Origin of the sequence: Clostridium fessum, from assembly GCF_003024715.1 — a bacterium.
Taxonomy (GTDB): domain Bacteria; phylum Bacillota; class Clostridia; order Lachnospirales; family Lachnospiraceae; genus Otoolea; species Otoolea fessa.
Genome location: NZ_PYLO01000007.1, coordinates 1 through 115,343 on the forward strand (window position 1 = coordinate 1; position 115,343 = coordinate 115,343).

The window sequence follows — 115,343 nt, forward strand, 5'->3', positions numbered from 1 at the left end:
CTATCAAGTTCATGGCAGAGTAGCCAAGCCGGGACGGGATAAACGCTGAAGGCATCTAAGCGTGAAGCCCCCCTCAAGATGAGATATCCCATACGCAAGTAGTAAGACCCCTTGAAGACGACGAGGTAGATAGGGCAGAGGTGGAAGCGTAGTAATACGTGAAGCTGACTGTTACTAATCGGTCGAGGGCTTAACCAAAAGGATATGGTTAAGAATTGGATAGGTAAGAGGAAGTTATTTCCTGAAGGATGAAAGATAGAGAGTAGAAGAAATTCAGTGTGCAGTTTTGAAGGTATATACCTTTTATTCCTCGATAGCTCAGTCGGTAGAGCACGCGGCTGTTAACCGCGCTGTCGTAGGTTCGAGTCCTACTCGGGGAGTTTTAATTTAATATCTGGCCCCATGGTCAAGCGGTTAAGACATCGCCCTTTCACGGCGGTAACACGAGTTCGAATCTCGTTGGGGTCATTTATGGCGACATAGCCAAGTGGTAAGGCGTGGGTCTGCAACACCCTGATCACCAGTTCAAATCTGGTTGTCGCCTCTGAGGAATCATCGAAAGATGGTTCCTTTTTTTATGCCTGAAAAGCCGTATTTTACAAGGATTTTCGGGATTTCAACTGTGTGATTCGCTGTAAAGTAAGATGCGCTATCCGATTTTCACATCTTCTGCTATAATAGAATCATTCACGAAACGGCATTTTAAATAGCCGCAACAAAATTATTTTATAATATGGAGGAAGCGAAAATGGCAGAAAAATTACAGGAATACAGCCTGACCTGGGAAGTAACGGATGAGATGACGGCAAAGCGAATCGGAAGCGCAGGTTCCCAAATTTTGTCTACTCCGAATATGGTGGCCCTGATGGAGGCGGCAGCGCTGGAACTGGCGAAATCGTATCTGGAGGAAGGACAGACGACGGTCGGAGCGGAGATTCACTGCCGCCATCTGGCGCCGACGCCGGTGGGAATGAAGGTAACAGCGACTGCAAAACTCCGCAGCATTGAGCGCCGGAAAATGTGGTTTGATATTGAAGTAAACGATGAGAAGGGCAAATGCGGCGAAGGGTCCCATCTGCGGATCATGGTAAATTCAAAGGCGATGAGCGACAAGGCTGCGAGCAAGGCGGAATAAGGAGTATCAGGTTTAAGTATCATGCGTGGATTTTGCCGTTCTGGAATAAGGGGGAGCGGCAAAATCAGCTTGTGGTATGCCATGCGTGTGAATAGAGATAAAGAAAAGTGACTGGTCACGTGTGTGTGCAGTAACATAGAAAGAGAGGCAGCGGTGCGGACAGAAACGATAGGGTGGATCATTGGCATTTTGATTGCGGCAGCGCTTGTCTGGTGGATTTACCGCAAAATAAAGAGGAAAATACGGCAGCTGGCGAGTACGCCGGAGGTACAGGTGTTTCGGTATGTGGCAAAGCATTTATCGGAAGGTGATTTGACGCAGCCAGACGCATCCAAACCGCGTTCGCTGGCGGGAATGGACCGGCTGTGCCTGCCGCAGATTGCAAAAGATTTCCCGGAGTTTAACTGGAGCGAGTGGAAGACTCAGATCGAGACAGAATTGAGAAAAAAACTGGAAAAAGAGTATCAGAAGGTACATATCCACCGGACGGTCATCAGCCGCTATCAGAAGGAAAAAGGACTCTGCCGGATTCTGTGTGAGTCGGCGGTCGAGTATGAGGAAATGACTGAATATGAGAAAACGCCTGAGATGCAGTCAGAACTGCATTCGAATCTGATTCAGACAGTTTATGAGACGGAACTGGTGTATGTCTATGAGGATGCGAAAACAGCAGGGGCAGCGGTTTCGCTTATCTGTCCAAACTGCGGTGCACCGATTCAGAAGCTGGGGTTGAAAAAGTGTGAATATTGTGGTTCCGTGCTGGAAGTCCAGAATAAGAAGGCGTGGAGACTGCTGGAGATGCGGGAAAAGTAAGCGGGTGATCTCACGGTAGAATCCGGTGATGGGGAGAGAATGCTCCCAGATAAATTGCAGAAGAGTTTTATATGGGGGCAGGAGCTTCCTGATGGCTGCCGCGAAAGCGGACAACCATGCAGGTAGTTTCCTGCCATTTGTCTGTGCCCGGAACGGAGGGAGCTTTCAGCGAAATGCCGACACCAACCGTTCCAAGCCAGACCGCTGTTTCCGTCAGAGGCTTGTTGAACTGGCGGATGGAAGTTTTAAGATCCAGATGGGAATGCAGCATTTATTCTGTTTCAACTGGATGTAAATTCATAACCAGCTTTTCCGGATGCCGCCTAATCCACCGCAATGCAATCAGGCAGATGGCAACGGAGATGAGAGATCCGATCGGCGCTGCGAGTCCCATCGGATACAGTGTTTCTGGGAAATAGCGGCAGGCAAGCCATGCCAGCGGGATGCGCGCTACCACGATCGAGATGCAGTTGTGCAGGAACGACAGCCCGGACAGTCCGCAGGCGCAGAAGAAACCGCTGCAGCAGAAATGGATACCGGCGATCATGCAGTCCAGCACATAGCTCTTCATATACTGGGTTCCGAGCCGGACAACCTCTGCCTCATCAGTAAAGAGGGAGACGGCGGCACCGGCAGCAAACTGCATGGCGATTGCGATGATCAGCCCGAAAGAAAATGTGATGCAGATCGCGTAGCGCAGCGTCTGACGGGCACGCTCAGGTTTTCCGGCACCCAGATTTTGAGCGGAGAGGGCGGAAACCGTGGAGAGAAGCGAGGATGGAACCAGAAACAGGATTCCGATCAGCTTTTCAACGATTCCGACCGCCGCCGCATCATTTAATCCGCGCTGGTTGGCAAACATGGTAATAACCAGAAAAGAAACCTGTATAAAGCCGTCCTGAACTGCAACTGGGATTCCGACCTGCAGGATGGAGGCTATGGTAGTCTTATGTGGATGGAGGTCACGGAGACGAAAACCCGGAAACATCCGTTTTTTAATGATTACGACCAGGGCGATCAGGACACTGCACATCTGTGACAGGGTCGTGCCGAGCGCCGCGCCGGACGGACCGAGCGAAAACACGCCCATTAAAAGGTAATCAAGCGCAATATTGATAATACAGGCGATTGCAACGAAATACATCGGACTTTTGGAGTCTCCCATGCCGCGGAAAATAGAGCTGATGATATTGTAGGCGGTGATGAACGGGATGCCGGCAAAGCAGATCATCAGATATGCCGCGGTGCCGTTTACCGCTTCCTCCGGGACAGACAGCAGCCTGATAATGCCGTGAACCGTCGTCAGCAGAAGTCCGGTCAGAAGAATGGACAGACCTGCAAATAAGGAAATCGTGTTACCGATGCCGCGCGCCGCAAGCTTCCGGTCACCCGCGCCGACCGCGCGTCCGATGAGAACTGTTGCGCCCATCGCCAGACCAACGATCATAACCGTCAGCATATGCATGACCTGACTGCCGACCGAGACCGCCGTCGTCCCATCCACGCCTCCAAACTGCCCGATAATAAACAGATCCGCCATGCCGTAGAGTGTCTGCAAAAAATAAGATAACAAATATGGCAGGGAGAAATAGATAACTGTTTTCAGCACACTGCCGGAGGTGAGATTCTTTTCCATGAATAAATCCTCGTCTTTCTGGTAAAAATAGATGACTCTGCCGTCGGCTGTCAGAAAGAAAACGCCGCAGAAATCATCTTCTGAGTATAGTTTATCAGAAATAACTATAATGTCTACAATAATTATGGAGTCAAGGAAAGAAAATCCTTGTTTTTAAGTAGGAAATTTGTGGTATAATATGAGCACTTAGCGAGGTGTTTTCGAGCTTAGTGCGAGTCATACCTAAATACTTAATGAAGCAGAGCCAAAGGCGATAGCTGAATTTAGTATTTATGGTATAATATGAGAAGGCAAATAAAACCCACTTTGATTTTACACAGGAGGTTTCATGAGTTTAGAGTTTAAAAAAATTGAAGTTAACAGTATCCAGGAGATGCTTCCGTTTTACGCGATGCGCCACAATATGACGTGCGACAGCGTATTTCTGGAGAGCTATGTCTGGAAAGATTATTATAATGTCCGTTATGCAATCTGGGAAAATAAGGCGCTTTTATGGCTGATGGAGAATGAAGGACGTTGTTTTTCCGCGATGCCGCTGTGCCGGGAGGAAGACCTGCCGGGGGCGTTTGCGGCGATTGAGGAGTATTTTAATGAAGAACTGGGATATCCGCTGGTTATCAATCTGGCGGATGAGTATGCAGTGAAATATTTAAATCTGCCGGAGGACAAATATCTGGTGGAAGAGCAGGTCGATTCGAGGGATTATCTCTACAACGGAGATGCGATGCGTTCCCTGGCGGGAAAGAAACTGCATAAGAAGAAAAACCGCGTCAACGCATTTAAGCGCGAATATGAGGGGCGCTATGAGTACCGCCGTCTGTGCTGTTCGGACAGCCACGATGTCTGGGTTTTTCTGGACCGCTGGAGACAGCAGAAGGGCGAGGAGGTCGAGGAACATCTCGATTATGAGGTAAAGGGCATTCACGATATTCTGAAAAACTGTTCAGAATTCAGTATCCACATGGGCGGCGTGTATATCGACGGTCAGATGGAGGCATTTACGATCGGAAGCTACAATCCGGTGGAACATATGGCGGTTATCCATATTGAGAAGGCAAACCCGGAGATCAACGGTCTGTACCAGTTTATCAACCAACAGTTCCTGATAGAGGAATTTCCTGAGGCTGAGTGGGTCAACCGCGAGGACGATATGGGCTTAGAGGGACTCCGGAAGGCGAAAATGACGTATTATCCGGCGGATTATGCACGCAAATATCTGGTAGAACAGCTGTTAAACGGCAGCAAGGGCTATCACTGGGCGGAGCAGATCGCCAATACGACGGCGGGAAGTGTGCTGACGTATCTGGATGCGGAGGATAAGGACGAGACGAAGCATCTCTGGCATATGTGTTTCCCGGAAGATTCGGAGAGTTTTATCGAGTATTATTATAAGGAAAAGACGAAGGATAACGAGATTCTGGTGAAAAAGGATAATGGACTTCTGATTTCGATGGTGCAGTACAATCCGTATGCGGTGAAGCTGCGTGGACGTCTCTGGAAGCTCGATTATCTGGTCGGGGTGGCGACCGAGGAGAGCCGCCGCCGCGAAGGACATTTCCGGGACGTATTTGTGAAAATGCTTCACGACGAGGAGGCAGCCGGAAAGCCGATCACGTATCTGGTTCCGGTCAACCCGGCTGTGTATGCGCCGATGGGATTTACCTTCATCGGAAATGTGGCATCCTATGAGCTGACCGAGGAGGCGAAAAAGACGCTGACGCGCACGGTGTGTCAGGATACGCCGGAGGACTGCGGGCGGGCTGCTGTCTATATGGAACAGTGGCTGGGCGCACGGTATGAGATGTATACGCGCCGGGATGCGGCGTATGTGAGCCGTCTCATCAAGGAGCTGGCTTCTGAAAATGGCACGTTGGAATTCCTGGAACAGGACGGCAGGCTGGTTGGCCTGGATGCCTACTGGGGCTGGGAAGTCCGTGAACACCGGCTTTTGTATGCGGAGGACGCATACACGGTCAAGACGGGCGAGAAGCCGTGGAATATGGCGCGCCTGACGAATATCGGGGCGCTGCTGGCGGCATTTGGCTTAAAACAGGCAGAGCAGCAGGGAGAAGAAAAACGTATGCTCACACTGGGCATCCGTATGAATGATTCGATTCTGGAAATGAACAACGGTGAGTTTGTCTGGACGATTGGGGAGACAGGTTCCAGCCTGAAGGCGCGGAAACCGGAGCCGGATACCTGCGGCTGCACGGAAAATGTTTCCATATGGCTGGAGACGAAGCCGGAAGAGCTGGTGAGCTGGCTGTTTGGCTGCCGGAAAGCGGAAGAAATCTGGGGTGGACAGCTTGAAAATAAGGGGCTGGCAGAGATTCTGGCACAGGTGGATACGGTGAACGGCGTGTATCTGGATGAGATTGTGTAGAGTGCGTGCTGTAATTGTATAGGATAGAGAATATGCTGATTTTATGTAAACTAATAGCAACCGCTTTTATGTTTTCAGAAAAAGGAGAGGAGAGTGCGTCAGATGGGAGAGACAGACACATTAAAAAAATGGATTAATGAGTCAAATTATATTGTATTTTTTGGCGGGGCGGGTGTTTCGACCGAGAGCAATATCCCGGATTTTAGAAGCACGGACGGGCTGTACCATCAGGAGTATGACTATCCGCCGGAAACGATTTTAAGCCACAGCTTTTATATAAGAAAGCCAGAGGAATTTTACCGGTTTTACCGCAATAAGATGCTGTTCCCGAATGCAAAGCCGAACCGGGCGCATTTGGCGCTGGCGAAGCTGGAGCAGGAAGGAAAGCTGAAAGCGGTCATTACCCAGAATATCGACGGGCTGCACCAGGCAGCAGGCAGCAAAGAGGTGCTGGAGCTGCATGGATCGGTGCTCCGCAACCATTGTACGCGCTGTGGCAGGTTTTACGGATTGGATGATATTTTGAAAATGAAGGGCGTGCCGAAATGTGGCTGCGGCGGCGTGATCAAGCCGGATGTCGTGCTGTATGAGGAAGGACTGGACAATGAGGTAATTGAGCGGTCAATTGCCCATATCCGCAAGGCAGATATGCTGATCATCGGCGGCACCTCGCTGGTGGTGTACCCGGCAGCGGGGCTGATTGATTATTATCATGGAAATAAACTGGTTCTGATCAATAAATCAGCGACCTCGCGCGATGGTCAGGCGGATCTGGTTATCAGCGACAGCATCGGGAAGGTGCTGGGGGACGCGGTCGGAGTATAAGGTAGTAACAGGGGAGAGAGGAAATGGTATACGAGGTTGGAGATATTGTAAAACTCAAAAAGCCGCACCCGTGCGGCAGCCATGAGTGGGAGATCCTGCGGGTCGGCGCGGATTTCCGTTTGAAATGTGCCGGCTGCGGGCATCAGGTGATGATGGCACGACCATTGGTAGAAAAGAGTACCAGAGGACTGAAAAAAGCGGGAGAGAAGTCCGAATAAGAGCGGCGGGTGGGCGTACAGATGCAGGCAGCTTCATGATCTGGCAGTCAGTAAAAGAATGCAGTAAGAAGGGGCAGAAAGCCCGGAAAAAACGAGAAAATTTACATAGAAAATCTCGAAAAAGTGCTTGCCAAGCCGTTCCTTTTTTGGTATCATAGATATTCGGTAATATATAACACAAAAATCCTTACTCCCTGCTGGAGTCAGGGGGTCAGTGACCACAAGGAGGTAAGAAAGAGCATGAACAAATATGAATTAGCAGTTGTTCTTAGCGCAAAACTCGAGGACGAAGAGAGAGCCGCAGCGATGGAGAAAGTAACAGGTTACATCACACGTTTCGGCGGTACAGTAACTGACATTGATGAATGGGGCAAGAAGAGACTTGCTTACGAGATTCAGAAAATGAAAGAAGGATTCTACTACTTCGTACATTTCGAGTCTGATTCCGTATGCCCGAATGAGGTGGAGAACCACATCCGCATCATGGAGCCGGTTATCAGATACTTATGCGTAAGACAGGATGCGTAAGAGTAGATAAAGAAAGAGTGATCGTATGAATAAAGTAATTCTGATGGGCAGATTAACGAGAGATCCGGAAGTGAGATACTCTCAGGGCGAGAGAGCTATGGCAATCGCCAGATACACGCTGGCAGTAGACCGCAGAGGCCGCAGAGGCGGAAACGGAGACGACAGCGCACAGACAGCGGATTTCATTCCGTGTGTTGCATTTGACAGAGCAGGCGAATTCGCTGAGAAGTATTTTCATCAGGGAACCAAGCTCGTAGTAACCGGAAGAATTCAGACTGGCAGCTATACCAATCGTGACGGCCAGAAAGTATATACGACAGAAGTGATTGTAGAGGATCAGGAATTTGCAGAGAGCAAGAATGCGGCATCTGGCAACAGCGACGGCGGTTACCGTCCGGCAGAGCGCCCGGCTCCGTCCAGCGCAATCGGCGATGGATTCATGAATATTCCTGATGGAGTAGAAGACGAAGGCCTTCCGTTCAACTAGGTTCGGGAATCGGTCCCCCGGCGGACGGAGTGCGCGAGAGCGCCATCAGGCTGATGTGTGTGAAGGAGGAAAGACCAATGGCATTCAATAAAGGCGATAAAACAGACGCTTCCAAGATCAGAAGAGGCGGTATGCGTAGAAGAAAAAAAGTTTGTGTATTCTGCGGCGAGAAGAACGGCGAAATCGATTACAAAGATACAAATAAATTAAAGAGATACGTATCCGAGAGAGGAAAAATCCTTCCGAGACGTATCACTGGCAACTGTGCTAAACATCAGAGAGCTCTGACTGTAGCTATCAAGAGAGCAAGACATCTGTCCCTGATGCCGTATGTTTGCGAGTAATCCTTGTAAAATAAGGGTTTTTTAAGGGTAAAAGAAGATTTTTACTCAAATTTCACTCAATTATTGAGGATAAAAATGATTGGGATTCCATGTGAGAGATCATGTGGGATCCCTTTTTGTATAATAGGAAATTCCATGGAATTCCCTATTACACAAAAAGACAGATTTCAAAAATAAGTGCTTTACAAAGACGCTTTAGTATGCTAATATGGTAGCATATTAAAAAGCGAGACGGAAACCGGCAAAGGGAGAACGGCTTCCACTGTCTGAAAATGAGGAGGACACTAATTATGAAAAAGAGATTTGTGAGCGCAGCGCTGGCTGCAGTAATGGCACTTTCCATGACCGCATGTGGCAGCAGCAACAGCGCAGCAGAGACAACCGCAGCAGACACAGAGGCGGCTGAGAGCCAGGCAGAGGAAACCACCGCAGAAGAGGCGAAGACAACCGACGGCGGCACTCTGATTGTTGGTTTTGATCAGGATTTCCCGCCGATGGGATTTGTAGGCGATGACGGCGAGTACACCGGATTTGACCTGGAACTGGCACAGGAAGTTGCAAAACGTCTGGGTCTGGAATATAAGGCACAGCCGATTGCCTGGGATTCTAAAGATATGGAGCTTGAGTCCGGCAATATCGACTGCATCTGGAATGGATTTACGATGACGGGTCGTGAGGATGATTACACCTGGACTGAGCCGTACATGGCAAACCAGCAGGTATTTGTCGTAGCCAATGATTCGGATATCAGCAGCCAGGCGGATCTGGCAGGCAAGATCGTAGAGGTTCAGGCAGATTCTTCCGCAGAGGCAGCTTTAAAAGAGGCACCGGAACTGACCGCTACTTTCAAGGAGCTTCTGACAACCGCTGATTACAACACCGCATTCATGGATCTGGAGCAGGGCGCCGTTGATGCCATTGCGATGGACGTAATCGTAGCAGGCTATCAGATTCAGCAGAGAAACGCTGATTTCAAGATTCTGGACGATTCCCTTTCTGAGGAAGAATACGGCGTAGGCTTCAAGAAGGGCAACACCGAGTTAAGAGATAAAGTTCAGAGCACTCTGGAAGAGATGGCAGAGGATGGAACCTTACAGGAAGTTTCTGAGAAATGGTTTAGCAAAGACGTAACTACCATCGGCAAATAGTAATTAATCGTTGATTGTAAAAACGAAACATTATTAAATAATAGGAATAGGGACGGCTGTGAATGATTTCATGGCAGTCCCCATTCGCGGTTTATGTGTTTAACTGTGAAGTCACAGCACATTCCGTTACCGGGCACGTATGCGTGAACAGTAACGAATCTACATTTTAGAAAGCAGGTATGGGATAATTATGGGTAAGATGACACTCCAGCAGATGATTACACAGCTTGCGGGTGGTATGGCAGTCAGCACACAGATTTTTGTGATCACACTGCTATTTTCACTTCCGTTAGGACTCGTGATCGCGTTCGGGCGTATGTCGAAGAACAAGCTGATCCAGACGATTGTAAAAGTATATATTTCGATTATGCGAGGCACACCGCTGATGCTGCAGCTGATGGTGGTGTATTTTGGACCGTATTATCTGTTCCGCATCAAAGTCGGCAGCAGTTACCGTCTGTGGGCTACCTTCATCGGTTTTGTCATTAACTATGCGGCATATTTTGCCGAGATTTACCGCAGCGGCATCCAGTCGATGCCGGTCGGACAGTATGAGGCAGCGGAGATTCTGGGTTATGGAAAGGCACAGACCTTCTTCAAGATCATCCTGCCGCAGGTAATCAAGCGGATTCTTCCGTCGGTGACGAATGAGGTCATCACGCTGGTAAAAGATACGTCTCTGGCGTTTACGTTGAGCGTGGCGGAGATGTTCTCAATCGCCAAGGCGCTGGCGGCATCCCAGACGAATATGATGCCGTTTGTAGCAGCAGCCGTCTTTTACTACATTTTCAATCTGGTTGTGGCAGTTGCAATGGAATGGATTGAGAAAAAGCTGGATTATTACCGATAGAAGCGGGAGGAATGTGGAAAATGAACTTGTTAGAATTAAATCATGTGGAAAAATCATTCGGCGATCTGTCGGTTTTAAAGGATATTTCACTGAGTGTGAGCGAGGGCGAGATCGTGTCCATCATCGGACCGTCCGGTTCGGGTAAATCGACGCTTCTGCGCTGCGCGACGATGCTGGAGACGATGGATCACGGCGAGATCGTATATTTAGGAAAGAGAGCAGCCTGGACGGGCGCGGATGGCAAGGTCAGCTATGCGGATAAGAAGGACATGAAGGAGATCCGCAGCCAGTACGGTCTGGTATTCCAGAATTTTAACCTGTTTCCGCACTATTCTGTGCTGAAAAATATCACAGACGCGCCGATCCATGTGCAGAAGCGCGACAAGGAGACGGTTTATAAAGAGGCGCGCGAGCTTCTGAAAAAAATGGGTCTGGAGGATAAGGAGGACTATTATCCGTACCAGCTCTCCGGCGGTCAGTGCCAGCGTGTGGCGATCGCCCGTGCATTGGCACTGAATCCGAAGATTCTGTTTTTCGACGAGCCGACCTCCGCACTGGATCCGGAGCTGACGGGAGAAGTATTGAAGGTTATTAAGTCGTTAGCGGATCTGCACATCGCGATGGTGATTGTTACCCATGAGATGGCGTTTGCGAAAGATATCTCCCACCGCGTGATCTTCATGGCAGACGGACTCATCGTCGAGGAGGGCGCGCCGGAGAAGGTGTTTGCTTCGGATAATGAGAGAACGAAGAGCTTTTTGGGACGGTATGGGAAGATTCTGTAAGAAATAATTAGGAAAATGGAAGATGGGCGTTGCTGGTTTTGGAGTGGAAAATCGGCGACGCCCGTTTTTTATGGGGAAGCATTTTATGGGGAAGCATATAAGTGTTATTTGCAATTTTACAGTAAATGTGATACGCTTTTATCAAGTATTCCGATTTGCGAGGCAGTAGATACCTTTCAAAAAGGAATGGAACAGAAATAATCGAGTGTTCCGGCGATGCTGGAAGTGGTGAAAAGCGATGCTGACGTTTGAGACGGGTCTTGAAGGAAAGGGGAGCGGTTCATGGAGATTCGTATACCCTTTTTGAGATGGATGGAGTCCGCGTCTGCGCGGGCTCTTTTTGATCCATTTGCTCTATAGAAAGGCGGGGCTGGAAAAAGTGGTGCCTGTGGATGGAAGATTTTGCAGGACAGGATCGCAGCATGGTTTTTAGCAGAGATATTTGAAATGGTATCTGTTGTAGAGAAAAATTTGGACAGATAAACAGGAAGATATGAGGGAAAAACATGGAGACAGAATCAAGAGTTGCCGTGATCGGTATTGTGGTCGATCAGACGGGAGATACGGAAGAGTTGAATAAGGTGCTGCACCAGTACGGGCAGTATATCGTAGGGCGGATGGGGATTCCTTACCACAAACGGAACGTGAATATTATCAGCGTCGTGATTGACGCGCCGGGTGATGTGATCAGTGCGCTGTCCGGGAAGCTGGGGATGCTGCGGGGGATTTCTTCGAAGGCGCTGTATTCGAAGGCACCGGAAGCACAGGAATGAAAACGAGGTGGCGGAATGGCAGATTTTACACGCGCGGGACTTCGACCGTCTGACTGGTGGCGGGAGGCGGTCCGTCCAGGCGCTGAACAGATAGAAACGATTACAGAATTAAAGAGATTGATTGACCGTCTGGAAGCGGGGGAGTCCCTGACGGAGGATGAGTGGGTCAGTCTGATCGAGGGACGTTCACCGGAGCTGGCGGACTACCTCTTTGAAAAAGCGCGCTGCATCCGGGAAAGAGAGTACGGAAAAGCGGTGTATGTGCGGGGACTCATTGAGTGCAGCAATTATTGCAAAAACGACTGTCTTTATTGCGGCATCCGGAGGAGCAACCGAAATGCAAGCCGGTACCGCCTGAGTCGGGAGGAGATTCTTTCCTGCTGTGAGAATGGTTATCAGCTGGGATTCCGCACCTTTGTTTTGCAGGGCGGTGAGGATCCGGCGATGACGGATGACTGGGTGATGGAGATGGTGCAGGCGATCCGGGCAGGATTTCCAGATTGTGCGATTACTTTGTCGCTCGGAGAAAAGAAGTATGATACGTTGAAACGCTGGAAAGAGGCAGGGGCGGACCGGTATCTGCTGCGCCATGAGACGGCGGACGCGTGCCATTACGCGAGCCTGCATCCGGCAGAGATGTCATTTGAACACCGGATGCAGTGCCTGCGTGATTTAAAGGCGCTTGGTTATCAGACCGGATGCGGTTTTATGGTCGGTTCGCCGCACCAGACGACGCACTGTCTGGCGAGAGATATGCGTTTTATCGAAGAACTGGATCCGGAAATGGTGGGAATCGGTCCGTTTATTCCGCAGCACGACACTCCGTTTGGCGGGGAGGCAGCAGGAACGTTGGAAGAGACACTGTTTCTTTTAGGGCTGCTTCGCCTGCTGAAGCCGAAAGTGCTGCTTCCGGCGACGACGGCGCTCGGAACGATTCACCCGATGGGGCGCGAACTGGGAATTCTGGCAGGCGGAAACGTCGTGATGCCGAACCTGTCTCCGGTCGGGGTGCGCGCCAAATATATGCTTTATGACAATAAAATCTGCACGGGAGACGAGGCGGCGGAGTGCGTCAGCTGCATGAAGCGGCGCATGGAAAGCATCGGGTACGAGGTAGTCGTCGACCGGGGAGATTATAAGGGGTAAAAGCCTGCAATTTGGTTTGTTGGCATCGAAAGATGCTTACAGATAAATAAACTGACGGGGAAGGACGCGATTGGCGGCTGGTTATGCGGGCATTTTTGAAATTGAAAATGCCGGAGGAAAACATGATAGCTATCATCCTGACCTGTAAGAGAAGGAGAAGAGACTATGAGTTACAATTACAACCCATCATCCAAAAAGGCAGAGGAATTTATCAACCATGAGGAAATTTTAGAGACTCTTTCCTATGCCGAGAAGAACAAAAACAACGTGGAACTGATCGATCGGATTCTGGCGAAGGCGCGGCTTCGAAAAGGGCTGAGCCACCGTGAGGCGGCAGTGCTTCTTGACTGTGAGATTCCGGAAAAGGTGGAGGAGATCTTTGAACTGGCACGTCAGATCAAGCAGGATTTCTACGGAAACCGGATCGTCATGTTTGCGCCGTTGTATCTGTCGAATTACTGCGTGAATGGCTGCGTGTACTGTCCATACCACATGAAAAACAAGCACATTGCCAGAAAGAAGCTGACGCAGGAGGAAATCCGGCAGGAGGTAATTGCGCTTCAGGATATGGGACATAAACGTCTGGCGCTGGAGACGGGCGAGGATCCGGTTAACAGCCCGATCGAATATGTGCTGGACAGTATCAGGACAATTTACAGCATCAAGCATAAAAACGGGGCGATCCGCCGGGTCAATGTCAATATTGCGGCGACGACGGTGGAGAATTACCGGAAACTGAAAGAGGCGGGAATCGGAACATATATCCTGTTCCAGGAGACGTACCACAAGGAGAGCTATGAGCGCCTGCATCCGACGGGACCAAAGCACAATTACTGTTATCACACGGAGGCGATGGACCGCGCGATGGAGGGCGGCATCGATGATGTGGGAATCGGCGTTTTATTTGGTCTGGAGTTGTACCGGTATGAATTTGCAGGACTTTTGATGCACGCGGAACATCTGGAGGCAGTTTTTGGTGTTGGTCCGCACACCATCAGCGTGCCGCGCATCCGCCGGGCGGACGATATCGACCCATCGACCTTTGACAACGGTATCAGCGACGATATTTTTGAGAAGATCGTAGCCTGCATCCGGGTGGCAGTTCCGTACACGGGCATGATTATCTCAACGAGAGAGAGCAAAGCCTGTCGGGAGCGGGTGCTGCGGCTGGGCGTATCGCAGATCAGCGGCGGTTCCCGCACCAGTGTCGGCGGATATGCAGAGGAAGAGCCGGAGGAGGAAAATTCGGCGCAGTTCGATGTGAGCGACAACCGGACACTCGACCAGGTGGTCCGCTGGCTGATGGAATTAGGCTATATCCCAAGCTTCTGTACGGCGTGCTACCGGGAAGGACGGACGGGCGACCGCTTTATGAGCCTGTGCAAGAGCGGGCAGATTCAGAACTGTTGTCATCCGAATGCGTTGATGACGCTCAAGGAGTATCTGGAAGATTATGCGGCGCCGGGGACGAAAGAGATTGGAGAGAAGCTGATTCAGGCGGAGATCGGTTCGATTCCGAAAGAAAAAGTGCAGGAGATCGTGAGGAAAAATCTGGTTGAAATTGAAAAGGGGCAGCGGGATTTCAGGTTTTAGTTAAATCAGGAGGATCAAAATGGGAATGAATGAGACGCCGTCCGGCGAGCGGGTACATATCGCGTTTTTTGGACGGAGAAATGCGGGAAAATCGAGTCTGGTCAATGCGGTGACCGGGCAGGAGCTGGCGATCGTGTCGGACATCCGGGGGACGACGACCGATCCGGTCTATAAATCGATGGAGCTTCTGCCGCTTGGTCCGGTGGTTATCATCGACACGCCTGGAATCGACGATGAGGGCGAGCTGGGCTTAAAGAGAGTTGGCAAGACTCGTCAAGTCTTAAATAAGGCGGATCTGGCAGTCCTGGTGGTGGATGCGGTGGAAGGAATCAGCAGCTGGGAAGAAGAGATGATCCGGCTGTTTGAGAAGAAGGAAATCCCGTATCTGGTGGCTTACAATAAGATGGATTTGCTGACGGGAAAATCGGAACAGGAATCTGCTGTGAAACATACCGCCTATGTGAGTGCCCGGACGAGAGAAGGAATCCAGCAGTTAAAAGAGCAAATGGCACGCCTTACGTCGCAGGAAACGGATGAAAAGCGGCTGGCGGCTGATTTAGTAAAGCCGCTTGATACGGTAATTCTGGTTGTTCCGATTGACAAGGCGGCGCCGAAGGGGCGGTTGATTCTGCCGCAGCAGCAGGTCATCCGGGATCTGCTGGACATCGGTGCGATGCCGTTTGTCTGCCGGGAAAGTGAACTTTCGGAGACGTTTGCAAAATTGAAAGAAGATCCGGCATTGGTAATCACGGACAGCCAGGTATTTCCGCTGGTAGACCGGCTGACGCCGCCGCAGGTGCGTCTGACTTCCTTTTCCATTTTGTTTGCGCGGTATAAGGGGGATCTGAAACAGGCGGCAGAGGGCGCAAAAGCGCTGGAAATGATACAGGACGGAGATCCGATCCTTATTTCCGAGGGCTGTACGCATCATCGCCAGTGCGGTGACATCGGCACGGAGAAGCTGCCGGACTGGATCCGTCAGTACACGGGAAAAGCGCCGGAGTTTCATTTTGCGTCGGGGACGGAATTTCCGGAGGATGTGTCCGGCTATAAGCTGATCGTTCATTGCGGCGGCTGTATGCTGAATGCGCGGGAGATGAAGAGCCGTCTTCGCAGCGCTGCCGATCAGGAGATCCCGATGACCAATTATGGGATTTTGATTGCCTATATGAAGGGAATTTTGAAACGGAGCATGGGGGCACTGGAGCCGGTCAGGTAGGAAATTTGGGCGGAGAAATGAACGGAAAGAGCGTAAATAATTAGAAACTTAGAAATAAAGGCGGATAAAGCTGCTGGACGATGGAAATGCCTGTCGGACAGCAGCTTTGTTTCATAGGAAATTCCCTATTACACAAAAAGGCACTAACGTGCCAATGATGCGCACTCGTGCGAAGATGTAGGTTGTCGCAAGCGACCGCGCGAGACGCCCGGATGTGCCAAGGCACATTTTTTTTGCTGCCATGAGTCTGGAAAATAGCTGGAGGATATCTGGAAAAATGCAGGTTTTTTGGATTTAGCAGACACCAGAATGTAAACTATATTAATCTGGCATGTTGACATTTAAAAATCAACGGTTTATAATAGCGAAAGTTAGCTAAATGAGAAAAATGGGATATTTTTGAGTTTGACCGAAGGATAACTAAAGAAAAAGTGTTTTGATTTTGATAAGGAGTAGAAGATATGAGTTTACAACTGGCAGAAGATATTATAAAAGGACGCCGTCTGAAACGGGGCGAGGATTTAAGCTTTTTATTGAGTGAGGATCTGGATGAGCTCTGTGCGGGAGCTGATAAAATCCGGAAGGAGCTCTGCGGCAACCATGTGGATCTGTGTTCTATCATTAATGGACGAAGCGGACGCTGCGGCGAGGACTGCAAGTTTTGCGCGCAGTCAGCCTGTCATCATGCGAAGGTGGAAGAATATCCATTTCTGGAGCCAGAGGAGATTCTGGAGGACTGCAAGCGTCATGAGGCGAAGAAGGTACATCGGTACTCCATCGTGACGGCGGGACGTGCGCTGACGGGAGCGGAGATGGAGAAGGCGCTTCGGGCATACCGCGCTATGAAGAAGGAATGTAAGGTAGAGCTCTGCGCCTCCCACGGACTTCTGTCACAGGAAGATTTCAACCGTCTGAAAGAGGCGGGCGTGGGACGGTATCATGCTAATATTGAGACTTCCCGGAGAAATTTCCCGAATATCTGTACCACACATACATTTGAGGACAAGCTGGAGGTCATCCGGCGTGCGCAGGCGGCAGGACTTTCCGTTTGTTCCGGCGGTATCATCGGCATGGGAGAAACCTGGGAAGACCGGATCGACATGGCAATCACGCTGAGCGAGCTTGGAATCAAGTCAATTCCGCTCAATATCCTGCGTCCGATTCCGGGCACGCCGCTGGAACATCAGGCAGCGCTTTCGGAGGATGAGATCCTGCGGACGATTGCCATTTTCCGCTATATCAATCCGACCGCGATGGTCCGTCTGGCAGCAGGACGAAATTCTATGAAACATTCCGGTGAGCAAGCATTCCGCTCCGGCGCGAATGCAGCCATCACCGGAGATATGCTGACAACCTCCGGAAACCGCATCAGCGAGGACCAGGAGATGCTGGCAGCGATGGGTTTCACATTATAAAAAAGGAGCATTCATATCATGAGTAAAATACTTTCCGCAGAAGCGGAGCACAGACCTTACTTTACAACCAAACGGATGGCGCTGATTGGCGTGATGACGGCGGTAACCTGTATTCTGGGACCGCTCTCGATTCCGCTTCCATTCAGCCCGGTTCCGATTTCCTTTACAAACCTTGCTATTTATCTGGCGGCATATGTGCTGGGAATGAAAGCTTGCACGATCAGTTACCTGATTTATATGCTGCTTGGCATGGTGGGCATTCCGGTATTTTCCGGCTTTACGGCAGGAGTCGGTAAACTGGCAGGACCGACCGGCGGCTATCTCGTCGGATTTATCCTGATGGCGCTGATTGTTGGATTTTTCGTAGATCATTTTCCGGGCAAAGTAGCCCTGCATATCGTTGGCATGGTACTGGGACTGGCAATTTGCTATATTTTCGGAACGGTATGGCTGGCAGGTCAGCTTAACATGACCTTTGTAGCCGGACTGGGTGTGGGTGTTATCCCGTATCTGCCGGGCGATGCAGTCAAAATCATTTTCACAGCTTTGATCGGACCGAAGCTGCGCCGGGAAATTTACCGGTTAGGAGACTAAAAAGAGTTTGGCTGTAAAAACGACAGTTTAGATAAAATGATAATTTAAAATGAAGACCAGATGGGTGAAAGTGGAATACATAAAACGCTTTCACCCATCTTTTTTGTGAATGAAACGAAGAAGTTAGTTGGAATTTTATAGAAAGTAAGAAGAAAAGAGAAAAATAAAAGCAAGAGAAAACAGAAATAATTACATATATGAAATAAGATGCAGAAAAATAAGAAGGATATGCGACTAAACTTGAACAATTTTGAGGCATATGTTATACTAAAGACAGAAAAAGAGGGAGTCCCCGGAGGAACAGGGAGGAGGCAGTTGTATGGAGAAAAAGATTATCACTATCAGTCGTGAATATGGAAGCGGAGGTCGTCAGATTGGTCTGACAGCGGCTAAAAAACTGGGAATGGAATTTTATGATAAGGAATTGATCGATGCTGCTGCGAAGGAGATCGGTTTTCCAGCGGAAATTATTGCGGATCGTGAGCAGCGCCTGACAAATAGCCTGCTTTACAATTTCGCGATGGGAACTTTGTATGGACTTTCCTATCCGAAGGAGCCGAAGCTCAGTGAACTGCCATTGACAGAGCAGATCTATGTGGCGCAGAAGAAGGCGATCGAGGAGGCGGCAAAGCGCGGAAGCTGCGTATTCATCGGCAGATGTGCCGATTATATTCTGAAAAGCCGTCCGGATGTACTGCGTGTCTTTGTTTATGCGGATCGTGATATCCGGCTTCGCCGCGCGATTGATGAGTACGGGGATCTGGAAGAGCATATTGATGAATTTATGCACCAGACCGACAAACGCCGCCGGATCTACTATGAAAACTATACGAATCAGCGCTGGGGCGACAGAGAAAACTATGATCTGATGCTGAACAGTGGAGATTTGGGAATTGAGAAGTGCGTGGAGTTGATTTGCCAGGCGGTGAAGTAAAAGAAGAGTGGCATTTATAGTTTCATGCAGTCGATATGAGGATATCTAAGATAACAGATGCAAAGAAGATGATTGAAATTTTTTGTAGTTATGTTATCTATATATAAAGGATCTCACCGATAGACGGTTGGACCCTTAAATGATAAGTTAAAAATAACCGCTCAAGTTTGCAGGACCGGGGCGGTTATTTTTGTGTCTTATTACTAGCTCGACCAACTTTATAGCCGAGACTAAAGCATATAAAGCATTTCGTAAAAGATATACGAGCGCAGGTTACTGTACACGTATGCGTGAATAGTAACTAGCACGTTATTGTTCGCGGGTAGGCACTTTTGGAACCGAAAGTGCCGTAAGAAAACGTGGTGGCAGCAGGAATTTGCCGTATTTAAATGCGAAGCCACGGCAAATTCCGTTACTGGGCACGTATGCGTGCACAGTAACTAGCACGGCGGCTCTGGCTTGTCAATGGGGGATTGTCTGGACGAATCCCCCTCACTATGCTATAATAAGGGGCATCAAGTCATTTTGGTTGCTTTATCGTTACTGCTCATGGCAGGTATTTTGAAAACCGGCACATGGACAGCAACATTGTATGCACGGGAGAATGAGATGAAAGAAAATATGAAAATACGAGGTCAGCTGCGGACGTATCTGCAGTGGCCGATTATACTGTCGGTATTCCTGTTGGCGGCGAACCTGGCAGTTGGGATCGTGAGCCCGGCTGCCGGTCTTGTGATGTCCGGATTTACGGTTATATATGTGCTGGTGGCACTCTGGCTGTTCATGTACCGGAGAAAACGTCTGATGGGCGGACTGGTGGAGTTTTCGGCGGAGTATGCGTGGGTGCAGAAACAGCTCCTCTATGAGATGGCGGTGCCGTATGCCATCGCGGACACAGAGGGACATTTCCTCTGGTTGAACCACTCCTTTTCGGAGATCGTCGGGGAAGATAAAAACTGCCGTAAGAATATCGCAGCGGTCTTTCCGGAACTGACGCGGGAATTTTTGGATGAGATGGACGAAAAAACGAGCGTTCATTCTTCATTTGACGGCAGATTTTACCGGATCGATATCCAGCAGGTGGCGCTGAGCGAGACGGAAGGTATGAAGCTTGGCGCGGTGGACGAGGACAGCGGCGAGATGCTTTTAGTGCTGTATCTCTGCGATGAGACGGAGATTCTGCGCTGCAAGCAGCAGATCAACAACCAGCGTCTGGTGGCGGGACTTATCTATCTCGACAACTACGACGAGGCGCTGGAGAGTGTCGAGGAGGTACGCCGTTCCCTGCTGGTTGCCCTGATTGACCGGAAAATTACGAAGTATTTCATGGCGATGGAAGGTATCGTCAAGAAGCTGGAAAATGACAAGTATCTGTTTGTGATCAAGCAGCAGTACACGAAAGAGATTCAGGAGAGCCGCTTTTCGATCCTGGAGGATGTCAAGACGGTTAATATCGGAAATGATATGGCTGTCACGCTGAGTATCGGTATGGGTATGAACGGCGACAGCTACATCCGCAACTATGAGTATGCGAGAACGGCGATTGATATGGCGCTGGGACGCGGCGGCGATCAGGCGGTCGTCAAGGATGGCACGAAGATCCGCTACTACGGCGGCAAATCGCAGCAGCTGGAAAAAACGACCCGTGTCAAGGCACGTGTCAAAGCGCATGCGATGCGCGAGCTGATGGATACGAAGGATAAGATGCTGATCATGGGACACAAGATCGGCGATACGGATTCCTTTGGCGCGGCGATTGGTATCTGGCGGATTGCGACCTCTTTTAATAAAAAGGCGCGGATCGTCATCAATGGGGTCAATTCTTCCGTGAAACCGATGATGGCGCGGTTTGAAAACAGCTCTGATTACCCGGAGGATCTGTTCTTAACCGGCGAGGAAGCGGCAGAGTGGGCGGATTCCAACACGATGTTAGTTGTGGTTGATGTCAACCGCCCGAGTATCACGGAGGCACCGGAATTGCTCAAGCAGATCAAAACGATCGTGGTGCTTGACCATCACCGCCAGAGCAGCGAGATCATTGATAATGCAGTGTTATCTTATGTCGAGCCGTATGCATCTTCGGCGTGTGAGATGGTAGCCGAGGTATTGCAGTACATCGGCGACGACGGCATCAAGATCAAGCCGGCGGAGGCGGATGCGATGTACGCCGGTATCGTGATTGACACAAACAATTTCATGAACCAGGCAGGTGTCCGCACCTTCGAGGCGGCGGCGTTCCTGCGTAGAAACGGCGCGGATGTCGTGCGTGTGAGAAAGCTGTTCCGCGACCGTCTGGAGGACTATCGGGCGAGAGCTGAGGCGATCCAGAAAGCAGAGATTTATCACGGCGCATTTGCGATTTCTGTGTGTCCGTCCGAAGGACTTGAAAGTCCTACCGTGGTTGGCGCACAGGCGGCAAATGAGCTGCTGGATATTGTAGGCATCAAGGCGTCATTTATCCTGACGCAGATGGGCGACACGATCTATTTCAGCGCGCGTTCGATCGATGAGATCAACGTGCAGATTATCATGGAGCGCTTGGGCGGCGGCGGACACCGCACGATTGCGGGCGCACAGCTTAAGGGTGCGACGATCGATGAAGCCAGAGAGAAATTAAAAGATCTCATTACGGATATGATGGAGAAAGGAGAAATATAACGATGGAAGTTGTATTATTAGAGGATGTAAAGGCACTTGGCAAAAAAGGTCAGATTGTAAAGGTAAGCGACGGCTATGGACGCAACTTTATTCTGACAAAGAAACTGGGAATCGAGGCAACACCGAAGAACTTAAATGATCTGAAGCTGCAGAAGGCAAATGAGGCGAAGATCGCGGCAGAGCACCTGGCAGCAGCGAAGGATCTGGCAAAACATCTGGAGGATAAGTCCATCACCCTGTCCATCAAGGCAGGCGAGGGCGGAAAAGCATTCGGCTCTGTTTCTTCCAAGGAGATTGCAAAGGCGATCAAAGATCAGTTAAATCTGGATATTGACAAGAAGAAACTGGTTCTGCCGGAGCCGATTAAGACCTTTGGCACACACGAAGTTCCGATCAAGCTTCACAAAGAAGTAACCGGAAAACTGGCAGTAAAGGTTGTAGAAGCTTAATATGGAGGACTGAATCATGGATGAAGCCCTGATAAAGCGGGTTCTCCCGCACAGTGTAGAGGCGGAACAGTCAGTCATCGGATCCATGCTTATGGATCGGGAAGCAATTATCGCGGCGTCTGAGATTATCACAGGCGCCGATTTTTACCAGCACCAGTACGGCGTCATGTTTGAGTCGATGGTCGAGCTTTTCAATGAAGGAAAGCCGGTCGATCTGGTGACGCTTCAAAATCGGCTGCGCGAAAAAGATGTTCCGCCGGAGGTCAGCAGCCTGGACTTTGTCCGGGATATCATGACATCTGTGCCGACCTCGGTCAATGTCAAATCGTATGCCAATATCGTGCGGGAAAAGGCAGTCCTGCGCCGTTTGATAAAAGTGAATGAGGAGATTGAAAACCTCTGTTACGGCGGAAGGGACAAGCTGGAGGATATTCTGGCGCACACGGAGAAATCGGTGTTTGACCTGCTTCAGAGCCGCGGAGGCGGAGAGTTTGTGCCGATCCGCCAGGTGGCGTTGAATGTTCTGGAAAAGATTGAGGCGGCGTCGAAGAGCAACAGCACCGTCACGGGTATTCCGACCGGATTTATCGATCTGGATTACCGGACGTCGGGATTCCAGCCGTCCGATTTTATTTTGATTGCGGCGCGTCCTTCGATGGGTAAGACGGCGTTTGTTCTGAATGTCGTCGAGCATGTGGCGGTCAAAAAAGGGCTTCCGTGCATGGTATTCAGCCTGGAAATGTCGAAGGAACAGCTGGTCAACCGTATGCTGTCGATGGAGTCGAATGTCGATTCCCAGAAGCTGCGTACCGGTACGCTGACGGATTCCGACTGGGATGCCGTCGTGGAAGGCATCGGTACGATCGGAAGTTCCAAGCTGATCATCGATGATACGCCGGGTATCTCGATCTCGGAGCTGCGCTCGAAATGCCGCAAGGTGAAGCTGGAGTACGGTTTAAGCCTTGTCATTATCGACTATTTACAGCTGATGAGCGGCAGCGGAAAGAGCGGAGAGAACCGCCAGCAGGAGATTTCGGAGATTTCCCGTTCACTAAAGGCGCTGGCGCGAGAGCTGAATGCGCCGGTTATCTCCCTGTCGCAGCTTTCCCGTGCCTGCGAGACACGTCCGGACCATCGTCCGATGCTTTCGGATCTGCGTGAGTCTGGTGCGATTGAGCAGGATGCCGATGTGGTTATGTTTTTGTACCGTGATGATTATTACAACAAGGATACGGATACGCCGAATATCGCGGAGGTAATCATTGCTAAACAGCGTAATGGTCCGATAGGAACGGTGCAGCTGATGTGGAGACCGGAGCTGACGAAGTTTGCGAATTTGGCGAAATAACGATAGAATCGTGTAAGGGACGGGACCGGATAAATATATGATTGATAAAAGATTATTATGTAAAAAGGAATATGAGAAATGTTTGAATTGATAAAAGAATCGGATCTGGACACCGTCCGCCATTTTTACCGTGCCTTAGCTGGAACCGAGTTTTGTGCCTGGACGGACATCTATCCAGGGGAGCCGGAGCTTCAGTCGGATTTTTCCAGGGATTCGCTTTTTTGTATCCGGGATGATGTGTCGGGGGAGATCGCGGGGCTGGTTTCGATCGATGATGATCCGGAGGTGGAATCGATTCCGTGCTGGTCGGAAGAGCTGCAGCCGTCGGCAGAAATTTCCAGACTGGGTGTGGCGGAGAAGTACCAGAACCGAGGCATCGCACGCGAGCTTCTGGCAGGCGCGATGGAGGAACTTAGAAGACGCGGCTGCAAGAGTGCCCATATGCTGGTGGCGAAGGATAATGTGAAAGCGCTGCGGTCATACGCGAAGCTGGCCTTTGAGAAGGTCGGTGAGTATGTGCTGCAGGGGCATGATTACTGGTGCTTTGAGAAGAAGCTGTAGAATGGAGAGGGGAAATTTAATCCCCTCTTTTTATTTATGTCATTCATTCGCCTTCTACCGTCAGCGAGCTGGCATTTAGCTACGATATGGTAATCGTTCCGATCGATGGTGAAGGAGTTCCGGAACTTGTTTTTTATGTAAATGCTATTCATATTTAGTTTGAACCCCGCATATAGTAGTAGTAAGGTACCGGGGAGGACAAGCAGAATGAATAAGAACAAGCATTACCTGATTTCGGATGCTTCCAGACAGGTGCAGGTGGAGGCTCACGTGCTCCGGTACTGGGAGGACGAGCTGGGGCTTCCGATTCCGAGAAATGAACTGGGGCATCGGTACTATACGGAGTTTCATATCCAGCTGTTCCGTCAGATCAAGCAGTTGAAGGAACAGGGGTACCAGTTGAAAGCCATACGGGGAATCCTCGGAAAAGTGGAAGAAAATCAGAAAACAGAACCGGAAGCGCTTTTGGAAGCGCAGGCACAGGCGGTTTTCCGGGAAACGGGAACAGGAGAGCGTAACATGAGCAGGCAGGAAAATATGGAAATGAAAAAAAATACAGAGGTAGAAAACAAGGAAACAGAACTGCCGCAGGCAGAGGTTTCCCAGCCTCTGGCGGGGGAGAAGATGCGCCAGTTTCAAGAGATCATGAACCAAGTCATCGGGCGTGCGATCGAGGAAAACAGCGAAAAACTGAGCCAGGACGTCAGCTATCTGGTGCATGATAAATTGATGAAGGAGCTGGAATACCTGATGCGGGTCTCTGATGAGCGGGAGGAAGAGCGCTTCAAGCGCCTCGACGAGGTCATCCGCGCGTATCAGCGGGAAAACCAGGGGCGAGCGGAAGCAGCGGCGGCTGCGCCAGGGCGGTTTCCATTTTTCCGGTCCCGTGTAAAGAAAAAGAAATTTGGACGGAATGGGAACAAGATGTGATAAGTTCTGCAAAAGGGCATAAAAAAAACCTGTCGGAAACGACAGGCTTTTTTATGTAGATATTTCGTTTTTGTTTGTGTTTAATTAGCCCTGCTCGATAGCGCCGGTCGGACATACGCCTGCACATGTACCGCAGTCGATGCAGCTGTTAGCGTCGATATCGTATTTGCCATCTCCCTGAGAGATTGCTCCAACTGGACATTCGCCAGCACAGGAACCACAACTTACACAAGAATCAGTAATTACAAATGCCATGATAAAATCCTCCTTTTATATTTATGCGTTTGGCTATATTTTATACTAAAAATGCGAAATATTCAAGGAGAAATTGATGGTTTTCATGTTCTAAAATAAAAGCAATGGAAAAAACCGATTTTTCTGGAAGTCAGTATTCCTACAGGGTCGAGAGCGTTGAGAGCGCGTGCTCCCGGACGATCGTCTCATAATGCTCCTCATAGTATGCCTCAAATGCATTCGGGGCAGCGGCAGTCTTTAATGGTTCGCTGTACTCGGACAGGAGATTGCACAGGCGGTTGAATGCGTCGGTGCTGTCGGCTGTCTGGCGGACAACAAGGTAGTAACGACCATCGGACGGGTGTTTATAAAGCGTGTTCGGTGTTTCGCAGACTGGAGCTGCGATGCGCGCTGCCCGGCAGACCTCGTCGAGGGAGCCGAAAGTAAAAATACGCGCTGCCGGCAGTTTGGAACCTGGCTCTGCATTTTCAGTGGAAGGCGCGTCCGAACCGGTCAGCGGGCTTGCGGCAGTATTTTTGCCATTGTCAGTAAATAGGCTTAAAAGCCCGTCCGCGCCCTCTAAAAGCTCGTTGGCAAGCGCTGTCAGAGGCTCGTCCTCGTTTCCCGGGGAAAAGCGTGAAAAGCGGGTGTCCAGCTCTTCCGGGTCCTCGATCTTGGTAATGATCAGCATGATGCTCTCACTGGAGAGCGGAATTGCTTCCACCATCAGAGGAATATCGTCCGCCTCGAAGCCGACTTCATTCGATGCCTTCTGGATCATTTCATGGAACAGTTTTTTCGCCTTTTCCGTGCCATAGGCGAGTTCGCCCAGATTTAAGTTGCGGGCGCTCAGATCGCTGCTTGTCAGGGTGCAGCGGATCTGGTTTTCGTTGATGCGTTCTATTTTCATGGATTTTCACTTCCTTGTCTTTTGGGTGGTTAAGATACCGAATGCTTCGTGCTTCGCACTTCCGCAATTTTGCAAGACATTCGTAAGCCGCTCATTTTTCTGCGGAAAAAGGCTGCTTACTCATGTTTTGGACTTTGGAACCTTGGTATTCATCATACTATATAATATAATCACTTGGCAATTTGAATATGAAAAAAAAGCATAAAATCTTTCTAAAAACGGTTGCGGGAACCGAGGGGATCGTATACAATGAATCTTGAGAGGTGGTATAGACCGAAAGGAGGCGCGGTACGGAAGCAGCCGTTCTATTTGGAAAATACCAGCTGGAACGTGTGATCGGACGCGGTCGGAGCGGAACTGTTTTTTTAGCCAGGCATCTGGGGCTTGATGAAGAGAGAGCGATTAAGCGTGTCAGGCGGACAGAGAGCGGTTTCATTCAGGAAGCAGCGCTTTTGAAGCGGCTGCGCCATCCGGGAATCCCGATCATCTACGATCTGGAAATTGACGAAAATTATTATTATCTCATCGAGGAATATCTGTGCGGTGAGTCGTTGTATGCCCGAATTGAGAGAACGGGCAGTCTGCAAACGGGAGAGCTTATCCGTCTGGGAATTGAGCTTTGCCGGATCATGAATTATCTGCATTCATTCAAACCAAATCCAATCTTATATTTAGATCTCCACCCCGGGAATCTTCTAATCTGCCGGGAACAATTAAAATTGATTGATTTTGATCAGGCGGCACTGGCGTCTTTGAGCCAGGAACGATCTGTTTGCTATGGAACAAAAGGCTTTGCAGCCCCCGAACAGTACGAGGGAGGGACTCTGGATGAGAGGACCGACATCTATGCCATTGGCGCCCTCCTGTACTATATGGGGACAGGGCATGCCCCAGAGGGGGAGATAAAAGCAGGACAGGGAAGCTGTCGGGGAGATCTGTACATTCTTATGGGGCGATGTCTCAGAATAGAGAAAAAAGAGCGCTGCCAGAGTGTCCGGGAAGTGTTAAAGGCATTGGAAAAACTGGAGGCGCGCATATTTGCAGAACGTCATATACCACTTCTCAGGATTGCCGCAGCAGGCAGCCGGAGCGGAATCGGGGTTACACATACCGCACTTGGCGCGGTCCGATATCTGCGGCAGAAAGGAGTTTCCTGCCTTTACAGGGAGCAGAATGACACGGGGGCAGTCCGCAGGCTGGCATCCTGGTATGGGCTGGCGCCGGATGAACATGGAATTTATTACATGGACGGTCTGGCGTTGAAACCCAGATACAGCGATGTGGTGCAGCTGGAACAGCCAGTGTTTGAAGTGATTTTAGATGACTGCGGAACCGAGCTCCAGACGGTTCTGGAGGGGGAGTATGATTTGATTCTTTTCGTCTGTGGATTGCAGCCGTGGGAGAAAGAAGATTCTCTGCGGGCGATCCGGTTTCTGGGAGCAGAAGAGGGACTCCAGATTTTATTAAATCACAGAAAATGCGGGCGGGATTATCTTCCGGAGGAGGTCCGGCATCTTAGGTATCTGCGGCTTCCGTTTTTAACCCCGCCGTTCGATGCAGGCGGAAGGCGGGGGCAGGAAAATGAGGCAGCGGAGGAGACAGAATTTTTTGAAAGGATTTTCTGGGAGGCAGCTCTCAAAAAAGGACGGGGGACCAGGCAGGCAGCAAAAGAAGGGGGACTCTGGCGGAACATCCGGCGAAGGTGGGAGCGCTTTATGGGTGGATTCCCGTGGCAGTGGAAATAGGAGGAAATACAGATTAAAATCGGAAAACGGGGCGAAAGCTCAAAAGTGGGGCGAAAATTCAGGCAAAAACCAGTGCCAGACACAAAGCAGGTCGGGACAGAACGCTTGGAATGTATCGGGATAGCCGGGAGCGGACCATCGGTTGGGGTGACACACTTTTCGCTTATGACGGCAGCATATCTGTCCGGGGTTCTGTGCCGGCGAACGGCGGTTCTGGAACAAAATGAGAGCGGCTCATTTGCACAGCTTGAAAAGATATTCCGGACGGGAAAAAGAAGGGAAAAACCGGTTATAGACGGGGCAGGACAGCCGTTTGAAATTAGGGGAATTTTTTTCTATCAAAAGGCTGAACGTGCAGAATGGTACGATTGTTCGGAAAGGGGGATGGAGGCGATGGTGATCGACTTCGGAGCCTTGACACAGAAGAATCAGGATGCCTTTTTTCGATGCAGCCGCTGTTTTCTGGTCGGTTCGGTCAGCGGATGGCAGCTGGCAGATTTTGCGGCATTGGCAGCAGAAAAGCAAAAATGGAAAAAATGGTGTGAGTATTTCGTCTCATTTGGAGAAGAGGAAGCTGTAAAAATGGCAGAGCAATATCTGGATATCCGGATCCGGCGAATCCCACTGCAGAAGAACGCATTGATGGTTACGGGAGAGTCCATGACTTTTTTTGGAAAATTCCTACGATAAGCGAGGCAGACCTGGGGTTATAAATTACCGATTATCTCCGAAAGGTCAGAAAAGGCAGAATGGTCTGTTTTCGCGGAATGGAGAAGGTGTGGAATGGTAGTAAGAAAAAGTAAAAAAGAAGAGGCAGAGAGGAGGCGTAGGGAACAGCAGAGAATATTTGTCGAGGGATTACAGCGATATAAGAGTAAAGGAATCCAGATTTTAATTGATGGGAGGGAGTGCAGGCCAGAAGAATACAGGAAGCTGTGTGAGTTCCGGGAGGACGGCTCGTTTTATATGGCTGATTACGTCGGAGCGGAGACAGGAGTGCTGACAGAGATACATTTTGACCGGGTTTACAACCGGTGATAAGAGAGGTGCCGTTTTGTCCGTATCTGGACAGTCCGCCGGATTTTTCTTTCGGAGAAAATGGTGAGAACTGTTTAGATGGTGCTATTACAGTTACTGGGCACGTATGCGTAAACAGTAACCTATTACAGGGAAAATGAAAGAGGAGTTAAGAAAAAAGTCAACATTCCATGGAGCTGGTGTGATATAATAAGGGCACTTAGCGAGGTATTTTCGAGTTTAGTGCTTATGGTATTACCTTAACATACACCGGAGGAAAACATGGAAAGAGGAAGATCAAGGAAAGCACGTTCGGGCTGTCTGGGACGGATTTTCGGGTTTGTGCTGTTTTTAATCGTGGCAGCCGTTGGTGTGATTGCAGCGGTCAAATATATGCCAAGCCGGGAGAGGGCGGATCTGGATGCTCTGTACGCGGCGGGCGGCAGCGACCGGGTGGCGCTGTATCTGAACTATGAACGTCAGGAGGAGAGCGGGGTCTACGTGGACGGGCAGACGTATCTGCCGGCTACGTGGGTAGATGCGAACTTAAATGAACGTTTTTACTGGGATGCCAATGAGGAAATACTGGTGTACGCCCTGCCGGAGGAGATCGTGAAAAGCGACGAGACGACAGTGGATGAGGACGGAAAAAAGATCCTTTACCGGGATGGCGATGCAGTTTATCTTTCACTGGCTCTGATTCAGAAATACACCGATGTGCGTCTGCAGGCGTATGATGGTGAGGCACAGAAGCGGGTTTTCGTGGAAAATAACTGGGATCCGGTCACGGTGGCAGATGCGGCGTGGAGCGCCAAGATCCGCTTAAGAGGCGGCTTGAAAAGCCCGATTGTGACTGAGATAAAGCGCGGCGGGACAGTGACGGTGCTGGAACAGTATGACAACTGGGCGAGAGTCATGACACCGGACGGTCATATCGGATATATGCACAAGTGGAAGATGAAAAATCTGCATGAGGAGACGTTAAAGAGTGATTTTACTGCTCCGGTCTACCAGAATATTTCACTGGATCAGAAGATTGTGATGGTCTGGCATCAGGTAACGATCGCGGCGGCAAACCAGGCGATGGATTCTCTGATTGCAAAGACGAAAGGTGTCAATGTCATCGCGCCGACGTGGTTTACGCTTAGCAGCAACAGCGGCGCGTATGAATCTCTGGCAGATAAGTCCTATGTGGATCGGGCGCATGAAAAAGGTCTGCAGGTCTGGGCGGTACTCGACAATTTCAGCCGCGAATGCAGCAAGAACGTGCAGGCGGAGGTGCTTCTTTCCAGGACGTCTGTGCGCGAAAAACTGATTGAAAATATGATGACAGAGGCGGACCGTTATGGATTTGACGGTATCAATCTGGATTTTGAGAGTTTGAAGACGGCGGCGGGTGTCCATTACATTGAGTTTATCCGCGAGCTGTCGGTTTCCTGCCGTAAGAAAGGGCTGGTGCTGTCGGTCGATAACTATGTTCCGGCGGTATATAACCGTTTCTACAACCAGAAAGAGCAGGGCAACGTCGCAGATTATGTGATTATCATGGGTTATGATGAGCACTATGCAGGCGGCGAAGCCGGTTCTGTTTCTTCGATCGGATATGTCGAAAACGGCATCAAAGATATGCTTTCCCTGGTTCCGAAGGAAAAGGTAATCAACGCAGTCCCGTTCTACACAAGGCTCTGGACGGGAAGCGGCGACAATGCGTCCTCCCGTGCGATGGGAATCTCCGAGGCGACAAAATGGGTGTCGGAGAGCGGCATGGATCTGACCTGGGATGATTCGGCTGGTCAGTATTACGGCAGGCTGGACAGCCAGAACGGCGAACAGCAGCTCTGGATGGAGGAGACAAGGTCTCTGGGACTCAAGATGGATTTAATCAAGAAATACGACCTGGCAGGCGTAGCCGGATGGCGGCTGGGGCTGGAAACCAGCGACGTCTGGGATGTGATTGGCTGGGAGTAGAGACAATTTAATTAAGATTCAATGATTCAAAGTAGGGTGGAAGTCTCATGCGGGAGCGTGGGGCTTCTGCTTTTTTATGTAATAGGAAATTCCTTGGGATCCCCTATTACACAAAAAGGCACTAACGTGCCAATGATGCGCACTCGCGCGAAGATGTAGTTTGTCGCAAGCGACCGCGCTCGGCGCGAGAATGTGCCAAGGCACATTCTTCTTTATAAAAAAGAGCGTCTTGGACAAAAAACCTCCGGGCGGAAAGATTGATTCATCCGCCTGGAGGTTATTAAAACATCAAAAATATTGTTTTGTCTGGGAGAAATGTGATTATTCTGCCTCTTTTGCCTGATCGATCAGGTTGGTGTAGAAAGCAAGAAAACTGTCATCACCTTCAGCGATCATAGCTTCCGGATGGAACTGTAAGCCCATCACGTAGTCTTTATCTTCTCTGACGATTGCTTCGATGATTCCATCTGGAGCAGTAGCAACGACTTTCAGGTTGTCACCTAACTGATCGACTGCCTGATGATGCCAGGAGTTTACAGTGTAGGTGCCTTCTCCGCCAAATGCGGCAGCAACGATGTTATCTTTGTCTACGGTAATCTCATGTTTTGCGAATACCTTACGGTCCGGATCGCGATGTTCGATATCGGACGGATTCTGAGTCGGAAGATCCTGATATAAGGTACCGCCGCTTAATACGTTTAAGAACTGCATGCCACGGCAGGTGCAGAGCATCGGGATATCCTCATCGAGAGCTGCCTTGATTAAAAGAGAATCAGAAGTATCTCTGACTTCGTTTACAGTCTCTAATTTTTCGTTTGGCTCTTCGCCGTAGTAGCTCGGATCAATATCTTCGCCGCCGGTCATAACCAGAGCATCGATTTCTGCCAGAGCATTTTTCGCGTCATCCTCGGTTTTGATCTGAGGAAGATAAATTGCTTCGCCGCCAGCTTTGGTAACGGCATCTATATATAACTGTGCATCTTCGTCGATTTCGTCTGCATTCCATGAAACGCCGACTTTGACTTTCTCTTCTTCGTCATTCGCCGCTTCTTCGGCAGTCTCTGCTTCGCCTTCTGTCTCGGTGACTTCGGCTTCAGCCGCTGTTGTATCGGCTGCCGGTTCAGACTTTGTTCCACAAGCTGTTAAAGAAAAAGCCAGGGATAAAGAAAGAAGCACTGCACTGGTCATCATTTTAATTTTTCTCATTCGAATTTCCTCCCTAATACAAATTGTCCTCCCAAACATGGCTGGATTCTAACATAAAACAGTCAGAAAAATACAAAAAGATACATAAAATTACATAATAAAATAAAATAATTTTTAATGATACATAAAAGATATAATATAATTTTGTAGATATACGAAAAATGAGCGAAAATAAGGAGGCGTAAATGGAAGCGAAGAATTGAGTAGGGAGGAGTACGGGGAAAAGCCCTGATAACAGAAAGTTATACCTTCATTCCCTTTCTTAATTGGATTTTCCCCGCAGGCAGGCGTTACAATAAGGACGGAAAAAACAGACGGGCAGCCGGGTCAAGGCTGCGGGGCTGATAGAGATGGCGGAGTGCAGGAAAGACTCCGAGAGAATATGACAAACCAAATGGAGGAAATCAAAACATGGGGAAATCACTTACCAGAAAGATTATTGAGTCACATTTCGTATCGGGCGATATGACGCCGGGCAAAGAAATTTTTATCAAGGTGGATCAGACATTGACACACGATATCAATGCCGTTATGACTTATCTGGCATTCGAGGCGATCGGGCTGGACCGTGTCCGCACGGAGTGCAGCGTCAGCTACCTCGATCACAATTTATTATATGTAGATAATAAGACGCCGGACGACCACATTTATTTGCAGTCCGCAGCAAAGAAATTCGGCGTGTATGTGTCCAGACCGGGCAACGGCATCTGCCATACCGTTCATGTATCCCGTTTTGGTGTGCCAGGCAAGGTATCGATGGGCGGAGACAGTCACACACCGCATGGCGGCGCGATCGGTATGCTGTGTATCGGTGTCGGCGGCATGGATGTAGCAACGGCGATGACGGGTGTTCCGATGCGTCTGACGATGCCGAGAGTCGTCCGTGTCAACCTGACCGGTAAATTAAGACCGGGCTGCAACTCGAAGGAAGTTATCCTGGAAATGCTTCGCCGCGTGACCATCAAGGGCGGTCTGGGAAATGTATATGAGTACGTGGGACCGGCAGTTGCCGAGATGGAGATTCCGGCACGTGCGACTATCGCAAACATGGGTGCGGAAATGGGCGCGACCACTTCCATTTTCCCGGCAGATGCACAGGTAAAGAGATTTCTGGCTGCACAGGGACGTCCGGAAGCATACACAGAGCTTCTTCCGGATGAGGACGCCGAGTACGACGAGACGATCGATATCAATTTAAGCGAGTTAGAGCCGTTGATCGCATGTCCGCACCAGCCGGACAATGTTATGCCGCTGCATCAGGCGGAAAAGAAGAGAGTACAGCAGGTATTTATCGGAAGCTGTACCAATGCAAGCTATGCCGATATTGCAAAAGCAGCACTTGTATTTAAGGGACATCATGTGAATGAGGATGTAAGCTGTACCTGTGCGGTTTCTTCCAAGCAGGTGTACCGTCAGCTGATGCGCGATGGATATGTGGAGATGCTTCTGGATGCAGGTGTCCGTCTTCTGGAGATTGCCTGTGGTCCGTGCTGCGCAATCGGTCAGACTCCGGCGACCGACGGTGTGGCAGTCCGCACCTCCAACCGTAATTTCAAGGGACGTGCCGGGAATCCGACTGCCAAGATCTATCTGGTAAGCCCGGAGAGTGCTGCAGCGACAGCGATTATGGGGACCTTCGCAACGGCAGAAGATATTATGGGTGAAAATGTGAAGATCCTGGATTCAATTCACGAGCCGGATCAGTACGATATTGATGATTCGATGATTCTTCCGCCGCTGTCTCCGGAGGAAGCTGCGAAGGTGGAGATTGTCCGCGGACCGAACATCAAGTTTCTTCCGGTTCCGGAGCCGCCGCAGGAGACACTGGATGCTCCTATCAGCTTAAAAGCCCGTGATAATGTATCCACCGATGATATTACACCGGCAAGTGCTGAGTTCAGCAGTATGCGTTCCAATATTCCGCTGATGTCCCAGTATTGCTATCATCGATATGATCCGGAATTTGCAGCTCGCGCAAAAGAAATGGGACAGAGCGTTATCATCGGCGGTGAAAACTATGGACAGGGTTCCTCCCGTGAGCATGCGGCTATTAATCCCATGTATCTGGGTGTAAAAGCGGTCATTGCCAAGAGTATTGCCCGTATCCATAAGGGAAACCTGGTAAATCATGGCGTAATTCCAATGTTGTTTGAGGATGGAGCTGATTATGACCTCCTGGAGCAGACAGATGAGCTTCATATCGATAACCTGCGGGAGCAGATTGCAGCACGCCGTGTACAGATTACCGATAAGACAAAAGGATTCTCCTTCTGGGCTAAATTAGAATTGACGGATAAAGAAATCGAAGTTGTCTTAAATGGCGGACAGCTGAGGACACTGAAAAAACAGCTGGAAGCAGAGAAAGAAGCGTAGTCATTTATTAATTATGCCTCCATTATATTTTTATATACAATAACTACTTATTCACCAACTTATTTATTTTGGGAAAAGGCGCCTGTGCGGATGTGCAGGCGCTTTTTCGTGCGACTTGACGGAAGAAAGACATTTGTAGTAATCTTGTGGTAGAATAAGAGTGAAGATTGTGAAAGAAATTGAGAAAAAGACATTGTTTGGAGCGCTTTTTGCGGTGATAGTCAAGGCGTTAAGTGTCCTTACGGAGAATATCGAGGTATTCGGTATAAGAATATATCTTCGCCTTTCCAGATTTGTCTGTTTGCTTCAAGATTCCATCATTGACCAAAATGGAGACTACCTTTGACACAGTATTATAGGACATGTCAAGAGCTGTAGAGGTTTTCTGAATATCAATAATAGGATTTGATTCCAAATAGGCAAACACTTTAAGAACGCTGGTACGCTGTCTCTTTGTGAGAGCATCAAATAATTTTGTGCTTTTATCGTGTAATGCAGTAAGATAATCAATTGTATGAATCGCATCTTCTGCGGAATCTGCAAAAGCCTGAAGGAAAAAAGAAATCCATTGCTCATAATCACCAGTACGTCGCACCTGAGTCATACGGTCATAGTACTCAATACGGTTCATCTTGAGGTAATAAGAAATATAGAGTGCGGGAGTAGACAGAATGCCTTTTTCCATTAGGAAGAGCGTAATGAGAAGTCGTCCAACACGTCCATTACCATCAAGGAAAGGGTGAGTGGTTTCAAATTGATAGTGGATTAATGCGGCTTGAATCAAAGGGTCAAGAGTATCATCACTATTGATATATTTTTCAAGGTCGGACATGGCTGTTAGCATATCTTCAGGATTTGGCGGAATATATCGAGCGTTTTTGAGAGTACTTCCCTGACCGCCAATCCAGTTTTGTGAATACCGGAATTCGCCAGGATTCTTTTCCTGTCCTCGCGCGCTTTCCAGAAGAACTGCATGAGTTTCTTTAATTAGACGATTGCACAGAGGTAGTGTTTTCAGCCGCTCAAGCGCAAACTCAGTCGCACGGATATAGTTAACAACATCGGAAACATCTCGATTGGTGTTGTCTTCAATCAGAGGATTCAAGATATCCTCAAGGGTGCACTGTGTACCTTCAATCTGTGAGGAAAGAAGGGCTTCTTTACGGACATACATGGAAACAAAAAGTCCCATGTTTGGTATACGGGAGGAAAGCCCTTCAAGTGTTGCTATTTTCTTGTTTGCATCAATAAGTTTCGTGAGAAGCTCACCAGATACCTCAATAGGAGGATTTGGTGGAAGCGGAGCTGGCCGAAAGGATTCATACGCCATTTCGCCTGACAGATTACTCACGAGTGTTCCTGCTCGGTTTGTCATAATTGTTTTTTTCCTCCGAAAAATGGAAATTGAAATTTTTGAGGCTATTTTAGCATAGAAATTTCAAGAAATCAACTTATTGTGAAAATAAAGAACGGAAGAAATTTCAGAAAAACGGCTTTTTGTGAAATTACTCAAGCAAAATTACCTTGGAAATTTCAAGTTTAGGACAATAAGCGGGAATCCTCGGCAATTTAATTACCGAGATGAAAGCGCAGGAGTGTGCATATCTGCACAATGCAAATAGTATAATAATTCTCATCCTTTGATGGTAATGCCGTAACCGGCATACAATAAAAACGAAAATATGTTCGAATAATAATTGCGTATTACACTTCAATATGATATACTATATGTATGAAAGGAAATCTGATACATTATAGAACTTGCGTGTGTAATATTAACTACCATATGGTATGGTCGGTGAAATACAGACGGAAGATATTAACCCCAGAAGTTGAGAAATACTTACAGGAACTCGTGCAGCAGATAGCTGACGATAAAGGTTTTACCGTTCATTTATTTGAATGTGGTGAAGGTGATCATGTTCACTGTTTTGTATCAGCTCCACCAAAGCTGTCAATAACAGCCATTATCAAGTATCTGAAGGGGATCACAGGCAGGAAATTATTCGAACGTTTTCCGGAAATAAGAAACCAGTTGTGGAAGGGAGAACTGTGGAACCATTCCTATTATGTGGAAACGATCGGATCCGTATCTGAGGAAAATATTCGTCGTTATATTGAACATCAGAGCGAGTCGTATTAATTCAATGTGAATTGTAAATATTCATATGCGTGGCTGTTTGAAGGGGGAAGGGGAATGCTGTTGTCGCACAGAACATCGGTTAATATCCGGCCGGAATATTCTAATATGATAGGGCATATGTGTTACGCTGCTTCCAAGCTCTGGAATGTCTGCAACTATGAACGCCGTCGATATAAAGAATTGGGGATGGAGAAGTATCCTGACTGGTATTATCAGAAGAAAGCGCATAAAGGAGATCTGTGGTATAGACAGCTTCCGTCCCAGACAGCGCAGGAGACCTGCAAGCAGCTGGATAAAGCCTGGAAATCATTTTATGCTCTTAAAAAGACCGGCGGGATCAAAGCGCCAAATCCTCCGCAATTTAAACAGGACAATATACCGATCACTTACATGCAGATGGGAATTCGGCATGAGAAGGGTTCCGGCCAATTACGGCTGTCTCTGTCAAAGGATCTGAAAAGCTACATGGAAGAAACTTACGGGATTCATGAAAAATTTCTATATCTTGAAAATAAGATTTTCAGGAACATGGATCACATAAAGCAGCTGCGGATCTATCCACCGGAAGATGGAAAATGTGACCTTATCGTTATCTATGAGGTCAAAGAACCAGAACCGCTTTCCCTGAATGGCCATTATTTATCAATGGATCTTGGAATTCATAATCTGATGACCTGTTATGATTCCGGAAATGGAAGGAGTTTTATTCTAGGAAGAAAATATCTTTCGCTGGAAAGATACTTTCACAAAGAAATCAGCAGGGTTCAATCAATATGGTATGCACAGCAGGTGGAAAACGGCATAAAATATCCCCGATCATCGAAACATATCAAGAGGCTTTATCGGAAAAAACAGAACGCAGTAAAGGATTACCTTCATAAGGTGACCAGATGGCTTGCAGAATACTGTAAAAAAGAAAGGATAAGCTGTGTAATCATAGGAGATATCCGAAATATCCGTAAAGGAAAAGATATAGGGCACAAGACAAACCAGAAGTTTCACGGACTGCCGTATAATAAACTTTATATCATGTTGGAATATAAACTAAAACTGTATGGAATATCACTGACAAAACGGGAAGAAAGCTATACCAGCCAGTGCAGCCCGTTTTCACCAGAAATATCAAAAAGATATGCAGAAGCATCAAACAGAAAAGAGCGGGGCATGTATATAACGGATGGAGTAAGATATAATGCGGATGCAGTAGGAGCATTTAATATCCTGCGTAAATATCTTTCCGTATCCGGAAAACAGAAAGAACTGTCCGTAACCGGACTAAAGAATCCAGAAATAATAAAAGTAGCTGTATAGCCGAAAGGTAAGCAGTAGTGGTGTCATGGACGCACCCTGAAAAAAGGCGGTATCCCGCCAGATTTCAGATGCTCTGGTAACTTAGTTACCGAGTAGTTCACAATTTTATATTTTGATTTTGCCTTGACCCGGACGGATTGCCGCTGGAGCTGCACGAATAATTATGGGAGAGAAAAGAGCATATAAAGTCAGAAAGCCCGGTGGAGACCGGAAGAAGCTGAAGCCGGAGCAGGAAGGTCTGAAAGTCGGGATACGGCTTATGGTGGAAGTGTATAGTTTATGACGGAAATAAAATGAACTCCTGGAGTGCAAAAAAAGCCCTCGCTGTGTGTGATACACAGTGGGGGCGTTGGTCAGATTCTTTGCATGGTATTTCATTCTTTAAGAAACGCTGCATGGTAAAGAAAAAGTGATTCAAAGTTAATGGGGGCAGAACCCATTAACACCAAGAATGAGGCAGCTAAGCCATATTTTATACAAATCCTCGCCTTCGGTAAGCTTTAACCCCGTAATTTCAATGATTTTTTGGATTCTGTAATTCATAGTGTTCCTGTGAATGTGAAGATGATTTGCTGCAGTTATTACATTGCGGAAGAAGAGGTAGGTTTGTAATGTATCTAAATAATCGGTTCCGAATTCTTGATCATAGGCCTGTAATCTGAGTATTTCTGGAAGGCAGAAATAGTTCGGCTGACTATATTTTTTCAAAGTGGAAACCAGGTAAGGCATATTGTATTCCTGAAATCGATAGATATTCTGCCTTGGATTCTGTTTCATTCCAATTCGTAGAATCTCTAAGGATTGTTCTACAGATGCACTAAATTCAATGATATTTGAAAAATGGTGACTGCAACCAGCGGCCAGATGATAAGTTTGAAAGAAGTTATCCAAGTTATTGGCAACTGATTCCAGATCTTTGGTTTCAAGAAGCAGATATAAGATATTGCCGATACAGACTGCTTTATAGGTTGGATAAATCATACCAAGATGATTTTTGTAAGCAGTGATGGAACGTTCTTGATTGTCCGATTGGTACGCATCCCGGAAGCCAATAGCCATGGTATAGAAGTGTTCTCCCGGAATCCAGCCAAATCCTTTTGCCCGTAAATTAAATTCTTCCTGATTGCGGATGCGTCCGGAAATAAGTTCAAATAGAAGATTTTCACGATAACTGAGTGCAAAGCCTATTTTATTTCGCTCTAATTCTAACGATAGGACGTTTGCTAAAATATCTAGTATTTGACAATCGCCGTCTTCAAAGGGACGTTTCTGTGGAATCACTACGATCCAGCCAAAATATCGGTGTTCAATAACAATTTTTACAATCAGACGTTCTTTCTTCTTCTGGTAATTAGAATGTTCAATAAAGGCATGTTCGGTTTGTTCGATACTGGGCAGAAGAGTTTTATAGTCGTATTTTTCGAATAGATCGGAGGTTACAAAATTGTGTTTGATGATGCATTGAATCAGTTCGTCATCAACTTTCTTTAGTTCTTTCAGATCAGACCAGTGAAGAACACGGGTGGATGTATCCGATAAAAATAAGGGGTTTTTGAGAAGTTCTGCACCTGTAGATAGGATGGTATTCACATCTTTACGGTTTATCAGGCATTGGCTGAGTTTGTAATGAGCTTCTTCAATTCGTCGCTCTACTTTTAGTATATGCTGCAGCTGGAATGTAAGCTCAGTTTGAACGGTAGGTTCAGCCAGCATAACATAGTTTTCGATCCAATCAGGGATTTCTGTGTCATCTGTGCCGTTCGGCAAAATGATCCAAAGTATATTTTGGTTGTCTTTGGGGATTTGAAGGCAATCATCAGAATGAATAATATATGCGGTAGCTTCTGTAAATGTTTCTCTTACAGGGAGGTTGTTTTGAACGTGAAAAATTGGGGAATCTGGATAGAGGATGCTTTCTTTTTTTAAAGCGTGATAAGCAGAAAGCTTTTGCATGAATGATAGGAATGATAGCATAAGGGACTCCTTTCTACTTGTGCATTCTGCACAAGATGTTTTTTTGATATTGTATCAGATATACGAAGTAATCAGTTTATATTTTTTTTATAATCTGTTCATCAAAATAATTATTCTTAATCCTCATTTTATTACATTATTTTGATTTTAGCTACGGATATTTATATTCAACATTGATTGAAAAATCAGGAAGGAGTTGGAAGTATGGAAGAATTCTATTTGGTTAATGGTAAAATTCTGGATGTAAGAACAGGAAAATTTATCAAGGCAGATTTAAAAATTACTGGTAAGCAAATTGCATCAGTTCAGGAAAAGGCGCCGACTGAAGCAAAGAAGGTGGACTGCAGTGGAAAATATCTGATTCCAGGTATTATGGATGCTCATGTGCATCTTGTATGGGAAGGAACAGCCAAGGACCCCATGTATGAGACTGTACGGGACGGAAACTATTTAAATTTTGCCAAAGGTGTTTCTTCGGCGGAAAAATCCTTAAAGAACGGGGTAACGACTGTACGCGATTTGGGCTGTAATGATGATTGCTCGATTCCTCTGGCAAGAGCTGTGAATATTGGACTGATTAAAGGAAGTCATATTGTTCCGGCGGGAAGTGCAATTCAAGGTTCCTATGGACATTGTCCGATGATTGGCTATATTGCGAATACAAAGGAGCAGTTGATTGATAAAATTAAACGTTTGAAAGGTTATAATATCGAGATGAGCATTCCACCCCTTCATTGGATTAAGATCATGGCGAGTGGAGGCGCAGCTGGATTGGAAGATGTAGGTCCATGTATGTATTCACCGGATGAGTTGAAGGCGATTACATATGAAGCACACCGTCTAAATATGAAGGTCGCAGCACATGCACTTTCACGAGATGCTATTTCAAAATGTATTGATGCCGGAATTGATACAATTGAGCACGGAGGTGCATTAGATGAAGAACTTCTTCATAAGATGAAAGAAAATGGGCAGGTGTGGGTTCCGACTCTGCAGGTATATAAAGAACTGGCTCGAGGAAAAGGAATGATCGCAGATGTTATCGTAGAGAAGGCATCAGCTGTTGAGGAAAATCAAAAAAAGGCTTTTTCAGCAGCCATGAAAATCGGTACGAAGATTGTTGCGGGAAGTGATGCAGGTTCTCCGAATTTCGGCCCGCACCCATCCATATTTAAAGAATTAGTTGCAATGCAGGAAAATGGAATGTCAGCTGCTCAGGTGATTCGCTGTGCAACTTTGGCTGCTGCGGAGGAACTTGGGGTGAAAGACAGAGGTGTTTTAGAAGAAGGAAAAATTGCAGACATTGTAGTTCTGGATGCCAATCCATTGGTAGATTTACATGCGTTTACAGAACATTTATCGGCGGTATATAAAGAAGGTCTTTTAGTATAGAATATGGAAAATGATATTGACATTAAAGGAGGATACATTATGCATGAATTAATTGCTCAGCCTAAAATGCTTCTGGTTGTTATTGTTTATTTAATTGCTCTGGTTGGAACGGGAGCTTATTTCGCAAAGAAAGCAGCTGTAAAAAAAGAAGGAAAAGAAGATTTTTTCTTAGCAGGAAGAGGCCTTGGAAAGATTGTAGCAGTTGGTACGATTTTGGCTACCTATACGGGTGGCGGTACAGTAACCGGTGGTGGAAACAGCCTAGCTTTTAATTATGGATTGTGGAGTGGTTTGTTTTTTACGATTTGCCCGGTTATCAGTATGAGTGTTTTATGTTATCTGACTCCTAAAATCCGGGAAAGCAACTGTTACACGGTATCACAGCTTCTTGAAACGAAATATGGTTCTAAAGCTAGAACAATATCAGCGGTTATCATAGCACTTGCGATGGTTTCTATCGTTTCTTATCAGTATCGAGGTCTTGGATTTATTTTAAACGCTACAACTGGTATTCCAACTACTTATTGTACAATAATCTGTTGTGCACTTGTTATTGTACTAGCCCTTTCTGGTGGATTGAAGACAGTTGCTACGACAGATGCAATGTCCGCATTTTTGATGGTAGGTGGCCTTGCAATTGGCTTACCGGTTCTGATTAGTACAGTAGGTGGCTGGGATTGGGTTATTTCTTCTGCACAGGCCAACGATCCGGAAAGCCTTACGTTCTTCGGCGGTCAGACGCTTCTTAAATGGGTTGGCGGATATCTTCCGCTGATTCTTCTGACTTGTTCCGATCAGAACTATTATCAGAGAATTGTTGCAGCGAAGGATGTAAAAACAGCTCGTGTTGGTCTGATGGGTACTATGCTTGCTTGCTTTGTTATTATGCCGGTTGTTGCATGCTATGCATTCATTTCACGTCAGTATTTTGGAACCAGTATTGCAGCAGGGCAGGCATTGATCGGTGCAGCAACGCTTCTTCCTACGATTATAGGTGGTATTGTACTTTCTGCAGCAGCAGCATTTACTATTACCACAGGTGATTCATACCTATTGTCTGCAGCAGCTAACTTCTGTATTGATTTATATAGCAAAATCAATCCGAATGCAACAGAGAAAGAAGAGCTTAAAGTCAGCCGTGCGTTCATTTTGATTGCAGGTGTTGTCGCTTATATTATTCTGACTTTCTTCCCATCGATTCTTGCAATTCAGTATTGGTCCTATACTATTTATGGAGCAGGAATTACACCGGCAGTTGTTGGAGCACTTGTATGGAAAAAAGCTACAAAAGCGGGAGGCATTTCATCTATGATTATTGGATGTGGATTAAGTATTATCTGGGAGGCAACCGGTTCTCCATTTGGATTACAGACAATTTTTGTTGCATTCCCGATTGCTTTGATTACATTAATTGCGGTATCCTTAGCTACACAGCCAAAAAGTGAATGAAGTTAATGGGGTCAGACCCCATTAAGCGTTCAAGATTTCTTGGAAGAAATACTTCAAAGACAACATCAAGGTATAAGAAAAGCAGGTGAGAGGATCTTAAATGGTTTGCTCACCTGCTTCCTTTTTTGCGGATGCAATGACCGAATCCGGCAAATCCATCTTTTGAACGGATGGACAATTTAGGACCATATACCTTGCATCATGGGTTCGGATATGTTACATTTATCATATCAAGCATATATTTTTCTTTGTAAACATTTCAAGTATATCTTACATTCCAATCTAATTATGAATCTGAGAAAATCTTATGCTTATCCAATTAAGTAACAATTGAAAAGCAGGAGATTTTCGATGGGTTTTGCTCTGACTGTGAGGTGATGGGAGTGTTACAAAGCAGAAGAAATTCTCCTGACAGAAAGGAGAATTTATGAAAAAAGGAACTTACGCAAGAGCAAGGCGGGATCACAAGGACACGTTATTTCGGATGATATTCAGTATGAGGGAAAGTCTGCGGAGTTTGTACAATGCAGTGAACCATTCGAATTATGCAGATCCGGCGGAACTGGAGCGCGTGGCGGTTCATCTGCGCGAGGGAAAGACGCTGACGGAGTCGCGAAAGCTGGCAGCGGCGGAAGTCGGGCAGTAGGAATTAAACTTGGTGCGAAAAAATAAAAAGTTTATCAGCGAAAGCGCAGAAATGAAAATGAGCACCCTGGAAACGAAAGACTCAAAAATCGGCATATGACTCAAACTTAAAATTTGAATGACTCATTTATGAGCACATAAAAGCTCATAAATGAGTCATTTTTGCGTTCTGAAAAGAAATGAGACAAGAACGGGTCATTCCTGGAAGGTTATCAAAAAAATAAATAAAAATTTTAATTCGACAAAAACCTTGTATTTACAAGGAAAACCTCGAATTTTTTGGAAAATAAAAAAGAAAAATATTAAATAAAATCGAAAAACGTAAAAGTTGGCACGGAACTTGCTGTATATATGAGTATCAAGCAAAAGTATCAAGCAAAAAGAAAAATATATTACATGGAGGGAACACATTATGAAAGTTGGCGTATTGAAAGACATCAAAGTAGGCGAGTACCGTGTCATCGCAACCCCGGCAGAGGTAAGCATGCTGGTAGGTGACGGCAATGAGGTTTACGTTCAGAAGGGCGCGGGCGAAGGTTCTGGATTCCCGGATGAGGCATATGTGAAAGAGGGCGCGAAGCTGGTTGATACAAAGGAAGAAATTTATGCAACCTGCGATTTCGTCGCAAAGGTAAAAGAGTTTGAACCGTGCGAGTACAAGCTGCTCCGTGAAAACCAGATCGTATTTACCTGCATCCATCCGGCAGCACATCCGGAGGAGGTACAGGCACTTCTCGACAGCAAGTGTATTGCATTTACCGCAGAAGATTCCCACCGTTACGGTTCACCGAACTGCGAGGCAGCTGGTAAGGCGGGCGCACTTTTTGGTCTGGAATCCCTGCTCTCCATCAACGGCGGCAAGGGCAAATTCGTCAACGGTCTCGGCGGTGCTCCGGGCGTTAAGGCGCTGGTCATTGGAGGCGGCGTGGTAGGACGCGCAGCAATCTCTGTTCTTCATGCGCTGGGCGCGTGGGTAACGGTTATGGATATTAATATCGGAACCCTGCGTGATATCGGAAAACAGTTCAATGAGGAAGTCAATACCCAGATTTCCAACCGTTATAATCTGAAAAAGATTTTACCGGAGATCGATGTCGTGTATAATTGTGTTAGATGGCCGAAGGATGCCAAAGAATACATGATCGACCGCGAGATGGTCCGCTCGATGGAGAAAGGTTCCGTTATCGTAGATATCAGCAACGATTATGGTGCAATCGAGACGTTCCATGAGACCACCCATGAAAATCCGCGCTACATCGAAGAGGGCGTCGTACATTATTGCGTAAGCAACATTCCGGGTGCAATTTCCCAGTCTACCTCGATCGCATACGCAGCATCCGTACTGCCGCACTTCAGAAGCATCATCAACAATGGCGTGGCGCAGGCATGTGCAAAGGATGGTTTCCTGCGCCGCAGCTTAACCACCTACAAGGGATACTTAACCCATGAGGAGACAAGTGCCATCCAGGGCAGACCGTGGGTTCGTCCGGAAGACATCTTAGAGATCGCAGATCAGAAACTGGATCTGGCTCCGTCGGCAACCAAGAGCCATTCGGATAACTTTATCAAATTAGAAAAGTGATTTTCAGATAAAGGATACCGGCAGAACGCTTTTCGTGAAACGTATGGGGATACGGATGAAAAGCGCTCTGCCATTTGAGGGGAGAATAGAAGCGCTTCCGGATGGGAAATAGCTGGAGGCGCATTTGATACAGAAGAATAGGAGGGGTATCTGTGAGTGTTACAGACATTTTAGTGGACTTTGCGATCGCATCGTTTTTTATCGCGGTTGGTCAGCTTTTACGTGCAAAAGTGCCGTTGGTACAGAAATTTTTCATTCCGCCAAGCATGATTGCCGGATTTATCGCGCTGGCACTCGGGGCGCAGGGACTGGGAATCCTGCCGTTTTCTGAAAATATTGGTTCTTATGCAAGTGTTCTGATTATCCTGATTTTCGCAGGTGTCGGAATTAATGGATTTTCTTTCAATAAGAAAGATTTTAAAGCGGAAATTGACCGGATTGGTTCTTATTTTTCCTATAAAGTGCTGGCACAGGCGATTCAGTTCTCACTGGCACCGTTGTTTAGTATTTTAGTAATTTCGAAATTATTCCCGAACATTAACTATGGCTTCGGTCTGCTGCTGGCAGCTGGTTTCTCCGGCGGACACGGAACGGCAGCGGCTGTTGGTACCGCGTTTGAGAGACTGGGTGATCTGGATGCAATGGATATCGCGATGACCTGTGCAACTGTTGGTATTTTATCGGGTATCTTTGGCGGTCTGTTCTTCATCAAGCTGGGAACGAAAAAGGGCTGGACCAAATATATGAAAGGCTTCAATCAGATCTCCGATGATCTGCGCTGTGGTCTGGTGCCCAAAAATGAGCGCAAGTCGATGGGCGAGGAAACTATTTCATCCAACGTCCTGGATCCGCTGGCATGGCATCTGGCAGTGATGCTGATCGCATCCGGTATCGGTGTGGGACTCAGCAAGGGAATCTATGCAGCGATCGGTCTGGATCTGCCGAATTACCTGATGGCATTTTTGACCGCGATCGTGATGTTCCTCGTTTTCCGAAAAGTCGGCGTCGGTGATTATATTGATGAAAATGTAGTGGGACGTATCTCCGGTACTGCGACGGATTATCTGGTGTTTTTCGGAATCGCTTCCATCAAACTGGCAGTTATCGTTAAATATGCAGCTCCGCTGGCACTTCTTCTGCTCTGCGGTATTGTAATCGTAGTGGCAACTCTGATGTTCTTTGGTCCGGCGATGAACCGCGGCAGCTGGTTTGAGCGCGCGATCTTCGTATTTGGCTATTCAACGGGCGTTTTTGCGATCGGCTTCATCCTTCTTCGAATCGTTGATCCGGAAAACCGCTCCAAGACGCTGAACGATACTGCATTTGCAGCGCCGTTTACAACTCCGGCAGAGATGTTTGCGTGGTCGATGGGACCGATGATGCTCTTAAATGGCAGCCATTGGAAGTTTATCGGCATCTATTTGGTAATCATGGCAGCATGCATCATCGCAAATATCGTATTTAAATGGTGGTGGCTGAAACTTCCGCTGGATCGCCCAGGTGTGGAGGAGATCGGATAAACTTGTCTTTGCCTGTTTCCTCTGATACACTTGGAACAGGTGTAAACATAACACCGTTGTCCGGCCGGATGAACGCAGATTCAAGTCGAACGTCCGTGAGACTTGGCGCGTGATTCCGGTCAGCGGTGTTTCAGACAGGGGAGAAATGCATGGAGTTTTTAAGACAGTTATTTCATGGAAAAGGATATATTGACGGAATCACGATCATCAACCTGGATGGCGAGATTCTGTTTTCAGCAAAGTTAAATAGTAAATTTTCAAACCGGAAAGAGAGAGAAGCTTACCAGGCGCTGGTGGGACAAAATTTTTTCGATGTATTTGAAAACCTGAACGCTAAGAACAGCAGCATGATCCGGGCGATGGAGGTCGGGCTGCCGGTTTACGTGGAAAATCAACTGCTTCAGACCAAGGGGCAGGAGGGCATCCATATCAGCTCTCTTTCGATTCCGATCAAGAGCGGGCGCGCCGTGGTGGGCGCGATCGATCTGTCGATGGAGGAGATGACAGACGGCGAGGAAGAGCCGGAGAGTGTGGAACTGACTTCGGAACAGATCCCGGTCGGCGGCGCTGGAAAGCTGAAAAAACACAGCGGCGCATCTTTTACGATGGAAGATATCATCGCAGTGGATGAAAAAATGAAAAATGCCAGAGACTATATACCGGTGGTGGCGGCGTGCGATCTGCCGGTTATGATCTATGGGGAAACGGGAACCGGAAAAGAGGTGTTTGCACAGTCGATCCACAATGCCAGTGAACGGAGGGATAAACCGTTTATCGCGCAGAACTGTGCGGCGCTGCCGGATACCTTGCTCGAAAGTATCTTATTTGGAACGTCCAAGGGCGCGTTTACCGGGGCAATGGAAAATAAGGGACTCTTTGAGCTGGCGGACGGCGGAACACTGTTTCTCGACGAGATCAATTCGATGCCTCTGTTTTTGCAGTCAAAGCTTCTGCGGGTTCTGCAGGACGGCAGTTTCCGCAGCCTGGGCGGCAGTGAGACGAAACGCACGAATGTGAAGATCATTGCGGCGACCAATGTGGAACCGCTTGAGGCGATCGAGAAAGGACAGCTTCGGCGCGATATTTATTATCGTCTGAGCATGATGTCGATCCGGATTCCGCCGCTGCGGGAACGGAAGGCGGATATTGGACATTTTGTCAAGTTTTATGTAAACAAACACAATGGCACGTTCCACAAGCAGGTTCAGTATGTGTCAAAGGATCTGCTAAAAAAACTGGAAGAATATGACTGGCCGGGCAATGTCCGGGAGCTGGAACACGTGATCGTTTACGGCATGAGCATGGTGGACGAGACGAGCGCCCTGCTCCAGTATAAAGACATCAAGGGAAAGCTTCTGCTGGAGAAGCAGGCGGACAGGAAAAAGGCGCCGGAAAGCCTGGAAGAAGTTCCAAAACTCTGCTCGTCGCTTCGTGAGGCGGTGGCTGCCTATGAGGAAAAACTGATTTGGCAGGCGTTGGAGGCGGCGCACGGAAATATATCTGAGGCAGCGCGGATTCTGGATGTGCCGAGGCAGACGCTGCAGAGAAAGGCGAGCCAGCTGCGGGGCGAAAAGGCGAAGGAAAAACAGGAAAAAGAAATCTGAGCGATGGAGGATAGATACGGAAAATTGAGGACGATGCGGGAAGCAGAACCAGCAGAATCAGCCCGGAAAGGATGGAACGCTCAGACAGAATAACAGGAGGAAATGCAGAAATGGAGAAATACATTGGAAAATATTCTGTAAAAGATTTTTTATATCTGATTCTGGGCGCATTTATCTACAGTATCGGCACGCACAGCTTTATTGAGACGGCGAATATTGCGCCGGGCGGTGCGGTCGGCGTGGCACTGATGTTAAACCATGTGACGAACCTGCCGGTCGGACGGCTGACACTGATGGTCAATGTGCCGCTTTTAATATTGGCGTGGTTTCATTTGAGCCGTGCCTTTGCGCTGCGGACGGCGTTTGCGTGCGGAATCTGTTCGGTGGTGCTTGACTACGTGATCGCCCCGGTCTTTCCGGTTTATATGGGCGACCAGCTTATGGGAAGTCTCTACGGCGGCATTCTGGTCGGCGTCGGCATGGCGTTCATCTTTCTGTCCGGTTCGACGACGGGCGGCAGCGATGTGGTCGGCTACCTGCTCCAGAAGAAATATCCGCATGTCTCGATCGGGCGCGCCCTGATGATGATCGATGGAATCATCCTCTCCACCTCGATCTTCGTCTTTGGAAATGTCGATGCGGCACTGTTCGGACTGATTTCCCTGTACGCGCAGACGAAGGTCATCGACATGATTATCTACGGAAATGATGCCGGAAGCGAGGCGTCGATCGTGACGAAATACCCGCAGAAAATCGCAGAACGTGTCATTAAGGAAATTGACCGTACGGTAACGCTGCTTCCGGGCAAGGGCGGCTACAGTGGCGAGGACACTACGGTGGTTTTATGTACCGTCCGCAAAACGGAGTTCAATCGTTTAAAACGCATTATTGCGGAGACGGATGAGAATGCGTTTGTGATTGTGAAGGAAACCTCGGGCATTTTTGGACTTGGGTTTAAGGATGTAGCGGAGGCACAGCAGTAGGAGCCGGGATTGGAATTAGAAAATAGCGGGATATGCCGCGAACAAGGCGAATATAGATATCATAAGAATGCATCAGGAGCGGTGCACTTGAACGAATGGTTTGAAACACACCCGTTTCTAAAACAAATGCGAAGGCGGCTGTCAGTGGAATTGGCAGTCTGCCTTCTTTTATTTTGCAGCGTCTTTCTGGCGGCACGGTATGCGGGGCTGGCGTCAGCGGGGGCGGACGCTGTGCTTGGGAAGAAAAAGCCGGTTGTTTTCTTGGACGCCGGACATGGGGATTTTGATCCGGGAAAGGTGAGTGTGGACGGAAGCCTGGAAAAGGACATCAATCTGGCGATCGCGAAGCGCCTGAAATGGTATCTGGAGCAGTCGGATGTGGAGGTCGTGATGAGCCGGGAGGATGACCGGGGACTTTACGATACGTCAGCCGGAAGCCGGAAAATGTCCGACATGAAAAACCGCTGCGCCCGCGTCGAGGAATCCGGCGCGGATTTGGTCGTCAGCATCCACCAGAACAGCTACCACCAGGAGGACGTATCCGGTGCGCAGGTATTTTATTACCGGAAGTCAGAGAAGGGGAAACGGCTGGCGGAAATACTGCAGAAGCGCTTCGACTATGCGCTGGGAGACCAGAACCGCAGAAAAGCCAAACCGAATGACAGCTATTATCTCCTGCTCCACGTCAAATGTCCGATTGTCATCGTCGAGTGCGGATTTTTGTCTAACTGGAAAGAGGCGGCACTGCTGAAAACAGAAGAATATCAGGACCGCGTGGCGTATACGCTGCATATGGGGATTATGGAGTATCTGAATGGGCGCTGAAACCTTGAACTGGCGAGGAATCTTGTGTATACTAGGAGTACTTAGCGAGGTATTTTCGAGCTTAGTACGAGTCATGCCGCGCATACTAGGAGTACTTAGCGAGGTATTTTCGAGCTTAGTACGGAAGATAGATTTATTCATTGTAAGATAGTAGAAAGAAGAATCAATATGCAAAACGAAACCAAAAAAGAACTTCACACCCAGATGTGGAAGATAGAAAATCCAAAGGACTTTACGGCGCATGACCGGGAGGTGCTTGAGAAGGCGGCAGCGATCATCCGCGCGGGCGGTCTGGTGGCATTTCCGACGGAAACGGTGTACGGATTGGGGGCGAATGCGCTGGATGAGGCGGCAGCGAAGAAGATTTATGCGGCGAAGGGACGCCCATCTGACAACCCGCTGATCGCGCATGTGTCCTGTCTGGAGGAGATCGCGCCGCTGGTATCGAATATGCCGGAAAATGGCAAAAAGCTTGCAAAGGCATACTGGCCGGGACCGATGACGATGGTATTTCCTAAGAGCGCGATCGTGCCGTATGGAACGACCGGCGGGCTTGACACGGTGGCAATCCGGATGCCGTCTGATCCGATCGCGGCAGAGTTAATCCGTCTGTCCGGCGTGCCGATCGCGGCTCCGAGTGCGAATACATCGGGACGCCCAAGCCCGACGCGTGCGGATCACGTGCTTCAGGATATGGACGGAAAGATCGATGCGATCATCGACGGCGGTCCGGTTGGAATTGGTCTGGAATCGACGATCGTGGATGTTACGGAGGAAATGCCGATGGTTTTAAGACCGGGTGCGATTACCGTGGAGATGCTGCGTGAAACGGTCGGGGAAGTCGGCATTGATCCGGCGATTTTAGGACCAGTCAGCGCGGACGTGCGCCCGAAAGCACCGGGAATGAAATACCGCCATTATGCACCGAAAGCCGATCTGACACTGGTCGAGGGCGAGACGGAGGCAGTTGTGGAGACGATCAACCGCCTGGCAGGCGAAAAGCTGGCAGAAGGGCGCAAGGTTGGAATTATCTGCACGGACGAGACGAAAGACCGTTACCCGGCGGGGATGCTGGAAAGCATCGGTGCGCGGGCGCGTCAGGAGACTGTTGCACACAACCTGTATGCGGTTCTGCGGGATTTCGACGATCGTGGCGCGGAATATATCTTTTCGGAAGGATTTTCGGAAGACAATTTAGGACGGGCGATTATGAACCGGCTCAATAAGGCGGCTGGCTATCATATTTTGAAGGTGTGAGACGATGCGGTACTTATTGGCGGCGATTAATGCCAAATATATACATTCAAATCTGGGAATTTACAGCCTGAGACGGTATGCGATGGAGCGGCTGGGGCTGGGACAGAAGGATGAGCAGGGTGCGGCTGTTGGAATGGAAATGGTTTCGGAGGCAGCAAAAGGCGCGAATCGAACGAAAACCGTGTCGGAAATCCAGATCGATCTCGGCGAGTACACCATCAACCACCAGATGGATCAGATTCTGCAGGATATTTACCGGAGAAAACCGGATGTGGTGGGATTTTCCTGTTATATCTGGAATATCGTTTACGTGAAGGAACTGATCCACGATTTGAAAAAGGTTCTTCCGCAGGTCCGCATCTGGATGGGAGGTCCGGAGGCTTCGTATGACGCGGTTCACCTGATGGATGAGCTGCCGGAGGTCGAGCTGATCATGCAGGGCGAAGGCGAGGAGACCTTTACGCGGTTGGTGGAGGCGTGTGAGTGCGGGACGGAGGTTTGTTTTTCAGAGCTCCCAGGCATTGTCCTACGCCGTTCGGATGGCATCATCGAGGTCCATCGTCCGGCGCCGCTCATGAATCTGGACGACATTCCATTTTCCTACGGAGATTTAAGCGGGCTGGAACACCGCATTATCTACTATGAGAGCAGCCGTGGATGTCCATTTTCCTGTAGTTACTGTCTGTCCTCGATTGATAAAAAAGTGCGGTTCCGCAGCCTTTCGCTGGTAACCAGGGAGCTGCAGTTTTTCCTTGACCGGAAGGTGCCGCAGGTAAAGTTCGTAGACCGGACGTTTAACTGCAAAAAGAGCCATTCGATGGCGATCTGGCAGTATTTGCTGGAACACGATAATGGAATTACCAACTTCCATTTTGAAATTTCATCGGATCTTCTGGATGATGACGAGCTGGCACTGATGAAACAGATGCGTCCGGGGCTGATTCAGTTGGAAATCGGCGTGCAGACGACGAACCCGGTGGTTGTGAAGGAGATCCGGAGGACGATGGATCTAGACAAGGTGGCGCGCCGTGTGGCGCAGGTCAACACCTTTGGCAACATCCATCAGCATCTCGACCTGATTGCGGGGCTTCCGTATGAGGATATCGAGAGCTTTCATCGTTCCTTCAACGATGTATACAAAATGGAGCCGGAACAGCTTCAGCTCGGCTTTCTGAAGGTGCTGAAAGGTTCCTATATGGAAGAAATGAAGCAGAAATACGGTCTGCTCAGCCAGAGCAAGCCGCCGTATGAGGTGCTTAGAACCAACTGGCTTTCCTATGAAGAGGTGATCCGTCTCAAGGGTGTGGAAGAGATGGTCGAGGTCTATTACAACAGCGGGCAGTTCCGCCGCACGATGAAATGCCTGTCGCAGGAATGGGGCGATGCGTTTGATTTGTATGACCGCCTGGCGGCATTTTATGAGGAAGAGGGACTGAATGGAGTGAGCCATAATCGGCTGGCACGGTATGAGATTTTGTATCTGTTTATTCAGAAATGGGGAAACAAAGAAATTTCCTATCAGGATCTTCTCATTTATGACCTCTACCTCCGTGAAAACGTCAAGAGCCGTCCATCTTTTGCCCCGGATCCGTCGGAGTGGAAGAACGAGACGAAGCAGTTTTTCATGCGCGAGGCGAAGGAACGCCGTTATTTGAAGGGCTACGAGGCATACGATTCCAGGCAGATGGCGAAAATGGCGCATTTAGAGCGGATGGAAGACGGAAGGTTTGTGCTGTTTGATTACAAAAACCGGGATGCTCTGTTTGGCAATGCGGCGGCATTTTCCATTTCCCAGGATGAAATACAGTGAGAAATGGGATTTTCCCGAGAAAGACAGGAAAAAGAAATTGCGGATGGCGGCAGTCTCAACATCTGCGAACGAGAAGAAATGTAGGACAGCCATATTTTAAATTAGATGGATAGTAAACTGTTCAGTAGGTCTGTGCATTTACTGCGCGTGACTGTGAAGGTACTGAACAGTTACGATGGATAAATAAAATGGAAAAAACAAACAATTCTTATATAGCGATTGACCTGGAGACAACAGGGTTAAATCCCAAAACCGAGCGGATCATCGAGATTGGCGCGGCGCGGGTGGAAGATGGAAGCGTGGTGCAGACGTATTCGACGTTTGTCAACCCGGAGCGGGAACTGGATGCGCGCATCCGGGAGCTGACGGGAATCTGTGACGATGATTTGAAGGATGCGCCGGTGCTGGATACAGTTTTGCCGGAACTTCTGGCATTCTGCGGGGAGCTGCCGCTTCTGGGGCATCATGTTATCTTTGATTTCAGCTTTCTCAAGCGGGCGGCGGTCAACCGGAAGTATACATTTGAGCACGCGGGGCTTGATACCTTGAAAATCTGCCGCCATTTTATGCCGGAGGAGGAAAAGAAGAATCTGGCAGCCGCGTGCCGGTATTTTGCGGTGGATCCGGGCGAGAGCCATCGGGCGCTTTCGGATGCGCTGGCGGCGCACCATCTGTATCAGGAGCTTAAAAACAGGTATTTTCTGGAAGTGCCGGAGGTGTTTGCACCGCAGCCTTTGATTTACAAGGTAAAACGCGAACAGCCCGCGTCAAAAAAGCAAAAAGAAGTCTTGCGGGAATTACTAAAATATCATAGAATAAATTTATCTGCGCAGATTGATTCGCTTTCGAAAAATGAGATTTCGAGACTTACGGATCAGATTATCGCGCAGCATGGCAGAATGCAGAAGAGGTGAGAGATATGTTTAAATTTTCAAATCAGAAAACACGCCAGATCGTATCAGCGGTTGTTATTATAATCGTAGTAGTAGCGATGGTAGCGGGAACCATTTTGGCAGGTCTTATGATGTAAAGGTTCGGTAGATGATGAAAAAAAGAAATTGGATGGCAGGCGTATGCGGTGCGGCAGTGATGGGACTGCTTATAGCCGGTACGGGCACCGCGTCAGCGGGGACGATTCCCACGGGCTTTCAGGTCGGTGGGTTTGATCTTTCCGGGATGACACGGGAAGAGGCGGATCAGACGATTGAGAAATCGATCGGGGAGATGGAAAATCAGACCATTTCGATCCGGGTAGAAGGTCATGAGGTTCAGACGACGGCGGCGGAGCTGGGATTTTCCTGGGTCAACCAGAACGAGATTGATGAGGAAGTGGAGAAACTTTCCGGCGGAAATCTTCTGCGCCGGTATCTGAATCAGAAGGAATTAGAGCAGTCCGGTGTGGATCTGCAGATTGAGACAGCGGTCGATGAAGCGAAGGTTGCCGAGTTTGTGCAGACCCGGTGCGCGGAATTTACGACAGCGCCGCAGGACGCCGTGATCACGCATGAAAATGGAGTCTTTCAGGTCAGCCAGTCTTCGGCGGGACAGGAAGTGGACATAGATGCGACGACAAAAGCACTGAATGAGGCGCTCGCGGGCGGTCTTTCGGAACCGGTTTCGGTGGAGGCAACAGTCAAAAATGCAGAGCCGACCCGCACGACAGAGGCATTATCTACGATTCAGGATGCACTTGGAACATTTAGTACCGGATTCAACCCGGGAAATGTGTCGCGTTCCAAGAATCTGCGGAACGGTGCGGCGAAGATCAACGGCACGGTTCTGATGCCGGGAGAAGAATTTTCGGCTTATACATGGCTGACCCCATTTACGGTGGAAAATGGCTATGCATCGGCAGGTTCCTATGCGAACGGTCAGGTAGTCGATACGGTCGGCGGTGGCGCCTGCCAGATCTGCACGACGCTCTACAATGCAGCGCTTCTGGCGGAGATGGATATCACCCAGCGCCAGAATCATTCGATGATTGTTACTTACGTTCCAGCATCGCAGGATTCGGCGATCGCGGGTACTTATAAGGACCTGAAATTTAAAAATCCATACGATACCCCGATCTATATGGAAGGGGCAGTGAACGGCGGGACTATTTCATTTACGATATATGGAAAAGAGACACGGCCGGCAAACCGGACGATCAAATACGTTTCGGAGACACTGTCGAAGAAGGATCCGGGCGAGCCGATCACAAAGGTGGACGCATCTTTGAAGCCGGGTGCGAGGGTGAAGGAACAGTCGGCGCACTATGGGCTGCAGTCACGGCTCTGGAAATACGTCTACGTGGACGGCGTGGAGACGGAGAAAACCTTGCTGCAGACGGATACCTATATGGCATCGAAGGCAATCTACCGTGTAGGTCCGGCCGTTGCAGCTGCGGCACCGGCGGTTCCGGCTGGACCGCAGCCTGAGACACCACAGCCGGAAAATCCGGTTCCGGCACCGACGGAAGCACCGGCAGCACAGGAGCCGACCCCGGCACAGCCGCAGGGACCAGCCGGTCCGGCGCAGGAAGCAGCGCCGCCGATGGAGTGATAGCTTATATCGGATCATATATAGTGATGGTATGAGAGCAGAGATTTGTGGTAACATGGCGTGGTAAGCGCAGAAAATTACTGTACTTGAATGTGAAGCTGGGAAAGGAATCAGAATGAACATAAAAGATGAAATTTTCGAGGCATACGGGGAGATGAAAGCCGAGCAGGATCTTCTGGCGGTCGGTTACACCGCACTTCTTGGTACCTCGATGGCGGCAAAAAGCGGCGAGTCGGCGCTTTTGAACCGATTTTCTGCACGGTATGTGAGAGAATGCCAGAATCTCTATGAGAAATGGAATCCGTCTCCGCTTCTGGAGGCATTTGCTGCACATAAAGAGCGGAAAGTGCTGACCCGTCTCGGCGCATCTGCGTGGTATCCGGCGGGCGGGGGCGGCGTCATGGCAGCGCTGTGGCATTTTTTTGATGGATTCGGACTCGGATTTGAGATGGATCTCAGGAAACTTCCGATCCGCCAGGAGACGGTGGAGGTCTGCGAGGTATTTGACCTCAATCCATACCGTTTACAGTCCCAGGGCTGCATTTTGCTGACGGCGTCTAGCGGTCCGAAACTGCTAAAGAATCTGGAGAGAGAGGGCATTCCGGCGGCGCTCATCGGTCGGACGCGCACCGCGATCGGACGCGAGATTTACAGCGGCGAAGTACATAGCTTTCTTGACCGGCCAAAACCGGATGAGATAGATAAAATGAAAGACTTACCAAAATCCCATTAACAGGAGGTAGTAAAGTGAGAGAGAGAATTTTAGCGGTCATTGAAAAAAACAGCCGCATCAGCGTCAAAGAGCTGGCGGATTTACTCGGGGAGAATGAAGCTGCGGTCGCGGCGGAGATCGCCGAAATGGAAAATGAACATATCATCTGCGGTTACCATACCCTGATTAACTGGGATAATACAGATGAGGAGAAGGTCATTGCACTGATCGAAGTAAAGGTAACGCCGCAGCGCGAGATGGGCTTTGACAAGATTGCCGAGAGAATCTATCAGTACAGCGAGGTGACTTCGGTATACCTGATGTCCGGCGGCTATGATTTTACTGTTATGATCGAGGCGAAAACCATGCGTGCAGTTGCACAGTTCGTGGCAGAAAAGCTTTCCACGATCGATTCTGTGCTGAGTACCGCGACCCATTTTATTCTTAAAAAATACAAAGACCATGGTACCGTTCTCTGCGACGGTCCTCAGGATGAAAGGATGTTGATTGTTCCGTGAGAAACCCATTATCAGATACGATTGTAAATATTCCGCCGTCCGGAATCCGGAAGTTTTTTGACGTTGTCAGCGAGATGAAGGGCGCGATCTCCCTGGGCGTGGGCGAACCGGATTTTGATACACCGTGGCATATCCGCGAAGAGGGCATTTATTCGCTGGAAAAAGGACGTACCTTCTATACGTCGAACTCTGGTTTAAAGGAACTGCGCCAGGAGATCTGCCATTATCTGAAACGTCGTCAGCGCCTTGAGTATGATCCGAATACAGAAGTGATGGTAACGGTCGGCGGTAGCGAGGCGATTGATATCGCCCTGCGCGCGATGCTCAATCCGGGCGATGAGGTTCTGATTCCGCAGCCGAGTTACGTTTCCTATGTGCCGTGTACGGTGCTGGCGGGCGGTACGCCGGTCATTATCGAGCTGGAGGAGAAGGATGAGTTCCGTCTGACGCCGGAGAAGCTGCTGGAGAAAATCACACCGAAAACAAAGGTGCTGATTCTTCCATTCCCGAACAATCCAACGGGCGCGATCATGAACCGCACCGATCTGGAGGCGATCGCGAAGGTGATTGAGGAGAAGGATCTGTTTGTGCTGAGTGATGAAATTTATTCCGAGCTGACCTACAGCGGCAAGCACGTTTCCATCGCGGAGATTTCCGGGATGCGTGACCGCACGGTGCTGATCAACGGATTTTCCAAGGCATATGCGATGACCGGGTGGCGTCTCGGCTATGCGGCAGCTCCAGCGCTTATCTTAAAACAGATGCTGAAAATCCATCAGTTTGCGATTATGTGTGCGCCGACCACCAGCCAGTATGCAGCGGTTGACGCTCTGCGGAATGGCGATGAGGACATTGCCCGCATGAAGAAAGCCTACGATGAGCGCCGCCGCTATCTTTTGAGAGAGTTCCGGGCGCTTGGCATGGACTGTTTCGAGCCGTATGGAGCATTTTATATGTTCCCGTGCATCAAACGGTTTGGCATGACCTCGGATGAATTCGCAAACCGCCTGTTACAGGAAGAGAAGCTGGCGCTTGTGCCGGGCACCGCGTTTGGAAACTGCGGCGAGGGCTATCTGCGTGTTTCCTATGCGTATTCGCTGGAGGATCTGCAGAAGGCGATCGAGCGCATCAAGCGGTTTGTGGCACGGCTGGATGGAGAGAAGAAATGTTAAATATTGTACTCTATGAACCGGAGATGCCGATGAATACAGGAAATATAGGACGAAGCTGCGTGGCAACGAACACGCGGCTTCATCTGATCGAGCCTCTCGGTTTTAAATTGAATGATAAAATGGTAAAAAGAGCGGGTCTTGATTACTGGCCGCATCTGGACGTGACAGTTTACAGCGATTTTAAAGATTTTCTGGAGAAGAATCCGGGCGCGCGCCCGTATATGGCGACCACGAAGACGACGCAGGTGTATACGGACGTTCACTACGATCCGGACTGCTATATCATGTTCGGACCGGAAAGCCGCGGCATCCCGGAAGAACTCCTGATCGAAGACCCGGAGCGCTGCGTCCGCATCCCGATGTGGGGTGAGATGCGCTCTCTGAATCTGTCAAACTCGGTGGCGATCATTCTGTATGAGGCGCTGCGGCAGAATGGGTTTGAGAAGATGAATACGGAGGGGCATCTGCATCACCTCCAGTGGAAATAAGGTGGATTCTGTCCCACACGTGCGTCATCAACGTCTCAGATGAAACAGGAATTAGTGGCACCAAGTCCCACAGGCACTGATATTTCCGTCGCATTCGGCGTCGGAGTCAGTGCCATTTTTATTGTTGTCCGGCAGGTGGACGCCGCAGGATGGTCCGTTATTTCCGCTCCGGTCAAAGTGAAGCATTCCGTTTAAGAAGTCTTCGACGCGGTCTTTAGGAGCGCCTTTGGCGCCGCCGAGAACCTGGATGCTGGTTTCGCGCAGGGCGATCATCATCGGGATCGGAAGGGCGTCGCAGAGGAGGACGGCAGTATTTTCTTTTTTCAGAAACTCGACCAGCGCGCCGGGATCGTTTGCATAGGTCTGTTTCAAGGTTTTGGTGGAAATAATCTCATCGTCAACTACATCAAAAATTAAAAATTCTTTCACCTGAGCCAGGTGGGAGCAGATTTCTCCGTTTTCATAAGGGACTGCAATTTTCATGAGTGACCTCCTTTTTTAGAGATAGTATAGCGCTTAGAATTGAAAAATCAATATAAATGTATATGCTATTTATGAAAAAATATATAATAGACATATATGGAGGTGGCTTGTATGGATGGAGTAAATATTGAGAAGAATGAAAAGAAGAATGCGTTACTGATAGCAATCGAAGAAGGAAGAACGATTGTAAAAGATCCAAATGCACCGAGATATTCCAGTATGGAAGACTTAAAAGCGGCATTGGAAGTATAATATCTTTGATAGAAAAAGAGAGCCAGCAGAATACACTTCTGTTGACTCTTTTTTGCAAATATGATTTGAAAAACGGCACACCGCTTAATCCGATTTAACTTCTTTCCACAAACTATTATAAAGCTCGTCCGCCTCATCCCCAAGATACCGGTAAACCTCGCAGTTTTTCAGCTGCTTTGCATCTGGGAAGACGGCTTTGTTGTTCTGGATTTCTTCGTCCAGCATTTCCTTGGCTGCCTTGTTTGGCGTTGCGTAGGTAATGTACTCAAAGTTTTTGACTGCGACATCCGGGCGGCAGAGGAAATTGATCCATTTTTCTGCGTTTTCCTTATTTTTCGCATTTTTCGGAACTACCCAGGAATCGAGCCAGACGTTGGTTCCCTCTTCCGGGATCACGTATTCCAGGGAGAATGGGAGGTTCTGTGCGGCTACCTCATCCTGGATGTACATGATCTCGCCGGAGTAGATGACGCCGATGGCTGCCTCGCCGCCGATCATCTTGTCACGCACCTGATCGATGACGTAAGCCTGTATGAGCGGTTTTTGGTCAATCAGATCCTGCTTTGCCTGCTGGAGTTCGGTTTCGTCGGTCGAGTTGGCAGAGAAGCCGTCTTTTTTGAGCGCTACCATGAAGGCATCGCGGACGCTGTCCTGCATCAGGATCTCGCCTTTATAAGCCGGATTCCAGAGATCGGACCATTTGGTCGGAACCGGAAGTCCTTTTTCTTCGATGAGCTTCGTATTATAAAGAATACCGACGGTTCCCCAGGTGTATGGCACGGAATATTTGTTTTCCGGGTCGAACTGCTTGGACATTTCCATGTACTGCGGGTCAATGTTTTTGACATTTGGAATGTTGTCAAAGTTGAGTTCGGCAAGCAGGTCATTTTCCTTCATTTTCTGAATCATGTAGTCGGATGGGCAGACTACATCGTAGTTGACGCCGCCGGCTTCGATGACCGGATACATTTCTTCCAGTGTCTCAAATACGTCGTAGGTAACCTTGATTCCGGTTTCCTGTTCAAATTCCTCAATCAGGTCCGGATCAATATATTCGCCTGCATTGTAGACGTACAGTTCGTTTGAATGAGTCGTGGTGTAGCGGCTGTAGGTGCTGACACCAACGACAAGCAGAATCAGCGTGCAGGCAAGTCCCAGAACGCCGTTTTTGATCTGGTTGTTGCGTTTGCGGCGCTTGATGGTCTCTGTGTCAATCACAGTCGCATTGCCGGTGGATTTTTTCTCCGGGGCAAAGTTGGTGATCACCAGAAGCACCAGGACTGCCACGAAAATCAGCGTGGACAGGGCGTACATCGTCGGCTGGATGCCTCGGCGCACCTGGCTGTAGATCAGGGTGGATAAGGTATCCATACCGGCACCTCTTGTAAAGTGCGTAATGATAAAATCATCGAGGGACATCGTAAATGCCATCAAAAAGCCGGAGAGGATACCCGGGACGATGTCCGGAAATACGACCTTGAAGAAAGCATACAGCGGGCTGGCGCCGAGATCCAGAGCGGCTTCGTAGGTGTACCGGTTCGTCTGCTTGAGTTTCGGCATGACACTTAATATCACATATGGAATATTAAATGTGATATGCGCGATCAGCACGGTTTTAAATCCGAGAGAGATACCGAACGCGATAAATGCCAGCATCAGGGAGATACCGGTTACGATATCGGAGTTCAGCATCGGGATGTTGTTGATTCCCATGACGATGGTGCGCGGAATCCGTTTCATGCTGTTGATGCCGATGGCGGCGATCGTGCCGATGACGGTCGCGATCAGAGCCGACGCAAACGCGATGAGCAGCGTATTGTTTAAGGCATTCATGATGGCGGAATCCTGGAACATCTGCGTATACCAGCGGGTGGTAAAACCGCCCCAGACGGTTCTCGATTTTGTGTTGTTAAAGGACAAAACGATCATGGTCACGATCGGGATGTATAAAAAGAGCAGGATGAGCGCCAGGTAAAAGTCCTGGAAAAACTGTTTTAAGCGGTTATGTTTCATCAGAACGCATTGCCCTCCCCTTCTTTATCGTATTTGGCGATGAGCGCCATACTCAGTAAAATGAAAATCATCAGAACCAGCGAGAGACCGGAACCTAAGTGCCAGTTGCTTCCCTTGGTGAACTCCTGCTCGATGACATTTCCGATAAGCAGGATCTTGCTGCCGCCTAAGAGACTGGAGATAACGAAGGTCGTCAGCGCCGGGACAAATACCATGGTAATGCCGCTGATGATGCCCGGGATGCTGAGCGGAATCCAGATGTGAATGAGTGTCTGGAAATTGTTTGCCCCCAGGTCTTTGGCGGCGTTGATGGTATTATCGTCGATTTTTGCCAGCACATTATAAATTGGTAGAATCATGAAAGGCAGGAAGTTGTATACCATACCCAGAATGATCGCCCACGGTGTATTGATGATGGAGATATTTGGCAGATGGAGAAAGGAAAGAATGCCATTGATGACGCCATTTTTCTCCAGAAGCGTCTGCCACGCGAGGGTGCGGAGCAGGAAATTCATCCACATCGGAAGGATGAAGACGAATACCATGAAGCTGCCTGCCCCAATGCCGCGGCGGCGCAGCACCAAAGCCAGCGGATAGGACAAAAGCAGGCAGATGGCGGTCGCAGCCAGAGACAGACCCAGGGATAAGAGCAGCGCCTTCATATGCTCCGGTGTCGTGATGGAACAGACATTTGCCAGTGTAAATGCCCCGCTTTTGGTTGTCAGACCGTAGTATACGATCAGCAGGAGCGGGATGATGGTAAAACCGCTCATCCAGAGAATATAAGGACCGGCGAAGAGCCGTTTCACGTTTGATTTCATGCTAAGTCCGACTCCTTTCTATTCATTGACGCCCACAGCTTCCTCGTCCTCTGACGCCGGCTTGTTCATGATCTGGATGTCAAACGGGTCTACATGGATGCCGACCTTCTCGCCGACCGGGAACATATCCGTGCTGTGAACCAGCCATTCATAGCCGTCCGGTGTGGTGACTTCCATCTCATAGTGGACGCCCTTGAAAATCAGGTGGGTGACAATGCCCTGCAGCGTGCCTTCCTCCGGTTTTACGAGGTCGATGTCCTCCGGGCGGATGACAACGTCTACCGGTTGGTTTGTTCCGAATCCCTTATCGACGCAGGCAAATTTCGCACCGAAGATTTCAACCAGCTCGTCGTGGATCATCAGACCGTCCACAATGTTGCTCTCGCCGATGAAGTCGGCAACGAATGCGTTTTCCGGCTCGTTGTAGATCTGTTCCGGGGAACCCATCTGCTGGATATAACCCTGGTTCATGACAACGATGGTATCGGACATCGTCAATGCCTCTTCCTGATCGTGGGTAACATAGATAAAAGTGATGCCTAACTCATTTTTCAGACGGATCAGCTCATACTGCATGTCCTGTCGCAGTTTTAAATCTAGGGCACCGAGCGGCTCATCGAGAAGCAGGACCTTTGGCTCGTTGACAATCGCACGCGCAATGGCGATACGCTGCTGCTGACCGCCGCTCAAAGAGTCAATGCTACGATGCTCAAAGCCGTTTAGGTTTACAAGCTTTAAAGCGTACTTAATTTTGTCATCAATATATGCTTTTGATTTATTCTTAATTTTTAGCCCAAATGCGATATTATCTGCGATGCTCATATGCGGAAACAGTGCGTATTTCTGGAATACGGTGTTTAGCTGGCGCTTGTTTGGCGGAAGTTTGGTGATGTCTTCGCCGCCGAAAATTACTTTTCCTGTATTTGGGGATTCAAATCCGCCGATGATGCGGAGCGTGGTCGTCTTGCCGCAGCCGCTGGGACCTAAGAGCGTTACAAAGGAATTTTCCTTTACTGAAAGGCTCAAGTCATCCAGGACCAGGGTGTCGTCAAAGCGTTTCGAGATATGCTGTAAATCGATTAATGGCTGGCTCATGCGTTTCCTCCGTAAATAGTAAAATAATGTGTAGTATTAGAAACTTGGCGGCGAGCTGACCCAGAGGATCGTCGCGCCGGAGCGGCTTTCAAGGTAATGCGTCTTGTCGCTCGTATAGTAAAAAGATTCGCCCTTTTTGGCTTTGTACGTCCGGTTCCCCAGATGAATCAGGATGCTGCCGGAAAGAACGTAGCCAAATTCCTCACCCTCATGCGGGCTGTCCGGATAGGTGGAGCCGCCGACACCGAGTGTCAGGCGGATCGGTTCCATCGTGTTCTTCTGGGCGTTCGGGATGATCCACTGAATCTCATTTTTCAGTTCTGGATCTTCCTTGATAAAATAGTCGTTTTTTTCAAATACAATCTGCTCTTCCGGAGCCTCGTTGAAAAACTCCCCTATGGTTGTGCCGAGACACTGGAGAATATCCATCAAAGTAGCGATGGACGGGGAGGTCAGATCGCGCTCTACCTGGGAGATAAATCCCTTCGAAAGCTCTGCGCGGTCAGCCAGCTCTTCCTGCGTCAGACCCTTTAAAATTCGCAGTTCCTTTAATTTTCCTCCTATACTCAACAGAGGGAACCTCCTTTCCTGGTTTCATAGGAAATTGCGTCCTATGAAACAAAAAACGCTCCACGAGGATGCGCTAGGGCACATTCTTTTTTATAAAAACTGGGTGGGAAAACCATCCGTCCGGCGTTTTTTAGAAACATGCAAAAGTAAGATGAAAGTTTAGAAATTCTAAAATGAATGTAAAATTAATCTTTTTGTTTAGAAATAATAAACTTGCTTCCGAGTATCTATTATACAGAATGTGGGGAAGGTGTCAAGGAAAAAAACGGGAAAATCCGGGGGTTCTCAAATTGTGTGAAAAAAGAGTGCAAAAATGGCGGTATGATGATAAAATAGGGGCAGATAATTTGATAGAAACCGTTATAACGGTTCTGGGGGATCAAAGGAGGAACATTTCATGCAGGATAAGTATATGGCATATGTGGGTTCTTACTCATACAACGGTCAGGCAAAGGGAATAACCGTGTATGATGTGGATGTAAAAAAGGGAAAATTTATCTACCGGTGCGAGGTGGAAGTGGACAACTCTTCCTATTTAACTGTTTCACATGACGGGCGGATGCTCTATTCCATCGCGGACGAGGGCGTTGTGGCGTTCCGGATTCTGGAAAACGGCGCACTCAGCCGTGTGAACAGCGCAAATATCAAGGCGATGCGCGGCTGCCATATTGCGACCGATGCGGAGGACAAGTTTATCTTCGTATCCGGCTATCATGACGGCAAGGAGACGGTGGTCCGCCTGAAACCGGACGGTTCTATCGGGGAAGTGACCGACGGCGTTTACCACAAGGGACTTGGAAGCGTGGCAGAGCGTACGTTCCGCCCGCATGTGAGCTGTGCGGAGCGCACGCCGGATGGCAGATTCCTGCTGGTAGCCGATCTGGGAATTGACCAGGTCAAGATTTACAGGTTTGATGGCGAGAAGGGAACCCTTTCATTGGTGGACGCGATCCGCTGTGATTTGGAATCTGGTCCGAGACATTTCATGTTCAGCAAGGATGGAAAATTCTTGTATTTGATGTATGAAATCAAAAATGTGATTGATGTATACACGTATGAAACGGGCGATCGTGTGCCGAAGATCGAGAAGATCCAGACGATCCCATCGACCGCACCGGAGCGCACCAGCCAGCTGACTGCAGCGTGCACGATCCGGATGTCCGAGGACGAGACACATCTGTTCTGCAGCAATGCGGGCGATAATTCAGTCAGTGTCTACGAGCGCGATGCACAGACGGGGCTTTTGAAGCTGCTCTGCTGTCTTCCGATCAGTGGAGATTACCCGAAGGATATCGCGATTTTTCCGGATGGAAACCATCTGGCGTCGATCAACCACGGCAGTAACAGCATTTCTTTCTTCCAGGTGGAATATAAGGAGAAACTGCTGGTGATGAGCGGACGCAGTATTTCGGTGAATGAGCCAAACTGCTGTGTGATTACAAAGGTACCTACGAGAGGAAAGAAAGCAGACTAAATGGCAGAAGGAGTTAATAGCGAGAATGGCAGGATCAACATACGGAAAAATACTGACAATGACAACGTGGGGCGAATCCCACGGCGCAGGCGTGGGCGTGGTCGTAGATGGCTGTCCGGCGGGGCTTGCGCTTTGTGAGGAAGACGTTCAGCGTTATCTGGACCGCCGCAAACCGGGGCAGAGCCGTTTTACGACGAAGCGCAGCGAGAGCGATACGGTGGAGATCCTGTCAGGCGTTTTTGAAGGGCGGACGACGGGCACGCCGATCTCGATGCTGGTGTGGAACCAGGATCAGCATTCGAAGGATTACAGTGAGATCGCCAGTTATTACCGTCCCGGACATGCGGATTATACCTTCGATGAAAAATACGGTTTCCGGGATTACCGGGGCGGCGGACGTTCTTCGGGACGCGAGACGATCGGACGCGTGGCAGCAGGCGCTATCGCGGCAAAGCTGCTGGAATCCTTGAACATTCAGGTAAAAGCATACACGAAAGCGATCGGACCGGTGGAAGTGGCGCCGGATCGGTTTGATCTGGCGGAATGTGAAAAGAATAAGCTGTATATGCCGGATGCTGCTGCAGCCGCAGAGGCAGAGCAGTATCTGGAAAGGAAGATGGCGGAGAAAGATTCTGCTGGCGGTATCGTGGAATGTGTGATTGCCGGTCTTCCGACAGGGCTTGGTGAACCGGTTTTTGATAAATTTAATGCGAATCTGGCAAAGGCAATCTGCTCGATCGGTGCCGTTAAAGGCTTCGAGATCGGAGAGGGATTTCATGCGGCGCAGATGGCAGGAAGCGAGAACAACGACGCATTTGTCATGGATTCGGATGGAAGCATCGGCAAGGCGACGAACCATGCAGGTGGCATTTTAGGCGGTATGACGGATGGAAGCGAAGTTGTGTTCCGTGCGGCATTTAAACCGACCCCGTCGATTGCCGCAGAGCAGAGAACCGTCAATAAGAGCGGCGAGGAGATCGGCATCAGCATCAAGGGACGCCATGATCCGATCATTGTGCCGAGAGCGGTTGTCGTGGTTGAGACGATGGCGGCATTTGCGGCGGCGGATATGCTGCTGGGCGGCATGACGGCGCGGCTGGATCGGATTCAGGAGTTTTACCGGAAGTAAGGGAATGCAAATAAAAATTTTGGAAAAGCTGCGGCGGGCTCAGCCTGTTTGGTCCGCGGCTTTTTCTGGCATTAAATCAGGAGGCAGCAGGATGAGTGCAACAGGAATTTCAAAAGAAATAGAGACAGCAGGACAGTTAGAGGAGCTGCGCCAGGAGGTACGGATTGCCGCAGAGGAAATTCTCAGTGCGGCAAACATGAAGCCGGGACAGATTTTGGTGGTCGGATGCTCGTCCAGCGAGATTGCATCGCATAAGATCGGTTCCTATTCCAGCGCCGAGATCGGAAAAGCGGTGTTTGAGGAGCTGTATGCAGTCACCAAGTCGCAGGGGCTTTATCTGGCGGCACAGTGCTGTGAACATCTGAACCGGGCGCTGATTGTGGAAGAAGAAGCGGCGGAAAAATATGGTCTGGAGATGGTAAACGTCGTGCCGCAGCTAAAAGCAGGCGGTTCCTTTGCAACGGCAGCCTATGCGGGATTTGAACATCCGACAGCCGTAGAGCGGATTCAGGCACACGCGGGCATCGATATCGGAGACACTTTCATCGGTATGCACCTGCGCCCGGTTGCAGTTCCGGTGCGGACCTCGATCCGTGCGATCGGCGGCGCCCATGTGACGTGTGCGAGAACGAGGCTGAAATATATTGGCGGAGAGCGGGCGCATTATCTGGATGCGAAATAAAGAAAATGAGGAGTAAAAAAAACGTGGAAATCAGGAAAAATGATGAATTTGAACTGACAATCGAAGATATGAGCGAAGATGGAGCCGGGATCGGAAAGCAGGACGGCTATATCTGGTTTGTAAAAGATGCCGTGATCGGGGATCGGATCCGGGCGCGGGCGATGAAAATGAAGAAAAATTACGGCTTTGCCCGTCTGATGGAGGTGCTGGAAGCATCCAAAGACCGCGTGATGCCGGAATGCCCGGTCGCAAGACAGTGCGGCGGCTGCCAGCTTCAGATGATGAGTTATGAGGCACAGCTTCATTTTAAGGAGCGCAAGGTCTACAATAACCTGCGCCGGATCGGCGGGATGGAGAATCTGCGGCTGCCGGAGCGGGCGGATGAAGTGAGTGTGCCTGAGAATGTATCTGAAAGAAATACATCCGAAAGGATGGAGACAACCGATGCGGGGGTGAAAGCAGAGAACGTGTCGGGGAAAAGTGCCGGGGAAGGTGTGGATAAAACTATCACCATGGAGCCGATCCTGGGGATGGAGCACCCGTGGCGCTACCGCAACAAGGCACAGTTTCCGTTTGGACGCGATAAGGATGGAAGAATCATTGCCGGATTTTACGCGGGACGCACCCACCATATTGTGGAAGCGGAGGATTGCCTGCTGGGTGTCGAAGAAAATGCGGTAATTCTGGATATTATCAAGAAAATCATGGAAGAATACCAGATTGCGCCATATGACGAGGAGACGCATAAGGGTCTAATTCGCCATGCATTGATTCGGAAGGGATTTGCAAACGGCGAGCTGATGGTCTGTCTCGTCATCAATGGAAAGAAGCTGCCGCACGCGGATATTTTTGTGGAACGCTTAAAAGAAGTCCCTGGCATGACCAGTATTTCCTACAACATCAATCAGGAAAAAACAAACGTGATTCTTGGTTCGGAGCTTGTAAACTTATACGGACCGGGCTATATCACAGATAAAATCGGAAATGTATCATACCAGATTTCGCCGCTTTCTTTCTATCAGGTCAATCCGGTGCAGACGGAAAAACTCTATGGAACGGCGCTGGAATACGCGGGGCTGACCGGTGGGGAGACTGTATGGGATTTGTACTGCGGAATCGGAACCATTTCCCTGTTTCTGGCGCAGAAAGCGAAGAAAGTGTACGGTGTAGAGATCGTCCCTCCGGCGATCGAGGATGCCCGCCGGAACGCGGCATTAAATGGCATGGAAAATGTCGAGTTTTTCGTCGGAAAAGCTGAAGAGGTACTTCCAAGGGAGTATGAAAAAAATCAGGTCTATGCCGATGTCATCGTCGTCGATCCGCCGCGCAAAGGCTGTGACAGCGTCTGCCTCGACACGATCGTCCGGATGCAGCCAAAGCGGGTAGTCTATGTCAGCTGCGATTCCGCCACATTGGCGCGCGATGTGAAGTATCTGGATGAAAGAGGATACGCGGTGGAGCGCGTGAGATGCTGTGATATGTTCGGGATGAGCGGGCATGTGGAGACGGTAGCCTTATTAACTAAAAAGATAGCGACAAGAGAAGTGTAAAATTCAGGGTATCCTGCGTGCGTATATCGCACAGGGCGAGGTGCTTCCGGTCGCGACGCATTCCTTTGGTTTCATCGGTATTTTTGCCATCCCGGAGATTGGCTTTAACCAGCCGAAGGGAATGCTTTATAAGACGGAGAATCCATTTGCCTGAACAATAAAAAGAATATTTGCTGATTTCTCATGAACGTGATACACTTATAGATAAGCTGTATCGGCTGTCGATCACGACCGTTTCGGCGGTGTGAAAATGAGAAATTCCGGCACCGGAGGCTTTCAGAGTCACGATCATGCGACCGTGCGAAAGTTCCGGTGCCTTTTTATTTCAAAGGAAAGTGCGCCCTGATGAAAGCGGCAGAGAATATTTTGAGCGGTATTTGAGAAAGGAAACAGGAGATGGATGACAAAAAAATAGCCGTACTGATCGATGCGGAAAATGTGTCCGGCAAGTATATCAAGCTGATTTTAGATGAGGTCAGCAATTATGGAAGTGCGACATACAAGCGCCTTTACGGCGATTTTCAGACGCCGAGCGTGCGGGCGTGGATGAAGAACCTGCGCGACTATGCGATCACGCCGGTTTTCCAGTACAATTATACGCAGGGGAAAAATGCCTCCGATTCGGCGCTGATCATCGATGCGATGGATATTTTATATTCGGGCAATGTGGATGGCTTCTGTATCGTCACCTCGGACAGTGATTTTACGAAGCTGGTGCTGCGCCTGCGTGAGTCAGGCATGACGGTGATCGGCATGGGAGAGCGCAAGACGCCGAATGCATTTGTCTCGGCGTGTGAGACATTTAAATTCCTGGATATTTTATTAAACGATGAAAATCCGTCGCAGAATCCGTCCCTGCCGCAGACGCGCAAGGAGAGTGAGGCGGATGGTTCCAGAAAAGAGGCAGAGAAAGAAAGCGATCCGAATGCAGTCAGCAATATTCCGAACATGGAGGAGATGGAGAAAGAGATTATCTCGATCATCAACACACATGCGGACGATGACGGATGGGTGGATTTATCGGAGCTGGGAGACAACCTTCCAAAGCGTGTGCCGGGATTTGACCCGCGAAATTATAAATGCACGAAGTTGAAGCAGTTTATCGAGCTGTTTGATTCCGTTGAGGTTCGGTCAGCGCGCAATCCGCACAATAAGATTCTGTCGATCATCTATGTGCGTGTCAAACAGAAAGAAGAAAAGCCGGTACTTTCCAAGGTACGGCGCGGCGGAAAACGGAAGAAGGATGCGGACGCGGAAGAATAGTAAGCATATGCGGTTCGTATGAGAATAAAAAGTTGCAGAAGCGGCTGTGATTCGTATGAGGCTGGAAGAATGCAGCAGTGGTTGTAGTGTTGTGTCAGCTGTTACAAAGACAGACTGTAAATTGAAAAGTGAAGGATAGCAGATAGGAGAGACAAGAACATGACAAAGGAAGAGCTTGCATTAGAGGTAATTGACCGCCTGAAAAAAGAATATCCGGATGCGGGTTGTACGCTGGACTACAATCAGGCGTGGAAGCTGCTGGTCAGTGTCCGTCTGGCGGCGCAGTGTACCGATGCGCGTGTCAATGTGGTAGTCAAGGGATTGTTTGAGAAATATCCAAATGTGGCGGCATTGGCGGATGCCCCGGTGGAAGACATCGAGGCGATTGTGAAGCCGTGCGGTCTGGGACACAGCAAGGCGCGGGACATCAGCGCCTGTATGAAGATGCTGCGCGACGAGTACGGCGGGCATGTGCCGGATGATTTTAACGCTCTGTTAAAGCTTCCGGGAGTCGGCAGAAAGAGCGCCAACCTCATTATGGGGGATGTGTTTGGAAAACCGGCGATCGTCACGGATACGCACTGCATCCGCCTGGTAAACCGGATAGGGCTGGTGGAAGGAATCAAGGACCCGAAGCGCGTGGAAATGGCACTCTGGAAGCTGATTCCACCGGAGGAGGGCAGCGATTTCTGCCACCGCCTGGTGTATCACGGGCGTGAAGTCTGTACGGCGCGGACGAAGCCGTACTGTGACAAGTGCTGTCTGCAGGATATCTGCGCGAAGGCAGGCGTGGAGTAGAAAGTCTGAAAAAGTCATGGAAACAGATGCAGATAGGAAAAGGATGACAGGAGGCAGAAAAATGGACGAAGAACGGCAGGAGACAGCGGATTGGCGTATCGTCTGGCAGATGTTTTTTCCGTGCGTCATCAGCGATTTAATCGGCGGATGTGTGGAGGCGCTGGGACATCTGGAGGGAAATGTGGGAAGAACCGTGTCGTCGTTTCTTACATTTGCTGTGATTTATCCATTTTACTGGCGGAGGATCCAGAAAAAGAAAGAGAACAGGTGCATAGCAGAGGCAGACGGGATGAAAGAGCAGGTCTCTCCACAGATAAAGACGACAAAGGAAGAAAAATGTGGATATTTCTGGGAAAAAGTGCCGGATGTGTGGAAAATCCTGCTGGGGGCAGCTGCGTTCAGTGCTGTGTTTAACATGATTTTCTGGGCATTAGAAAAAAAGGAGATTTTCCTGGGAGTGCTGCATATTGCAGTGCAAAAGGTTCGGATGACTGGGCAGGCAGCTGAAGCGGTGTCTCTGTGTTTGAAAATGCCTCAGGGGGATATGCTTGCGGCAGCTCTGGGAAAAGGTGCGTCGGAGGGCACCGCCGCTTTATTTTCCGGCGCCCTGTGGCAGCAGTTCTTTCTCATGGGCATTGCCGCCCCACTTTCCGAAGAACTGCTGTTTCGCGGCATTATATTTGAGCGCCTGCGTATGGCGCTCCCATTTTTCTGGGCGGCACTTGGGTCGGCGGCATTTTTCGGGTTGGTGCATGGAAACTGGGCGCAGGGGATTTATGCGGCGCTCATGGGACTTATACTGGCGTGGTTGTATGAAAAAAAGAACCGTCTGTGGGAACCTGTGTTATTTCACAGTGCAGCAAATTTGACGGCGATGCTGATGCGGGAGCTTCTCTGGCACTGGTGAGGACATAAAAATACAAACAATTTCGAGAACGCAGGATTGTGTTTGCTCGAAGAAAGAACAGGAGGAGATACTACGATGCTTTCATTTGCAAGCGATTATACAGAGGGCGCCTGCGAGGAGATACTTCAGAAGCTGGCGGAGACGAACCGGGAGAGTCTGCCGGGATATGGCATGGACCGCTACTGCCAGAGTGCCGCCAGAAAAATACAGGAGGCGACCGGATGCCCGGAGGCGGAGGTTTATTTTCTGGTGGGCGGTACCCAGACGAATGCGGCCGTGATCAGCAGCATGCTTGCACCGTATGAGGGCGTAGTGGCAGCGCAGACAGGGCACGTGAGTATTCATGAAGCCGGGGCGATCGAGTACACCGGGCATAAGGTGTTGCAGCTTCCGGAAAAAGATGGGAAGATTGATCCGGCGGATCTGCAGGAATATCTGCAAAATTTCGAGGCGGACGCAAACCATGATCATATGGTATTTCCGGGAATGGTGTATCTTTCCCATCCGACGGAATACGGAACCTTATACAGCCGGAAGGAGCTGCAGGCGATCTCGGAGATCTGCCGTTCGTATGAAATCCCGCTCTATCTGGACGGGGCGCGTCTTGGATATGGTCTGGCGGGAGAGAAAAATGACCTGAGTCTTTCGGAGATTGCGCATCTGTGTGATGTATTTTATATCGGCGGCACGAAGGTGGGCGCATTCTGCGGAGAGGCAGTTGTATTTGGTGAGAAAAAGAATGTTCCGGCGCATTTTATTACCCGGATCAAGCAGCAGGGCGCGCTGCTGGCAAAGGGACGCCTGCTGGGAATCCAGTTTGACGTGCTGTTTACAGACGGGCTGTACGAGCGCCTGGGACGCCATGCGGTAGAGATGGCGGCGGCTTTAAAGAAAGGATTAAAACAGCGCGGTTATACGTTTTTCCGTGAGTCCCCGACCAACCAGCAGTTTGTGATCTTGGAAAATGACCGGATGGAGCAGATTGAAAAAGAGGTTTCCGTGAGCTTCTGGGAGCGGTATGACGAGGATCACACCGTTGTCCGTTTTGCGACGAGCTGGGCGACCAGAGAGGCGGATCTGGAACATTTGTGGGAGATTCTGGATCGGATTGAGGCAGAAAGAGAGAAGTAGAGATGGAACGTAATGTAACGATGGCGGAGATTTCAGATGGAAAGCTGTACAGCCGGGACGATATGGTAAAAGCCGGATGCGATGATTGCCGGGGCTGTTCGGCGTGCTGCCACGGAATGGGTAATTCGATCGTGCTGGATCCATATGATGTGTACCGTCTGACCACCTTGCGCGGGGACACGCTGGAACATCTGCTGGAGGAGAAAAAGGTGGAGTGGAACGTCGTGGACGGACAGATTCTGCCGAATCTGGCTCTCCGGAGCGGGGCGGATGAAGCCTGTGGGTTTCTCGATGAAGCAGGGCGCTGCCGGATCCATGCATACCGGCCGGGTATCTGCCGCCTGTTTCCACTGGGGCGCTTTTATGAAAATGGAAGTTTCCAGTATTTTCTCCAGATTCATGAGTGTAAAAAGGAAAACCGGACGAAAGTCAAAGTGAAAAAATGGATTGATACGCCAGATTTAAAGCGGTATGAGGCGTATATCAGCCGGTGGCATTATTTCTTAAAAGATATAAGAAAGGCGGAAACGGAGGCGGCGCAGAAACTTTTGGCAGAACCATGCATCGGAACGTCGGAGGAACAGGAGATACAGAAGAAAAACCGTGCCGCTGCGGCAGCCGGGCGCGAAAAACGGCGCAATCTGTTGATTATGAAACTGTTCTATCTGCTTCCGTATGATGGAGAGAAGGACTTTTACGAGCAGTTTGAAAAGCGGATGCAGATGGCGGAGCGGAGTTTGCGATAAATCCTTTGTTGAAGACAAATCCGCAAGGATGTTTGCCCCCAGCTGTGAAGAGGCTGAACCGTTTTGACAGAGTGAAATAAGAAAGGAGATTACCGATGCTTCATACGGATTTTCACACCCACACCACGTTCTGCGACGGAAAGAGTACGCCGCGGGAGATGGTGGAGGCGGCATACCGGATGGGAATGACCGATTTGGGCGTTTCAGGACATGCTGATTTTTCGATGTTTGAGCCGGGATTCGGGATGGACGACGAGAAGCTTCGCCAGTATACCGAAGAACTTCAAGAACTCCAGGAGGAATACCGGGGAAAGATGAATCTCTATATCGGGATCGAGCTGGATGGACTGGGACCGGTGCAGAAAGCAGAGTACGCGATCGGCTCGACCCATGCGCTCATCAAGGATGGCGAGTATGTTTGTGTGGATGATACGGAAGAGAAACTGGTAAAAGCAGTCGAGACGCTGTGGCATGGTGACTGGTACGCGTTTGCACGGGAGTATTTCGAGGCAGAGGCGCAGATTTATGACCGGACAAAATGCGATTTCATCGGACATTTTGACCTGTTGACAAAATTTAACGAGGGATATAAACATTTTGACGAGACGAAAGACGCCTATCTGGAACCGGCGATCACGGCGATGCACAAACTGGCGGCTCTGGGGATTCCGTTTGAGATCAACACAGGCGCCATGTCCCGCGGCTATCGGAGTGCGCCGTACCCGTCCGCAGCTCTGTTAAAAGAGCTGTGTGCCTGCGGCGGACGTATCCTCATCAACTCCGACAGCCACAGTACCGACACGATCGGATATGGGTTTAAGCAGGCGCAGGAGCTGGCGGTGGCGTGTGGATTTAAAAGTGTGTGTGCCCTGAAACCGGGTGGCGGATTTAGGGAGATACTTCTTGTATAAAAAAGACAGAAAGAAAAATATACAAATTCTAAATTTCAAGCTAAAAAATGCTGAAAATAAAGCCGAAATGATTTTATTTTTGGTGAATCGTTTTCAGAGAACCCTGCTATAATATGAGCCGTAACAAGGAGATAGATACTTAACAAAACCCCATGGCTGAGGGCTGCTAAGCACAATGTGTTTTCCACACAGGGTGTGCGGAAGGCGCAGATCAGATTTTTGGAGGAAAAGACAAATGACTACTTTAAAAGCTGAAAAAAGAAGCATGGATGTTAAGGCAAAGAGACTCAGAAGAGAAGGCTATGTAACAGGCAACGTATTTGGCAAGAAGATTCAGGGCTCCATTCCTGTTAAGATGGAAAAGAAAGACGTGGATCGTCTGCTGAAGACCGAGACCAAGGGCGGACAGATTATGCTGGATGTAGAAGGTGAAGTCTACGATGTCCTGATCAAGGAAGTTGACTATGATGCAATGGCAAATCAGGTTGTAGAGATAGATTTCCAGGCGCTGGTAAGCAATGAGAAGGTTCATTCCGTTGCTGAGATTATCTTCGAGAACCACGACAAGGTAGAAGCTGGCGTTCTGCAGGAGGTACTGAAAGAAGTATCGTACCGCGCATTACCGGCTGCACTGGTTGAGAAAGTCAAAGTTGATGTTGGTGAGATGGAGATTGGTGATACGATTCGTGTCAAAGACCTTTCGATCGCAAAAGATAAAGACATTGATATTCTGACCGATCTGGAGGCAGTAGTTGCTACCGTCACAGCGGTTCACAACAATGTACCGGAGACCGATGAAGAGGCTGACGCAGAAGAAGCTAAATAATTGAAGCGCAGTGCCAGGATGAAGCGAAACGGGATGCTGTCCGCAAGGCAGATAAAAAGTTTCGCGGAATGATTGAAACATGAGAAAAGGCGGATATACTGACCAGATGGCCGATATATCCGCTTTTGAATTTTGTATGAACTTTTTTTGCAGATGGTAAAAGAAGATGAGGTTATGGCTCCATATATGCGTCATAAATTTCCGGATCAATATTCTCGCGGATATTCTCATATACGCTTCCAGCCGCCTCCCGGATGGCATCGCGCGTTTCATCCGAGAGAGTTAAAATCGCGGTGCCGCTCGCTTCGATCGTAGCGATACGGTCAAAGATGCGCGCGTCGGACTGTTCTCTGGCATACTCGGTCGCGGTTTTGGCTGCCTGCGTCATGATTTCCTGTTCTTCTGGAGTCAGGTTCTGGAAGAAATCGTCATTGACAATCAAGGAGATCAGATGCGGCAGGTGGTTCGTCTCGACCACATAATCCTGCTGTTCGTAGAGACGGTTGGAGACGATGACCTCATACGGGTTCTCCTGCGCGTCGATCGTGTGCTGCTGGAGACCGATATACACCTCGCTGAAGGTCATTGGCGTCGGATTGGCGCCGATTGCTTTCCAGAATGCGAGATGATAGCTGTTTTCCATGGTACGGATTTTCTGCCCTTTGAAATCTGCCAGGGAGTAAACTGGTTTATTTGTGCTCATGATGCGGAATCCTTGATCTGCCATGCCGAGCAGGTGGTAACCGCCGTCGGTGTACACCTGGCTGATGAGATTGTAAAAATCCGGATCATCCAGCTTTTTGCGGCAGTCATCCAGCGAATCAAAGACGCATGGAAGGTCAAAAACGGCGAGATCCTTCATGAAAGAAACCTGAGGGGCGGTGTTCTGCACGACAAACGGGATATCGCCGTCCGCGCACGTTTCGAGCAGGTCGCGGTCACCGCCGAGTGTGGAGTTGGCGTAAACCTGAATCCGCATTGCGCCGTTGCTTAAGTCATGTACTTCCTCCGCAAATTTTTCGGCAAACAGCTGCGTTACCGTGTCCTCCGGGCTGGCGGTCGCCAGTGGCCAGGAATAGCGCTGTTCTTCCTTGCTGGAGGCGCAGCCGCTCAGCGCGAGCGAGGCGCCGAATAAAAGAACCGACGAAGAAATGAGCGCCGCAGCGAATCGGGAAGAAGTCCGGCATCGGCGGGACACTAGGTTTGAAATATAAATCATAATGGGAGATCCTTTCAAATTTAAAAACATCCATTTCATATGTGAAATATTCCATTCACAGCCTGAAAGCGTGAAGCAGGTTGTTATATGAAATCTTTCAGAACTTCAACATTTCCAAGCGTCCATTCAGCATTACAACAATCCCAGCGACAAAGCCGGTATAAACGTAATCAGCAGCAGCGCCACCAGGAACAATCCAATCATCGGCATCGCTTTTTTTGCGATCGCCATGATCGGGACGTCGGTCAGGGAGCTGGCGACAAAGAGGTTGACGCCGATCGGCGGGGTTACGAAGCCGATTGCCAGATTGACAACCATGATCACACCGAACTGGACCGGATCCATGTTGATCGCTGTCACGATCGGGAGCAGGATCGGGGTCAGAATCAGGATCGCCGGGGTTGTATCCATGACCATTCCCACGATAAGCAGGAACAGGTTGATGACAAGCAGGATCATGACCGGGCTGTTGAAATGTTCCAGGATAAAGCTGCTGACCGCCTGCGGCACCTGCATCAGGGTCAGAACTCTGGAAAATGCCGTGGAAGCTGCCAGAATAAAGAGGATCGGTGTGAATGTGCGGATCGCTTCCACAAAAATCGGCGGGATATCCCGGAATTTCATGGTCCGGTAGAGGAACAGGCTGACAAACAGGGCATAGAAAACGGAGATAACTGCTGCTTCCGTGGGGGAGGCGATGCCGCTGTAGATACAGCCAAGGATGATGACCGGGCTTAAGAGAGCGAAAAAGCTTTCGCGCAGCACCCGGAACAGCCCTTTTTCGTGCAGCAGATGGATTTCAGCGTGGATTTTTTCTCTATCTTCGCCGTAACGCCGGCAGTGATAGATGGCATACAGCATCAGGAGCAGACCAATCATCAGACCCGGAATGACGCCGGCTAAGAACAGGCTGCTGACAGAGGCACCGGACGCCATGCCGTACATGATAAACGGGATACTCGGCGGAATGATAACACCCAGACCGCCTGCGACTGCCACGATCGCGGTAGAGAAAGTCCGGTCATAGCCGAGGGCGCTTAAAATCGGGATAGTCATGCTTCCGACGGCTGCAACGGTTGCCGGGGCAGAGCCGGAGATAGCGCCGTAGAAGAGGCAGGTCACGATGACCGCGCATGGCATACCGGCGGTAAAATTGCCAAGAAAGAAGGCGAATACGTCGAACAGTTTCTTGGAAATACTGCCCTTTGCCATGATGATGCCGGATAAGACGAACATCGGCACGGCGAGCAGGGGAAAAGAATCCAGTCCGCCGAACATGGCGCGGATCAGATACTTAGCGCCGACCGTGAAGGACGGGTCAAAAACGGAAGGGAGAACCGAGGCGATACCGAGCGTGATCGATACCGGGATCGCGATGACAAGCAGCACGACAAAGATAACAAATAAGAGAGCAGCAGGCATCAGTGTTCCTCCTTTCCAGATGGTGTATTTGCCTCGATGAGAGATTCGATTTCATTGGATTCCTTTTCCGGCATATCTGCATTTGCATGGATAAAGGATTCCGGTGTATTGCGCTCCGGGTGGGCCGGATCGTAGACATCTTCGCCGCGGGCAACCTTAAATTCGATGATCCAGCGCTGCAGAATGCGGAATGTTACCAGAAGAAAGGAAACAAACGGCGCTGCCTGAATATAGTACATCGGAATCCCGCAGGCGGGGGATAACTGTCCGCTGTGAATGGCGGACATCATGTAAGAGTATGCAAATGGGATCATATAGAGGAAAAAAATCAGCTCAAAGGTGTGGTTGACAACCTTAAAAAGAGCCTTACCTCTGCGTGGAAAGGCAGCGACGAACTGTTCGATCTTGATAGACAGGCACTTTTTGCTGCAATAGCTGACGCTTAAAAAACCGCTCCAGATAAAGAGAAAACGGGTAACTTCCTCGGACCAGGACAGCGACTGTCCCAGCGCGTAGCGGGAAAATATCTGGATTCCCATAATGAGTGTCATCGCAGCCAGTATGACAACCAGCAGAAATTCTTCCAGGTTTTCATCCAGCCAGTGAAGTGTTTTTTTCATGAATAATCCCCTTGCAAATACGGATAATAGGTTGCTGTTTATGCAGGCACGTTTGAAACCGGATGTGCCGCTTGATAACAATAATAGACCTGCGATGGAGGTAGCAGGTCTTGAGTGTCTCGCGGAGAATCCCTCCGTACCCGCAGGTACAGGGATTTCCGGGAGTAAAAAAATAGGTGGCTAAAAGTATAATATAGGCACTTTTGGAACCGAAAGTGCCGTAAGATAGCGTGGTGGCAGCTGGAATTTGCCGTATTTAAATGCGAAGCCACGGCAAATTCAGTTACTGGGCACGTTAGCGTGAACAGTAACCGAATAACTGGATAAGCCAGATATTACATCGCATTGTGAAGCAGTCCAAGTACAGTCTCGAGATCCTTTACGCCCATCTGACCCGGTGCGGATGCTTTCTTGGCAGCGCCGAAGGTCATGGAAGAACCGAACACCTCGCCGCAGAGACGGCTGATAACGCCGGTGCCAGCCATCGACATGGTAATGATTGGACGGTCCGCATAGAGGGAAGTCATTTCCTCGGTGGCAGAGAGAAGTGTTAAAACATCTTTCTTGTTCTGCGGCATAACTGCGATCTTCGGGATATCTGCATTCATATCCTGCATCTTACGCAGGCGGTAGATGATGTCGGATTTCTCCGGCGTCTTGTGGAAGTCATGGTTGGAAGCGATGACTTTCACGCCAGCCGCATGTGCGCCGTCGATGATCTTGGTTACAATCGCGTCGCCGGTAAAGATCTCTACGTCAATGAAATCAACATAGCCGGTCTGAGCTGCCTTGATGTTCAGCTTTGCGTAATCTTCCGGCTCGATGGATTTCTCGCCGCCCTCTTTGGAGGTACGGAAGGTCATCAGAATCGGAGTCTCGCCGAGAACGGCACGCAGTTCCTTTAAGACGACTTCTACCTTCTCAAAATCAAAGACACCTTCGAACCAGTCTACACGCCATTCTACCATATCAACTGGAATAGAATCAAACGTTTTGGCCTCGTCGATGATTTCCTGTTTGGTAACGCCTACGATCGGAACGATGATCTTCGGTGTGCCGGAGCCGATTTCGATATTTCTAACTTTGATAGTATTCATAATCAGAGAATCCTTTCATTTTATCAATAAATATTTATTCGTCGCTTTCTGCCAGAGACACCATTTTCGCGTAGCGGGCATTGACAAAGAGTCCTAAGAGAACGCCGATGGCAGTCAGTACGATATTCATTATCATAACATGGGATGGTGCCATTTTGGAAGCGGCAGTCAAAATTGTGTAATTACATAAGGAAGAAGCAATCATAACCAGTGCGGTTACGGTTCCCTTGATCTTCGGGAACAGCATGTTGCAGACGGAGGTTACAATCTGTAACAGACCGCCCGCGCCTGCCCAGCCGATGATGAAAGCGCCTGCAATCATAAGGGTCTGGCTGTGACCGATGAGTACGGCAACCAAAGTAACGAGGCAGATAACCGGGTAAACGAGGATGAAACGTACATCCTTGATTTTACGGGTCAGCAGGGAGGTGACAACGAGCGCCATCAGGGTACCTGCGGAATAGTAGGTTTGCATGATGGACGGGTTCGCCCAGCCTGCATTTTCTTTTGCGAAGTTCTGCGCGCAGTTTAACCATAACTGGAAGGTACCGGTGCAGGTGAAACCAATCACGATCATGGCGATGGACTCAAACGAAAAATTTGTGTGTTTTAAGCTGGCGATGAGTCCCTCGGATTTGCCCTCTGCCTTCTGCTCAGAATCTGGCAGCGGGAACAGGAAAATAAGTACAAATAAAACAGCGTAAATAATACCGCATCCGATAAATAACGGATTGTAAGATACCATGCCGGTGGCGGTGGTTGTCACAGCAACACCGAGTACGAACGGCAGAAGCATCTGCGCGATCGCAATGAAAAATTTGATTCCCATGGTAGCGACACCCGGAGCGCTGCTGATAATCTCGGCAACCGCCGGATAGATACCGGTATCAAGGAACGAGTTGGAGATACCTCCGATGATTGCACATACATAAGCAATTTGATAGCCGCCGTTTTGTCCGGCGCTGAAAGCGAAAGCAAGTCCAATCAGGTAAACCGCGTAGGAGGCGCTGCCGATCGCGGTTGAGATGCGGCGTCCCAGTTTGTCGGAAAGTGGTCCGGCAAATGGAAGCGCAATCAGACGTCCGAGTCCTAAAGCAGCGGAAATCGCGGTGATCGCCATTGCCTCAACGCCCCAGGCTGCGGCAAGCGCTTCCTTGATGACTGCCTGTCCGAGAATCGAACAGCCGACGCCATGGATAAAGTAGTTTAAGTACATGATAAGTGCACTTGGCAGATATTTCTTGTTCATGATTTTCTCCTTAATTCAAGATCCGCCTGTCGGGCTGCCGTTTCGGAAACCGGGCGGATGATGGCTGATGTTCTGTCACAAACACAAAGGAGATGCCGATATAAAAAGTTCTGTTTTAGTGTTAGAAAAATAACACGTTTGATGCCGTTATTCTAACAATTATTATAGCCGAAGTCTAATACTTTTATAGCAAAAAACCAATGCATTTTAAGTATTAATGTGTTATAAATATGATTATGGGTTACTGCTCACGGGTAGGCACTTTTAGAACCGAAAGTGCCGTAAGAAAACGTGGTGGCAGCAGGAATTTGCCGTATTTAAATGCGAAGCCACGGCAAATTCCGTTACTGGGCACGTATGCGTGAACAGTAACGATTATGGAAGTTTGGTGTGATGCATTTACGGCTGATATTGCGAAGAGTTAATACGAAGATACATAAAGACGGGGGACGTTAGGAATGACATTGAATCAGATTTTATATTTTCAGAAGATAGCGAATCTGGAAAATTATCATCAGGCGGCGGAAGAATTATATATATCACAGCCATCCCTGAGCCGGTCGATGGCATCACTGGAAAATGAGCTGGGCGTGACGCTCTTTGAAAAAGAAGGACGCGGGGTGACTCTGACGAAGGCGGGGAGGATGTTTTTGGAGTACGCGGACCGGATTCTCACAGACTGCCACATCGCGGTCGGGAAAATGCGGGAGATTTCGATGGATGGGGGAAAGATCGACATCGGTTACGTGTTTCCGCTGGCCGGCCACTATATCCCGCACCGGGTCAAGCTCTTTTTAGAACAGCCGGAAAATCAAAAGGTTGTGTTTAATTTCTGGCAGAATCACACACCGGCGATTGCAAAAAAGGTAAAAACGGGTGAATTAGATGTAGGCTTTGGCGGCTGTCTGGAAAAGGATGATATGGAATTTTTCCCGGTGGCGAACCAGAAGCTTGTTATCATCACACCGAAGGATCATCCGCTGGCGGAACGGGAGAGAATTCCATTTGCGGAGCTGAACCGGTATCCGGTAATTGGATATGATAAGGACTCCTGGATGGGGACGCGCACCCGCGCGCTCTATGCGAAATACAACATCCAGCCGGACATTGTCGTGGAGTGCCCGGACGAATATTCGATCGTCGCGCTGGTGCGGGAGAGTTTTGGCATCGCACTGATGCCGCGCACGGACATTCTGGAGTTTTCTCCGGGAGTCTGCATTCACCCGATTGAAAATTTGGACATTTATCACCAGATTTTTATGTTCTGGATGAAAGAACGCTACCGGCGGTGGAACGCTTTATTGAATATATGAAACAGCAGGCGCGTCAGGACGGTCTGCAGGCGGAACGGGAAACCGATAGCAAAAACGTATTGAAAATTTACCTGAAAGATATTGTTAATTTTTAAGCAAAACGGTTATGATAAAAGTGTCACAAACACAGGGATGCCTCTCATGCAATGGAGAAGGAGAATTTCATCATGAAGAGCAAATACCCGAAAATTTTTGAACCGATTACCATTAAGCGCATGACAATCAAAAACCGTGTTGCCATGACGCCGATGGGTACTAACTATGGCGAGACGAGCGGTGAGATGAGCAACCGCCATATGAATTATTATTCCCTGCGTGCCAAGGGAGGAACTGGTCTGATTATTCTGGAGAATGCCAATATTGAATATCCGGTTGGTTCCAATGGCACAAGCCAGATCCGCATCGATCACGACAGCTTTATGCCGCGTTACTATCAGTTAGTCGAGAATCTTCACAAGAATGGCGCGATGGTAGCGATTCAGGTCAACCATGCGGGCGCTTCGGCATCCTCTGCCAGAACCGGTATGGAGACGGTGTCTTCCTCCAATATCCCGACCAAGGCAGGCGGCGAGATTCCGCGTCCGATGACAAAGGAAGAGATCCTGACGACCGTAAAAAAATACGGTGAGGCGGCGAAACGTGTACAGGCGATCGGATTTGATGCGATTGAGATCCACTGCGGTCATTCTTATCTGATGAGTCAGTTTATTTCCCCGTATTACAACAAAAGAACCGATGAATTCGGCGGCTCCGTCGAGAATCGTCTCCGTTTCCCGAAGATGGTTCTGGAAGAGGTGCGGAAAAATGTAGGTCCGTGGTTCCCGATCATCGTCCGTATCTCTGCGGAAGAGCGCGTGCCGGGCGGCAACACGCTGGAAGACACACTGGAATACCTCGAATATCTGGATGAGTACGTAGATATGTACGATGTATCCTGCGGTCTGAACCCGTCCTTACAGTATCAGATTGACTCGAACTTTCTGCCGGATGGCTGGCGTTCCTACATGGCAAGAGCCGTGAAGGATAAATTTGGTAAACCGGTTATCAATGCGGGCAACTACCGCGATCCGGAGGTCGTTGAGAAAGTATTGGAGAGCGGCGATGTCGATATTGTCGGCATGGGACGCGGACTCATTGCAGAGCCGAACTGGGTCAGCAAGGTGCAGAACGGCGAGGAGGAGATTCTCCGTAAATGTATCTCCTGTAACGTCGGCTGTGCGGGAAACCGAATCGGCGTCAACCGTCCGATCCGCTGTACCGTCAACCCGGCTGTTCCGGAGGGCGATATCTACAAGAAGCTGAAAGTCAATAAAAACTGCAACGTAGTTGTAGTCGGCGGCGGTACAGCCGGTCTGGAAGCAGCCTGCACGGCAGCCGAGGTTGGATGCAACGTATTCTTATTAGAAAAGAGTGGTAAATTAGGCGGACTTTCCACCTTCATTTCCGACCTGCCAAGCAAGAACCGTATGAAAGACTTCCCGAAATATCTGGAAGCACGTGCGAAGAGACTGAAAAATCTGTATGTATTTCTGAACTGCGAGGCAACCGTGGACAAGATCAAACAGTTCAAGCCGGATATCATTGTCAACGCAACCGGTTCCGTTCCAGTCGTTCCGCCGATCAAGGGACTCAAGGAAAACATCGCAGCCGGTCATGTCGATACCATTTTCGAGATGATTCAGAAAGTAAAAGCCGGAGAATACCCGGATGATTTCTGCAAGGGCAAAAAAGTGGTTGTAGTCGGCGGCGGCTCCGTTGGCCTGGATGTTGTGGAGTATTTCGCACCGCGCGGCGCGAAGTGTACCATCGTGGATATGCTCCCGCAGATTGGTATGCTGGCAGATCCGATCACAAAATGTTCCATGCGTGAGACACACGACAAATATGGTGTGAAAGAGTATGTGAATACTGCGCTGCAGGAAGTCAAAGAAAACGCATTTACCGTGAAGCTGCCGGATGGCACGATCGAGGATCTGAACTTTGACCTCGGTTTCAACTGTCTGGGAATGCGCGCCAACAATCCGATTCTGGCACAGCTTGAAGAGGCATTTGACAACACAGATACATTCATTTACCCGATCGGAGATTCCGTCCGCGCCCGCCGTATCATGGAGGGAACGATGGAAGGACGTGCGATTCTGAACGTGCTGGAAGCGAGAGGATTTTTAGAGCTGGCACCGTTGGAGTAAGAAATTGAATATTGCATTTGAAAGATTCTGACTGTTCGCTGAACGAATGATATCGTTTTATTTGATTATAAAAATAGAGAAGAAAAGAGGAAATTATCATGCCAAACATTACAGGACATACCGAATTAGTAGGATTAATGGCTTACCCGATCCGTCATACACAGTCTCCGACCACCCACAACCTTGCCTATGACAAGAATGGCGACGATGTTATCCAGCTTGCGTTCGAGGTAGACAACGATACCCTGGAAGCAGCGGTTGAGAGTATCCGTGCGCTGAAGATGCTGGGTTCCAACATCTCCATGCCGAACAAGACCGTCGTTCACAAATATCTGGATGAGGTAGACGAGGCTGCAAAGCTGTGCGGCGCGATCAACACTGTAGTCAACACCCGTGACAAAGACGGCAATGTAACCGGATACCTGAAGGGTTACAACACTGACGGTATGGGTTACTGGCAGGGAATCAAGGAAGAAGGCATTGATTTCAAGGGAATGAAGATGGTTCTCATCGGTACCGGCGGTGCAGCGACCGCTATCGCAGTACGCGGCGCACTGGACGGCATTGCAGAGCTGCATATCTTCAATATTAAAGATAAGTTCTATGCACGCGGAGAGGAGATCGTTGACATCATCAACAAGAACTCTAACTGCAAGGCCGAGATGCATGACCTGGGCGATCTGGCACTCTTAAAAGAGAAAATGCACGAAGCAGACATTTTCTGTGATGCAACCGGCGTTGGTATGCACCCGCTGGAGGATCTGTCCAATATCCCGGATCCGTCCTATTTCCGCAAGGATCTGATCGTAACTGATACGGTATATGCACCGCGTGAGACCGTGATGATGAAGCAGGCCAAAGAAGCTGGCTGCACCCGTGTATACAACGGTATGAGCATGATGCTGTTCCAGGCGCTGATCGCGATTGAACTGTATACAGGAAAATCAACACCGGTGGATTACATGAAGGAGAAGCTGGGAATCTAATAAAAATATAGCTCGAACAGCAACACCTATCCCCCACAGTTATACCTGCTATTCCGCATTAGCACTTGCGTTCATATCCTGATTCGGGTATAATAATAAAACACACTTTCAATGTAAAGTGCAAAAGTGATCTGAATGAATACAAGTGGAGAAGGATGAGACAGATGGATGAATTAAAGAAGCTGCGAAATGATCTGGACATGTGCGACGAGATTCTGATCGACGCCCTGCGGATGCGCTGCCAGATTATCCAGGAGATTACAAATTATAAACAGAAAAACGGACTTCCGATTTACCAGGCAGAGGAAGAAGAGCGCAAGAAGAGCAAGATGCTTGCGAAGCTGGATGATTATGAATACAAAAAATCAATCATGGCAGTTTACGACAGCGTCCTCTACCGGAGCAAACGGATTCAGTCCCATGAGCTGTTTGGGTTCAATATTTTCCTGATCGGATTTATGGGAGTCGGAAAGAGCACCGTTTCGAATGCACTGCAGAATACCTTTGCGATGGATGTATTGGAAATGGATGAAATGATCGCGAAAAAGAACAACATGAGCATTTCCGAGATCTTCGATCTGCACGGCGAGGCATATTTCCGCAACGAGGAGACAAACCTGCTCAAGGAGGTAGGAAACGAGAAGAACAAGATTGTATCCTGCGGCGGCGGCGTAGCGATGCGCGAGATCAATGTACAGGAGATGCGAAAGAGCGGCAAGATTATACTTCTGACCGCGAAGCCGGAGACGATTCTGGAGCGTGTCAAAGAGAACCATGACCGTCCTCTTCTGGAAAATAATAAGACAGTGGAATATGTTTCCGAGCTGATGGAGAAGCGCAGACCGGCGTATGAAGCGGCAGCGGATATTGTGATCGCGACCGATGGAAAATCAGCGAATGAGATCTGCGAGGAGATCATTGCACAGGTGAAGAAGTTTAAATAATGTGACTGCTCAGAAAGTTCTGACAGAGAAAACGAAAGGGGAAAAAGATGTCGAATCATATCACAGGACACACAGGTTTACTTTGTTTACTGGGAAGCCCGGTCGCACACAGTGTTTCGCCGGAGATGCACAACGAGGCGTGCAGCCAGTTGGGTCTGGATTATACATATCTGGCGTTTGATGTGCCGGAAGAGAAGATGCCGCAGGCGGTTGAGGGACTGCGGACGATGGGCGCGCGCGGCTGGAATATCACGATGCCGGGCAAAAATATCATGTGCAAGCTGGCAGACAAGGTTTCACCGGCTTCCGAGATTTCCGGCGCCTGCAATACGATTGTCAACGACGACGGTGTTCTGACTGCTTATACGACCGATGGCGTCGGATTTATGCGTGCAGTTGCAGAAAATGGTGTAGACATCATTGGCAAGAAAATGACGCTTTTAGGCGCTGGCGGCGCCGCAACCGCGATTCTTGTACAGGCAGCTTTAGACGGCGTGGCAGAAATTAACGTATTTAACGTCAAGGACGCGTTCTATCCGAGAGCCGAGGAGATTGTAAAGAAACTGAACGAGCGCACAGGATGCAAGGTAACCCTGCATGATTACTCCGATCCGGAGATCCTGCGCCAGTCCATCGCAGACAGCGCGATTCTGGTAAATGGTACTTCCGTCGGCATGGCTCCGAAGACGGACAATACGATCATTACTGATACAACGATGTTCCATAAAGACCTGTTCGTATTCGATGTCATCTACAACCCGCAGGAGACAAGACTTCTCCGGGAGGCAAAAGAAGCAGGCTGTAAGACAGGCAACGGCATGTACATGCTGCTCTATCAGGGAGCTGCCTCCTTTAAACTCTGGACCGGAGAAGATATGCCGGTGGAGATTATTAAAGAGAAATATTTTACAAAATAGGATTTGAAGAACGGCGCACCGCATTCTCGTTACTTAGTGATGAGAATGCGGTGTGCCGTTTTTCATCATTTATAAACCTTTATGCCCACAAATCTGCTCCTCCAGCACACTCATCAGCACCTTCATATCAATCGGCTTCGCCACATGATCATTCATTCCGGATTCCAGCGCCCGCTCTTTATCCTCTGTAAATGCATTCGCTGTCATCGCAACGATCGGAATGCCAGCCTTCTTCTTATCCGAAAACCGCCGGATCGCCCGCGTTGCCTTGTAGCCGTCCATGATCGGCATCTGGATATCCATCAGAATCAAATCATAATAATCTTCCGGCGCTTTTTGCAGCATTTCCAGGCAGGCAACCCCGTCATTTGCCCGTTCGACCAAAAGCCCCTCGCGGGTCAAAAGTTCGATGGAAATTTCGGCGTTCAGATCATTATCCTCCGCAAGAAGAATCCGGCAGCCGGATAGAGTCTGGGCAGCTGTTTCATCGAATGCGGTAGGCTCTGTTTCCTCCCGCGAGGAAATCCGGCATGGGATCCGGACGGTGAACGTTGAACCTTCTCCGAGCTTGCTCTTTACCTCGATCGTTCCATGCATCAGATCCACCAGATTTTTCACGATTCCCATGCCAAGCCCGGTGCCTTCAATGCCGCTGACGGTGGAAGAACGCTCCCGTGAAAATGATTCAAAAATATGCGACTGGAATTCCTCGGAAATGCCGATGCCGGTATCGGTGATTGCGATTTCTGTGATACACCAGCCGTCCGTTTCACCAGGCTCCTGGCGGAGGGCACAGGAGATCGTCCCGCCCTTGGCGGTATATTTGATCGCATTGCTCAAAATATTCAATACAATTTCGGACATATACGTCGTGTCAATGTAGATATATGGGTACGAAATGTCCTTAGTCACATGAAAATGCTGCTGTTTTTCTTCCAGGGCAGTCTGAACCATGACGATACAGGAATCAAAACTTTTCTCAGTCTGGATGGAGGTTTCTTCAATGTGTATCTGGTTATTCTCAATCTGTGAAAACTGAAGAATATTGTTGATGATAGAGAGCATCTTTTCACCGGAAATATGGATCTTGTCCATATATTCACCGATTTTTTCCGGTTCCTGCAGATGGTTTCTGGCAAGTTCTGCGTAACCGAGGATCGCATTCATCGGTGTCCGGATATCATGCGACATATTGAACAGGAAGGTCGATTTCGCCTTGTTGGCTGCCTCTGCTGCTTTTGCGGTCTGTTCCAGAAGCTGCTGCTGGGTGAGTTCTCTGGACTTCTGTTTTTTTGTATAAAAATAGGAAATAACAATTAGCAGAAGTGCTATCATGCTCGCGGCAGCGGCGATTCCAAAGGAGGAACGGTTGATCGCCTCAATCGATCGGTAAGTGTCTTCCATATCAATCTCGATACAGAGGGCACCGAGAATGTCATTGGTTCCGTCGGAGGCAATGACCGGATAGCAGGCGGTAAAAATATGCCCCCATGTGGTATCAATGATCTTTTGTGAGTGGATCGTTTTGCCGGAGAGGGCAGCTTCCAGATATGGAGCCATTTCCTCTTCCAGGTAGGTGCCCGGATAAGCAAAATCAGGTGCTTCCAGATCCAGGCCATCGATCAGGTAGATGGGTTTTCCGCCCGGTCCACGCTTGGCGGTGTATAAGTAGCGCGTCGAATTGAGGCTGCGAAGCTCATTTAAATAAGACTGCAGGCTTCGATACTGCGCAGAGTTCATATCGGATTTTGTGTTGATCTGTTCAAAATCTGCCCGCGTCAGCCGGCTCGATATCGCCCGGTGAACCGCGTCCGAACAGGAAATATTCCGTTCTACGGCGGCGCTCAGGGTGATGCGGCTGTTGCTTTTCAGCAGTGCAACGGTGTATAAGGAAATGAAAAATACTGCCAGAAGAAGCAAAAAGGTAAAGTTAAAGGCATGATAAGAAAAGCTTCTTGATGGGATATTTTCGTTGGATGGATGATTCATAAGTTAGATTCAACTTTCATGTAAATGCAGGGTTTATAGTTAAAAAACAGATCGAGTTGTTGATAATAAATGTAACATAAAACAGGTAAATCAGCAAGAAAGATATGCTTACATGAAAATTTAAAAAAAAAATTTTTCACAAATTCTTCATAAAAAAATTAGCACTCTCCTCTTGACAGTGCTAACAACAAGTGTTATATTACTGCTAGAACAAAAGAAGACCAAAAGGTTTTCACAGATTGTTCGAAAGGAGGCAGGTTTATGAATATCAGTAAATTTACCCAGAAGTCTCTGGAAGCCGTTCAAAATACGGAAAAGCTGGCGTATGAATATGGAAACCAGCAGATTGATCAGGAACATTTGCTGTACAGTCTTTTGACTGTGGAAGACAGCTTGATTTTTAAATTAATAACAAAGATGGGAATCTCGGGCGACCAGTTCCGTGATGAGGTGCAGCAGGCGATTGGAAAGCTGCCGAAGGTATCCGGCGGTCAGGTGTATTTCTCCAACGATGCCAACAAGGTGCTGGTGAACGCGGAGGACGAAGCCAAGGCGATGGGGGACGAGTATGTTTCCGTCGAGCACTTATTTCTGGCGATGTTAAAACAGCCGAATAAGGCGGTCAAAGAACTGTTCCGTCTCTACGGCATTACGAAAGAGAGCTTTTTGCAGGCGCTTTCGACAGTGCGCGGCAACCAGCGTGTTGTCAGCGATAATCCGGAGGCAACGTATGACACTTTAAATAAATACGGTTACGATCTGGTGGAACGTGCGAGAGATCAGAAGCTCGATCCGGTCATCGGCCGTGACGGTGAGATCCGTAATGTGGTTATGATTCTCTCCAGAAAGACGAAAAACAACCCAGTTCTGATTGGTGAACCTGGCGTCGGTAAGACAGCCGTTGTCGAAGGACTGGCACAGCGTATCGTGCGCGGCGATGTCCCGGAGGGCTTGAAGGACAAGAAATTGTTTGCTCTGGATATGGGAGCTCTGATGGCGGGCGCGAAGTACCGCGGCGAGTTCGAAGAGAGACTGAAAGCGGTGCTTGACGAGGTCAAGAAGAGCGAGGGACAGATTATTCTGTTTATCGATGAGCTGCATACGATCGTCGGCGCGGGCAAATCCGAGGGCGCGATGGACGCCGGGAATATGCTGAAGCCTATGCTGGCGAGAGGTGAACTGCACTGTATCGGTGCGACGACCCTGGATGAGTACCGTAAATACATCGAAAAAGACGCAGCTCTGGAACGTCGTTTCCAGCCGGTTCACGTTGATGAGCCGACCGTGGAAGATACGATTTCCATTCTGCGTGGTCTGAAAGAGAGATATGAGGTTTACCACGGGGTCAAGATTACCGACTCTGCGCTTGTATCGGCGGCAATTCTCTCGGATCGTTATATCACGGATCGTTTCCTTCCGGATAAGGCGATCGATCTGGTTGATGAAGCGTGCGCGATGATCAAGACAGAGATGGATTCAATGCCGGCGGAGCTGGATGAACTGTCGAGACGTATCATGCAGCTGCAGATTGAAGAGGCTGCGCTTAAGAAAGAGACTGACCGCTTAAGTCAGGATCGCCTGGCAGAACTGCAGAAAGAACTGGCAGAGCTCAAGAGCAGCTTTTCGACCCAGAAAGCCCAGTGGGAGAATGAAAAATCTTCCGTTGATAAGCTGTCCAAACTGCGTGAAGAGATTGAGCATGTAAATGGCGAGATTCAGGCAGCGCAGCAGGCATATGACCTAAACAAAGCGGCTGAACTCCAGTACGGCAAGCTGCCGGAACTGCAGAAACAGTTGGCGGAAGAGGAAGAGAAAGTGAAAAATCAGGATCTCAGTCTGGTACATGAGAGTGTCACCGAGGATGAGATTGCCCGGATTATTTCGAAGTGGACCGGTATTCCGGTTGCCAAACTGACCGAGAGCGAGCGTAGCAAGACCCTGCATATGGACGAACTGCTGCATAAACGTGTCATCGGACAGGATGAGGGCGTTACCAAGGTAACGGAGGCGATTATCCGTTCCAAAGCGGGCATCAAGGATCCGACGAAACCAATCGGTTCGTTCCTGTTCCTAGGTCCGACCGGTGTCGGCAAGACAGAGCTTGCAAAAGCGCTGGCGGAGGCATTGTTTGATGATGAGAACAACATGGTTCGTATCGATATGAGTGAATACATGGAGAAACATTCCGTTTCCCGTCTGATCGGAGCGCCGCCAGGATATGTCGGATATGACGAGGGCGGTCAGCTGACCGAGGCAGTACGGCGCAAACCGTATTCTGTTGTCCTCTTCGATGAGGTTGAGAAAGCGCACCCGGATGTATTTAACGTCCTGCTGCAGGTTCTGGATGATGGACGTATCACGGATTCGACCGGCAAAACTGTCGATTTCAAGAATACGATCCTGATTATGACCTCCAACATCGGTTCCCAGTATCTGCTGGACGGCATCGATGAAAAGGGACAGATCAAGCCGGAGGCGGAAAGCTCCGTTATGCATGACTTGAGAGCTCACTTCCGTCCTGAGTTCCTGAACCGTCTGGATGAGATTATTCTCTTTAAGCCGCTGACGAAAGGCAACATCGGAGGCATCATTGAGCTTCTGATTGCAGATGTCAACAAACGTCTGGCGGATAAGGAGTTAAAGATTGCCCTGACGGACGAGGCAAAGGATTTCATCATTGAAAATGGCTACGATCCGGTTTACGGTGCAAGACCGCTGAAACGGTACCTGCAGAAGAACGTTGAGACACTGGCAGCGAAGCTGATTCTGGCGGACGGCGTCCGTGCGGGCGATACGATAGAGATCGGGCTTTCGGATGGCAAGCTGACGGCTTCGGCTGTCCATAGCGCGTAAGCGGAAAACGTCTTACGGCGGATTTATAACTATTATATAGAAGAAACAATAGGGCGCGGAGAAGTGCGAAAGAGCTTCCTCTGCGCTCTTTTTATGTATTTCTGAGATTTTCACAGTCTTGACATTGCCCGGCAACTTTACTAAAATGATTTCATAATGACCGGACTATATCATTTGTTCCGGAAGTCAGTCAGATGAGGAGAAGATGAGATGAAAATTGCGATTGGAAATGACCATTCGGCGGTAGAACTGAAGAACATTATTGTGGATTTCCTGAAAGAAAAAGGAATCGAAGTGTTAAATCTGGGTACAGACAGCAGCGAGAGCTGTGATTATCCAGTTTATGGAGAGAAGGTAGGTCGTGCAGTTGTTTCCGGCGAAGCCGATCTGGGTATCGCAATCTGCGGTACCGGTCTTGGTATTTCACTGGCAGCTAACAAGGTAAAAGGCGTGCGCGCCTGCGTATGCAGCGAGCCGTACACAGCGGTGATGTCCCGCCGCCACAACGATGCCAATGTACTCTGCTTCGGCGCCCGCGTGGTAGGAAGTGAGCTTGCGAAGATGATCGTTGACGAGTGGATCAACGCAGAATTTGAGGGCGGACGCCATCAGAGACGCGTGGATATGATTATGGCGATTGAGGAGAAAGACTGATTCAGAGTCAGAGGTAACGGATGAAATCATAAGGCAGGCTGACAGCAGGATGCGGGATGCCTGTGAGAACAAAAAGAGGCAGCTGTAAAGAGATGGAGCAGCTGCGAAAAGAACAGGAGGAAGCAGGAAATGATCACAGAAGATATTCGCTACATCGGTGTAAACGACCATGACATTGACTTGTTTGAGGGGCAGTATCAGGTGCCAAATGGTATTTCATATAACTCATACGTGATTATGGATGAAAAGATCGCGATCATGGATACGGTAGACAAGCGCAAACAGACGGAATTTCTGGGAAATCTGGAAACCGCACTGGCTGGAAGAACCCCGGATTATCTGGTAATCAGCCACATGGAGCCGGATCATGCATCAAGTATCCAGGCAGTCGTAGAACGGTACCCGGAAATCACACTGGTAGGCAATGCGAAGACATTTCCGATGCTGAAACTGTACTTTGATCTTGATACCAGCCGTGCGCTGACGGTCAAGGAGGGCGATACCCTGAAACTGGGGCGCCATGAGCTGACGTTCGTCATGGCACCGATGGTACACTGGCCGGAGGTTATGGTAAGCTATGATTCCTGCGACAAGGTGCTGTTCAGCGCCGACGGTTTCGGCAAGTTCGGTGCGCTTGATGTGGATGAGGACTGGGACTGCGAGGCGAGACGGTATTATTTCAATATTGTAGGAAAATATGGAATGCAGGTGCAGGCACTTCTTAAGAAAGAAGCCGGTCTTGAGATCCAGATCATCTGCCCGCTGCATGGACCGGTTCTGAAAGAGACGATCGGTCATGTGCTTGAAAAATACCAGATTTGGAGCAGCTACGGCGTCGAGTCTGAGGGTGTATTTATCGCATATGCGTCCCTGCATGGCAACACCGAGGATGCGGCGAAGAAATGCAAGGAAATTCTTGAGAAAAAAGAATGCCCGAAAGTGGCAATCGCGGATCTGGCGCGCGGTGATATGGCGGAGGCGCTGGAAGATGCATTCCGGTATGGAAAAATTGTATTGGCAGCACCGTCCTATGACGCGGGTGTGATGCCGGTTATGGCAGATTTCCTGCACCACTTACAGAGCAAGAATTACCAGAAACGCACCGTTGCCCTGATTGAAAACGGTTCCTGGGCGCCGAGTGCAGCGCGCACGATGAAGGGAATGCTGGATGCGATGAAGGAGATCACGGTGGTTGAACCGGTCGTTACGGTTCGCGGGGCGCTCAAGGAGAGCGATATTCCGTCGCTGGAGCAGATGGCGGAAGCGCTGCTGGCATAAGAAGCGTCTGGTGACAGTATTTAATGAGACCTGAAAAAGGCTTTTTTAAATAAAAAATCCGGAGAGACAAAAGTGTGGTTTTATATTTATATATGAAAAATCCACTTGATGATTTTGTATGGATGACAGAAAAGAATAGGAGAAACAGACATGGTAGATGAGGTAATGAAGTTCATTACAGAGGCAGACCCGGAAGTGGGAGAAGCCATTGAAGCAGAGGCAGCCCGTCAGAGAAGAAACCTGGAGCTGATCGCGTCGGAGAATATTGTATCGGAGCCGGTTATGATGGCGATGGGATCGGTATTAACCAACAAATATGCGGAGGGATATCCGGGAAAACGTTACTACGGCGGATGCCAGTGTGTCGATGTTGTAGAGTCCATCGCGATCGAGAGAGCGAAAAAACTGTTTGGCTGTGATTATGCAAACGTACAGCCGCATTCCGGCGCGCAGGCAAACATGGCGGTATTTATCGCAATGCTGAAACCGGGTGATACTGTTATGGGCATGAACCTGGATCACGGCGGACATCTGACACACGGAAGCCCTGTCAATTTCTCCGGTTTATATTTCAACATTGTGCCGTATGGTGTCGATGACAATGGCGTGATTGATTACGAAGAGGTAGAGCGCATTGCACTGGAAGCAAAACCGAAGCTGATCATTGCAGGTGCAAGTGCCTATGCAAGAGAGATTGATTTCAAACGTTTCCGTGAAATTGCAGACAAAGTAGGCGCATACCTGATGGTCGATATGGCTCATATCGCTGGTCTGGTAGCAGCCGGTCTTCACCAGAGCCCGATTCCGTATGCAGATGTTGTTACGACAACCACACATAAGACACTGCGCGGACCGAGAGGTGGTCTGATTCTGGCAAATAAGGAAGCAGCTGAGAAGTTCAACTTCAACAAGGCGATCTTCCCGGGAACCCAGGGCGGTCCGTTAGAGCACATCATTGCTGGCAAGGCAGTCTGCTTCGGCGAGGCGCTGAAACCAGAATTTAAAGAGTATCAGCTTCAGGTAAAGAAGAATGCAGCAGCGCTGGCAGCCGCACTTCAGAAGCAGGGATTCAAGATTCTGACCGGCGGAACCGATAACCACCTGATGTTAGTTGATCTGCGCGGCATGGATATTTCCGGTAAAGAGCTGCAGAACCGCTGCGATGAAGTATACATCACCCTGAACAAAAACACCGTTCCGAACGACCCGAGAAGCCCGTTTGTTACTTCTGGTGTCCGCATCGGTACTCCGGCTGTTACCACCCGTGGACTGAAAGAAGAGGACATGGAAGTGATTGCAGAGTGCATCTGGCTGGCAGCTACCGACTTTGAGAACAAGGCTGATTACATCCGTGCGGAAGTGACGAAGCTGTGTGAGAAGTATCCGTTATATAAATAAGTAGAGAAGAATATGGAGCGAAAAATTTGCCGGTCTATAGATTCAGAAAAATGCTGGAAAATGAATGCACATATAACAATAAGAAAAAGGCTGTATTGCCTGCCGCATGGAAGTGCGCGGTAGGTGATACAGCCTTTTCTATACCAACCATTTTTTCTAGAAATTAAGTTTTTGTCCAATTCCTTTGCCCAATGCTTTTTCATAGATAAGCTGTGCCGTCCGCACATCAAAGAGTCCCATGCCGACGGATTTAAAGCAGCGGGTCTCGTTCTGCTCATGCGGATGTCCCTGCTTGGTATCTTCGATCAGATCCTCGATAAAGTGGACGCGCTCCTGTGTCAGAACGCCCTTTTCCAGCGGAATTTTCAGATCGCCGCTCTCCTCGCAGGCATACGGAAGCTCGGTGTACGCGTTCTTGACGAGTTTCCACACCGCATCCGGCAGTTCGCGCCGTTCCGGACGCCAGGAGCCGATGGCAACAAAGCATTTGCCGCGAAGCAGCTCTTCATCATCCGGGTAGAGCGGATCGACCGCCTGGGTGGCGGAGATCAGGACGCGGCTGTGCTCAGCCAGTTCACGGGTATCCGCGCAGGTATGAATCTGGATGGCGTTTTTTCCAAACGATGCCAGACGCGCCGATAAGCGCTCGATAAAGCCGGAAAGATCCTTAGCGTATGCGTCATACAGATAAATATCTGTGATCGGGCGCACCTCGCAGGCGTAGAGAAGCTGGTGTAGTCCCTGCATACCGCAGCCAACCAGACCAACTGAGGCAGCATCCTCTGGAGCCAGATAGCGCAGTGCGACACCGCCGACCGCGCCGGTCCGCATTGCGGTCAGGGCACTGCCGTTCATAATCGCCTTCGGTAGACCGGTCGTTGCGTCATTTAAAATCATAAGTCCGTTCAGATACGGAATTCCCAGAGAGGGATTGTCCGGAAATTCGGATAACATCTTTGTACCGATGACGGAATCCAGAAAACACGGCATATAGAGCATCATATTTTTATCACGCTGTGCGATAAAACGATCCGGCATCTTATAATTGCCGCTTTTGTGAATCGCATACGCATCTTCGATTGCGTCCATGACATCCTCTAAGGTGACGGACTGCCACATTTCTTGTTCGCTGAGAAATAACATATCAAAACCTCCTGAATATTTATGAATGAAATAAAACATATATACTAAAAATAGATTTATCACAAATCAAATGTGGTTTGTATAGCTGGATTGTAGCAGTTTCACGTTTCATTGTCAAGATGAAAACAGAATAAACCGGCAATCTCTGGATGCGGCGTCTGTAGGGCTTCAGAATATCACAGGGCTTGCCTGCGATCCGGTTGGAAACCGTGTTGAATGGCCATGTCTCGGCAAAAATATCATGGGAGGAAGCAATGCGCTCGCCAGCGCCAATATGATTCTGGCAGGCTACGACAAGGTGATCCCGCTGGATGAGACAATAGGCGCAATCTATGAGATCGGTCTGTCGCTGCCGCTGGAACTGCGTTGTACCTTTGGCGGTCTGGGTAAGACAAAGACTGCTCGGGAGATTCTGAAGCGGTCCGACGCGCATTTTCCGGGGGAAGAGGCGCGGTAGGTGTAATTCGAAACATCGTGAAAGGACAGTTACAGTTTGTGTAAGGTGCGTACTGTAAGGTGGCATATCTTTTTAAGATCTGAAATAAAAATTGATTAAATAACTCTATAGAGATATAATATTAATAAAAATATCTCTATAGAGTTATTTTCATTAAAACGAATCTATTTTTTATATACCACATGTTTCTACTTGCTCCCATAATAGATAAGGAGGTTCCTCAGAATGAGAAAAATTTTATATCACGGTTCCTTGGAAATTATTTCTACTCCTATGTATGGTCAGGGAAAGGTCTATAATGACTACGGACAGGGCTTTTATTGTACGGAGAGTCTGGAGCTGGCGAAGGAGTGGTCGTGCGCCGAGCGGGAGGACGGCTATGTGAATCAGTATGAAATGGATGAAACCGGTCTTTTGATTTTAAATTTGATGGAGAAGCACTACAGCGTTCTTCATTGGCTGGCGATTTTGATGAAATACCGGAAAATCCGCCTTTCTTCGGCGGTCATGAAACGGGGAAGAGAGTGGCTGCTGGAACATTTCCTCCCGGATGTGGACGGATATGATGTGGTGATTGGGTACCGGGCGGATGATTCGTATTTTTCATTTGCAAGGGCGTTTGTAAATAATGAAATATCGTTAGAGCAGCTTTCGTATGCGATGCGGCTGGGAAAATTGGGAGAGCAGTATGTATTAAAGAGTCAGAAGGCATTTCAGGCGATACACTTTCTTTCTTATGAAGGAGTAGATTCAGTGGAATATTATGTAAAACGAAGAGCCAGGGATGAGCAAGCTAGAAATGCATACCGGAAAAAGGTGGAAGAGGATGATATCGACGGTATTTATATGCGGGATTTGATTCGAGGGGAGGTGTCGGCTGAGGATGAGCGCTTATGGGATTGAATATCTGGATGATGCGATGAGAAATCTGGGGGAAATGACAGATTATGCGGTCAATGCCTGTGGGATGGATCTGGAAGATTTTTGGAAATTGTTTCTTACAACCGGGTATGCAGAAAAATTTGGGGAAGGTGTACCAAGAGTAGTGAGCGGCTTTTCTGGAACGGAGCTTGCGGAGGAAGTGCTTCGAAAAGCGGGAAAAAAGGACGAACTGCCGGAACCGCAGGTAGAATTTACCTGTTCCAGAGAGTATTGGAGTGGCTGGATACTGGCGTATTATCAGTGGTACAGTGAGAAGAAATTTAAGGAAATTGAAGCAGGGCTTCCGGTCCGGGAGGTTGTGGAAATGTATCCGGCACTTCATGAAGCTCCGGAGGATAAATTTGTTGAGGCGGCAGACAGAATCATTCGAAGAAAAGAGCAGGGGAAAAACGCGTTGCGGCGGATCCGGAAGATGGCGGGATATACCCAAAAGGATCTTTCAGAGCAATCGGGGGTTACGCTGCGGAGTATTCAGCAGTATGAACAGGGAAAAAAGAAGATTCAAAAAGCATCCGCAGAAACCGTGCGTGCGCTTGCACGGTCACTGGGATGCCAGATGGAAGATTTGCTGTAATTGCGAAGGGATTGGACAGTTTCAATTTGCTATAGCGCCGTCGCCTTCGGCAGACTGAAAATAAATTCCGTCCCCACGCCCTCGGTGCTGACAACGTCGATATTTTCCCCATGTGCCTGAATAATCTCTTTGACAATCGCAAGCCCCAGCCCGGTGCCCTTTTTATCTTTTCCGCGCGATAAGTCGGTCTTGTAGAAACGTTCAAAGATTTTCTTCTGGCTGTCCTTCGGGATGCCGATGCCGGTGTCTTTGACGGAAATGAAGATTTTTTCATACCGGATGGAGGTCTGGATGTAAATGATCGAATCCTCGTGGCTGAATTTGATCGCGTTGTCGATCAGGTTGTAGAGAACCTGCTGGATTTTTCCGAGATCGGCGTAGACCATCTGGATGCTATCCGCAAAGGTCAGGTCAAACGTGATGCCTTTTGCGCTACACGTGCCCTCGAAGGTTGCGGCGGTATCCTTGATCGTCCGGTTGATATCGAAATTGGTTCGGGTTAAATAGCCCTTGCTGTCCAGAGAGTTGAGCGTCAGCATGCCCTGTGTCAGCTTGTTAAGGCGCTCGGTCTCGGAAATGACGATGTGCAGGTATTTGTGATAGAGTTCCTGCGGGATTGTGCCGTCGAGAATTGCCTCGAGATAGCCTTTGATGGAAGTCAGAGGCGAGCGGAAATCGTGCGATACGTTCGCGATGAAATTGTGCTGGTACTGTTCCATTTCATTTAACTCGCTGGACATATAGTTTAATGTGCTGGCGAGATAGCCGATCTCGTCGTGGGTGGTAATCGGGATATTGTGTGCCAGGTTTCCGGCTGCATATTCATTGGCTGCGACCGTAATCTTTTTGAGCGGGAAATAGACCACTTTTGTAAAAACAAGAAGCACCACCAGGGATAGGAAGAACAGGATGATCGATGTTATGTAAATAATATTCAGAAATCCGTTCTGTTCCGCCTCAATGTTCTGGATTGGCATATGAATCACGATGTAGCCGTAGGTCTTCATATTGCCTGTGATCGGGGCGGAAACGGAGAGTACTTTGCTGTCAAACAGGTTGTAATACTGTCCGATGGAATAGAGTCGGTTGCCCTGTGCGGTCGGGTCGAAATCGTCGATTGCGATGCCGGTACGACTGTCGCTGCTGTCCGCAACGATGGTGCCCTCATGGTTCAGGATCCAGATATCCGATTGCAGATAGGCGGAAACCGCCTCGAGCTGTGGGTATGCCGAGTCGAGATTGATGGTTTTGCCCTCGTAGGCTTTGCTGCACCGATCGGCAATCATGGTCGCCTCGTCATACAGAACCTCCGATTCGCGTTCCACCAGATGGTGGTAGGTCATCTCAGATGAGATGGTCGCGATCGTGATGAATCCAAGCAGACCGAAGATGAGATAGCCGATCAGCAGTTTATAATAAAGAGAATGTGTGTAGTGGTTTGATTTCATGGTAAACCTCCGGTTACCTCTTCACGTAACAGTTCAGTTCCTTTACTAACAGTTACCGTTTTACCTCAAATTTATATCCAATCCCCCAGACGGTCGTCAGCGCCCACTTGTCGTTGCCCTTGATTTTTTCACGGAGCCGCTTGATATGGACATCTACCGTCCGCGTGTCGCCGATGTATTCATATCCCCAGATATGGTCGAGAAGTTGCTCCCTTGTGAATACCTGGTTTGGTGAGGACGCGAGGAAATAGAGCAGTTCCAGTTCCTTCGGCGGCAGCTCGATCGAGTGTCCGTTGTAAATGACGGAGTAGTTCGTCAGGTTGACGATGAGATCCGGATATTCGACAAAATTGCCATGCTGTTCGGTCACGGACGATGCAGGCATCTGCACCGGCAGCTGGTAGCGCCGCAGAACGGCTTTGACTCTGGCAACCAACTCTTTCGAATCGAATGGTTTGATCATGTAGTCATCGGCGCCCAGCTCCAGCCCCAGCACCTTATCAAAGATTTCGCCCTTGGCGGAGAGCATGATGATTGGCACCTGGGAGGTACTTCGCAGTTCCCGGCAGACCTGATAGCCGTCGATGCCCGGAAGCATCAGATCAAGGAGAATCAGGTTGGGCTGAAATTCGGGAAATACCCGGAGAGCTTCTTCCCCGTCTCCGACAATTTTCGTTTCAAAACATTCTTTCGTCAGGTAAAGTGAGATTAGTTCAGCAATGTTGTAGTCGTCATCTACGATGAGAATGCGCTGCTTTTCAGCCATGTTGATTCCTCCTGTTTTTTTGGATATTTGTAACTGTTCAGTACCTTCACAGTTATGGATATTTCTTATTTAAATGTCACGATTGTAACGCCTGTATCGCCTTCGCCAAACTCGCCAAGCCGGTATTCCTTGACATAGCTTAATTTCTTCAAGTGGCGGTGTACGCCCGCTTTCAAAGCGCCGGTTCCACGACCATGTACGACGCGGACCTGCGGAAGATGCGCCAGGTAGGCATCATCCAGGTATTTGTCGAGTACCGGGATCGCCTCATCGACGGTCATGCCAATCAGGTTGACCTCCGGCGATACGCTGAAGGACTTGGACATCTTGATCTTGCTGCTTCCGCTTCCGGATCCGCGGGAACCACCCGTATGCGTGCCGGAAAGTCCCGGTCCGGTGATGGATGCTTCCTCGACCATTTCCAGATCGCGGATATTGACGAGGGAGCGCAGAATTCCCATCTGTACATACAGATCGCCCTTGGCGTTCGGCAGGGAGCTGACGGTTCCCTTTAAATTCATCGAGAGAACGCGCACGGTATCGCCGAGACGCAGCTTTTTCGCGGAAACGGCTTTTTTCGGTGCGGCGGTTTTCTTAACTGCCAGTTTCTTGTCTACATCCTGGATCTTGCCGCGTAGCTTGGTCCGCTCAGCTTCCAGTTCTTTATTGACGCCGGAAGACTTGGCAAGCTTGTTGATGTTGCGGATCGTCTGATCGGCGGTGTCCTTCGCATCCTGAAGGATCTTCTGAGCTTCCTCGCGGGCTTTGGAAAGCATTTTTTCCTTCTGCTCGGAGAAACGTTCTTCCTTCTGCTGGAGGCGGTTCTTCAGCGTTTCAATTTCCTGTTTATAGGAGGCGATCTCTTCGCGCTCTTTTTCAATGGTCACGCGGCTGTTTTCCAGATTGGCAAGCAGATCCTCGAAGGATTCGTCCTTCTGCTCCATCTGGTTTTTCGCCTCGTCGATGATATAATCCGGCAGCCCCAGCTTGCGGGAAATGGCAAATGCATTACTTTTTCCTGGAATACCGATGAGCAGGCGGTAGGTCGGGCGGAGAGTCTCGACGTTGAACTCGCAGCAGGCATTTTCAACGCCTGGCGCGGTCAGCGCAAAGACTTTTAATTCGCTGTAATGCGTGGTTGCGATCGTCCGGCAGGTCATGTTGTGCAGGAAATTTAAAACCGCAATCGCCAGCGGCGCGCCCTCGGTCGGGTCGGTACCGGAACAGAGCTCATCGAAGAGACAGAGCGAATTGGCGTCCGCCTCATTTAAAATCGAAACGATATTCGTCATATGGGCGGAGAATGTACTCAGATTCTGCTCGATGCTCTGCTCATCGCCAATGTCGGCAAATACATTGTCAAAAACAGCCAACTCGGATCCCTCAAATGCCGGGATATGGAGTCCTGACTGCCCCATCAGGGTAAAGAGTCCGACGGTTTTTAAAGAAACGGTTTTACCACCCGTGTTTGGACCCGTCACAATCAGAAGGTCAAACGAATCGCCAACCCAGATGTTGATCGGAACGACCTGTTTCGGATTTAAGAGCGGATGGCGTCCGTCCTTGATATTGATATACCGTTTGTTGTTAAATTTCGGTTCCACGCAGTTATAGTGGCGGGAAAGAGCTGCCTTTGCGAAAATGAAATCGAGCTCTGCCAGAATCGAAAGATCCGAGAGGATCGCGTCGGTGTAAGGCATAAGCTGGCTGGAAAGAGCTGCCAGAACAAATTCAATTTCCCGTTTTTCCTGGATTTCCAGCTCGCGCAGTTCGTTGTTCAGCTTGACGATCGCGAGCGGCTCGATAAATACAGTCGAACCGGTTGAGGACTGGTCGTGCACCATGCCTGGTACCTGGGATTTATACTCAGCCTTGACCGGCAGGCAATAGCGCCCGTCGCGCATTGTGATGACGGCATCCTGTAAATAGGTCCGGCTGGAATTTAAAATAGAATTTAACTGGGTATGGACGCGTCCGCCCACGATCTTCATGGAGCGGCGCACTTTGGCAAGTCCCGGACTTGCGTCATCGCTGACCTCATCCTCGGATGGCAGGCAGCGCTTGATCTCATTGTTGACCGGCGTCAGCGGATCCAGGGCGCGGAAGCGCTCATCAAGGGAATCATCTGGAAATTCTTCGGATTTCTCATGGCGTCCGTAGCTCTGCGCGCGGGCAGCGACTGTCAGCAGGGAGCTGACAGCGAGAAGCTCCGGGATCCCCAGGGAACTTCCGATTTCCAGACGTTTCATGGAACCACGCACATCCTTCACGCCGCCGAAGGAGAGACTTCCCTTCATGCGGACGCGCGTCAGGGCATCGGTCGTCTCCGTCTGGCTCTGCCGGATCGTCCCCAGATCACAGGACGGCTGCAGTTCCCGGCACATCTGTTTTCCCATCTCCGTGGAGGCGTACTCCGTGAGCTGGTCGATGATCTTTGTATATTCGAGAGTTTTTAATGCTTTTTCATTCATGTTGTGGTAATCCTCTTAATTTAAATGGTGTTCACATGATACCGTGACCACTAAATTCGTGAAAGACCTCATTAAGTGGTCAGGTATAAGTTCTCACTAGACTCGAAAAGACCTCGTCAAGTGTTCACATTATATCACATTCCCCGCCGTCTAGCCAAGCATTCGCACTTTTTTCTTGCATAACCTTAAGAAGGAAAGTATAATTAGGATATGTTATGCAAAGGGGAAAGTGAAATGCCGGATTCAGAAGAACTTGAAAAAAAGGAAAAACGGGAATTCATGAGAGAAACGATAGTGAAGCCGCCGCTGACCAGAAAACAGATTGCGAAGCGGGTGGCTCTCTTTGTATGCGCGTCAGCCGCATTTGGAGGAGTCGCGGCGGTTTCGTTTGCGGCGGTAAAGCCGTTTGCGGATCGGTGTTTTCAGGAAAATGGGATGCAGGAGACATCCTCAGTCGAGTTTTCCAAGGACGATCCGGACTCTGTTTCGCCGTCGGACGGTGCAGATGCGGATATGACAGCGCAGCCGGAACAAATGGAGCAGGAGATTGATGAGGCGGTCAGCGAGGCGCTTTCCAGCTATCAGTTTTCCGCAGACAATTTTAATTCGATGACGTCGGTGCTGCGTGGAATCGGGGAACAGGGTGATAAGTCGATCGTGACGGTCAGCTCCGGCAAACAGGATACGGATATATTTGGAAACCCGGTGGAAAATACGGGTGATTATGCAGGTGCAGTCATCGCGGAGAGTGATGGAGAATTTCTGATCTTTACTTACGCCGATGCGGTGCGGGCAGCAGATTCGATCAATGTGAGATTTTCGGATGGAACGAAGATCGCTGGTACAGTGCGCCAGATTGACGAAGTGCTCGGAATGGCAGTTGTGGCGGTGCCGTCCGGCAATCTGCCGGAAGAAGAGCGGAAAAAGGTGCAGGTGCTTTCACTTGCCAATTCATATACGGTCAAGGCAGGCGATGTCCTCGTAGGTATCGGCGGTCCGTCCGGACAGGTGCATTCGCTTTCGTTCGGAACGGTATCCTACGTGGCGCGCAATGTGCAGATTACAGATGGACTGACGCGGATCCTGTATGCGGATATCAGCAGCAATTCGCAGACGGGTACCTTTTTGATCAATACAGCCGGAGAGATGGTCGGCTGGACATCGGAGTCCTGCCGCAGCGAGAGCTGTACGGATCGGACGGCGGCGTACACCATTTCCAGCTACAAGCCGATTCTGGAGCGGCTGACGAATGGCGCTTCGGCGGCATATCTGGGCATCCTGGGACAGGATGTGAGCCGTGCGATGCAGGGGAGCGGCATTCCGGCGGGCGTTTACGTGACGGAGGCAGTCTCCGGCAGCCCGGCATATGACGCTGGCATCCAGCCCGGCGATATTATTGTGAAATTTGGCACAAAGGAGATCGGAAGTTTCAAAGATCTCCAGGCGCAGATTGAAAATTCCGCGAGCGGCGTGTCTGTATCGGTAAATGTGATGCGGAAAGGGCGCGACGGATACACGGAAATTCCATTTTTGGTATCTCTGCGCGCCAGATAGAAATTCAGGAGGATATAGGCAGAATGAGATATATTGAACAGTTCCGGGAAGGAATGAGAGTCTCGGACGTATATTTATGTAAGACGAAACAGCACGCGGTGACGAAAAACGGAAAAGAGTACGCTTCCGTGCTGCTTCAGGATAAAACAGGCACGGTAGACTGCAAAATCTGGGATTTAAGTTCCCCGGGCATCAATGATTTTGAGCCGCTGCAGTACGTCTATGTGGACGGCGATGTGACGGTCTTCCAGGGTTCCAACCAGTTAAATATTAAGCGCATACGCAAGGCGGACGAGGGCGAGTATCAGGAAAGCGATTACCTTCCGGTCAGCTCAAAGGATATCAAGATAATGTATCAGGAGCTGACGGCTCTGGTGCAGTCTTTCCAGAATCCGTACCTGAAAAAGCTGGCATCCAGCTATTTCCTGGAAGATAAGGCATTTGTGAAGAAATTCTGCTTCCATTCGGCGGCGAAGAGTGTGCATCATGGTTTTGTGGGCGGACTTTTGGAACATACGTTAAGTGTTATGAAACTCTGTGATTTCTACACGAAGTCATATCCGGCGCTGAACCGCGATCTGCTTCTGACGGCGGCGCTGTTCCACGACATCGGAAAAGTGCAGGAATTATCCGCATTTCCGGAAAATGATTATACGGACGACGGTCAGCTCTTAGGTCATATCGTGATCGGCACGATGATGGTTGCAGACCGTATTAAGGAGATTCCGGGATTCCCGGCAAAGACAGCGGCGGAGTTAAAGCACTGCATCCTTGCGCACCACGGCGAATTAGAGTACGGTTCCCCGAAGAAACCGGCGCTTCTGGAGGCGCTGGCATTGAATTTCGCGGACAATACCGATGCGAAGATGGAGACGATGCTGGAAGTCTTAAAGAGCGGCGGGGAGAATCCGGGCTGGCTCGGATATAACCGTTTCCTGGAGACGAATGTGAGAAAGACGACGCCGACGGAATAATAATAAGATAACAGACATCTAAAATGAGTCTAAATGTACATAAGAAAAAGAAAACAGCGCTGCACAAGCAGATGCTGCCTTGCAGAAGCGGGGGAACGAAAAAAATAGGAATCAGGTGTCTATGCTGTTGGCAGGGAAGCGAGTTAAATAGCCGCACATAAAATAAATAAGAAAAATGGAGAAGGATACCAGGAAGGTACAGCGGTTCAGCAGGGACCGCACTTTTCTGATATCCTTTTGTTTCATAAGGAAAAATATAGGGGTACAACAGAAAATATGAAAAAACGAGAAAATACAGGCAAAATCATTGGAAAGGTGTTCGGAGAAGCCAGAGCGCTTGGCGTCACTGCCTTAGCGGCGGCAGTCATGCTTTCCGGATGCGGAAACGCTGGAAATCAGGCGCAGAAAGGCGGTTCCGGCGCAGAACAGACAGAAAATGTTGAAAACGGCGAAAATGCAGCGGAAAATACCCAAACAAGCGTTATTATCGCGATGCCGCCGACTTCAGAGCCGGAGGCGGGCTTTGATCCGGCATATGGCTGGGGCGCGGGCGAGCATATGCATGAACCGCTGATCCAGAGCACCCTGACGGTGACAGAAACAGATTTGAGTATCGGGTATGATCTGGCGACGGATGTGGAGACCTCCGAGGATGGAATGACATGGACGGTGACGATCCGCGACGATGCGAAATTCACGGATGGCGAGACGCTGACCGCGGAGGATGTGGCATTCACTTATAACACATTGAAAGAGACGAGTTCCGTCAACGATTTTTCAATGCTGAAACAGGCGGAGGCGATCGATGATGTGACGGTTGTGTTTGAGATGGAACGCCCGTTTGCTATCTGGTCATACACGATGGCGGTGACGGGAATTGTGCCGGAGCATGCATATGGAACGGATTACGGCACACATCCGATCGGTTCCGGGCGATATATCCTGAAACAGTGGGACAAGGGGCAGCAGGTGATTCTGGAAGCCAACCCGGATTATTATGGGGATGCGCCGAAGATGCGGCAGGTCACGATTCTCTTTATGGAAGAGGATGCGGCATTTGCGGCGGTGCGCGCCGGGCAGGTGGATGTGGCGTACACGGCGGCGTCCTATGCAGACCAGTCGGTTCCAGAATTCAGTCTTTTGGATTGTGAGACGGTGGACAACCGTGGATTTAACCTCCCGGCGGTGCCGGAGACGGTACGGGAGGATGGCGTAAAAATCGGCAATGATTTTACCGCGGATGTGCAGGTGCGCCGGGCGATCAACCTGGCGATTGACCGGCAGGAAATGATCGATCATGTGTTAAATGGTTACGGCAGCCCGGCATATAGTGTCTGTGACAAGATGCCGTGGTACAACGATGAAATGGAGAACATTTCCTATGATGTGGAGAAGGCGGAAGAGATGCTGGATGCGGCGGGATGGAAGAAAAATGCCGACGGCATCCGCGAAAAGGGTGGAGTGAAAGCCATTCTGGAATTTCCCTATCCGACCGGGGATTCGGTGCGTCAGGCGCTGGCAGCCGATACGGCGCAGCAGTTAAAAGAGATTGGAATTGACACATCGATCCGCGGCACCGGCTGGGATACTGCGTATGACGAGGCACAGTCGCAGCCGCTTCTCTGGGGCTGGGGCGCGCACACGCCGATGGAATTTTATAATATTTACCATACAAAGGCAGATACGGGGCTGGCAGAATATTCGCCGTATGCGAATGAGACCGTGGACGCTTATATGGATGAGGCCCTGGCAGCACCGGATCTGGAAAGTTCGTATGAATTGTGGAAAAAGGCGCAGTGGGACGGCGAGACGGGCGTTTCAGCCGAGGGTGATCTTCCGTGGATCTGGCTGGTGAATGTCGATCATCTGTACTGGGTGAGAGACGGGCTTCATGTCGCAGAGCAGAAGGTGCATCCGCACGGTCACGGCTGGTCCATCGTCAACAATGTTGATCGGTGGTACTATGAGTAGGATGAAATGGTTTGGGCGCAGTCTGCTGCACCTGATTCTGCTGCTTTTGGCAGTCAGTCTGGTATCGTTTCTGCTGGTGTCGATGTCTCCGGTCGATCCGCTGCAGACGAATGTCGGGCAGACGGCGCTCGGCTCGATGGCGCCGGAGCAGATCGAGAAGCTGCAGGCGTACTGGGGCGTTGGTGTGCCGGTCTGGAAGCGCTTCTTTAACTGGATTTCGGGCATCTGTCATGGTGATTTTGGCATTTCCCTTCTGTACCGCAGACCGGTGCTGGAGGTGATCGCGGAAAAGGCGTCTGCGTCAGTGTGGCTCCTTCTGTCTGCGTGGCTGTTTTCGGGAATCGTGGGGATATTTTTAGGAATTGCAGCGGCGGCAAAACGGGGCAAGTGGGCGGATCGCCTGATTACGGGCTATTGCATCGTGATCGCGGGAACGCCGTCCTTCTGGCTGGCGCTGGTGCTGCTGCTTCTCTTTACAGTGCAGCTTCCCGTCTTCCCAATCGGGTTCAGTGTCCCGGTGGGAATGGCGGCGGACGAGGTCAGCCTGGCGGATCGCCTGTATCACGCATTTCTGCCGGCGTGTACGCTGGGACTGACAGGGATTTCTTCGATTGCGATGCACACGCGCGAAAAAGTGATTGAGATTCTGGAAAGTGATTACGTACTCTATGCGCGGGCGCGGGGCGAGAGCGGCTGGCGGCTGATTTTTCGGCATGGACTCCGCAACCTGCTTCTCCCGGTAATTACGCTGCAATTTGGCTCGATCAGCGAGATTTTCGGCGGTTCGGTGCTGGTGGAACAGGTCTTTTCCTATCCGGGACTCGGACAGGCGGCGGTCACGGCGGGGCTGGGAAGCGATATCCCGCTTCTGATGGGAATTACACTCATCAGTGCCGTGCTTGTATTTGCAGGAAATGCAGCGGCGGATGGGCTGTACCGGCTGGTCGATCCGAGACTTAGGAAAGGAGGCAGGGCATGAGAAAGAAAACACTCTGGCTGCTGGGAATTTCCCTCCTTTTCCTGATTCTGGTGACAGTGCTTGGAATCGTCTGGGAGGATGCCGCACAGCAGGTCGATTTTGCGAGAAAAAACCTGCCTCCGGGAACCGGCGGGCTGTTTGGAACCGACTGGATGGGGCGGAATATGCTGAAACGGACGGTTGCAGGGCTTTCTTTAAGCATCCGGCTGGGGCTTCTGACCGCGGCGATCAGCGCCGCGGTGGCATTGGCGCTTGCATTGCTGGCGTCGCTTGGCGGGGGACTGATGGATTCATTGGTATGCGGGCTGATTAATCTGGTAATGGGAATCCCGCACATGCTTCTCCTGATCCTGATTTCCTACAGTCTGGGAAAGGGATTCCGGGGTGTAGCAGCCGGGATTGCCCTGACGCACTGGGCGTCGCTGGCGAGGCTTTTGCGGGCGGAAATCTTACAGATCCGGGAAAGTCCGTATGTGCAGATCTCCGAAAAACTGGGGAAAAAGCCCTGGTGGATTGCCTGGAACCACATCGTCCCGCAGGTATCGCGGCAATTTGTAACCGGGTTAATTCTTCTCTTTCCCCATGCGATTCTTCATGAGGCGGGCGTGACCTTTCTGGGCTTCGGTCTTTCCTCCGAGCAACCGGCGATCGGTGTTATTTTATCCGAGAGTATGTCGTACCTGATTACCGGAAAATGGTGGCTGGCGCTCTTTCCGGGCGCAGCACTGGTGCTGGTAACGCTGGGATTTCAGGCGATCGGGCAGAGCCTGGGGCGGCTGATGGATCCGGGGAGCGCGCATGAGTAGAGGATGCTGGGAATGAGGCAGAAAAACATATATTTTGATAAAATGATGCGATTAAGACAAAAACAATCAAAAACGATGCGGCTATCAGATTTGGAACAGACAGACGTTCTCAAAGAACGGAGATTGCGTGAAAATCGTGATTCCATGGAAAAGCCGATATTGAAAATTCAAAATCTAAACTTATATTTTACGCAGTACGCGCGTGGGCTTAGACGGCGCGAACTCCATCCGCTCCGCGACCTTTCTTGCAAACTTTTCAGTGGGGAGCTGACGGCGGTGGTCGGGGCGAGTGGTTCGGGAAAAAGCCTGCTGGCGCACGCGATTCTGGGGATCTTGCCGTACAACTGCCGGATGGAAGGAAAAATTTCCTATCAGGGAGAGGTTCTGGATGAGACGCGGCTTGCCGGGCTGCGGGGCAATGGGATTTCCCTGATTCCGCAGGGGGTTTCCTACCTCGATCCGTTGATGCGGGTCGGGGATCAGATCTGCGGCGGCAGAAAAGATGAAGCGACGCGGGCAAAATGCCGCCAGCTTTTGAAGCGGTACGGGCTGGATGAATCAGTGGAAAAATGTTATCCATTTGAGCTGTCGGGCGGCATGGCGCGGCGCGTCCTGATGGCAGCGGCACTGATGCAGGAGCCGAGGCTGATTGTGGCGGATGAACCGACACCGGGGCTGGAGGCGATGACCGCGCGCCATGTGATCCGTCATTTAAAAGAGATGGCACAGGACGGGGCAGCGGTGCTTTTGATTACTCATGATCTGGAACTGGCGATTGAGATGGCGGACCGGATTCTGGTGTTTTATGACAGGACGATTCTGGAGGAAGTAAAGCCGGAGAACTTCCGGGAGGGACGGAATCTGAAAGAGCCATACACGCAGGCGCTCTACCGGGCACTGCCGGAACATGAATTTTTTGGAGGAGAATGAGATGTCACTAAAGGTGGAAAACCTATCTTTTTCATATGAAAATGGCGGGCGCCACGTGCTGACGCGTATTTCCCTGAAAATTGAGCCGGGAGAGCGCGTGGGGCTGGTGGCGCCGAGCGGATATGGAAAAACGACGCTGTGTCGCCTGCTGGCGGGATATGAGAGACCGGAGGCGGGAACGGTAGAGATTGACGGCATACCGATTGAGAATATCCGGGGCTGTATGCCGGTGCAGTTAATCTGGCAGCACCCGGAGCAGGCGGTCAACCCGCGCTGGCGGATGCGCCAGGTTCTCAGTGAGGGCGGTCAGGTGGATGAGGAGAGCCGGGGACGGCTTGGCATCCGGGAAGAATGGCTGGATCGGTTCCCATCGGAGCTTTCCGGAGGCGAACTGCAGCGGTTTTGTATTGCCAGAGCGCTGGCGGCAAATCCGCGGTATCTGCTGGCGGATGAGATCACCGCGATGTTTGACGCAGTGACCCAGAGCCAGATCTGGCAGGCGCTTTTGCAGGAGGCAAAGGAGCGGGAGCTGGGAATAGTGATTGTGAGCCATTCGGAATCTCTTTTGAAGCGGATTTGCACGCGGCGGATTGATTTAAAGGCATTGCAGGAAAAGATGGCAGCAGTTTAGCCAGTTCACATATTGACAGAGAAAATCGGGATTGACCGAGCTCATAAGAGCGAGGGATGCTTCTTGTCCAAAGGACAAGAAGATGGGCGATAGTAAGAGATTAATAATTCGGGATTTGGTAAGGAGGAGGAAAAATGGATGTTCGGAAGCTGTTGGAAGAGGTAAAACGGGGGGATACAAGTATTGAGGAAGCGGAGAATGTGCTCAAGAATCTTCCTTACGAAGATTTAGGGTATGCGAAGCTGGATCTGCACCGGAAATTGCGTTCGGGATTCCCAGAGACGGTGTTCTGCCAAGGAAAGCCGGATGCCTATCTGGCGGATATTTTCGAGACGCTGTACCGGGAAAATGGGGAAGTACTCGGAACGCGGGCGACGCAGGAGCAGTGGAATCTAGTGCGGGCGCGCATCCCGGAGATAGAATACGATCCGGTTTCAAAAATTTTGCAGGCGAGAAAATCATCGGAGACACCGCGGAAGCTGGAAGGGCTGGTGGCAGTCTGCACAGGCGGAACCGCGGATATCCCGGTTGCGGAGGAAGCTGCCAAAACGGCAGAATTTTTCGGCTGCCGCGTGGAGCGCTACTATGATATAGGGGTGGCGGGCATCCATCGCCTTTTATCCAAACGCGAGGCGATTGCGCGGGCAAACTGCGTGATTGCGGTGGCGGGAATGGAAGGCGCGCTTGGCACAGTTGTCGCCGGGCTGGTGGAAAATCCGGTCATTGCGGTTCCGACCTCGGTCGGCTATGGTGCAAGTTTTCATGGACTGTCGGCATTGATCACGATGATTAATTCCTGTGCGAACGGCATTTCGGTTGTAAATATAGATAACGGCTACGGCGCAGCATACCTGGCGGCGCAGATCAACCGCCTGGCGGTGCGGGAGCCGAAGAAGACGGCAGAGTGATAGAAAGTTTGTGTTATTGTGGAAATAAACAGGACAATAGATGCATGAGAGCGGAAAAGCGGGAATGTATCAAAAGAGAGAAGACTGGAAGGAGAAGTAAAAAATGGATGAGAAAATCTTATATCTGGATTGTGCGTCTGGAATCAGCGGAGATATGACGGTCGGCGCATTGTTAGATCTTGGAGCAAGCCGGGAAAAACTGGTACAGGCACTGGAAAGTTTGGGCGTGTCCGGGTATCATCTGCATTTTGGGCGGACGAAGAAATGTGGAATCGATGCGTATGATTTCGATGTACATTTAGAGGAAGAAGAGCATCATCACGACCACGAACATCATCACGATCACGAACATGGTCATGAGCACGAACATAGCCATGATGAGCACGACCATGAGCATCATCACAATCATGAACACACTCACGACCATGAGCACAGCCGTGATCACGCTCACACCCACGATCATATGCATCCCCACGTCCACCGCAACATCCATGACATTTTCGAGATCATCGATCGTCTGGATGCATCTGACCGTGTTAAAAACCTGGCGCGCCGGATGTTTGAGATTGTGGCGGAGGCAGAGTCCAAGGCACACGGAATCCCGGTCAGCGAGGTTCATTTCCATGAAGTCGGTGCAATTGACTCGATTGTGGATGTTATCAGTGCGGCATTCTGCCTGGAGGATCTGGGAATCCACCGCGTGGTGATATCGCCGCTTTCCGAAGGTCATGGATTCGCACGCTGCCAGCACGGTTTAATGCCGGTTCCGGTTCCGGCGACGGCAAATATCGCAGCAGCACAGGGCTTGGAACTGACGCTTCGGGATGTCGAAGGAGAGATGGTAACGCCGACCGGCGCGGCGATCGCGGCGGCATTCCGGACAGAAGCGGCGCTTCCGAAGAAGTACCAGATCGAAAAGATCGGTATCGGCGCCGGAAATAAGGATTTCGCGCACGCGAATATCCTGCGGGCGATGCTTCTGACGGATAAAACGGTGGAAGTAGAAACCGGAAAAGACGGTCACGACGAGAGCTCCATGTGGGTCATGGAGGCAAACCTGGACGACTGCACCGGCGAGGCGCTGGGATATGCGATGGAGGTGCTTCTGGAAGCGGGCGCCAGAGATGTGTGGTACACACCGGCATATATGAAGAAAAACCGTCCGGCGTATGTGCTTCATGTACTGACAACGGCAGAAAAACGAGAAGAATTAGAACAGCTTATATTCTCCTGTACGACCACGATTGGTGTGCGCCGTTATCCAGTAGAGAGGACGATACTGCCACGGGAAGTAAAGGAGATCCAGACCCGTTACGGGGCAGCAAAGGTAAAAATCTGCAAGCGCGGCGGCGTGGATACGTGCTATCCGGAGTATGAGAGCGTGCGCGCGATCTGCCGGGAGACAGGGAAGCGCTTCATGGAAGTATTCCACGGAGTAATGGAAGACGGAAGTATTAGTTTACAGTAGGCACTTTTGAGATTGAAAAACGGCACAGTGCATTCTCGTTAGATAATTAAGAGGAGAATCAAGAACCATGGAAAATAAACCAATGATATCAGAGACAGAAAAAAGAGAAGCTTTAAAACAGTTCATGGCAGAAAAAGCGAAAGCACCGGTCTGTGTCGCCTTTTCGGGCGGTGTGGACAGCAGCCTGATTCTCAAGCTGGCGTGTGATACGGCGAAGAAGACGGGAATGCCGGTTTATGCCGTGACATTTCACACCATGCTGCACCCAGCCTGTGATCTGGAGATCGCGGAGCGGGTGGCAAAGGAGCTGGGCGCGATCCATAAAATTATCCAGGTCAATGAGATGGAGCTGGAAGCCATCCGGACGAATCCGGTCAACCGCTGTTATATCTGCAAACACCACCTGTTCGCGACACTTCTGGATTTTGCAAAAGAAGAGGGGATTCCGTGCGTGATGGACGGAACCAATGAGAGCGACCTGCATGTGTACCGCCCAGGTATCCAGGCACTCCGTGAGCTGGGTGTCGTCAGTCCACTTGCACAGTGCGGACTGGAGAAAAAGGATGTCAAGGCATTTGCAGCTGACTTAGGAATTTCCGTTGCATCCCGTCCGTCCATGCCATGTATGGCGACCCGCCTTCCATATGGAACTTCCTTTGACATGGAAGTTTTGAAGCGGATTGAGAAAGGCGAAGATTATCTTCGAAGCGTGTTTGGCGGAAATGTGCGCCTGCGCCTGCATGGCGATATTGTCCGGATCGAGGTGGATGCGGATAAATTTGAAAAAGCGATTGCCGAGCGGGAGACGATCTGCAGGACATTAAAAGAAATGGGTTTTCTGTACATTACACTCGATCTGGAAAGTTTCCGGTCGGGAAGTATGGATATAGTGCAGAAACTCAACGCGCTGGCCGGGAAATGAATGTGAAGGAGATGGAAATCCCATGCAAGAAGAATGTATTGTCTGTAAAGCACCTCTTATTTATCTGGAACAGGATGAATGGATGGAGTGCGAATTATGTCATAAAAAAGAATTGAGCAAGACCAGATGCCAGAACGGGCATTATGTTTGTAATGATTGTCATACGAAGGGACTGGACACCATTCTTTCCCTGTGTATAGACGAAACATCCAGAAATCCGATCGAGATTGTCCGGAAGATGATGGATGCACCGTTTTGCCATATGCATGGACCGGAGCATCATGTCATGGTGGGAGCGGCGCTGCTTACTGCATATAAAAATGCGGGAGGTGCTATTAATCTGCGGGAATCTGTGATGGAAATGCTGAACCGTGGAAAAGCCGTTCCAGGAGGAACCTGCGGATTCTGGGGTGCCTGCGGAGCGGGAATCAGCGCAGGTATGTTTGTATCTATCTTGTCTGGGGCGACGCCACTGACGGAGGAATCCTGGGGACTTTCGAATCAGATGACATCAAAAGCACTGGAAGCGATTTCGCACACCGGCGGTCCGAGGTGTTGTAAAAGAGATTCTTATCTGGCGATTCTGGCGGCGGTTGATTTTGTAAAAACGCATTTTGGAATCGAAATGGAATGCACAGAAGTCCATTGTACGCATTATGCTCAGAACAATCAGTGTATTGGCAAGCGCTGTCCATTTTGGCGATTTGATGATAGTATTTGACTATAAATGGATAAACGGAGATAATAAAGTTGCGATATAATTAGATTGTGCGGGATGAGATTGCAGTTTACATAATGTGTGAACTGTGATGAGAGAGCAATTTCTCGTGTAATAGGAAATTCCCTGGAATTCCCTATTACACAAAAAGGCACATCCTTTTTTACGTGGAAAAATCGGAATTTACAGGAAGTGTGACAAGAAAGCCAAAACGGTATACTGGGAAAAAAGATTAAGAAAAGAATAAAGAGCTGGTTTTAATTGTAAAATTTATGGGGAACTAACATCAGCTTATTGACATGAATTTAAAAATAAGTATAATAATAGTTGAGTAATTGTTCAACTATTATTATTTGGAGGTGAATATATGTCAAAATCGTCTTATATTTGTAATTGCGATGTAATTCATGAGGATATTGTGAATGATGTGAAATCCAAGATGCAGCCAAAAGATGATTATATCCAGTTGGCTTCTTTGTTTAAGCTATTTGGAGATGGAACTAGAGTACAAATCTTACACGCTCTAGAACAGAGTGAGATGTGTGTATGTGATCTTGCAGTGCTACTGGGGGTAACAAAATCTGCAATTTCGCATCAGTTAAAGGCATTACGCCTAGCGAATCTGGTAAAATTCCGTAAAGAAGCACAGATAGTTTACTACTCGCTGGCAGATGATCATGTGAAAGAGATTATTGACAAGGGATTTGAGCATCTTTGGCAGAAATAATATTTTTTAACATTATAGTTG

At 49.4% G+C, this 115,343-nt stretch carries 104 protein-coding genes, 3 tRNA genes and 1 rRNA gene; 87 read left to right on the forward strand and 21 right to left on the reverse strand.

Translation table 11 applies throughout. From position 1 onward, the window contains the following. The 7 genes from C7U56_RS14335 to C7U56_RS15725 form a co-directional block, all read left to right on the forward strand. Nucleotides 1-198 (forward strand): 23S ribosomal RNA (locus C7U56_RS14335); the annotation flags it as partial. 109 nt (nucleotides 199-307) lie between these two features. Continuing rightward, a tRNA-Asn gene (locus C7U56_RS14340) sits at nucleotides 308-380 on the forward strand. A gap of 16 nt (nucleotides 381-396) precedes the next feature. Continuing rightward, a tRNA-Glu gene (locus C7U56_RS14345) sits at nucleotides 397-468 on the forward strand. A gap of 5 nt (nucleotides 469-473) precedes the next feature. Further along, nucleotides 474-544, forward strand: a tRNA-Cys gene (locus C7U56_RS14350). 204 nt (nucleotides 545-748) lie between these two features. Then, entirely contained in the window at nucleotides 749-1,135 is a 387-nt protein-coding gene (locus tag C7U56_RS14355; protein WP_022358901.1) for a thioesterase family protein, read from the forward strand. A 153-nt stretch (nucleotides 1,136-1,288) separates the two neighbouring features. Next, nucleotides 1,289-1,948: a zinc ribbon domain-containing protein gene (locus tag C7U56_RS14360; protein WP_107001795.1), complete on the forward strand. Its 660-nt coding sequence runs from the start codon at nucleotides 1,289-1,291 to the stop codon at nucleotides 1,946-1,948. A 91-nt stretch (nucleotides 1,949-2,039) separates the two neighbouring features. Further along, nucleotides 2,040-2,243, forward strand: a complete 204-nt coding sequence (locus C7U56_RS15725) for a hypothetical protein (RefSeq protein WP_107001796.1) — start codon at nucleotides 2,040-2,042, stop codon at nucleotides 2,241-2,243. Here C7U56_RS15725 and C7U56_RS14370 read toward each other — a convergent pair. Continuing rightward, nucleotides 2,220-3,584 (reverse strand): MATE family efflux transporter, encoded by a 1,365-nt coding sequence (locus C7U56_RS14370; protein WP_107001797.1) that lies wholly within the window; start codon nucleotides 3,582-3,584, stop codon nucleotides 2,220-2,222. The two genes, C7U56_RS15725 and C7U56_RS14370, sit on opposite strands and share 24 nt — an antisense overlap. 328 nt (nucleotides 3,585-3,912) lie before the next feature. On the opposite strand from C7U56_RS14370, the gene C7U56_RS16250 reads away from it, so the two are divergent. From C7U56_RS16250 to C7U56_RS14475, 21 genes are all read left to right on the forward strand, one after another. Beyond that, nucleotides 3,913-5,967 carry a GNAT family N-acetyltransferase gene (locus C7U56_RS16250; protein WP_107001798.1) on the forward strand — a complete coding sequence of 685 codons (2,055 nt, stop codon included), beginning with the start codon at nucleotides 3,913-3,915 and terminating at the stop codon, nucleotides 5,965-5,967. Between the two features lie 102 nt (nucleotides 5,968-6,069). After that, nucleotides 6,070-6,792 carry an NAD-dependent protein deacylase gene (locus tag C7U56_RS14380; protein WP_107001799.1) on the forward strand — a complete coding sequence of 241 codons (723 nt, stop codon included), beginning with the start codon at nucleotides 6,070-6,072 and terminating at the stop codon, nucleotides 6,790-6,792. 23 nt (nucleotides 6,793-6,815) lie between these two features. Then, nucleotides 6,816-7,010, forward strand: coding sequence for a DUF951 domain-containing protein (locus C7U56_RS14385; RefSeq protein ID WP_022358896.1), 195 nt, complete (start codon nucleotides 6,816-6,818; stop codon nucleotides 7,008-7,010). A gap of 240 nt (nucleotides 7,011-7,250) precedes the next feature. Next, nucleotides 7,251-7,538, forward strand: a complete 288-nt coding sequence (rpsF, locus tag C7U56_RS14390; RefSeq protein ID WP_107001800.1) for a 30S ribosomal protein S6 — start codon at nucleotides 7,251-7,253, stop codon at nucleotides 7,536-7,538. A gap of 25 nt (nucleotides 7,539-7,563) precedes the next feature. Beyond that, a complete protein-coding gene (locus C7U56_RS14395; RefSeq protein ID WP_022358894.1) occupies nucleotides 7,564-8,025 on the forward strand; it encodes a single-stranded DNA-binding protein in 462 nt (153 codons plus the stop codon). Between the two features lie 77 nt (nucleotides 8,026-8,102). Then, on the forward strand, nucleotides 8,103-8,369 hold the full coding sequence (gene rpsR / locus C7U56_RS14400) for a 30S ribosomal protein S18 (protein ID WP_022358893.1): 267 nt from the start codon (nucleotides 8,103-8,105) through the stop codon (nucleotides 8,367-8,369). 290 nt (nucleotides 8,370-8,659) lie between these two features. After that, complete coding sequence (locus C7U56_RS14405) at nucleotides 8,660-9,517, forward strand: amino acid ABC transporter substrate-binding protein (protein ID WP_107001801.1); 858 nt, start codon at nucleotides 8,660-8,662, stop codon at nucleotides 9,515-9,517. 199 nt (nucleotides 9,518-9,716) lie between these two features. Next, nucleotides 9,717-10,367, forward strand: coding sequence for an amino acid ABC transporter permease (locus C7U56_RS14410; protein WP_333489850.1), 651 nt, complete (start codon nucleotides 9,717-9,719; stop codon nucleotides 10,365-10,367). 20 nt (nucleotides 10,368-10,387) lie between these two features. After that, a complete protein-coding gene (locus C7U56_RS14415; RefSeq protein WP_022358890.1) occupies nucleotides 10,388-11,152 on the forward strand; it encodes an amino acid ABC transporter ATP-binding protein in 765 nt (254 codons plus the stop codon). A 506-nt stretch (nucleotides 11,153-11,658) separates the two neighbouring features. Next, nucleotides 11,659-11,925: a TM1266 family iron-only hydrogenase system putative regulator gene (locus tag C7U56_RS14420; protein WP_022358889.1), complete on the forward strand. Its 267-nt coding sequence runs from the start codon at nucleotides 11,659-11,661 to the stop codon at nucleotides 11,923-11,925. 15 nt (nucleotides 11,926-11,940) lie between these two features. Next, nucleotides 11,941-13,071 (forward strand): [FeFe] hydrogenase H-cluster radical SAM maturase HydE, encoded by a 1,131-nt coding sequence (gene hydE, locus C7U56_RS14425; protein ID WP_107001802.1) that lies wholly within the window; start codon nucleotides 11,941-11,943, stop codon nucleotides 13,069-13,071. A 165-nt stretch (nucleotides 13,072-13,236) separates the two neighbouring features. Next, on the forward strand, nucleotides 13,237-14,664 hold the full coding sequence (gene hydG, locus C7U56_RS14430; protein ID WP_107001803.1) for a [FeFe] hydrogenase H-cluster radical SAM maturase HydG: 1,428 nt from the start codon (nucleotides 13,237-13,239) through the stop codon (nucleotides 14,662-14,664). Between the two features lie 19 nt (nucleotides 14,665-14,683). Then, a complete protein-coding gene (gene hydF, locus C7U56_RS14435) occupies nucleotides 14,684-15,883 on the forward strand; it encodes a [FeFe] hydrogenase H-cluster maturation GTPase HydF (protein WP_107001804.1) in 1,200 nt (399 codons plus the stop codon). Between the two features lie 461 nt (nucleotides 15,884-16,344). Continuing rightward, nucleotides 16,345-17,298, forward strand: coding sequence for a biotin synthase BioB (gene bioB, locus C7U56_RS14440; protein WP_107001805.1), 954 nt, complete (start codon nucleotides 16,345-16,347; stop codon nucleotides 17,296-17,298). Between the two features lie 18 nt (nucleotides 17,299-17,316). Continuing rightward, a complete protein-coding gene (locus C7U56_RS14445) occupies nucleotides 17,317-17,892 on the forward strand; it encodes a biotin transporter BioY (RefSeq protein ID WP_107001806.1) in 576 nt (191 codons plus the stop codon). Between the two features lie 319 nt (nucleotides 17,893-18,211). After that, entirely contained in the window at nucleotides 18,212-18,826 is a 615-nt protein-coding gene (locus C7U56_RS14450) for a cytidylate kinase-like family protein (RefSeq protein WP_107001807.1), read from the forward strand. 609 nt (nucleotides 18,827-19,435) lie between these two features. Next, complete coding sequence (locus C7U56_RS14455; RefSeq protein ID WP_107001808.1) at nucleotides 19,436-21,484, forward strand: DHH family phosphoesterase; 2,049 nt, start codon at nucleotides 19,436-19,438, stop codon at nucleotides 21,482-21,484. A gap of 2 nt (nucleotides 21,485-21,486) precedes the next feature. Then, nucleotides 21,487-21,933 (forward strand): 50S ribosomal protein L9, encoded by a 447-nt coding sequence (rplI, locus tag C7U56_RS14460; RefSeq protein ID WP_022358874.1) that lies wholly within the window; start codon nucleotides 21,487-21,489, stop codon nucleotides 21,931-21,933. Nucleotides 21,934-21,949: 16 nt separating this feature from the next. Beyond that, nucleotides 21,950-23,281 carry a replicative DNA helicase gene (gene dnaB, locus C7U56_RS14465; RefSeq protein WP_022358873.1) on the forward strand — a complete coding sequence of 444 codons (1,332 nt, stop codon included), beginning with the start codon at nucleotides 21,950-21,952 and terminating at the stop codon, nucleotides 23,279-23,281. Nucleotides 23,282-23,359: 78 nt separating this feature from the next. After that, nucleotides 23,360-23,842, forward strand: coding sequence for a GNAT family N-acetyltransferase (locus tag C7U56_RS14470; RefSeq protein WP_107001809.1), 483 nt, complete (start codon nucleotides 23,360-23,362; stop codon nucleotides 23,840-23,842). Nucleotides 23,843-24,049: 207 nt separating this feature from the next. After that, nucleotides 24,050-24,772: a helix-turn-helix domain-containing protein gene (locus C7U56_RS14475; RefSeq protein ID WP_107001810.1), complete on the forward strand. Its 723-nt coding sequence runs from the start codon at nucleotides 24,050-24,052 to the stop codon at nucleotides 24,770-24,772. Between the two features lie 84 nt (nucleotides 24,773-24,856). Here the strand turns inward: C7U56_RS14475 and C7U56_RS14480 are convergent, their stop codons facing one another. Both C7U56_RS14480 and C7U56_RS14485 read right to left on the reverse strand, forming a co-directional pair. Continuing rightward, nucleotides 24,857-25,027 carry a DUF362 domain-containing protein gene (locus tag C7U56_RS14480; protein WP_107001811.1) on the reverse strand — a complete coding sequence of 57 codons (171 nt, stop codon included), beginning with the start codon at nucleotides 25,025-25,027 and terminating at the stop codon, nucleotides 24,857-24,859. 139 nt (nucleotides 25,028-25,166) lie between these two features. Beyond that, nucleotides 25,167-25,916: an adaptor protein MecA gene (locus tag C7U56_RS14485; protein WP_107001812.1), complete on the reverse strand. Its 750-nt coding sequence runs from the start codon at nucleotides 25,914-25,916 to the stop codon at nucleotides 25,167-25,169. A gap of 332 nt (nucleotides 25,917-26,248) precedes the next feature. Here C7U56_RS14485 and C7U56_RS14490 point away from each other — a divergent pair, with 332 nt between their 5' ends. The 4 genes from C7U56_RS14490 to C7U56_RS14505 all read left to right on the forward strand — a co-directional run bounded on the left by C7U56_RS14490 (nucleotide 26,249) and on the right by C7U56_RS14505 (nucleotide 30,646). After that, nucleotides 26,249-27,661, forward strand: coding sequence for a serine/threonine protein kinase (locus C7U56_RS14490; protein ID WP_181357265.1), 1,413 nt, complete (start codon nucleotides 26,249-26,251; stop codon nucleotides 27,659-27,661). Between the two features lie 72 nt (nucleotides 27,662-27,733). Beyond that, nucleotides 27,734-28,351, forward strand: a complete 618-nt coding sequence (locus C7U56_RS14495; protein WP_146143932.1) for a hypothetical protein — start codon at nucleotides 27,734-27,736, stop codon at nucleotides 28,349-28,351. A 93-nt stretch (nucleotides 28,352-28,444) separates the two neighbouring features. After that, a complete protein-coding gene (locus tag C7U56_RS14500) occupies nucleotides 28,445-28,699 on the forward strand; it encodes a hypothetical protein (RefSeq protein ID WP_022358865.1) in 255 nt (84 codons plus the stop codon). A gap of 261 nt (nucleotides 28,700-28,960) precedes the next feature. After that, on the forward strand, nucleotides 28,961-30,646 hold the full coding sequence (locus C7U56_RS14505) for a glycosyl hydrolase family 18 protein (protein ID WP_107001815.1): 1,686 nt from the start codon (nucleotides 28,961-28,963) through the stop codon (nucleotides 30,644-30,646). 321 nt (nucleotides 30,647-30,967) lie between these two features. Here C7U56_RS14505 and C7U56_RS14510 read toward each other — a convergent pair whose 3' ends face one another. Next, nucleotides 30,968-31,852 (reverse strand): gamma-glutamyl-gamma-aminobutyrate hydrolase family protein, encoded by an 885-nt coding sequence (locus C7U56_RS14510; RefSeq protein ID WP_181357266.1) that lies wholly within the window; start codon nucleotides 31,850-31,852, stop codon nucleotides 30,968-30,970. A gap of 411 nt (nucleotides 31,853-32,263) precedes the next feature. Between C7U56_RS14510 and C7U56_RS14515 the strand changes: the two genes are divergently transcribed. Next, nucleotides 32,264-34,225, forward strand: a complete 1,962-nt coding sequence (locus C7U56_RS14515; RefSeq protein ID WP_107001817.1) for an aconitate hydratase — start codon at nucleotides 32,264-32,266, stop codon at nucleotides 34,223-34,225. Between the two features lie 229 nt (nucleotides 34,226-34,454). Here the strand turns inward: C7U56_RS14515 and C7U56_RS14520 are convergent, their stop codons facing one another. Beyond that, a complete protein-coding gene (locus tag C7U56_RS14520) occupies nucleotides 34,455-35,600 on the reverse strand; it encodes a Fic family protein (protein ID WP_107001818.1) in 1,146 nt (381 codons plus the stop codon). 357 nt (nucleotides 35,601-35,957) lie between these two features. Between C7U56_RS14520 and tnpA the strand changes: the two genes are divergently transcribed. Next, a complete protein-coding gene (gene tnpA, locus C7U56_RS14525; protein WP_107001819.1) occupies nucleotides 35,958-36,368 on the forward strand; it encodes an IS200/IS605 family transposase in 411 nt (136 codons plus the stop codon). 105 nt (nucleotides 36,369-36,473) lie between these two features. Then, entirely contained in the window at nucleotides 36,474-37,679 is a 1,206-nt protein-coding gene (locus C7U56_RS14530; RefSeq protein ID WP_267895354.1) for an RNA-guided endonuclease InsQ/TnpB family protein, read from the forward strand. Between the two features lie 420 nt (nucleotides 37,680-38,099). Here C7U56_RS14530 and C7U56_RS14535 read toward each other — a convergent pair whose 3' ends face one another. Beyond that, nucleotides 38,100-39,653 carry a PucR family transcriptional regulator gene (locus C7U56_RS14535; protein WP_107001820.1) on the reverse strand — a complete coding sequence of 518 codons (1,554 nt, stop codon included), beginning with the start codon at nucleotides 39,651-39,653 and terminating at the stop codon, nucleotides 38,100-38,102. A gap of 204 nt (nucleotides 39,654-39,857) precedes the next feature. Here C7U56_RS14535 and C7U56_RS14540 point away from each other — a divergent pair, with 204 nt between their 5' ends. From C7U56_RS14540 to trmL, 16 genes are all read left to right on the forward strand, one after another. Further along, nucleotides 39,858-41,045: a metal-dependent hydrolase family protein gene (locus C7U56_RS14540; RefSeq protein WP_107001821.1), complete on the forward strand. Its 1,188-nt coding sequence runs from the start codon at nucleotides 39,858-39,860 to the stop codon at nucleotides 41,043-41,045. A 39-nt stretch (nucleotides 41,046-41,084) separates the two neighbouring features. Beyond that, nucleotides 41,085-42,494: a sodium:solute symporter family protein gene (locus C7U56_RS14545; protein WP_181357267.1), complete on the forward strand. Its 1,410-nt coding sequence runs from the start codon at nucleotides 41,085-41,087 to the stop codon at nucleotides 42,492-42,494. 427 nt (nucleotides 42,495-42,921) lie between these two features. Next, entirely contained in the window at nucleotides 42,922-43,140 is a 219-nt protein-coding gene (locus C7U56_RS14550) for a hypothetical protein (RefSeq protein WP_107001823.1), read from the forward strand. Between the two features lie 411 nt (nucleotides 43,141-43,551). Next, nucleotides 43,552-44,721, forward strand: coding sequence for an alanine dehydrogenase (locus tag C7U56_RS14555; RefSeq protein ID WP_107001824.1), 1,170 nt, complete (start codon nucleotides 43,552-43,554; stop codon nucleotides 44,719-44,721). A gap of 152 nt (nucleotides 44,722-44,873) precedes the next feature. Continuing rightward, the gene (locus C7U56_RS14560; protein WP_022358860.1) at nucleotides 44,874-46,241 is read left to right on the forward strand and encodes a sodium/glutamate symporter; all 1,368 of its coding nucleotides are present in this window, start codon (nucleotides 44,874-44,876) and stop codon (nucleotides 46,239-46,241) included. Nucleotides 46,242-46,390: 149 nt separating this feature from the next. Beyond that, nucleotides 46,391-47,845 carry a sigma-54 interaction domain-containing protein gene (locus tag C7U56_RS14565; protein WP_107001825.1) on the forward strand — a complete coding sequence of 485 codons (1,455 nt, stop codon included), beginning with the start codon at nucleotides 46,391-46,393 and terminating at the stop codon, nucleotides 47,843-47,845. A gap of 110 nt (nucleotides 47,846-47,955) precedes the next feature. After that, entirely contained in the window at nucleotides 47,956-48,828 is an 873-nt protein-coding gene (locus C7U56_RS14570; protein ID WP_107001826.1) for a YitT family protein, read from the forward strand. A gap of 87 nt (nucleotides 48,829-48,915) precedes the next feature. After that, entirely contained in the window at nucleotides 48,916-49,653 is a 738-nt protein-coding gene (locus tag C7U56_RS14575) for an N-acetylmuramoyl-L-alanine amidase (RefSeq protein ID WP_338108875.1), read from the forward strand. Between the two features lie 204 nt (nucleotides 49,654-49,857). Continuing rightward, complete coding sequence (locus C7U56_RS14580; protein ID WP_181357271.1) at nucleotides 49,858-50,910, forward strand: L-threonylcarbamoyladenylate synthase; 1,053 nt, start codon at nucleotides 49,858-49,860, stop codon at nucleotides 50,908-50,910. Nucleotides 50,911-50,914: 4 nt separating this feature from the next. Further along, complete coding sequence (locus tag C7U56_RS14585) at nucleotides 50,915-52,720, forward strand: B12-binding domain-containing radical SAM protein (RefSeq protein ID WP_107001828.1); 1,806 nt, start codon at nucleotides 50,915-50,917, stop codon at nucleotides 52,718-52,720. Nucleotides 52,721-52,908: 188 nt separating this feature from the next. Beyond that, nucleotides 52,909-53,634, forward strand: a complete 726-nt coding sequence (locus tag C7U56_RS14590) for a 3'-5' exonuclease (protein WP_107001829.1) — start codon at nucleotides 52,909-52,911, stop codon at nucleotides 53,632-53,634. A 127-nt stretch (nucleotides 53,635-53,761) separates the two neighbouring features. Further along, on the forward strand, nucleotides 53,762-55,264 hold the full coding sequence (locus tag C7U56_RS14595; protein ID WP_233430289.1) for a VanW family protein: 1,503 nt from the start codon (nucleotides 53,762-53,764) through the stop codon (nucleotides 55,262-55,264). Nucleotides 55,265-55,379: 115 nt separating this feature from the next. Continuing rightward, nucleotides 55,380-55,997: an AIR synthase-related protein gene (locus C7U56_RS14600; protein WP_233430290.1), complete on the forward strand. Its 618-nt coding sequence runs from the start codon at nucleotides 55,380-55,382 to the stop codon at nucleotides 55,995-55,997. A 14-nt stretch (nucleotides 55,998-56,011) separates the two neighbouring features. Beyond that, nucleotides 56,012-56,494, forward strand: a complete 483-nt coding sequence (locus C7U56_RS14605; RefSeq protein WP_022358850.1) for an Lrp/AsnC family transcriptional regulator — start codon at nucleotides 56,012-56,014, stop codon at nucleotides 56,492-56,494. Beyond that, nucleotides 56,491-57,666: an aminotransferase class I/II-fold pyridoxal phosphate-dependent enzyme gene (locus C7U56_RS14610; RefSeq protein ID WP_107001830.1), complete on the forward strand. Its 1,176-nt coding sequence runs from the start codon at nucleotides 56,491-56,493 to the stop codon at nucleotides 57,664-57,666. The genes C7U56_RS14605 and C7U56_RS14610 overlap by 4 nt, the downstream gene beginning before the upstream one ends. Next, the gene (trmL, locus tag C7U56_RS14615) at nucleotides 57,660-58,154 is read left to right on the forward strand and encodes a tRNA (uridine(34)/cytosine(34)/5-carboxymethylaminomethyluridine(34)-2'-O)-methyltransferase TrmL (RefSeq protein ID WP_107001831.1); all 495 of its coding nucleotides are present in this window, start codon (nucleotides 57,660-57,662) and stop codon (nucleotides 58,152-58,154) included. Before C7U56_RS14610 ends, trmL begins: the two co-directional genes overlap by 7 nt. A 51-nt stretch (nucleotides 58,155-58,205) precedes the next feature. Here the strand turns inward: trmL and C7U56_RS14620 are convergent, their stop codons facing one another. After that, nucleotides 58,206-58,637, reverse strand: a complete 432-nt coding sequence (locus tag C7U56_RS14620) for a NifB/NifX family molybdenum-iron cluster-binding protein (protein ID WP_107001832.1) — start codon at nucleotides 58,635-58,637, stop codon at nucleotides 58,206-58,208. A 111-nt stretch (nucleotides 58,638-58,748) separates the two neighbouring features. Between C7U56_RS14620 and C7U56_RS15730 the strand changes: the two genes are divergently transcribed. After that, nucleotides 58,749-58,889: a hypothetical protein gene (locus C7U56_RS15730; protein ID WP_181357268.1), complete on the forward strand. Its 141-nt coding sequence runs from the start codon at nucleotides 58,749-58,751 to the stop codon at nucleotides 58,887-58,889. Between the two features lie 84 nt (nucleotides 58,890-58,973). Here C7U56_RS15730 and C7U56_RS14630 read toward each other — a convergent pair whose 3' ends face one another. From C7U56_RS14630 to C7U56_RS14645, 4 genes are read right to left on the reverse strand one after another with little or no spacing between them, the layout of a single operon-like run. Next, nucleotides 58,974-60,902: an extracellular solute-binding protein gene (locus tag C7U56_RS14630; RefSeq protein WP_107001833.1), complete on the reverse strand. Its 1,929-nt coding sequence runs from the start codon at nucleotides 60,900-60,902 to the stop codon at nucleotides 58,974-58,976. Further along, nucleotides 60,902-61,723, reverse strand: a complete 822-nt coding sequence (locus C7U56_RS14635; protein WP_107001834.1) for an ABC transporter permease — start codon at nucleotides 61,721-61,723, stop codon at nucleotides 60,902-60,904. Before C7U56_RS14635 ends, C7U56_RS14630 begins: the two co-directional genes overlap by 1 nt. A gap of 18 nt (nucleotides 61,724-61,741) precedes the next feature. Further along, on the reverse strand, nucleotides 61,742-62,818 hold the full coding sequence (potA, locus tag C7U56_RS14640) for a spermidine/putrescine ABC transporter ATP-binding protein (protein ID WP_107001835.1): 1,077 nt from the start codon (nucleotides 62,816-62,818) through the stop codon (nucleotides 61,742-61,744). A 36-nt stretch (nucleotides 62,819-62,854) separates the two neighbouring features. Continuing rightward, complete coding sequence (locus C7U56_RS14645) at nucleotides 62,855-63,388, reverse strand: helix-turn-helix domain-containing protein (protein WP_107001836.1); 534 nt, start codon at nucleotides 63,386-63,388, stop codon at nucleotides 62,855-62,857. Between the two features lie 397 nt (nucleotides 63,389-63,785). On the opposite strand from C7U56_RS14645, the gene C7U56_RS14650 reads away from it, so the two are divergent. The 11 genes from C7U56_RS14650 (at nucleotide 63,786) to C7U56_RS14700 (ending at nucleotide 74,805) form a co-directional block, all read left to right on the forward strand. Next, on the forward strand, nucleotides 63,786-64,862 hold the full coding sequence (locus C7U56_RS14650) for a lactonase family protein (RefSeq protein WP_107001837.1): 1,077 nt from the start codon (nucleotides 63,786-63,788) through the stop codon (nucleotides 64,860-64,862). A gap of 25 nt (nucleotides 64,863-64,887) precedes the next feature. Further along, nucleotides 64,888-65,991, forward strand: a complete 1,104-nt coding sequence (aroC, locus tag C7U56_RS14655) for a chorismate synthase (protein ID WP_107001838.1) — start codon at nucleotides 64,888-64,890, stop codon at nucleotides 65,989-65,991. 91 nt (nucleotides 65,992-66,082) lie between these two features. After that, complete coding sequence (locus tag C7U56_RS14660) at nucleotides 66,083-66,673, forward strand: TIGR01440 family protein (protein ID WP_107001839.1); 591 nt, start codon at nucleotides 66,083-66,085, stop codon at nucleotides 66,671-66,673. A 29-nt stretch (nucleotides 66,674-66,702) separates the two neighbouring features. Beyond that, nucleotides 66,703-68,223, forward strand: coding sequence for a 23S rRNA (uracil(1939)-C(5))-methyltransferase RlmD (gene rlmD, locus C7U56_RS14665; protein ID WP_107001902.1), 1,521 nt, complete (start codon nucleotides 66,703-66,705; stop codon nucleotides 68,221-68,223). A gap of 396 nt (nucleotides 68,224-68,619) precedes the next feature. Continuing rightward, complete coding sequence (locus C7U56_RS14670) at nucleotides 68,620-69,486, forward strand: NYN domain-containing protein (RefSeq protein ID WP_022358838.1); 867 nt, start codon at nucleotides 68,620-68,622, stop codon at nucleotides 69,484-69,486. Between the two features lie 159 nt (nucleotides 69,487-69,645). Continuing rightward, nucleotides 69,646-70,284: an endonuclease III domain-containing protein gene (locus C7U56_RS14675; RefSeq protein WP_107001840.1), complete on the forward strand. Its 639-nt coding sequence runs from the start codon at nucleotides 69,646-69,648 to the stop codon at nucleotides 70,282-70,284. Between the two features lie 61 nt (nucleotides 70,285-70,345). Then, entirely contained in the window at nucleotides 70,346-71,191 is an 846-nt protein-coding gene (locus C7U56_RS14680) for a CPBP family intramembrane glutamic endopeptidase (protein ID WP_181357269.1), read from the forward strand. A gap of 75 nt (nucleotides 71,192-71,266) precedes the next feature. Then, nucleotides 71,267-72,322, forward strand: coding sequence for a threonine aldolase family protein (locus C7U56_RS14685; protein ID WP_107001842.1), 1,056 nt, complete (start codon nucleotides 71,267-71,269; stop codon nucleotides 72,320-72,322). A gap of 2 nt (nucleotides 72,323-72,324) precedes the next feature. Continuing rightward, the gene (locus C7U56_RS14690) at nucleotides 72,325-73,068 is read left to right on the forward strand and encodes a YkgJ family cysteine cluster protein (RefSeq protein ID WP_107001843.1); all 744 of its coding nucleotides are present in this window, start codon (nucleotides 72,325-72,327) and stop codon (nucleotides 73,066-73,068) included. Between the two features lie 95 nt (nucleotides 73,069-73,163). Next, entirely contained in the window at nucleotides 73,164-73,979 is an 816-nt protein-coding gene (locus C7U56_RS14695; protein WP_107001844.1) for a histidinol-phosphatase HisJ family protein, read from the forward strand. Nucleotides 73,980-74,214: 235 nt separating this feature from the next. After that, the gene (locus tag C7U56_RS14700; protein WP_022358832.1) at nucleotides 74,215-74,805 is read left to right on the forward strand and encodes a 50S ribosomal protein L25; all 591 of its coding nucleotides are present in this window, start codon (nucleotides 74,215-74,217) and stop codon (nucleotides 74,803-74,805) included. A 172-nt stretch (nucleotides 74,806-74,977) separates the two neighbouring features. Here C7U56_RS14700 and C7U56_RS14705 read toward each other — a convergent pair whose 3' ends face one another. From C7U56_RS14705 to C7U56_RS14730, 5 genes are all read right to left on the reverse strand, one after another. After that, entirely contained in the window at nucleotides 74,978-76,024 is a 1,047-nt protein-coding gene (locus tag C7U56_RS14705) for a TRAP transporter substrate-binding protein (protein ID WP_107001903.1), read from the reverse strand. A 132-nt stretch (nucleotides 76,025-76,156) separates the two neighbouring features. Further along, nucleotides 76,157-77,446 (reverse strand): TRAP transporter large permease, encoded by a 1,290-nt coding sequence (locus C7U56_RS14710; RefSeq protein ID WP_107001845.1) that lies wholly within the window; start codon nucleotides 77,444-77,446, stop codon nucleotides 76,157-76,159. Next, nucleotides 77,446-78,066 (reverse strand): TRAP transporter small permease, encoded by a 621-nt coding sequence (locus C7U56_RS14715; RefSeq protein WP_107001846.1) that lies wholly within the window; start codon nucleotides 78,064-78,066, stop codon nucleotides 77,446-77,448. The genes C7U56_RS14710 and C7U56_RS14715 overlap by 1 nt, the downstream gene beginning before the upstream one ends. Nucleotides 78,067-78,401: 335 nt before the next feature. After that, on the reverse strand, nucleotides 78,402-79,166 hold the full coding sequence (aroD, locus tag C7U56_RS14725) for a type I 3-dehydroquinate dehydratase (protein ID WP_333493394.1): 765 nt from the start codon (nucleotides 79,164-79,166) through the stop codon (nucleotides 78,402-78,404). Nucleotides 79,167-79,197: 31 nt separating this feature from the next. Beyond that, the gene (locus tag C7U56_RS14730; RefSeq protein WP_107001849.1) at nucleotides 79,198-80,412 is read right to left on the reverse strand and encodes an MFS transporter; all 1,215 of its coding nucleotides are present in this window, start codon (nucleotides 80,410-80,412) and stop codon (nucleotides 79,198-79,200) included. A 458-nt stretch (nucleotides 80,413-80,870) separates the two neighbouring features. Here C7U56_RS14730 and C7U56_RS14735 point away from each other — a divergent pair, with 458 nt between their 5' ends. The 5 genes from C7U56_RS14735 (at nucleotide 80,871) to aroE (ending at nucleotide 86,761) form a co-directional block, all read left to right on the forward strand. Next, nucleotides 80,871-81,725: a LysR family transcriptional regulator gene (locus C7U56_RS14735; RefSeq protein ID WP_233430291.1), complete on the forward strand. Its 855-nt coding sequence runs from the start codon at nucleotides 80,871-80,873 to the stop codon at nucleotides 81,723-81,725. Between the two features lie 167 nt (nucleotides 81,726-81,892). Then, nucleotides 81,893-83,914 (forward strand): oxidoreductase, encoded by a 2,022-nt coding sequence (locus tag C7U56_RS14740; protein ID WP_107001850.1) that lies wholly within the window; start codon nucleotides 81,893-81,895, stop codon nucleotides 83,912-83,914. 95 nt (nucleotides 83,915-84,009) lie between these two features. After that, complete coding sequence (locus C7U56_RS14745; RefSeq protein ID WP_431833079.1) at nucleotides 84,010-84,900, forward strand: quinate/shikimate dehydrogenase; 891 nt, start codon at nucleotides 84,010-84,012, stop codon at nucleotides 84,898-84,900. A gap of 164 nt (nucleotides 84,901-85,064) precedes the next feature. Beyond that, nucleotides 85,065-85,844, forward strand: a complete 780-nt coding sequence (locus C7U56_RS14750) for a shikimate kinase (RefSeq protein ID WP_107001851.1) — start codon at nucleotides 85,065-85,067, stop codon at nucleotides 85,842-85,844. Between the two features lie 47 nt (nucleotides 85,845-85,891). Continuing rightward, nucleotides 85,892-86,761: a shikimate dehydrogenase gene (aroE, locus tag C7U56_RS14755; RefSeq protein ID WP_107001852.1), complete on the forward strand. Its 870-nt coding sequence runs from the start codon at nucleotides 85,892-85,894 to the stop codon at nucleotides 86,759-86,761. 69 nt (nucleotides 86,762-86,830) lie between these two features. On the opposite strand, the gene C7U56_RS14760 is transcribed toward aroE, so the two are convergent. After that, a complete protein-coding gene (locus C7U56_RS14760) occupies nucleotides 86,831-88,750 on the reverse strand; it encodes a hybrid sensor histidine kinase/response regulator (protein WP_107001853.1) in 1,920 nt (639 codons plus the stop codon). A gap of 261 nt (nucleotides 88,751-89,011) precedes the next feature. Between C7U56_RS14760 and clpB the strand changes: the two genes are divergently transcribed. From clpB to glyA, 4 genes are all read left to right on the forward strand, one after another. Next, entirely contained in the window at nucleotides 89,012-91,603 is a 2,592-nt protein-coding gene (gene clpB, locus C7U56_RS14765) for an ATP-dependent chaperone ClpB (RefSeq protein WP_107001854.1), read from the forward strand. Nucleotides 91,604-91,813: 210 nt separating this feature from the next. Then, nucleotides 91,814-92,257: a ribose 5-phosphate isomerase B gene (rpiB, locus tag C7U56_RS14770; RefSeq protein WP_022358818.1), complete on the forward strand. Its 444-nt coding sequence runs from the start codon at nucleotides 91,814-91,816 to the stop codon at nucleotides 92,255-92,257. A gap of 129 nt (nucleotides 92,258-92,386) precedes the next feature. Further along, on the forward strand, nucleotides 92,387-93,535 hold the full coding sequence (locus C7U56_RS14775; protein WP_107001855.1) for an FprA family A-type flavoprotein: 1,149 nt from the start codon (nucleotides 92,387-92,389) through the stop codon (nucleotides 93,533-93,535). 150 nt (nucleotides 93,536-93,685) lie between these two features. Then, entirely contained in the window at nucleotides 93,686-94,933 is a 1,248-nt protein-coding gene (gene glyA, locus C7U56_RS14780) for a serine hydroxymethyltransferase (RefSeq protein WP_022358816.1), read from the forward strand. Between the two features lie 156 nt (nucleotides 94,934-95,089). Here glyA and C7U56_RS14785 read toward each other — a convergent pair whose 3' ends face one another. After that, complete coding sequence (locus tag C7U56_RS14785) at nucleotides 95,090-96,076, reverse strand: ornithine cyclodeaminase family protein (protein WP_181357270.1); 987 nt, start codon at nucleotides 96,074-96,076, stop codon at nucleotides 95,090-95,092. A 145-nt stretch (nucleotides 96,077-96,221) separates the two neighbouring features. Between C7U56_RS14785 and C7U56_RS14790 the strand changes: the two genes are divergently transcribed. From C7U56_RS14790 to C7U56_RS14800, 3 genes are all read left to right on the forward strand, one after another. Continuing rightward, the gene (locus C7U56_RS14790) at nucleotides 96,222-96,533 is read left to right on the forward strand and encodes an L-serine ammonia-lyase, iron-sulfur-dependent, subunit alpha (protein ID WP_267895355.1); all 312 of its coding nucleotides are present in this window, start codon (nucleotides 96,222-96,224) and stop codon (nucleotides 96,531-96,533) included. Between the two features lie 225 nt (nucleotides 96,534-96,758). Further along, nucleotides 96,759-97,436: a DUF3990 domain-containing protein gene (locus C7U56_RS14795; RefSeq protein ID WP_107001858.1), complete on the forward strand. Its 678-nt coding sequence runs from the start codon at nucleotides 96,759-96,761 to the stop codon at nucleotides 97,434-97,436. Further along, nucleotides 97,417-98,049, forward strand: coding sequence for a helix-turn-helix domain-containing protein (locus C7U56_RS14800; RefSeq protein WP_022358806.1), 633 nt, complete (start codon nucleotides 97,417-97,419; stop codon nucleotides 98,047-98,049). The genes C7U56_RS14795 and C7U56_RS14800 overlap by 20 nt, the downstream gene beginning before the upstream one ends. A gap of 29 nt (nucleotides 98,050-98,078) precedes the next feature. Here the strand turns inward: C7U56_RS14800 and C7U56_RS14805 are convergent, their stop codons facing one another. The 3 genes from C7U56_RS14805 to C7U56_RS14815 form a co-directional block, all read right to left on the reverse strand. Beyond that, complete coding sequence (locus C7U56_RS14805; protein WP_107001859.1) at nucleotides 98,079-99,497, reverse strand: sensor histidine kinase; 1,419 nt, start codon at nucleotides 99,495-99,497, stop codon at nucleotides 98,079-98,081. A gap of 52 nt (nucleotides 99,498-99,549) precedes the next feature. Further along, entirely contained in the window at nucleotides 99,550-100,263 is a 714-nt protein-coding gene (locus tag C7U56_RS14810) for a response regulator transcription factor (protein ID WP_107001860.1), read from the reverse strand. 65 nt (nucleotides 100,264-100,328) lie between these two features. Beyond that, complete coding sequence (locus C7U56_RS14815) at nucleotides 100,329-102,734, reverse strand: endonuclease MutS2 (protein ID WP_107001861.1); 2,406 nt, start codon at nucleotides 102,732-102,734, stop codon at nucleotides 100,329-100,331. A gap of 279 nt (nucleotides 102,735-103,013) precedes the next feature. On the opposite strand from C7U56_RS14815, the gene C7U56_RS14820 reads away from it, so the two are divergent. From C7U56_RS14820 to C7U56_RS14875, 12 genes are all read left to right on the forward strand, one after another. Continuing rightward, on the forward strand, nucleotides 103,014-104,288 hold the full coding sequence (locus C7U56_RS14820; protein ID WP_233430292.1) for a S1C family serine protease: 1,275 nt from the start codon (nucleotides 103,014-103,016) through the stop codon (nucleotides 104,286-104,288). Between the two features lie 23 nt (nucleotides 104,289-104,311). After that, a complete protein-coding gene (locus C7U56_RS14825) occupies nucleotides 104,312-105,262 on the forward strand; it encodes a 3'-5' exoribonuclease YhaM family protein (RefSeq protein WP_022358800.1) in 951 nt (316 codons plus the stop codon). Nucleotides 105,263-105,538: 276 nt separating this feature from the next. Continuing rightward, nucleotides 105,539-107,233 carry an ABC transporter substrate-binding protein gene (locus C7U56_RS14830; protein ID WP_107001863.1) on the forward strand — a complete coding sequence of 565 codons (1,695 nt, stop codon included), beginning with the start codon at nucleotides 105,539-105,541 and terminating at the stop codon, nucleotides 107,231-107,233. Next, complete coding sequence (locus tag C7U56_RS14835) at nucleotides 107,226-108,212, forward strand: ABC transporter permease (protein WP_333493393.1); 987 nt, start codon at nucleotides 107,226-107,228, stop codon at nucleotides 108,210-108,212. Before C7U56_RS14830 ends, C7U56_RS14835 begins: the two co-directional genes overlap by 8 nt. Next, the gene (locus tag C7U56_RS14840; protein ID WP_107001864.1) at nucleotides 108,209-109,018 is read left to right on the forward strand and encodes an ABC transporter permease; all 810 of its coding nucleotides are present in this window, start codon (nucleotides 108,209-108,211) and stop codon (nucleotides 109,016-109,018) included. Before C7U56_RS14835 ends, C7U56_RS14840 begins: the two co-directional genes overlap by 4 nt. A gap of 159 nt (nucleotides 109,019-109,177) precedes the next feature. Next, complete coding sequence (locus tag C7U56_RS14845) at nucleotides 109,178-109,948, forward strand: ATP-binding cassette domain-containing protein (RefSeq protein WP_233430293.1); 771 nt, start codon at nucleotides 109,178-109,180, stop codon at nucleotides 109,946-109,948. Between the two features lies 1 nt (nucleotide 109,949). Next, a complete protein-coding gene (locus tag C7U56_RS14850; RefSeq protein ID WP_107001865.1) occupies nucleotides 109,950-110,579 on the forward strand; it encodes an ABC transporter ATP-binding protein in 630 nt (209 codons plus the stop codon). Nucleotides 110,580-110,713: 134 nt separating this feature from the next. Further along, on the forward strand, nucleotides 110,714-111,487 hold the full coding sequence (larB, locus tag C7U56_RS14855) for a nickel pincer cofactor biosynthesis protein LarB (RefSeq protein WP_107001866.1): 774 nt from the start codon (nucleotides 110,714-110,716) through the stop codon (nucleotides 111,485-111,487). A 103-nt stretch (nucleotides 111,488-111,590) separates the two neighbouring features. Continuing rightward, on the forward strand, nucleotides 111,591-112,955 hold the full coding sequence (larC, locus tag C7U56_RS14860; RefSeq protein ID WP_107001867.1) for a nickel pincer cofactor biosynthesis protein LarC: 1,365 nt from the start codon (nucleotides 111,591-111,593) through the stop codon (nucleotides 112,953-112,955). A gap of 67 nt (nucleotides 112,956-113,022) precedes the next feature. Further along, on the forward strand, nucleotides 113,023-113,877 hold the full coding sequence (gene larE, locus C7U56_RS14865; RefSeq protein ID WP_207655666.1) for an ATP-dependent sacrificial sulfur transferase LarE: 855 nt from the start codon (nucleotides 113,023-113,025) through the stop codon (nucleotides 113,875-113,877). A 22-nt stretch (nucleotides 113,878-113,899) separates the two neighbouring features. Then, a complete protein-coding gene (locus tag C7U56_RS14870; protein WP_107001868.1) occupies nucleotides 113,900-114,598 on the forward strand; it encodes a DUF5714 domain-containing protein in 699 nt (232 codons plus the stop codon). A gap of 364 nt (nucleotides 114,599-114,962) precedes the next feature. After that, on the forward strand, nucleotides 114,963-115,322 hold the full coding sequence (locus C7U56_RS14875) for an ArsR/SmtB family transcription factor (protein WP_107001869.1): 360 nt from the start codon (nucleotides 114,963-114,965) through the stop codon (nucleotides 115,320-115,322). The last annotated feature ends 21 nt before the right edge of the window (nucleotides 115,323-115,343 follow it).

What these genes read in the sequence shown, in the direction of transcription:
- C7U56_RS14355 (WP_022358901.1), top strand. Translation starts at nt 749, where the DNA reads ATGGCAGAAAAATTACAGGAATACAGCCTGACCTGGGAAGTAACGGAT.
- C7U56_RS15725 (WP_107001796.1), top strand. Translation starts at nt 2,040, where the DNA reads ATGGCTGCCGCGAAAGCGGACAACCATGCAGGTAGTTTCCTGCCATTT.
- C7U56_RS14370 (WP_107001797.1), bottom strand. Translation starts at nt 3,584, where the DNA reads ATGGAAAAGAATCTCACCTCCGGCAGTGTGCTGAAAACAGTTATCTAT.
- C7U56_RS16250 (WP_107001798.1), top strand. Translation starts at nt 3,913, where the DNA reads ATGAGTTTAGAGTTTAAAAAAATTGAAGTTAACAGTATCCAGGAGATG.
- C7U56_RS14380 (WP_107001799.1), top strand. Translation starts at nt 6,070, where the DNA reads ATGGGAGAGACAGACACATTAAAAAAATGGATTAATGAGTCAAATTAT.
- C7U56_RS14385 (WP_022358896.1), top strand. Translation starts at nt 6,816, where the DNA reads ATGGTATACGAGGTTGGAGATATTGTAAAACTCAAAAAGCCGCACCCG.
- rpsF (WP_107001800.1), top strand. Translation starts at nt 7,251, where the DNA reads ATGAACAAATATGAATTAGCAGTTGTTCTTAGCGCAAAACTCGAGGAC.
- C7U56_RS14395 (WP_022358894.1), top strand. Translation starts at nt 7,564, where the DNA reads ATGAATAAAGTAATTCTGATGGGCAGATTAACGAGAGATCCGGAAGTG.
- rpsR (WP_022358893.1), top strand. Translation starts at nt 8,103, where the DNA reads ATGGCATTCAATAAAGGCGATAAAACAGACGCTTCCAAGATCAGAAGA.
- C7U56_RS14405 (WP_107001801.1), top strand. Translation starts at nt 8,660, where the DNA reads ATGAAAAAGAGATTTGTGAGCGCAGCGCTGGCTGCAGTAATGGCACTT.
- C7U56_RS14410 (WP_333489850.1), top strand. Translation starts at nt 9,717, where the DNA reads ATGACACTCCAGCAGATGATTACACAGCTTGCGGGTGGTATGGCAGTC.
- C7U56_RS14415 (WP_022358890.1), top strand. Translation starts at nt 10,388, where the DNA reads ATGAACTTGTTAGAATTAAATCATGTGGAAAAATCATTCGGCGATCTG.
- C7U56_RS14420 (WP_022358889.1), top strand. Translation starts at nt 11,659, where the DNA reads ATGGAGACAGAATCAAGAGTTGCCGTGATCGGTATTGTGGTCGATCAG.
- hydE (WP_107001802.1), top strand. Translation starts at nt 11,941, where the DNA reads ATGGCAGATTTTACACGCGCGGGACTTCGACCGTCTGACTGGTGGCGG.
- hydG (WP_107001803.1), top strand. Translation starts at nt 13,237, where the DNA reads ATGAGTTACAATTACAACCCATCATCCAAAAAGGCAGAGGAATTTATC.
- hydF (WP_107001804.1), top strand. Translation starts at nt 14,684, where the DNA reads ATGGGAATGAATGAGACGCCGTCCGGCGAGCGGGTACATATCGCGTTT.
- bioB (WP_107001805.1), top strand. Translation starts at nt 16,345, where the DNA reads ATGAGTTTACAACTGGCAGAAGATATTATAAAAGGACGCCGTCTGAAA.
- C7U56_RS14445 (WP_107001806.1), top strand. Translation starts at nt 17,317, where the DNA reads ATGAGTAAAATACTTTCCGCAGAAGCGGAGCACAGACCTTACTTTACA.
- C7U56_RS14450 (WP_107001807.1), top strand. Translation starts at nt 18,212, where the DNA reads ATGGAGAAAAAGATTATCACTATCAGTCGTGAATATGGAAGCGGAGGT.
- C7U56_RS14455 (WP_107001808.1), top strand. Translation starts at nt 19,436, where the DNA reads ATGAAAGAAAATATGAAAATACGAGGTCAGCTGCGGACGTATCTGCAG.
- rplI (WP_022358874.1), top strand. Translation starts at nt 21,487, where the DNA reads ATGGAAGTTGTATTATTAGAGGATGTAAAGGCACTTGGCAAAAAAGGT.
- dnaB (WP_022358873.1), top strand. Translation starts at nt 21,950, where the DNA reads ATGGATGAAGCCCTGATAAAGCGGGTTCTCCCGCACAGTGTAGAGGCG.
- C7U56_RS14470 (WP_107001809.1), top strand. Translation starts at nt 23,360, where the DNA reads ATGTTTGAATTGATAAAAGAATCGGATCTGGACACCGTCCGCCATTTT.
- C7U56_RS14475 (WP_107001810.1), top strand. Translation starts at nt 24,050, where the DNA reads ATGAATAAGAACAAGCATTACCTGATTTCGGATGCTTCCAGACAGGTG.
- C7U56_RS14480 (WP_107001811.1), bottom strand. Translation starts at nt 25,027, where the DNA reads ATGGCATTTGTAATTACTGATTCTTGTGTAAGTTGTGGTTCCTGTGCT.
- C7U56_RS14485 (WP_107001812.1), bottom strand. Translation starts at nt 25,916, where the DNA reads ATGAAAATAGAACGCATCAACGAAAACCAGATCCGCTGCACCCTGACA.
- C7U56_RS14500 (WP_022358865.1), top strand. Translation starts at nt 28,445, where the DNA reads ATGGTAGTAAGAAAAAGTAAAAAAGAAGAGGCAGAGAGGAGGCGTAGG.
- C7U56_RS14505 (WP_107001815.1), top strand. Translation starts at nt 28,961, where the DNA reads ATGGAAAGAGGAAGATCAAGGAAAGCACGTTCGGGCTGTCTGGGACGG.
- C7U56_RS14510 (WP_181357266.1), bottom strand. Translation starts at nt 31,852, where the DNA reads ATGAGAAAAATTAAAATGATGACCAGTGCAGTGCTTCTTTCTTTATCC.
- C7U56_RS14515 (WP_107001817.1), top strand. Translation starts at nt 32,264, where the DNA reads ATGGGGAAATCACTTACCAGAAAGATTATTGAGTCACATTTCGTATCG.
- C7U56_RS14520 (WP_107001818.1), bottom strand. Translation starts at nt 35,600, where the DNA reads ATGACAAACCGAGCAGGAACACTCGTGAGTAATCTGTCAGGCGAAATG.
- tnpA (WP_107001819.1), top strand. Translation starts at nt 35,958, where the DNA reads ATGAAAGGAAATCTGATACATTATAGAACTTGCGTGTGTAATATTAAC.
- C7U56_RS14530 (WP_267895354.1), top strand. Translation starts at nt 36,474, where the DNA reads ATGATAGGGCATATGTGTTACGCTGCTTCCAAGCTCTGGAATGTCTGC.
- C7U56_RS14535 (WP_107001820.1), bottom strand. Translation starts at nt 39,653, where the DNA reads ATGCTATCATTCCTATCATTCATGCAAAAGCTTTCTGCTTATCACGCT.
- C7U56_RS14540 (WP_107001821.1), top strand. Translation starts at nt 39,858, where the DNA reads ATGGAAGAATTCTATTTGGTTAATGGTAAAATTCTGGATGTAAGAACA.
- C7U56_RS14545 (WP_181357267.1), top strand. Translation starts at nt 41,085, where the DNA reads ATGCATGAATTAATTGCTCAGCCTAAAATGCTTCTGGTTGTTATTGTT.
- C7U56_RS14550 (WP_107001823.1), top strand. Translation starts at nt 42,922, where the DNA reads ATGAAAAAAGGAACTTACGCAAGAGCAAGGCGGGATCACAAGGACACG.
- C7U56_RS14555 (WP_107001824.1), top strand. Translation starts at nt 43,552, where the DNA reads ATGAAAGTTGGCGTATTGAAAGACATCAAAGTAGGCGAGTACCGTGTC.
- C7U56_RS14565 (WP_107001825.1), top strand. Translation starts at nt 46,391, where the DNA reads ATGGAGTTTTTAAGACAGTTATTTCATGGAAAAGGATATATTGACGGA.
- C7U56_RS14570 (WP_107001826.1), top strand. Translation starts at nt 47,956, where the DNA reads ATGGAGAAATACATTGGAAAATATTCTGTAAAAGATTTTTTATATCTG.
- C7U56_RS14580 (WP_181357271.1), top strand. Translation starts at nt 49,858, where the DNA reads ATGTGGAAGATAGAAAATCCAAAGGACTTTACGGCGCATGACCGGGAG.
- C7U56_RS14585 (WP_107001828.1), top strand. Translation starts at nt 50,915, where the DNA reads ATGCGGTACTTATTGGCGGCGATTAATGCCAAATATATACATTCAAAT.
- C7U56_RS14590 (WP_107001829.1), top strand. Translation starts at nt 52,909, where the DNA reads ATGGAAAAAACAAACAATTCTTATATAGCGATTGACCTGGAGACAACA.
- C7U56_RS14595 (WP_233430289.1), top strand. Translation starts at nt 53,762, where the DNA reads ATGATGAAAAAAAGAAATTGGATGGCAGGCGTATGCGGTGCGGCAGTG.
- C7U56_RS14600 (WP_233430290.1), top strand. Translation starts at nt 55,380, where the DNA reads ATGAACATAAAAGATGAAATTTTCGAGGCATACGGGGAGATGAAAGCC.
- trmL (WP_107001831.1), top strand. Translation starts at nt 57,660, where the DNA reads ATGTTAAATATTGTACTCTATGAACCGGAGATGCCGATGAATACAGGA.
- C7U56_RS14620 (WP_107001832.1), bottom strand. Translation starts at nt 58,637, where the DNA reads ATGAAAATTGCAGTCCCTTATGAAAACGGAGAAATCTGCTCCCACCTG.
- C7U56_RS15730 (WP_181357268.1), top strand. Translation starts at nt 58,749, where the DNA reads ATGGATGGAGTAAATATTGAGAAGAATGAAAAGAAGAATGCGTTACTG.
- C7U56_RS14630 (WP_107001833.1), bottom strand. Translation starts at nt 60,902, where the DNA reads ATGAAACATAACCGCTTAAAACAGTTTTTCCAGGACTTTTACCTGGCG.
- C7U56_RS14635 (WP_107001834.1), bottom strand. Translation starts at nt 61,723, where the DNA reads ATGAAATCAAACGTGAAACGGCTCTTCGCCGGTCCTTATATTCTCTGG.
- potA (WP_107001835.1), bottom strand. Translation starts at nt 62,818, where the DNA reads ATGAGCCAGCCATTAATCGATTTACAGCATATCTCGAAACGCTTTGAC.
- C7U56_RS14650 (WP_107001837.1), top strand. Translation starts at nt 63,786, where the DNA reads ATGCAGGATAAGTATATGGCATATGTGGGTTCTTACTCATACAACGGT.
- aroC (WP_107001838.1), top strand. Translation starts at nt 64,888, where the DNA reads ATGGCAGGATCAACATACGGAAAAATACTGACAATGACAACGTGGGGC.
- C7U56_RS14660 (WP_107001839.1), top strand. Translation starts at nt 66,083, where the DNA reads ATGAGTGCAACAGGAATTTCAAAAGAAATAGAGACAGCAGGACAGTTA.
- C7U56_RS14670 (WP_022358838.1), top strand. Translation starts at nt 68,620, where the DNA reads ATGGATGACAAAAAAATAGCCGTACTGATCGATGCGGAAAATGTGTCC.
- C7U56_RS14675 (WP_107001840.1), top strand. Translation starts at nt 69,646, where the DNA reads ATGACAAAGGAAGAGCTTGCATTAGAGGTAATTGACCGCCTGAAAAAA.
- C7U56_RS14680 (WP_181357269.1), top strand. Translation starts at nt 70,346, where the DNA reads ATGGACGAAGAACGGCAGGAGACAGCGGATTGGCGTATCGTCTGGCAG.
- C7U56_RS14685 (WP_107001842.1), top strand. Translation starts at nt 71,267, where the DNA reads ATGCTTTCATTTGCAAGCGATTATACAGAGGGCGCCTGCGAGGAGATA.
- C7U56_RS14690 (WP_107001843.1), top strand. Translation starts at nt 72,325, where the DNA reads ATGGAACGTAATGTAACGATGGCGGAGATTTCAGATGGAAAGCTGTAC.
- C7U56_RS14695 (WP_107001844.1), top strand. Translation starts at nt 73,164, where the DNA reads ATGCTTCATACGGATTTTCACACCCACACCACGTTCTGCGACGGAAAG.
- C7U56_RS14700 (WP_022358832.1), top strand. Translation starts at nt 74,215, where the DNA reads ATGACTACTTTAAAAGCTGAAAAAAGAAGCATGGATGTTAAGGCAAAG.
- C7U56_RS14705 (WP_107001903.1), bottom strand. Translation starts at nt 76,024, where the DNA reads ATGATTTATATTTCAAACCTAGTGTCCCGCCGATGCCGGACTTCTTCC.
- C7U56_RS14710 (WP_107001845.1), bottom strand. Translation starts at nt 77,446, where the DNA reads ATGCCTGCTGCTCTCTTATTTGTTATCTTTGTCGTGCTGCTTGTCATC.
- C7U56_RS14715 (WP_107001846.1), bottom strand. Translation starts at nt 78,066, where the DNA reads ATGAAAAAAACACTTCACTGGCTGGATGAAAACCTGGAAGAATTTCTG.
- C7U56_RS14730 (WP_107001849.1), bottom strand. Translation starts at nt 80,412, where the DNA reads ATGAACAAGAAATATCTGCCAAGTGCACTTATCATGTACTTAAACTAC.
- C7U56_RS14735 (WP_233430291.1), top strand. Translation starts at nt 80,871, where the DNA reads ATGACATTGAATCAGATTTTATATTTTCAGAAGATAGCGAATCTGGAA.
- C7U56_RS14740 (WP_107001850.1), top strand. Translation starts at nt 81,893, where the DNA reads ATGAAGAGCAAATACCCGAAAATTTTTGAACCGATTACCATTAAGCGC.
- C7U56_RS14750 (WP_107001851.1), top strand. Translation starts at nt 85,065, where the DNA reads ATGGATGAATTAAAGAAGCTGCGAAATGATCTGGACATGTGCGACGAG.
- aroE (WP_107001852.1), top strand. Translation starts at nt 85,892, where the DNA reads ATGTCGAATCATATCACAGGACACACAGGTTTACTTTGTTTACTGGGA.
- C7U56_RS14760 (WP_107001853.1), bottom strand. Translation starts at nt 88,750, where the DNA reads ATGAATCATCCATCCAACGAAAATATCCCATCAAGAAGCTTTTCTTAT.
- clpB (WP_107001854.1), top strand. Translation starts at nt 89,012, where the DNA reads ATGAATATCAGTAAATTTACCCAGAAGTCTCTGGAAGCCGTTCAAAAT.
- rpiB (WP_022358818.1), top strand. Translation starts at nt 91,814, where the DNA reads ATGAAAATTGCGATTGGAAATGACCATTCGGCGGTAGAACTGAAGAAC.
- C7U56_RS14775 (WP_107001855.1), top strand. Translation starts at nt 92,387, where the DNA reads ATGATCACAGAAGATATTCGCTACATCGGTGTAAACGACCATGACATT.
- glyA (WP_022358816.1), top strand. Translation starts at nt 93,686, where the DNA reads ATGGTAGATGAGGTAATGAAGTTCATTACAGAGGCAGACCCGGAAGTG.
- C7U56_RS14785 (WP_181357270.1), bottom strand. Translation starts at nt 96,076, where the DNA reads ATGTTATTTCTCAGCGAACAAGAAATGTGGCAGTCCGTCACCTTAGAG.
- C7U56_RS14795 (WP_107001858.1), top strand. Translation starts at nt 96,759, where the DNA reads ATGAGAAAAATTTTATATCACGGTTCCTTGGAAATTATTTCTACTCCT.
- C7U56_RS14800 (WP_022358806.1), top strand. Translation starts at nt 97,417, where the DNA reads ATGAGCGCTTATGGGATTGAATATCTGGATGATGCGATGAGAAATCTG.
- C7U56_RS14805 (WP_107001859.1), bottom strand. Translation starts at nt 99,497, where the DNA reads ATGAAATCAAACCACTACACACATTCTCTTTATTATAAACTGCTGATC.
- C7U56_RS14810 (WP_107001860.1), bottom strand. Translation starts at nt 100,263, where the DNA reads ATGGCTGAAAAGCAGCGCATTCTCATCGTAGATGACGACTACAACATT.
- C7U56_RS14815 (WP_107001861.1), bottom strand. Translation starts at nt 102,734, where the DNA reads ATGAATGAAAAAGCATTAAAAACTCTCGAATATACAAAGATCATCGAC.
- C7U56_RS14820 (WP_233430292.1), top strand. Translation starts at nt 103,014, where the DNA reads ATGAGAGAAACGATAGTGAAGCCGCCGCTGACCAGAAAACAGATTGCG.
- C7U56_RS14825 (WP_022358800.1), top strand. Translation starts at nt 104,312, where the DNA reads ATGAGATATATTGAACAGTTCCGGGAAGGAATGAGAGTCTCGGACGTA.
- C7U56_RS14830 (WP_107001863.1), top strand. Translation starts at nt 105,539, where the DNA reads ATGAAAAAACGAGAAAATACAGGCAAAATCATTGGAAAGGTGTTCGGA.
- C7U56_RS14835 (WP_333493393.1), top strand. Translation starts at nt 107,226, where the DNA reads ATGAGTAGGATGAAATGGTTTGGGCGCAGTCTGCTGCACCTGATTCTG.
- C7U56_RS14840 (WP_107001864.1), top strand. Translation starts at nt 108,209, where the DNA reads ATGAGAAAGAAAACACTCTGGCTGCTGGGAATTTCCCTCCTTTTCCTG.
- C7U56_RS14850 (WP_107001865.1), top strand. Translation starts at nt 109,950, where the DNA reads ATGTCACTAAAGGTGGAAAACCTATCTTTTTCATATGAAAATGGCGGG.
- larB (WP_107001866.1), top strand. Translation starts at nt 110,714, where the DNA reads ATGGATGTTCGGAAGCTGTTGGAAGAGGTAAAACGGGGGGATACAAGT.
- larC (WP_107001867.1), top strand. Translation starts at nt 111,591, where the DNA reads ATGGATGAGAAAATCTTATATCTGGATTGTGCGTCTGGAATCAGCGGA.
- larE (WP_207655666.1), top strand. Translation starts at nt 113,023, where the DNA reads ATGGAAAATAAACCAATGATATCAGAGACAGAAAAAAGAGAAGCTTTA.
- C7U56_RS14870 (WP_107001868.1), top strand. Translation starts at nt 113,900, where the DNA reads ATGCAAGAAGAATGTATTGTCTGTAAAGCACCTCTTATTTATCTGGAA.
- C7U56_RS14875 (WP_107001869.1), top strand. Translation starts at nt 114,963, where the DNA reads ATGTCAAAATCGTCTTATATTTGTAATTGCGATGTAATTCATGAGGAT.